The sequence below is a fragment of the Shewanella sp. OMA3-2 genome, from assembly GCF_021513195.1.
Classification (GTDB): domain Bacteria; phylum Pseudomonadota; class Gammaproteobacteria; order Enterobacterales; family Shewanellaceae; genus Shewanella.
Genome location: NZ_CP090974.1, coordinates 3835626 through 3950968 on the forward strand (window position 1 = coordinate 3835626; position 115343 = coordinate 3950968).

Annotated in this window: 95 protein-coding genes, 3 tRNA genes, 6 pseudogenes and 1 riboswitch (2 of these 105 cut by a window edge); of the genes and pseudogenes, 52 read left to right on the plus strand and 52 right to left on the minus strand. The window is 41.4% G+C overall.

The window, feature by feature from the left end:
* On the minus strand, positions 1–853 hold the 5' portion of the coding sequence (hldE, locus tag L0B17_RS16915; protein ID WP_235086431.1) for a bifunctional D-glycero-beta-D-manno-heptose-7-phosphate kinase/D-glycero-beta-D-manno-heptose 1-phosphate adenylyltransferase HldE. 578 nt of this gene lie to the left of the window's left edge; 853 of the gene's 1431 nt are visible here — the first part of the coding sequence; its start codon is at positions 851–853; its stop codon lies beyond the left edge, outside the window.
* 103 nt (positions 854–956) lie between these two features.
* On the opposite strand from hldE, the gene L0B17_RS16920 reads away from it, so the two are divergent.
* Entirely contained in the window at positions 957–1883 is a 927-nt protein-coding gene (locus L0B17_RS16920; protein WP_235086433.1) for an LpxL/LpxP family Kdo(2)-lipid IV(A) lauroyl/palmitoleoyl acyltransferase, read from the plus strand.
* A gap of 189 nt (positions 1884–2072) precedes the next feature.
* Positions 2073–2990 (plus strand): L,D-transpeptidase family protein, encoded by a 918-nt coding sequence (locus tag L0B17_RS16925; protein WP_235086436.1) that lies wholly within the window; start codon positions 2073–2075, stop codon positions 2988–2990.
* A 98-nt stretch (positions 2991–3088) separates the two neighbouring features.
* Here L0B17_RS16925 and L0B17_RS16930 read toward each other — a convergent pair whose 3' ends face one another.
* Complete coding sequence (locus tag L0B17_RS16930; protein ID WP_235086438.1) at positions 3089–3994, minus strand: bactofilin family protein; 906 nt, start codon at positions 3992–3994, stop codon at positions 3089–3091.
* Between the two features lie 112 nt (positions 3995–4106).
* Here L0B17_RS16930 and zapE point away from each other — a divergent pair, with 112 nt between their 5' ends.
* The gene (gene zapE / locus L0B17_RS16935) at positions 4107–5282 is read left to right on the plus strand and encodes a cell division protein ZapE (RefSeq protein ID WP_235086440.1); all 1176 of its coding nucleotides are present in this window, start codon (positions 4107–4109) and stop codon (positions 5280–5282) included.
* Here zapE and L0B17_RS16940 read toward each other — a convergent pair.
* Positions 5279–5554, minus strand: a complete 276-nt coding sequence (locus L0B17_RS16940) for a DUF3081 family protein (protein WP_235086442.1) — start codon at positions 5552–5554, stop codon at positions 5279–5281. The two genes, zapE and L0B17_RS16940, sit on opposite strands and share 4 nt — an antisense overlap.
* A gap of 178 nt (positions 5555–5732) precedes the next feature.
* On the opposite strand from L0B17_RS16940, the gene L0B17_RS16945 reads away from it, so the two are divergent.
* The gene (locus L0B17_RS16945; RefSeq protein ID WP_235086443.1) at positions 5733–6689 is read left to right on the plus strand and encodes a sodium-dependent bicarbonate transport family permease; all 957 of its coding nucleotides are present in this window, start codon (positions 5733–5735) and stop codon (positions 6687–6689) included.
* Positions 6690–6884: 195 nt separating this feature from the next.
* Here L0B17_RS16945 and L0B17_RS16950 read toward each other — a convergent pair whose 3' ends face one another.
* Positions 6885–7847: a sensor domain-containing diguanylate cyclase gene (locus L0B17_RS16950; RefSeq protein WP_235086445.1), complete on the minus strand. Its 963-nt coding sequence runs from the start codon at positions 7845–7847 to the stop codon at positions 6885–6887.
* An 86-nt stretch (positions 7848–7933) separates the two neighbouring features.
* Positions 7934–10780, minus strand: a complete 2847-nt coding sequence (gene glnE, locus L0B17_RS16955; protein ID WP_235086446.1) for a bifunctional [glutamate--ammonia ligase]-adenylyl-L-tyrosine phosphorylase/[glutamate--ammonia-ligase] adenylyltransferase — start codon at positions 10778–10780, stop codon at positions 7934–7936.
* A 365-nt stretch (positions 10781–11145) separates the two neighbouring features.
* On the opposite strand from glnE, the gene L0B17_RS16960 reads away from it, so the two are divergent.
* The 8 genes from L0B17_RS16960 (at position 11146) to L0B17_RS16995 (ending at position 17945) form a co-directional block, all read left to right on the plus strand.
* On the plus strand, positions 11146–12111 hold the full coding sequence (locus L0B17_RS16960; protein ID WP_235086448.1) for a hypothetical protein: 966 nt from the start codon (positions 11146–11148) through the stop codon (positions 12109–12111).
* 12 nt (positions 12112–12123) lie between these two features.
* Positions 12124–13023 carry a DUF350 domain-containing protein gene (locus L0B17_RS16965; RefSeq protein WP_235086450.1) on the plus strand — a complete coding sequence of 300 codons (900 nt, stop codon included), beginning with the start codon at positions 12124–12126 and terminating at the stop codon, positions 13021–13023.
* A gap of 5 nt (positions 13024–13028) precedes the next feature.
* The gene (locus tag L0B17_RS16970; RefSeq protein WP_235086452.1) at positions 13029–14807 is read left to right on the plus strand and encodes a polyamine aminopropyltransferase; all 1779 of its coding nucleotides are present in this window, start codon (positions 13029–13031) and stop codon (positions 14805–14807) included.
* Between the two features lie 77 nt (positions 14808–14884).
* On the plus strand, positions 14885–15298 hold the full coding sequence (locus L0B17_RS16975; protein ID WP_235086454.1) for a YjfI family protein: 414 nt from the start codon (positions 14885–14887) through the stop codon (positions 15296–15298).
* A 10-nt stretch (positions 15299–15308) separates the two neighbouring features.
* Positions 15309–15998 carry a PspA/IM30 family protein gene (locus L0B17_RS16980; protein ID WP_235086456.1) on the plus strand — a complete coding sequence of 230 codons (690 nt, stop codon included), beginning with the start codon at positions 15309–15311 and terminating at the stop codon, positions 15996–15998.
* Positions 15999–16004: 6 nt separating this feature from the next.
* Positions 16005–16658, plus strand: a complete 654-nt coding sequence (locus L0B17_RS16985; protein ID WP_235086457.1) for a hypothetical protein — start codon at positions 16005–16007, stop codon at positions 16656–16658.
* An 18-nt stretch (positions 16659–16676) separates the two neighbouring features.
* Positions 16677–17003 carry a hypothetical protein gene (locus tag L0B17_RS16990; RefSeq protein ID WP_226411137.1) on the plus strand — a complete coding sequence of 109 codons (327 nt, stop codon included), beginning with the start codon at positions 16677–16679 and terminating at the stop codon, positions 17001–17003.
* Positions 17004–17132: 129 nt separating this feature from the next.
* Positions 17133–17945, plus strand: coding sequence for an ion transporter (locus L0B17_RS16995; protein ID WP_235086459.1), 813 nt, complete (start codon positions 17133–17135; stop codon positions 17943–17945).
* 197 nt (positions 17946–18142) lie between these two features.
* Here the strand turns inward: L0B17_RS16995 and mrcB are convergent, their stop codons facing one another.
* The 3 genes from mrcB to L0B17_RS17010 form a co-directional block, all read right to left on the minus strand.
* The gene (gene mrcB, locus L0B17_RS17000) at positions 18143–20452 is read right to left on the minus strand and encodes a penicillin-binding protein 1B (RefSeq protein WP_235086460.1); all 2310 of its coding nucleotides are present in this window, start codon (positions 20450–20452) and stop codon (positions 18143–18145) included.
* A 45-nt stretch (positions 20453–20497) separates the two neighbouring features.
* Positions 20498–23083 (minus strand): ATP-dependent helicase HrpB, encoded by a 2586-nt coding sequence (gene hrpB, locus L0B17_RS17005; RefSeq protein ID WP_235089903.1) that lies wholly within the window; start codon positions 23081–23083, stop codon positions 20498–20500.
* 182 nt (positions 23084–23265) lie between these two features.
* On the minus strand, positions 23266–25563 hold the full coding sequence (locus tag L0B17_RS17010; protein ID WP_235086462.1) for a putative bifunctional diguanylate cyclase/phosphodiesterase: 2298 nt from the start codon (positions 25561–25563) through the stop codon (positions 23266–23268).
* Between the two features lie 284 nt (positions 25564–25847).
* Between L0B17_RS17010 and thpR the strand changes: the two genes are divergently transcribed.
* Complete coding sequence (thpR, locus tag L0B17_RS17015; RefSeq protein WP_235086464.1) at positions 25848–26429, plus strand: RNA 2',3'-cyclic phosphodiesterase; 582 nt, start codon at positions 25848–25850, stop codon at positions 26427–26429.
* Between the two features lie 80 nt (positions 26430–26509).
* Here the strand turns inward: thpR and pepB are convergent, their stop codons facing one another.
* Positions 26510–27787: an aminopeptidase PepB gene (pepB, locus tag L0B17_RS17020; RefSeq protein WP_235086465.1), complete on the minus strand. Its 1278-nt coding sequence runs from the start codon at positions 27785–27787 to the stop codon at positions 26510–26512.
* A gap of 143 nt (positions 27788–27930) precedes the next feature.
* On the opposite strand from pepB, the gene sfsA reads away from it, so the two are divergent.
* From sfsA to L0B17_RS17060, 8 genes are all read left to right on the plus strand, one after another.
* A complete protein-coding gene (sfsA, locus tag L0B17_RS17025) occupies positions 27931–28644 on the plus strand; it encodes a DNA/RNA nuclease SfsA (RefSeq protein WP_235086467.1) in 714 nt (237 codons plus the stop codon).
* A gap of 115 nt (positions 28645–28759) precedes the next feature.
* On the plus strand, positions 28760–29203 hold the full coding sequence (gene dksA / locus L0B17_RS17030) for an RNA polymerase-binding protein DksA (protein WP_226411155.1): 444 nt from the start codon (positions 28760–28762) through the stop codon (positions 29201–29203).
* A 69-nt stretch (positions 29204–29272) separates the two neighbouring features.
* Positions 29273–30160, plus strand: coding sequence for a tRNA glutamyl-Q(34) synthetase GluQRS (gene gluQRS, locus L0B17_RS17035; RefSeq protein ID WP_235086469.1), 888 nt, complete (start codon positions 29273–29275; stop codon positions 30158–30160).
* A gap of 219 nt (positions 30161–30379) precedes the next feature.
* The gene (locus L0B17_RS17040) at positions 30380–31705 is read left to right on the plus strand and encodes a polynucleotide adenylyltransferase PcnB (protein ID WP_443019966.1); all 1326 of its coding nucleotides are present in this window, start codon (positions 30380–30382) and stop codon (positions 31703–31705) included.
* Positions 31705–32193: a 2-amino-4-hydroxy-6-hydroxymethyldihydropteridine diphosphokinase gene (gene folK / locus L0B17_RS17045; protein ID WP_235086470.1), complete on the plus strand. Its 489-nt coding sequence runs from the start codon at positions 31705–31707 to the stop codon at positions 32191–32193. The genes L0B17_RS17040 and folK overlap by 1 nt, the downstream gene beginning before the upstream one ends.
* A gap of 62 nt (positions 32194–32255) precedes the next feature.
* Complete coding sequence (panB, locus tag L0B17_RS17050) at positions 32256–33050, plus strand: 3-methyl-2-oxobutanoate hydroxymethyltransferase (RefSeq protein ID WP_235086472.1); 795 nt, start codon at positions 32256–32258, stop codon at positions 33048–33050.
* 23 nt (positions 33051–33073) lie between these two features.
* Positions 33074–33919 (plus strand): pantoate--beta-alanine ligase, encoded by an 846-nt coding sequence (gene panC / locus L0B17_RS17055; RefSeq protein WP_235086474.1) that lies wholly within the window; start codon positions 33074–33076, stop codon positions 33917–33919.
* A gap of 372 nt (positions 33920–34291) precedes the next feature.
* Positions 34292–34816 (plus strand): DUF4124 domain-containing protein, encoded by a 525-nt coding sequence (locus L0B17_RS17060; RefSeq protein WP_235086476.1) that lies wholly within the window; start codon positions 34292–34294, stop codon positions 34814–34816.
* A 239-nt stretch (positions 34817–35055) separates the two neighbouring features.
* Here L0B17_RS17060 and L0B17_RS17065 read toward each other — a convergent pair whose 3' ends face one another.
* On the minus strand, positions 35056–35253 hold the full coding sequence (locus L0B17_RS17065) for a YheV family putative zinc ribbon protein (protein ID WP_235086477.1): 198 nt from the start codon (positions 35251–35253) through the stop codon (positions 35056–35058).
* 140 nt (positions 35254–35393) lie between these two features.
* On the opposite strand from L0B17_RS17065, the gene L0B17_RS17070 reads away from it, so the two are divergent.
* Both L0B17_RS17070 and L0B17_RS17075 read left to right on the plus strand, forming a co-directional pair.
* Entirely contained in the window at positions 35394–37313 is a 1920-nt protein-coding gene (locus L0B17_RS17070; protein ID WP_235086478.1) for an ABC transporter ATP-binding protein, read from the plus strand.
* Between the two features lie 124 nt (positions 37314–37437).
* Positions 37438–37929 carry a TIGR02444 family protein gene (locus tag L0B17_RS17075; protein WP_235086479.1) on the plus strand — a complete coding sequence of 164 codons (492 nt, stop codon included), beginning with the start codon at positions 37438–37440 and terminating at the stop codon, positions 37927–37929.
* Between the two features lie 62 nt (positions 37930–37991).
* Here the strand turns inward: L0B17_RS17075 and L0B17_RS17080 are convergent, their stop codons facing one another.
* Both L0B17_RS17080 and L0B17_RS17085 read right to left on the minus strand, forming a co-directional pair.
* Positions 37992–39578 carry a GMC family oxidoreductase gene (locus L0B17_RS17080; RefSeq protein WP_235086480.1) on the minus strand — a complete coding sequence of 529 codons (1587 nt, stop codon included), beginning with the start codon at positions 39576–39578 and terminating at the stop codon, positions 37992–37994.
* 36 nt (positions 39579–39614) lie between these two features.
* A complete protein-coding gene (locus L0B17_RS17085; RefSeq protein WP_235086481.1) occupies positions 39615–40121 on the minus strand; it encodes a TAT leader-containing periplasmic protein in 507 nt (168 codons plus the stop codon).
* A gap of 113 nt (positions 40122–40234) precedes the next feature.
* Here L0B17_RS17085 and L0B17_RS17090 point away from each other — a divergent pair, with 113 nt between their 5' ends.
* The 3 genes from L0B17_RS17090 (at position 40235) to L0B17_RS17100 (ending at position 42478) form a co-directional block, all read left to right on the plus strand.
* Entirely contained in the window at positions 40235–41233 is a 999-nt protein-coding gene (locus L0B17_RS17090; protein WP_235089907.1) for a hydrolase, read from the plus strand.
* Positions 41230–41472 carry a YheU family protein gene (locus tag L0B17_RS17095; RefSeq protein WP_235086482.1) on the plus strand — a complete coding sequence of 81 codons (243 nt, stop codon included), beginning with the start codon at positions 41230–41232 and terminating at the stop codon, positions 41470–41472. Before L0B17_RS17090 ends, L0B17_RS17095 begins: the two co-directional genes overlap by 4 nt.
* Before the next feature lie 124 nt (positions 41473–41596).
* Positions 41597–42478: a phosphoribulokinase gene (locus L0B17_RS17100; protein WP_235086483.1), complete on the plus strand. Its 882-nt coding sequence runs from the start codon at positions 41597–41599 to the stop codon at positions 42476–42478.
* Between the two features lie 265 nt (positions 42479–42743).
* Here the strand turns inward: L0B17_RS17100 and L0B17_RS17105 are convergent, their stop codons facing one another.
* A complete protein-coding gene (locus L0B17_RS17105; RefSeq protein WP_235089909.1) occupies positions 42744–43433 on the minus strand; it encodes a tetratricopeptide repeat protein in 690 nt (229 codons plus the stop codon).
* 435 nt (positions 43434–43868) lie between these two features.
* Here L0B17_RS17105 and crp point away from each other — a divergent pair, with 435 nt between their 5' ends.
* The 4 genes from crp (at position 43869) to L0B17_RS17125 (ending at position 46942) form a co-directional block, all read left to right on the plus strand.
* Complete coding sequence (crp, locus tag L0B17_RS17110; RefSeq protein ID WP_235086484.1) at positions 43869–44504, plus strand: cAMP-activated global transcriptional regulator CRP; 636 nt, start codon at positions 43869–43871, stop codon at positions 44502–44504.
* A gap of 86 nt (positions 44505–44590) precedes the next feature.
* Positions 44591–44938 (plus strand): PepSY domain-containing protein, encoded by a 348-nt coding sequence (locus L0B17_RS17115; RefSeq protein WP_235086485.1) that lies wholly within the window; start codon positions 44591–44593, stop codon positions 44936–44938.
* Entirely contained in the window at positions 44919–45596 is a 678-nt protein-coding gene (locus tag L0B17_RS17120) for a response regulator (RefSeq protein ID WP_235086486.1), read from the plus strand. The genes L0B17_RS17115 and L0B17_RS17120 overlap by 20 nt, the downstream gene beginning before the upstream one ends.
* Positions 45593–46942 (plus strand): sensor histidine kinase, encoded by a 1350-nt coding sequence (locus tag L0B17_RS17125; protein WP_235086487.1) that lies wholly within the window; start codon positions 45593–45595, stop codon positions 46940–46942. Before L0B17_RS17120 ends, L0B17_RS17125 begins: the two co-directional genes overlap by 4 nt.
* A gap of 79 nt (positions 46943–47021) precedes the next feature.
* Here L0B17_RS17125 and L0B17_RS17130 read toward each other — a convergent pair whose 3' ends face one another.
* The 22 genes and pseudogenes from L0B17_RS17130 to L0B17_RS17235 form a co-directional block, all read right to left on the minus strand.
* Positions 47022–47822 (minus strand): DUF1338 domain-containing protein, encoded by an 801-nt coding sequence (locus L0B17_RS17130; RefSeq protein WP_235086488.1) that lies wholly within the window; start codon positions 47820–47822, stop codon positions 47022–47024.
* Between the two features lie 127 nt (positions 47823–47949).
* A complete protein-coding gene (astD, locus tag L0B17_RS17135; protein ID WP_235086489.1) occupies positions 47950–49410 on the minus strand; it encodes a succinylglutamate-semialdehyde dehydrogenase in 1461 nt (486 codons plus the stop codon).
* Between the two features lie 9 nt (positions 49411–49419).
* Complete coding sequence (gene astA / locus L0B17_RS17140) at positions 49420–50439, minus strand: arginine N-succinyltransferase (protein WP_235086490.1); 1020 nt, start codon at positions 50437–50439, stop codon at positions 49420–49422.
* 110 nt (positions 50440–50549) lie between these two features.
* On the minus strand, positions 50550–51767 hold the full coding sequence (locus L0B17_RS17145; RefSeq protein ID WP_235086491.1) for an aspartate aminotransferase family protein: 1218 nt from the start codon (positions 51765–51767) through the stop codon (positions 50550–50552).
* 347 nt (positions 51768–52114) lie between these two features.
* The gene (locus tag L0B17_RS17150) at positions 52115–53257 is read right to left on the minus strand and encodes an HDOD domain-containing protein (RefSeq protein WP_235086492.1); all 1143 of its coding nucleotides are present in this window, start codon (positions 53255–53257) and stop codon (positions 52115–52117) included.
* 83 nt (positions 53258–53340) lie between these two features.
* A complete protein-coding gene (locus L0B17_RS17155; RefSeq protein ID WP_235086493.1) occupies positions 53341–55848 on the minus strand; it encodes a S9 family peptidase in 2508 nt (835 codons plus the stop codon).
* Positions 55849–55971: 123 nt separating this feature from the next.
* Positions 55972–56540: pseudogene (locus L0B17_RS17160) on the minus strand (anthranilate synthase component II).
* Between the two features lie 79 nt (positions 56541–56619).
* Entirely contained in the window at positions 56620–57072 is a 453-nt protein-coding gene (locus L0B17_RS17165) for a ClpXP protease specificity-enhancing factor (RefSeq protein ID WP_235086494.1), read from the minus strand.
* Positions 57072–57701, minus strand: a complete 630-nt coding sequence (sspA, locus tag L0B17_RS17170; RefSeq protein ID WP_235086495.1) for a stringent starvation protein SspA — start codon at positions 57699–57701, stop codon at positions 57072–57074. Before sspA ends, L0B17_RS17165 begins: the two co-directional genes overlap by 1 nt.
* Positions 57702–57796: 95 nt before the next feature.
* Entirely contained in the window at positions 57797–58495 is a 699-nt protein-coding gene (locus tag L0B17_RS17175; protein ID WP_235086496.1) for a cytochrome c1, read from the minus strand.
* Positions 58495–59709: a cytochrome b gene (locus L0B17_RS17180; RefSeq protein ID WP_235086497.1), complete on the minus strand. Its 1215-nt coding sequence runs from the start codon at positions 59707–59709 to the stop codon at positions 58495–58497. Before L0B17_RS17180 ends, L0B17_RS17175 begins: the two co-directional genes overlap by 1 nt.
* Positions 59709–60299, minus strand: coding sequence for a ubiquinol-cytochrome c reductase iron-sulfur subunit (gene petA / locus L0B17_RS17185; protein ID WP_226411210.1), 591 nt, complete (start codon positions 60297–60299; stop codon positions 59709–59711). The genes L0B17_RS17180 and petA overlap by 1 nt, the downstream gene beginning before the upstream one ends.
* A 410-nt stretch (positions 60300–60709) precedes the next feature.
* Entirely contained in the window at positions 60710–61600 is an 891-nt protein-coding gene (gene hflC / locus L0B17_RS17190) for a protease modulator HflC (protein WP_235086498.1), read from the minus strand.
* Between the two features lie 3 nt (positions 61601–61603).
* Positions 61604–62761: an FtsH protease activity modulator HflK gene (gene hflK, locus L0B17_RS17195; protein WP_235086499.1), complete on the minus strand. Its 1158-nt coding sequence runs from the start codon at positions 62759–62761 to the stop codon at positions 61604–61606.
* Positions 62762–62794: 33 nt separating this feature from the next.
* A complete protein-coding gene (gene hflX / locus L0B17_RS17200; RefSeq protein WP_235086500.1) occupies positions 62795–64102 on the minus strand; it encodes a ribosome rescue GTPase HflX in 1308 nt (435 codons plus the stop codon).
* A 24-nt stretch (positions 64103–64126) separates the two neighbouring features.
* A complete protein-coding gene (hfq, locus tag L0B17_RS17205) occupies positions 64127–64384 on the minus strand; it encodes an RNA chaperone Hfq (protein WP_226411218.1) in 258 nt (85 codons plus the stop codon).
* Between the two features lie 83 nt (positions 64385–64467).
* A complete protein-coding gene (miaA, locus tag L0B17_RS17210; protein WP_443019967.1) occupies positions 64468–65358 on the minus strand; it encodes a tRNA (adenosine(37)-N6)-dimethylallyltransferase MiaA in 891 nt (296 codons plus the stop codon).
* Between the two features lie 32 nt (positions 65359–65390).
* The gene (mutL, locus tag L0B17_RS17215) at positions 65391–67343 is read right to left on the minus strand and encodes a DNA mismatch repair endonuclease MutL (protein ID WP_235089910.1); all 1953 of its coding nucleotides are present in this window, start codon (positions 67341–67343) and stop codon (positions 65391–65393) included.
* A gap of 2 nt (positions 67344–67345) precedes the next feature.
* Positions 67346–68667: pseudogene (locus L0B17_RS17220) on the minus strand (N-acetylmuramoyl-L-alanine amidase).
* 2 nt (positions 68668–68669) lie between these two features.
* Positions 68670–69128 (minus strand): tRNA (adenosine(37)-N6)-threonylcarbamoyltransferase complex ATPase subunit type 1 TsaE, encoded by a 459-nt coding sequence (gene tsaE, locus L0B17_RS17225; RefSeq protein WP_235086502.1) that lies wholly within the window; start codon positions 69126–69128, stop codon positions 68670–68672.
* A 164-nt stretch (positions 69129–69292) separates the two neighbouring features.
* The gene (locus L0B17_RS17230; protein ID WP_235086503.1) at positions 69293–69748 is read right to left on the minus strand and encodes a hypothetical protein; all 456 of its coding nucleotides are present in this window, start codon (positions 69746–69748) and stop codon (positions 69293–69295) included.
* 367 nt (positions 69749–70115) lie between these two features.
* Positions 70116–70274, minus strand: a pseudogene (locus L0B17_RS17235) (EAL domain-containing protein); the annotation flags it as partial.
* Positions 70275–70394: 120 nt separating this feature from the next.
* Between L0B17_RS17235 and L0B17_RS17240 the strand changes: the two are divergent.
* A protein-coding gene (locus L0B17_RS17240; protein ID WP_235086504.1) for an IS3 family transposase occupies positions 70395–71563 on the plus strand; the annotation gives its coding sequence in 2 pieces (ribosomal slippage) (positions 70395–70641 and positions 70641–71563; 1170 coding nt in all).
* 152 nt (positions 71564–71715) lie between these two features.
* Here L0B17_RS17240 and L0B17_RS17245 read toward each other — a convergent pair.
* The 4 genes from L0B17_RS17245 to orn all read right to left on the minus strand — a co-directional run bounded on the left by L0B17_RS17245 (position 71716) and on the right by orn (position 72943).
* A tRNA-Gly gene (locus L0B17_RS17245) sits at positions 71716–71791 on the minus strand.
* 222 nt (positions 71792–72013) lie between these two features.
* A tRNA-Gly gene (locus L0B17_RS17250) sits at positions 72014–72089 on the minus strand.
* A 22-nt stretch (positions 72090–72111) separates the two neighbouring features.
* A tRNA-Gly gene (locus L0B17_RS17255) sits at positions 72112–72187 on the minus strand.
* Between the two features lie 210 nt (positions 72188–72397).
* Positions 72398–72943 (minus strand): oligoribonuclease, encoded by a 546-nt coding sequence (orn, locus tag L0B17_RS17260; RefSeq protein ID WP_235086505.1) that lies wholly within the window; start codon positions 72941–72943, stop codon positions 72398–72400.
* 112 nt (positions 72944–73055) lie between these two features.
* On the opposite strand from orn, the gene rsgA reads away from it, so the two are divergent.
* The 7 genes from rsgA to L0B17_RS17295 all read left to right on the plus strand — a co-directional run bounded on the left by rsgA (position 73056) and on the right by L0B17_RS17295 (position 81459).
* Positions 73056–74126, plus strand: coding sequence for a small ribosomal subunit biogenesis GTPase RsgA (rsgA, locus tag L0B17_RS17265; RefSeq protein ID WP_235086506.1), 1071 nt, complete (start codon positions 73056–73058; stop codon positions 74124–74126).
* A 149-nt stretch (positions 74127–74275) separates the two neighbouring features.
* The gene (gene asd / locus L0B17_RS17270) at positions 74276–75142 is read left to right on the plus strand and encodes an archaetidylserine decarboxylase (RefSeq protein WP_235086507.1); all 867 of its coding nucleotides are present in this window, start codon (positions 74276–74278) and stop codon (positions 75140–75142) included.
* A gap of 9 nt (positions 75143–75151) precedes the next feature.
* Positions 75152–76024, plus strand: coding sequence for a DMT family transporter (locus L0B17_RS17275; protein ID WP_235086508.1), 873 nt, complete (start codon positions 75152–75154; stop codon positions 76022–76024).
* A gap of 83 nt (positions 76025–76107) precedes the next feature.
* On the plus strand, positions 76108–76827 hold the full coding sequence (locus L0B17_RS17280; RefSeq protein ID WP_235086509.1) for a glycerophosphodiester phosphodiesterase: 720 nt from the start codon (positions 76108–76110) through the stop codon (positions 76825–76827).
* A 124-nt stretch (positions 76828–76951) separates the two neighbouring features.
* A complete protein-coding gene (locus L0B17_RS17285) occupies positions 76952–77674 on the plus strand; it encodes an ABC transporter ATP-binding protein (RefSeq protein ID WP_235086510.1) in 723 nt (240 codons plus the stop codon).
* Positions 77675–77680: 6 nt separating this feature from the next.
* A complete protein-coding gene (locus L0B17_RS17290) occupies positions 77681–80281 on the plus strand; it encodes an ABC transporter permease (protein WP_235086511.1) in 2601 nt (866 codons plus the stop codon).
* The gene (locus tag L0B17_RS17295; protein WP_235086512.1) at positions 80281–81459 is read left to right on the plus strand and encodes a lipocalin-like domain-containing protein; all 1179 of its coding nucleotides are present in this window, start codon (positions 80281–80283) and stop codon (positions 81457–81459) included. Before L0B17_RS17290 ends, L0B17_RS17295 begins: the two co-directional genes overlap by 1 nt.
* A gap of 418 nt (positions 81460–81877) precedes the next feature.
* Here L0B17_RS17295 and fusA read toward each other — a convergent pair whose 3' ends face one another.
* Complete coding sequence (fusA, locus tag L0B17_RS17300; protein ID WP_235086513.1) at positions 81878–83971, minus strand: elongation factor G; 2094 nt, start codon at positions 83969–83971, stop codon at positions 81878–81880.
* A gap of 390 nt (positions 83972–84361) precedes the next feature.
* Positions 84362–88914, minus strand: a pseudogene (locus tag L0B17_RS17305) (ATP-binding protein).
* 125 nt (positions 88915–89039) lie between these two features.
* Between L0B17_RS17305 and L0B17_RS17310 the strand changes: the two are divergent.
* Positions 89040–89951, plus strand: a complete 912-nt coding sequence (locus L0B17_RS17310) for a LysR family transcriptional regulator (protein ID WP_235086514.1) — start codon at positions 89040–89042, stop codon at positions 89949–89951.
* Positions 89952–90118: 167 nt separating this feature from the next.
* Here L0B17_RS17310 and L0B17_RS17315 read toward each other — a convergent pair whose 3' ends face one another.
* The 7 genes from L0B17_RS17315 to L0B17_RS17345 form a co-directional block, all read right to left on the minus strand.
* Positions 90119–90337 carry a hypothetical protein gene (locus L0B17_RS17315; protein WP_235086515.1) on the minus strand — a complete coding sequence of 73 codons (219 nt, stop codon included), beginning with the start codon at positions 90335–90337 and terminating at the stop codon, positions 90119–90121.
* A gap of 83 nt (positions 90338–90420) precedes the next feature.
* Positions 90421–91437 carry a hypothetical protein gene (locus tag L0B17_RS17320; RefSeq protein WP_235086516.1) on the minus strand — a complete coding sequence of 339 codons (1017 nt, stop codon included), beginning with the start codon at positions 91435–91437 and terminating at the stop codon, positions 90421–90423.
* Positions 91438–91518: 81 nt separating this feature from the next.
* Positions 91519–92232: a hypothetical protein gene (locus L0B17_RS17325; protein ID WP_235086517.1), complete on the minus strand. Its 714-nt coding sequence runs from the start codon at positions 92230–92232 to the stop codon at positions 91519–91521.
* 10 nt (positions 92233–92242) lie between these two features.
* A complete protein-coding gene (locus L0B17_RS17330; protein WP_235086518.1) occupies positions 92243–92941 on the minus strand; it encodes a C39 family peptidase in 699 nt (232 codons plus the stop codon).
* Positions 92942–92995: 54 nt separating this feature from the next.
* Entirely contained in the window at positions 92996–94066 is a 1071-nt protein-coding gene (locus L0B17_RS17335; protein WP_235086519.1) for a hypothetical protein, read from the minus strand.
* Between the two features lie 25 nt (positions 94067–94091).
* Positions 94092–94709: a hypothetical protein gene (locus L0B17_RS17340; RefSeq protein WP_235086520.1), complete on the minus strand. Its 618-nt coding sequence runs from the start codon at positions 94707–94709 to the stop codon at positions 94092–94094.
* Positions 94710–94933: 224 nt separating this feature from the next.
* The gene (locus L0B17_RS17345) at positions 94934–96256 is read right to left on the minus strand and encodes a sigma-54 dependent transcriptional regulator (RefSeq protein WP_235086521.1); all 1323 of its coding nucleotides are present in this window, start codon (positions 96254–96256) and stop codon (positions 94934–94936) included.
* A 583-nt stretch (positions 96257–96839) separates the two neighbouring features.
* Between L0B17_RS17345 and L0B17_RS17350 the strand changes: the two genes are divergently transcribed.
* The 10 genes and pseudogenes from L0B17_RS17350 (at position 96840) to L0B17_RS17395 (ending at position 107392) form a co-directional block, all read left to right on the plus strand.
* The gene (locus L0B17_RS17350) at positions 96840–98009 is read left to right on the plus strand and encodes a hypothetical protein (RefSeq protein WP_235086522.1); all 1170 of its coding nucleotides are present in this window, start codon (positions 96840–96842) and stop codon (positions 98007–98009) included.
* 91 nt (positions 98010–98100) lie between these two features.
* Positions 98101–98736 carry a SprT family zinc-dependent metalloprotease gene (locus L0B17_RS17355; RefSeq protein ID WP_336246480.1) on the plus strand — a complete coding sequence of 212 codons (636 nt, stop codon included), beginning with the start codon at positions 98101–98103 and terminating at the stop codon, positions 98734–98736.
* Positions 98737–98918: 182 nt separating this feature from the next.
* A complete protein-coding gene (locus L0B17_RS17360; RefSeq protein ID WP_443019905.1) occupies positions 98919–99662 on the plus strand; it encodes an endonuclease in 744 nt (247 codons plus the stop codon).
* Between the two features lie 23 nt (positions 99663–99685).
* Positions 99686–100425: pseudogene (rsmE, locus tag L0B17_RS17365) on the plus strand (16S rRNA (uracil(1498)-N(3))-methyltransferase).
* 51 nt (positions 100426–100476) lie between these two features.
* Positions 100477–101430 (plus strand): glutathione synthase, encoded by a 954-nt coding sequence (gene gshB / locus L0B17_RS17370; RefSeq protein WP_235086524.1) that lies wholly within the window; start codon positions 100477–100479, stop codon positions 101428–101430.
* 165 nt (positions 101431–101595) lie between these two features.
* The gene (locus L0B17_RS17375) at positions 101596–102840 is read left to right on the plus strand and encodes an alkaline phosphatase (RefSeq protein WP_235089916.1); all 1245 of its coding nucleotides are present in this window, start codon (positions 101596–101598) and stop codon (positions 102838–102840) included.
* A 111-nt stretch (positions 102841–102951) separates the two neighbouring features.
* Positions 102952–103988, plus strand: a pseudogene (locus L0B17_RS17380) (methyltransferase).
* Positions 103989–104138: 150 nt separating this feature from the next.
* Positions 104139–105803 carry a DUF342 domain-containing protein gene (locus tag L0B17_RS17385; protein WP_235086525.1) on the plus strand — a complete coding sequence of 555 codons (1665 nt, stop codon included), beginning with the start codon at positions 104139–104141 and terminating at the stop codon, positions 105801–105803.
* 50 nt (positions 105804–105853) lie between these two features.
* Positions 105854–106156: a DUF4144 domain-containing protein gene (locus L0B17_RS17390; protein WP_235086526.1), complete on the plus strand. Its 303-nt coding sequence runs from the start codon at positions 105854–105856 to the stop codon at positions 106154–106156.
* Between the two features lie 63 nt (positions 106157–106219).
* Positions 106220–107392, plus strand: coding sequence for a site-2 protease family protein (locus tag L0B17_RS17395; RefSeq protein ID WP_235086527.1), 1173 nt, complete (start codon positions 106220–106222; stop codon positions 107390–107392).
* A 468-nt stretch (positions 107393–107860) separates the two neighbouring features.
* Here the strand turns inward: L0B17_RS17395 and L0B17_RS17400 are convergent, their stop codons facing one another.
* From L0B17_RS17400 to L0B17_RS17410, 3 genes are all read right to left on the minus strand, one after another.
* The gene (locus L0B17_RS17400) at positions 107861–108985 is read right to left on the minus strand and encodes a succinylglutamate desuccinylase/aspartoacylase family protein (RefSeq protein WP_235086528.1); all 1125 of its coding nucleotides are present in this window, start codon (positions 108983–108985) and stop codon (positions 107861–107863) included.
* Between the two features lie 3 nt (positions 108986–108988).
* The gene (gene lysC, locus L0B17_RS17405; protein WP_235086529.1) at positions 108989–110347 is read right to left on the minus strand and encodes a lysine-sensitive aspartokinase 3; all 1359 of its coding nucleotides are present in this window, start codon (positions 110345–110347) and stop codon (positions 108989–108991) included.
* A gap of 79 nt (positions 110348–110426) precedes the next feature.
* A riboswitch (Lysine riboswitch) is annotated at positions 110427–110602 on the minus strand.
* 380 nt (positions 110603–110982) lie between these two features.
* Positions 110983–111414 carry a DUF3293 domain-containing protein gene (locus tag L0B17_RS17410; RefSeq protein WP_235086531.1) on the minus strand — a complete coding sequence of 144 codons (432 nt, stop codon included), beginning with the start codon at positions 111412–111414 and terminating at the stop codon, positions 110983–110985.
* Between the two features lie 618 nt (positions 111415–112032).
* On the opposite strand from L0B17_RS17410, the gene arcA reads away from it, so the two are divergent.
* From arcA to L0B17_RS17425, 3 genes are all read left to right on the plus strand, one after another.
* Positions 112033–112749 (plus strand): two-component system response regulator ArcA, encoded by a 717-nt coding sequence (gene arcA / locus L0B17_RS17415; RefSeq protein ID WP_235086532.1) that lies wholly within the window; start codon positions 112033–112035, stop codon positions 112747–112749.
* A gap of 189 nt (positions 112750–112938) precedes the next feature.
* A complete protein-coding gene (locus tag L0B17_RS17420) occupies positions 112939–113865 on the plus strand; it encodes a D-2-hydroxyacid dehydrogenase (protein ID WP_235086534.1) in 927 nt (308 codons plus the stop codon).
* A 172-nt stretch (positions 113866–114037) separates the two neighbouring features.
* Positions 114038–114229 (plus strand): bacterioferritin-associated ferredoxin, encoded by a 192-nt coding sequence (locus L0B17_RS17425; protein WP_226411272.1) that lies wholly within the window; start codon positions 114038–114040, stop codon positions 114227–114229.
* A gap of 117 nt (positions 114230–114346) precedes the next feature.
* Here the strand turns inward: L0B17_RS17425 and parC are convergent, their stop codons facing one another.
* Positions 114347–115343: the 3' end of a DNA topoisomerase IV subunit A gene (gene parC / locus L0B17_RS17430; RefSeq protein WP_235086536.1), read on the minus strand. The gene runs 1313 nt beyond the window's last position; only the last 997 of its 2310 coding nucleotides appear in the window; its start codon lies beyond the right edge, outside the window; it ends in the stop codon at positions 114347–114349.

The following is a 115343-nucleotide window of genomic DNA, read 5'->3' on the forward strand; positions in this document are numbered from 1 at the left end:
CACAGGCTTGTGCAAGCGTTGCTCCAGCGGCAATTGATGTCGCCAACGCTGAAATAACCGTATCACCGGCTCCGGTCACATCATGTACTTCACGGGCCACGGTAGGAATGTGTAATTCAGGCTGATCTTGGGTAATTAACGTCATACCTTTTTCAGAGCGAGTAACCAAAATTGCTTTAAAATCATGTTGCGTTAATAAGCCTTTGGCTTTTGCAATAAGGTCATCTTCACAGGTTACAGTACCGACAACGGCTTCAAACTCACTCATATTTGGGGTAATTAATGAAGCACCATGGTAGCGACCAAAATCACTTCCCTTAGGGTCAACCAACACACTCACGCCTTTGGCGCGGGCTTTGGCAATAAATGCTTTAGGTTCAATAATCGCCCCTTTGGCATAGTCAGATAATACTAAAACATCAATATCATCTAATAAGGCTTCAGCTTGCTGAAATAGCATTTCACTGTGGCTAAGCTCAAAAGGTTCTTCAAAATCAAGACGAATTAACTGCTGGTTACGTGATAATACCCTTAACTTAGTGATAGTCGGCTTGCCTTCAACCGCCAACCACTGCGGCTCAACCCCAAGAGCTCTGATCCCTAACGTCAGCGCTTCAGCGGTTTCATCTTGGCCTACCAGGCCGGCAAGTTTTACCTTGCCTCCTAAAGCAGCAACGTTTAATGCCACGTTAGCCGCCCCACCTGGGCGATCTTCAATTTGATTTATTTTTACAACAGGCACAGGGGCTTCTGGCGAAATACGTGCAGTTGGGCCGACCCAATAACGGTCAAGCATTACATCGCCAATCACTAAAACACGGGCATTTTCAAAAGCAGGAAGAGAAACCTTCATAGTGTAATCACTGTTTGTTGTAAAAAATTCCCCTGATTGTACCTAATTTTCACAAAGAAATGAGTTAGAATATTAAAAAATTTCATCGATAAACGAGCTATTTGTGATCGAAAAAGCCCAATTCACCTCAAAACTCTATCACCCTAAGTATTGGTTACTCTGGTTAGGCGTAGCAATTATGCGCGTAACTCAACTTATGCCTATATCAATACAAATGAAAATAGGCGCCGGATTAGGTCGTTTAGTGATGCTTGTGGCAGGAAGCCGAACCCACACAGCTAAGCGCAATATTCAATTGTGCTTCCCTGACATGCCTGAACATGAACAGCAGGCATTACTAAAAAGTAACTTTGAAGAAACTGGCAAAGCGCTATTTGATACTATTAATGCATGGTGGTGGTCAGATGAAAAAGTGCAAGCGCATATGACAATGACAGGTCAGGAGCATGTCGACACTAGTTTAAAAAATGGTAAAGGAGTGATTTTATTTGCCGTTCACTGTTTACCTTTAGAAATGGGTGCCCGTGTTTTTGGTCAATTTCAACCTGGTATTGGAGTCTATCGACCGCATAACAATCCGGTGATGGAATATTTGCAGGTAAAAGGTCGGCTTAGATCTAATAAAGGCCTAGTGCCTAAACGGGATGTACGCCAGATGATCCGCAGTTTACGCGCACCGGATGTGATTTGGTACACGGCGGATCAGGACTTTGGCCGTTCAAGCGCGGTGTTTATTCCATTTTTTGCGGTAGCCGATGCAGCAACCATAACCGGTGCAACGTCGCTGGCTAAATTAGGTAAAGCAAATGTATTGCCTTTTATTGTTGAGCGCACAAGCGATGATTCAGGCTATAAAATTGAGATATTACCCCCTTTGGATAACTTTCCTGGCGACAATGAATTAGATGATGCAATACGCGGCAATCAAATGGTTGAAAACATTATCAATAGAAACCGTTCACAATATATGTGGCTGCATCGACGCTTTAAAACACGCCCAGATGAAAATGGCCCATCGCTTTACGACTAAATAAAGATCCACATGGCAGGCACCCTATAACCTTCTGTATAACAGAGATCGAATGTAAAATCGGTTAAATCTACTATATGAATCTAGAAATGGGTTGATATTTTAACCTGAATAAGTGACGATGCGCCCTGTCATAAAGTATTAGTTTTCATATAAAACAACCCTATTAAATAGGAATATCACAGCACTATGTTAAACCTTGTAAAATATGCCGTTTTTACAGCAACTGTAGCAATAGTTAGCTTCAATAGTATTGCACTAGAATATCGCTTACCTGCTAAAGGCAGCTTATTAGTCGGTGAAAACCAACACTATGTAGTGCCTGAAGGTAAACTGACACTTGAAGATATCGCCTCAAAGTTTCAATTAGGGTTAACCAATGTGTTGGAAGCAAACCCAGGTGTCGATCCATTTCTGCCTGCTCCAGGTAGCACTTTGGTGATCCCACATCAATTAATTTTACCTAATACAAAATTAGAAGGCATTGTCATTAACGTGGCTGAAATGCGTTTGTATTATTACCCAAAAGGCACTAATACCGTTGAAGTATTACCGATTGGTATTGGCCAAATTGGTCGCGACACGCCGGAAAGTTGGGTGACAACCGTACAGCGTAAGCGTGCTAACCCAACCTGGACACCTACCGCGACGACCCGAAAAATCTATGAAGCCAAGGGCATAACTTTACCTGCTGTATGGCCTGCTGGTCCTGATAACCCTATGGGTTTATATGCCCTTTATATCGGTAACCTGTTCGCTATTCATGGCACTAATGCGACTTTTGGTATCGGTTTACGGATAAGCCAAGGCTGTATTCGCTTACGCCATGATGATATTGAGCACTTATTTAATACTGTTCCTGTGGGCACCCGCGTTGAATTTGTAAATCAACCGGTTAAATATACCGCTGAGCCTGATGGAAATCGTTATTTAGAAGTGCATCAACCACTGTCTAAAACACAAAATGAATTTGAATCTAATGAGCCTGTAGCATTAACCTTTAATAAAGAAACGACTCGCTTTATTGCACACGCTGAAACAGACTCTTTTGTGTTAAAACGCTTATTGGAGCAACGTACTGGTATACCAACACGTATCAACCCTTAAGGTACCAGTTGGACTAAATAAGCTTACACACTGAGCGAATCAATTTGTATTAAAAAGACCCATACTTAATGGGTCTTTTTCAGTTTACTGCCAGTGCTTTACTTATCAGTTTGTGTTTTATTTACCGCGTCAGTGATAGCGTTAACCTTAGCGGCTATCTTGTCTTCAACACCTACAAGCTCTTTCACTGACTCTTCTGATGATGTCTCTATATTGTCTGACATTAATTCATTTGACGCTTCCATTGCCTGTAAATCCTCCATTGCCATATTAGGATCTGCTAATCCGGCATTGATTAACTCTTCCCGTTGTTCAACTAAAAACGTTTCTGTTTTAACATCATTTAATAACTTAGCGGCATTACGCTCAGTGATTGATTCAACCGATTCAGATATCGGCGTAAACAACGCGGGTTCAGAACTCGCCTTTGGAGGTGAAGAAAACGAACTTAATGCACCCGATTGCCACCCTAACAAAGCCGCTACAGCAATAGCCATAATGCTTAATAGGACTTTGTTGGAAGGCATATTGGTTTTTTGATCTTCATTCAAAGACGATGAAGATGTGGTTTGGGGTGACTGTTTGGCCACTTTTCTAGCTTGAACATTATCACTAGAGCTTGTTTGTTGAGACATCTGCCTAGCTATACTATCAGTGGATGCAGGCAACGCATCTGCATCTGGGCCCTTGGTTCGTTGGCCAATAAATTGACCGCCATCATATATTTCCATATCGTGGCTCGACACATCAGCCTCAACCACGCCCGTGCTAATAATCACTAATTTATTACAAAACAATTTACCTTTTAGCGTACCGCTTACACGTAATTCTTGGCAATATACCTCGCCGTCAATTATTCCACCAGGCTCTATTTTGACTTCATCACTGGAGCGAATTACGCCAGTTATTTTACCGGCAATTAACGCAGGACCTTGTATATCAATTTCGCCATTGAGCGACATATCTGCCCCAATGTAAGTTACACCCTTGCTTTTATTATTCATTATTCTATCCTTTACAGATTTTTGGGGTGTTGTAAATCTACCTTAAACTAAACATAAACGCGACCCATGATACTGAGTTATACTAATGCCGTTTACCCCTTTGAATCACGTTATGACATTATCGCCCCTTTCACAGTACCAAGTGTTAAGCCAAATAAACTTACAGCCTGATGAAGCTCAATCGGTGGCTTTACAAGCACTAGACTCACTTTATTATCAATTAGGTTCTTCAAGCCATATCAGCGATATAAAAGGGATTTACTTGTGGGGAGATGTCGGCCGCGGTAAAACTTTTTTGATGGATTTGTTTTATCAAAGTATCACCAGCACCTCAAAGTTACGCCTGCATTTTCATCGATTTATGGCAATGTTACACCAACGTCTTAATCAAACGGCTGGCATTAGAGATCCACTCACCCACATTGCTAAAGACATTGCAAAGCAGTACCGTTTAATTTGCTTCGATGAATTTTTTGTTGCCGATATTGGCGATGCTATTTTATTAGCTCGTCTGTTTGAGACATTATTTACCGAGGGCGTAATATTAGTTGCCACATCCAACATTGCCATTAATGAGTTATATAAAGGCGGCTTACAACGCGATCGCTTTTTACCCACTATTGAATTACTTAAACGTCATACCCAAGAGATACACCTAAATGGTACAGTCGATCATCGCTTGAAAACCTATCCTGATGTCAACCAATCAAACGGCTTAGCACTAGATAACAATGCCGAATTAAGTAATTCATTATTTGCTTTGCCGTCCAAGCTAGATGCACTCAGTGTTTATAATCTGTTACAACATAATGCCGCTTTAGCGATTGATCAAAATAGGCAATTTAACGCAAATGTTATCTCTATTTGCCAACGGCCTATTATCATCAAAAATGCTATCGACACCCTTGCTTGGTTTGAATTTGACGCATTATGCAATGGCCCTAGAAGCGCACTGGACTATATCGAACTAGCAGGAAAATTTAACGCCATTCTACTTAGCGAGGTCCCCGCATTAGGCGGTGAAATTCGAAGTTGGATTAAAGCGCGGGGCACAGAAGATGGCGTGATAGCCACCAGCACAGGCGAAAGACAATTAGCCTATTCAATACAAGATGATCCGACTCGCCGCTTTATCAGTCTGGTGGATGAGTTATACGATCAAAAAGTGTGTCTTATTATTCATTCAAACTATCCACTTGAAAGCATATATCAAGGCGGCGCATTGTCTTTTGAGTTTAAACGCACCTACAGTCGGTTAATTGAAATGAGGCGTTGGCTCACAAGTTAATCTTGCGTGTATTTTTCGACGTCGCTAAAACGCGCTAGAAAGTTATCTAATGCTTCATTAGTAGGGTAATCAAACTGGTATTTGTTATGAAAGAAAATATCTAACTTTACCTGCACATCGCTTAAGGTAATAGTGTAACCATCAAACCCTGTTAGCGCATTAATGCCGCATAGGTGATAAACCGATTCAGTGGTATCTGAGGTTTTCTGACCATATTGGGTGACTTTATTAAACACTCGCAATGCCCTATGGATATCAATTTCGTTTTTCATATCGCTCCCTTCAATTGGTCTCATTCAGATTAATAACCTGAATTCTGTGCTGCATTATGAGTCAATATCATATCGCAATTTTATTGATAATACATTGCTATCAAATACGAATACAGGGCACAATCAGCCCATAAAATTATGCTGTTAACTGTTTTTCATCACAAGAGCTTAAATCACTATGCCTGATATTGTTATCGCTTTTTTTGCCCTGGGCTTACTTGCAGGGTTGATTAAGTCAGATCTTAAAGTCCCTAAAGCTACCTATGAAACCCTGACCATTTTACTGATGCTAACCCTTGGCTTAAAAGGCGGTATGGCATTACATGGTGAAACACATAACCTACAAATCAGTGAGCTGATCGCAATTATTGCTCTGGGGTTTATTATCCCGCTTACCCTGTACCCTATTTTACGTAAAGCAATTCAACTCGAACAAAAAGAAGCCATCAGTATTGCGGCTCATTATGGCTCTGTGAGCGCGGGTACGTTCGCGGTTGTGTTAGCTATGGTCGATTATTCAGATTTACCGTTACGCCCAGAGACAACACTTTACCTAGTGCTATTAGAATTACCGGCCATTATTATTATGTTATGGCTACATCGTCATCTAGAGGCTAAAAATAACCCACAAATAACAACCGCTTCCCATGGCAGTGTATTGCATGAAGCGCTGACCAGTCGCGGTGTAGTGTTACTGTGTGGTGGTGTGGTTATCGGCTGGCTATATGGCAATGAAGGCATGGCGCCATTAACCCCTATTTTAATGGGCGGTTTTAAGACATTGCTAGCATTATTCTTATTAGAAATGGGTATTAGTACTGCAAAAGTGTGCTTTCCATTACCCTACAAGCAATGGCGTTTATTAGTGTTTGCTGCAGTAGCCCCTTTTATTTTAGCTTGGGTAGGTATTGGCTTAGGCTTTATGCTTGATTTACCTTCAGGCAGTATTTTAGTGTTGGCAGGGCTAAGCGCCAGTGCTTCATATATTGCAGCTCCCGCGGCAATTAAAGCGGCGATACCCGATGCAAATATTGGTTTAGCTATGCTGGCATCATTGGGGATCACCTTCCCTGTTAACGTGCTTATCGGTTTGCCTTTGTATCAAATTTGGATTGAAAAACTAACACTAAATTGAGCCAATGTGTAATTATGACTACTTTTTAGCGTTACGCCTCAGATTTTGGCTTAAGTTTAGATTTAAACTATGATAGTAATTAAATGAATATTGCATTATCGTTAATAAAAAACAGGTCACCTTTAGGTGAACCTGTTTTTTATTATGTTAATTCAGCAGATGTGGAAATTCAGCACGCAAATAAGGATGATGATTTTATTTATGATGAAGCGCTTTAACCGCAAACATAGCTTTGTCTGCTTTATCTAAATATTCATGTAAAGACATATTACTGTTATGTGCACGATGTGCCACACCTGTGCTGTACACCAGTTTATAAGGCAAGTCATTTTCTTGGTTGTGTGTATTCACCAAAGCGTCAAACCGCTTTAATATCAGATCCAGATTAAATTCTGCTTCATAATTTAATAACACGATAAACTCATCGCCGGCAAATCGTGCAATAACATCAGATTCTCTAAATCCATCTAACAATAATCCGGCAAACTGCTGAAGCGCTTTATCACCTTCGGCATGACCAAATTGATCGTTAATTTTTTTAAAATGATCCAAATCGAAAAATAACAAACTGCTACCAATACCTTGCCGATCACAATTGGCAATCACTTGTTTGGCTAGTATTTCAAAGCCTTTGCGGTTTGAAATAGCTGTTAACGCATCTAATGTCGTTTGCTGAATAGCATTAATTTCAGCTTCAACCAAGTGACCAAAATCTATTAACGATTGACGATCACTCTGTGAGAATTCACGCGGTTTATCGTCAATTATACACAAGGTACCAATACACACTTTGTTTGGCATGGTCAGCGGATACCCCGCATAAAAGCGAATATTAGGCGGTTCCGCCACTAAGGGATTATCGGCAAAACGTGTGTCTTTGAAGGTATCTTCGATAACAAAAACATCATGTTGCATAATAGCATGCCCACAAAACGAAATATCTCTGCCAGTTTGTTCAACTTCTATGCCTTGCACAGACTTAAACCATTGGCGATCTTCGTCCACCAAGCTGACCAAGCATACTGACACCCCAAACAAACGTTTAGCTAGGCGTGTAATGCGATCAAACCGCTCTTCTGCGACAGTATCAAGTAGATTTAAACCACGTAATGTTTCTAAACGTGTGCGTTCATTTTCGGGAATAGGTGCACATAACATCTAATCTTTCGCCTTAATAAGTATGCCCTATAAACTATAGTAGCCAGGGCAACTTTAATTTAATCAAATCAATTTCAACATTAATATCACATTTCAAGAATATGACGATAAATTTCAATCACGATATCGGTTTTATTTTTGACCAATTGTTGATTAATTTGACTACCCATTTGTTGTAATGTGAGTTCATGATTATGATCTCGCAACCAACAATAGGTTTGAGTTAAGTGCTGCGCTTGCATCACGGGCATTAGATCTAAATCTGCCAACACCTCAAAAATACGCACATTGTCTGACCAGATAGTCAGTTCTTGATATTGATGAGCATATGCCAACACCATAAACTGGGCGATAAATTCGATATCAGCAATTCCGCCTTCACTTTGTTTCAAGTTAAACATACCTTCGCTAACCTGTAACAAGTGATCACGCATTTTAATCCGCATGTCCCGAACCGCTGTGGCCAGTTCATTCTTATCGCGCTGAATTTGCAATACTTGTGTCCGTAGTACACTGAAGCGATGGGCTAATTCATGGTCGCCAAATACAAATCGAGAACGTACTAAAGCTTGATGCTCCCATGTCCAGGCATCTTGCATTTGATATTCACCAAAGCGCTCAATCTCACTGACTAATAACCCTGAAGCGCCTGACGGACGTAAGCGCATATCAACTTCGTATAGTTCACCCGATGTGGTACGAGTGGCAAATAAATGAACAATACGCTGCGCTAATTTTAAATAAAAATGGCTGTTCTCAATCGGCCTATCGCCATCGGTCGTGCCTGCGGCTTTATTGCCGTGTAAAAAGACTAAATCTAAATCTGATCCATAACCCAGCTCTATACCGCCCAACTTACCGTAGCCAATGACTGCAAAGCCCATCTCATTTGGAGTAGTGCCTTGTGGCACACCATGGCGATCAGCGACTTGATGCCAAGCATGTAGCACAACTTGCTCAATAATAGCTTCAGCCAAATAGGTTAGATGATCGCTCACCTGCATGACAGGCAATACACCTGTCACATCTGCAGCAGCAATCTTTAACTGTTGCGACAGCTTAAACTGGCGCAACGCTTCCATTTGCTGTTCCATATCATCTTCTGGCACACGCAGTAGATATTGTCGCAGCTCGCTTGGGTAATCATCAATTGAAGTAATGTCATATAACTGAGCCGGATCGATCAGCTCATCTAACAACATTGGAAAATTGGCTAACTCTTTAGCAATCCAAGGGCTGGCACAACACAGGCTGACCAGTTGTTGGCGGGCACCTGGGTTTTCACATAACAATTCAAGATAAGTGGTGCGGGTTAATATTTTATCCAACACCTTAGATACCGGCTTAAATGCTAAGCTCGGCTTAGCTTGCGCCGTTAACTCTTCCAGCAACTTCGGCATTAAACGGTCAAGGGTTTCCCGCCCTCTTGGACCAATTGATCGCTTAGAGACTGTATTGCGCCAGTCACTGAGTAACGGCCATAATTCAGGGTCTTCAATTTGTTGTTCTTGCAATAAATTGTCAGCATGCTCATCTTGCTGAATATTCCAAAACAAACTTGTCCAATGATCACTATGTTCATGTGAATCACTGCCACCGACTGTGGCATTAAAATGACCATGAATTTTTGCCATCGCCGCTTCAATATGAGTACGTAAATCCGTTTCGTTAGTTAGCCCTATGCTGTAACATAAACGTTCCCAGTCCAAGGAGTTATTCGGTAACGTCTGGGTTTGTTTATCATCAATAGCTTGCAGCAGATTTTCAACTCTACGCAATAAAATATAAGCATGTTTTAATTCATCAACAGCTAAATATTCCAGTTGCCCTAAATTGTACAAAATATCAATCGCGCCGAATAAGCTTTGTTGGCGTAACGCTGGCTCACGGCCGCCGCGAATTAACTGAAAGCTTTGCACCACGAATTCCACTTCACGAATGCCACCCGCACCAAGTTTAATATTGTCGGTTAATTGACGACGACGGACTTCCTGGGCGATCATTTGTTTCATTTTTCGCAATGATTCAATCGCAGAAAAATCAATATAACGGCGATATACAAATGGACGTAATAAGTCGTGTAATTCATCACAATAAGCGGTCCATGGCCCTAGCACTCGGGCTTTTACCATAGCGTAACGCTCCCAGTCGCGCCCTTGTTCTTGGTAGTAATCTTCAAGGCCAGCAAAGCTGACCACTAAAGGACCACTTTCACCATAGGGACGCAGGCGCATATCGACTCGGAACACAAATCCATCGGCCGTCACTTGATCAAGCAGATTAACTAGTTTTTGTCCCATGCGTATAAAAAACTGCTGATTAGCAATCGCACGTCGGCCACCCACTGTTTCGCCATGCTCAGGAAAGGTAAATATTAAATCAATATCAGAGGAGAAATTGAGCTCTCGGCCACCTAACTTACCCATTCCAAGAATTAATAAAGGCTGCGGCTTACCTTCTGAATCAGTAGGTGTGCCCAATTGTTGGCAAGTATCAGTGTAAAGCCAGTCTCTAGCCGCGATAACCAATGCTTCAGCTAATGAAGATAAATCCACTAAGGAGTCTTCTAATTTGGCATAATTACCAAAGTCTCGCCACGCTAGTCGTACCATTTGTTTGTTGCGAAATTGACGTAATGCACTCTTCACTTGGTCTTCGGTGGTCAACCCAGCAAGAATTTGATCCAATTCCTTACCAAAATCGCTCCTAACCACTTCATTAAGCAAGCCGTTAAAAAGCTGCGGTATCCAGTCAGGGTTGCGACATAACTGCTCAGCAATATAATCACTAAGCCCTAATGTAGTGCGCAGCTCAGTTTGCTGACTATTTGTCAGCGTCGTCACCTCAGGCCAGCGGTCGACTAATCTTAACCAGTAACTTTCTGCCTTTTGCTGTATTTGTGCAGATAATACCTTGTTACTTTGAGATGGCATGGCGATAATTGTCCTTTAATCAAATTCTCTGTTAGACATAATATGTCAAGAATGTTATATCTTGAATCAGAAATTTTTATATATAGTCTCAACTCAAAACTCGCAGACGAATGACTTAGTTAATATGGCTTAAAATATAAACCGCCATCTTCAATATCTAGGTTATTTTGTTTTCAAAGGTTACTTTCTCGTCGATAGCGAGTCTATGAAGTCTGAATTTAGCACTGTTAACAGAATAAATAACGGTTTAAGTGCTTTTACTGTTCTGAGTTAAGGTTAATATAGTCAAGATACTATACCCTGTAGCATACGCACATTAAAAATTGCGCCCTATGCACATGAATTTTATAACACTTGGAGAAAACATGGCTGGCAAGTTTCCCCGTGTATTCACGTTTTTTATCATGATTTTTATTGGCCTAAATCTTACGGGCTGTGGTGATGATCGACCTGAGCAAATAGCAAAATATCAACAGTTGACCACGCAGCGTTTAGCGCAGCTAAAAAGCAGTCTTGAAACGGGTCAATTACGCAATGCAACCTTGTTGAAGCAATACAGTGAATTGCTCACCAAACAAAGTCCTGATCTGGCGCCGTTAATTAGTGAGCTGGCATTAGATGCCACCCCCAATGGACCTATGTATCAGTCTTTACTGCGCCGTAATGCCGACCTTGCGAGTCCAGGTAACTTTATCGATTTAGATCAGCAGCTTGCTGAAGCTGAAAATGTATATCAAGCGACTGATACCAGTTTATACAACGATATGTTGTCAGATCCTGTCAATGTGGTTGCCGATTTATCCAATGGTAAATTAGCGCGAGTTAATTCGATTAGCCGTGAAGCGGCCGCACTAGCAAATGGCAGTGAAGATTTTGGCCCTGGCAGCCAATTGGTGGGTAATCCGTCATATGGCAGCTGGCAAAGTAATTCCAGCGGCACTTCTTTTTGGGCTTGGTACGGCATGTATGCCATGTTTTCTAATGTCTTTCAACGCCCTATTCGTTATGACAATTGGTCAAGCCGTCGGGGCTATAGCTACTACAATGATGTCGGCCGTTATCGTTATACATCCCCCAAACAAGCTAGCTCGCAGGCTAAAACCTATGAACAAACCAAAAAAAGCTTCGCCCGCCAAGGTAAAAAGTTTGATAGCCCATACGCTAAACCTCGTACAGGATCGACTAGCTTATCTCGTCAAAGTGCAAGCGCCCCTAAAGCCAGCAGCACAACCCGTACAGCAAGCAATAAGTTTCGTTCAAACTATTCAAAAACGAGTAGTTTCCGTAATTCAAGTAGCCGCACCACTCGCGGCATTAGCCGTGGTAAATAGGTAGGACTGACAATGACATTTCTTCAACAATATGGCATCACAGAGCCACTACTGATTATTCTTGCGATTGACTTAACTATCGCAGTTATCTTACTCGCCTTAATGCGCTATTTGCAGGGCTGGTCAATTAAAGTCAATAGCACCCAAGAGCTCGCGGTGCGTGATAACTTTGCCTTTGGCATTAGCACTGCAGGAGCAATAGCGGCTTTAGGCATTGTGCTAACAGGCGCAATAACCGGAGAGGCGGCGATTTCATATACAACCGAAGCCATTGGCATGACCGCTTATGGTTTTTTCGGGTTAGTATTGATTAAGCTAGGGCGTTATCTACATGACAAAATTGCCTTAAATGAATTTAATAAAAGTGACGAAATACTTAACGGTAATGTCTCTGTTGCCATAGTGGACGCTGCGGCCGCGATAGCAACTGCCATTATTGTTCGTGCAGTATTAATGTGGGCAGAAGACATCACTATCGACACTTTTATTGCCATCTTCAGCGCATTTTTAGTGTCACAATTAATCTTAGTCATTTTGACTCGTTTACGTGAAAGCCGTTATGCCAAACGCAATCAAGACGCTTCAATGCAACAAGCTCTTAAACAAGGGCAAACCGCCCTTGCAATACGTCACAGCGGTTATATGATTGCGATGGCGCTAAGCTTTAATGCCGCAAGCCACTTTATTTTATATATCCCTACCGCTTACGTGAGTAACCTTATCGGCTGGTTAATTTTCTCTTTTGTGATGCTAGTGCTAATGAGTTTAGTTATCGCATTGGTTAAAAAATTAGTGCTTGCTGGGATTAATTTAGCCGAAGAAGTAGAGAAGCAACACAACATTGGCATTGCCGCTGTTGAAATGGCAATCAGCATTGCTGTTGCACTAATCTTAACGGCACTAATGGCTTAACAACTATGTCTGACACTTTGCTTGAAACAAAAAAACCTCAATCTACAGCGGAGGATTTCAAGCAAAGTGATGCAGCCTCTGCAACTTCCCCCCTGCATAAACGTATCACCTGGTTCGATGACGCCTTACTGCTAGGCATCATGGCACTTCTTGCGGGTTGTGGTTTAATCTATGAATACCTACTGTCGCATTATGCAGGGCGAATTTTAGGCGCGTTAGAAGCCGCTATTTACACCATGATAGGTTTGATGATTGTCTCCATGGGCGTTGGCGCATTTGCTGCGCGTAAAATAAAATGCGCCTTTACCGGTTTTGCCATATTAGAACTCACCGTCGCCTTATGCGGCTCATTTGCCATCATCATTACCGCAGCAGTGATTGGCTTTGGTCAACAACTGCCATTGGCTATTGCAAGTCACTTAGGTTTGCCACCAGATCAACTGCCAAACGGTGGCTTTATTGGCACTTTACAGGCACTGAGTGAATACCTTCCGTACGTTTGGGGGGTGATATTAGGGTTAATGATTGGTATGGAAATACCGCTAATCGCCAGAGTTAGGCAGTCACTCTCTGAAGCGCATTTATTGCATAATGCAGGCACTATTTATGGCGCTGATTATATTGGCGCAGGCGTGGGGGCAGCTATTTGGGTTGGCTTTATGTTGGCCATCGATATTCAACTTGCTGCGGCACTGACCGCAAGCGTTAACTTAATTGCAGGTTTAGTGTTTATTTGGCGTTTTTGGCACAATATCCGTCATGTAAAGCTACTGCTAATAGGCCATATCATTGCCAGTTTATGTATTGGTTTATTAGCCACTAAAGGACCGCAATGGGAGCAGCATTTTAATAATTTACTGTATAAAGACAACGTGGTGTACGCCAAAGCAACGCGGTTTCAACAGCTTACTTTTACCGAGCGGTTAAGGGGTAATGGATTAGCCCCTGTTTATAATTTGTATATCAATGGCCGGTTACAGTTTTCTAGCAGTGATGAGCATATTTATCATAACTTTTTGGTTCACCCAACCCTAGCGGCCAGTGCACGGCATGACAATGTGTTGATTATTGGTGGCGGCGATGGTCTAGGGTTAAAGCAAGTGCTTGCTTGGGAGCCCAAAAAAGTCACCTTAATCGATTTAGATAAAGACTTAGTCAGCTTATTTAAATCACCACCCGACGACATGCCAGTTTTTCTAAGTAAAGCGATGCGGGAATTAAATGGTGATAGTTTAAATGATCCTAGGTTGACACTAATTAATGATGATGCTTTTAACGGGGTAGATAGTTTAATTGCTCAAGGGCTACACTTTGATGCCATCATTGTTGACTTACCCGACCCTAGCCACCCCGATTTAAATAAACTTTATTCCGATTTATTTTATCGAAAACTGAATGAGTTACTCAGTGCTGATGGTATTGTCACAGTGCAATCAACCTCACCTTACCATGCCCCGAAAGCCTTTATTTCTATTGGTAAAACCTTAGCCTCGGCTGGCTTTAAGGTCGACCAATTTCATCATAATGTGCCCAGTTTTGGCGAATGGGGTTGGAGCATTGCCAGCAAACAAGGCTTATCACCCAAACATAGATTGGCGACACTTTCTCAACTGCCCATTCAAAACGACTGGTTAACCTTAGGCTTAGTAAACGGGGCGTTCGAATTTCCAGGCAATTACTATGCTGAACAACAAGATGTTAAAATCAATCATATTGGCTCATTACAGCTTTACCATTATCATTTAGCCGCATGGTCTGAAAACGAAGTGATGAATCTTTTTTAATGGACACGATAGCACTTGACATATTATGTCTTGATGCTATCTTTAACACAGACATAATATGTCATATAAGGACAAATATGAACATCCACACTATTGCTAACCACTTAAATGGTCTTTGTGACAAAAGCCGTACCGGTTTTCAATTTGATTGCTACCCAATTGACGGTGAAGTAGAAGTGCTTCAAGTCAACGTTGTTAGCCGAGAAGAAATTCCGGTTTTTGTCTCAGTGACAGACAATCAAATATTGTGTATCAGTTATTTATGGGGCGAAGATGAAGTCAATCAATCACGCCGCGCAGAAATGTTTGAGACCATGTTAGAGCTCAATATTCCAATGCCACTCTCTTCATTCGCAAAAATCGATGATAAATATGTGGTTTACGGTGCATTATCAGTCGAATCCAGTATGGAAGAGATTGAGCAAGAATTAGCAGTACTTTCAGACAACTGTTTGGAAGTGATCGATGAACTCTCAGAGTTTTTGAATTAAGGAGTCAATTATGGGCATTTTAAATAAAATCCTAACCGCATTTCGTGGCGGCGCAACTGAAGTAGGTCAAAGTATTGTTGACGCTAACTCAACCCGTATTTTTGAACAAGAAATTCGTGACGCAGAGAAACATTTAACGAACGCCAAGCGCGAGTTAACAGACGTTATGGCTAAAGAAATGCAGGCTAATCGTGAAGTTGACCGTTTAAAGCGCAGTATTGCAGAGCATGAAGGTTATGTTACTCAAGCACTTGATAAAGGTAATGAAGCTTTAGCAATTGACATTGCAGAAAAAATATCTCAGCTTGACCAGGAGTTATCTGAGCAACAAGCTGCCAATGATAGCTTTAGCTCACATGCGCTACGCCTTAAAGATTTGGTTAAGAAAACTGGACGCCAGTTGTCTGATTACCAACGTCAATTAAGCATGGTGAAAACCACTGAAAGCGTGCAAAAAGCTACAGCAACCATTACTGACTCATTCGCCTCAAGCAATTCAAAACTGCTTAATGCTAAAGATTCTTTAGAACGCATTAAAGCCCGTCAACAACAGTTTGATGATCGCCTAAAAGCGTCTGAAACATTAGCGGAAGAAAACAGCGACAAGTCATTACACGCCAAACTGGCCGAAGCTGGCATTGGTGAGCAAAAATCGAGTGCTAATGCTGTACTTGATCGTATTAAAGCACGTAAAGGCTAATTGACTATGGGATTTTTAAGCGGCCTATTTGGCAAAAAAGAAGCCCCTAAGCGCCAGCTTGACCATCCCAATAAGCTGCTCAAGGGTGATATGTTAACCCTTGATGACAGCTTTGCGTTGCCCGCGCAGTTGCGCGGACAACAATTAAAGGTTGAAGCTATTCACACTTACGAATATGAACGTTCGCAGCAATGTGAATATTTATTGCGTGGTCACAGTGGCAGCCCAATCTTTATGTCATATGTGGTGGAAGACGAAGCTTATTTAAGTTTTTCTATTAAAGTGAACCGCGAGACTGTAGATAAGCTATTTGACTTAGATGCTTTTGCTGAAATTTTTGAAGAACCAGGCAAAGCAACGCTAACGTTACAAACGCTATCAGCCGACACAGCTGAAGAGTTTGGTCAGTGGTTAAGCGACGATTATCATCAAGTAGAGTTTGCCGGTTTTGGTTATTTTCACCGTGAAGATTATCGCGGTCAAAAGCCTCCACAGGATGACAATGGTGCCCGTGGCGAAGCATTTGAAAGTTATGCATTAATTAATAACCAAGACACTCACGCGCTTGATATTGAAGTTTATGAAGGTGGTGATACTGAGGTGATGTTGACCTTGTACCGTCCGTTATCTGATATCCGCGAATACTGGCCTGCGAGCTAATCAAGGAGAGTCTACTCTATGAGTAAAGGTAAACCATTACCAGAGAAATGGTTAAATAATCAAAAAGCCGCAAAAGCCACTCAAGTGGCTTTTGATATTGATGAGCAATTCCAATACTCTATTCGTAAAGCTGCCCTAGATCGTGGCGTTAGTCCTTCAGATCAAATTCGCACCATTTTGGGTTTATCGGTATCTAAACGCCCTAAACGGCCTAGGCTGACGGTATCGCTAAGCGCTGATGATTATGTATTGTTAGCCGAAAAATATGCCTTACCGTCTGATGCTCAGCTTGAAATCAAGAAGCGAGTTTTAGATGATTTAGTCCATTTTATTGATAAAAAATAACAACTCATTGTTTTACCGATAATGAATAAATACTTAAAACGCGTTAGACTTTTGCCTAACGCGTTTTTTATTATGTCAAAAATGCCAAATAACTAATCCAAAATCCACTTTGACTAAACGGACTTTTTGATGATCAAATCTAAGCGATGGGCTACTAAAAATATTAACTCGCTCAACCCTTTTGATTTTGTGATGATGATTTTATCATTTTTTTCGGTGATCATTGTTTTAGCCTTAACCTTTGGCAAGCTCGATCCTGAGACCTATCGGGTTTTATTGTATATCGATGGCGGCATTTGTTTTGTTTTTATGAGCCGCTTTTTTTGGGGTTTGTTTAAAGCACGTAATAAAATTTACTACTGGCGACATCACTGGATTGATTTTGTCGCCAGCATTCCTGCCATAGAAGCATTAAGAATTGCTCGTGTATTTCAAATACTGCGGGTGATCAGACTGCTTCGTACCAGCCGTTCGATTTTTTTACCTTTGCTAAGACAAAAAAAGCAGGCCACCCTGGCAAGCTTACTATTGGCAATGGTACTGATTTTAGCTAATGCTTCAGTACTGATACTTATCGTTGAGTCGGGTGTTGAAGGGGCCAACATTCATACCGCTGAACAAGCTATTTGGTGGGCGTTAGTGACTATTTCAACCGTAGGTTATGGTGATTTTTATCCCGTAAGTACTTTAGGACATGTAATTGGTAGCGTAGTGATTATCAGTGGCGTGAGCTTTTTTGGGGTAATTTCAGGTTATATGGCTTCGGTTTTTGTTTCCCCAGATGAATCGTCTGAGCGTAATGAAGCACATCAAGAAGCGATTAAAAATGAATTAGAAAATGCATTATTACGTATGGAAGCAAACCAAACTAAGATGGAGCAAAATCAAATAGCTATGTTGAATGAAATCGCTAAGCTGAAAACCGATTTAAACAATAAGTAATCACTAAACCATAAGTACTTCATAAACCATGAACATCATCCTGCGATAATTCGGCAAATAAAGCTCAAGCATTCTTGCCTATATGGCTTATTTAAATTCGCAGAAATGTAGACATAAGTCTTTAATAAGCTTAAATGGCTGTCGCAATCATCTGCGACAGCCATTTTCAACGTTAGCTCTTTGATTAAAAGTGATAGTTACTCGCCCAGTAATTTTTGCCACCAAGATAATGATTCACCACAATTTGCTGCGGGTTTATAACTGACCTGATGGGCGGGTAAGTTAACCACGTTATGACACTTGGGTTGCATCGCTGCGCCATTGGTCTGGTCAAAGTAACCATTCACAATGCCGTTAACTGGTGACATACGTAAACTTAACGGTGGACGTTCGTGTAAAAATGCCTGATAAACCGCCATAGCACCACTACTGCCATATAAACCCGTTTTGCTATTATCATCCTGTCCGACCCAAATAGCGGCGACATTTCGTTCATCAAACCCCGCAAACCATGAATCTCGACTGTCGTTACTGGTGCCCGTTTTACCGGCTAACTTAACCCCTGGAAATGCAGCACCTAAGCGTTTCGCTGTTCCTTTTTGCACGACATTACTCATTGCATACTGGACTAAATAGTCAGTTGCGGGGTCAATAGCAATCTCATTGGCTAAACGGTTAACCTCAAGTGGGGTATTTTGACTGTCTAATACTGCAGTGATAGAGGTCAGTTTACGATAGCGTCCTTCATCAGCAATGGTCTGATAAACCTGCGCAACCATTAACGGCGAGCCATTCACCGCGCCTAATAACATGGAAGGATAATGCGGTATGGCCTCATTCCAACCTGCTTTTTGAATGGTTGCTGCTACGTTATCAACCCCAACCGCCAAACCCGCATTTACTGTTGGCACGTTCATCGAGTTGGTAAAGGCTTCTAATAGGGAGACTTCGCCACTGAATTTTTTGTCGACATTATTAGGTGACCACGTTTTACCTTGTTCATTTTTCAAGGTGAGTGGTTTGTCAGCTAAAGGGCTGGCTAAAGTAAACTTATCCGTTTGAGCTAACGCTGCGGCATACACGAACGGTTTAATTAAAGATCCAATCGGTCGGCGAATCTCTACCGCACGGTTAAACCCTTCGTAACTAGGTTGTTTATCTCCCACCATTGCAGCAATACCACCGGTGTATTTATCTGTTACTACCATGCCAACTTGAACATTTTTAGCACGTTTATCTAATGACTTTAACGTCGACACCACTGCTTTTTCAGCCGCATCTTGAGCCATAGGATCAAGTGTGGTGTATACCTTTATGCCTGACTGGCTTAATAAGCTGTCACCATAACGCTCTCGTAATTCATGAGTCACCACAGCAAAAAATGCCGGCAGTTTTTGATGGACTGATTTTTTGCCATCTCTTAATCCCAAGGGAGACTCTGCCGCCGCTTTATACTGCGCGACGGTCAACTTGTCATGTTCCATCAAAATACGTAACACTAAATCACGTCGTTCTTGAGCACGTGCCGGATATCGCCAGGGGTTGTAATAGGAAGGCCCTTTAATTACCGCTACGAGAAATGCTTGCTGTGCCACGGTCAACTCAGCTACAGGGCGACCAAAATAGAATTGTGAAGCCAAGCCTATCCCATGTACACCACGGGCTTTATCTTGCCCCATGTATACTTCATTTAAGTAAGCTTCAAGTATTTCATCTTTGCTGTAACGAAAATCAATAATAATCGCCATCAATGCTTCACGCGCTTTACGAATAAGTGAACGCTCACTGCTTAAAAAGAAATTTTTAGCCAATTGCTGAGTTAACGTCGAGCCACCTTGTACGGTACGACCCGCGGTAATGTTGACCAGCGCAGCGCGGGCAATGGCTAATGGGTTAACCCCATGATGTTCATAAAAGCTGCGGTCTTCCACCAGCAATAATGAGTCAACCACCAATGTAGGCATTTCCGGCGTCGGCACAAATAAGCGGTCTTCGCCATCGCTGGCAATGATACGATCTAATAAAACTGGCTCTAAATGAAACACTGCCAATTCACGCATATCACTCATTCGCTTAACGGAATTCACCCCTAAGCTATCGAAACTTATCATTACACGTTGTTCAGCTTGATTTCCCTCTGGATGTAAAAAGGGTCTACGCCATAACTCTATCCGCGTGCTCGATGCCGAAAACTCACCGACTTGACGTGGATTGGATACTTTTCGGTAACCCAGCAATTTAAGCTCAGCCATCAATTGTGGATGATTAATCGCAGCACCAGGATAAAGCGCCATAGAACGACTGAAGACTTGTGCAGGTAAATGCCACTTCTGGCCTTCAAATTTTTGGCCAATAATTTGATCAAGATAGATGGCATAAAAGGTCACAAATGCAATACCTACCAGTGACAGTTTCCACGCTAATGAAAATAGACTCCGCAACCTGCCTTTGTTGTGATTGTGGGTCGACTTCGTTGTTGATGTCTTTGTTGCTTTATTTTTTGCCATGTTGCTCTACAAGGTTATTAATGAGATAAAAAGTGCTTCAATGGCTTATAAGCCTGGTGTTTTCTTTTTGGTAAATTTGGTTGCCCTGGTATTAGCTGGGTCATCTGGCCATAAATGTTTAGGGTATCTACCGCGCATTTCTTTTTTCACTTCAACATAAGGCCCTTGCCAAAAACTGGCTAAATCGGCTGTTGTGGCAAGCGGCCTATGTGCGGGGGACAATAATTCCATGGTTACGGTCAATTTACCATTAAATAATATCGGGCTTTGGTCCATGCCGAGTGCTTCTTGCAGCCTAACGCTCAGTAAAGCTCTTAATTGTTGCTGCTCAAAATACACCTGACCATATTCATCCATAGGCAGCTGATATCGAATAGGCGCATACGTTCCTGTAGACATCAGCCAGCTAGTGGGCGCTAAACGGTTTAAAGCTTGCTGTTGCTCCCACGTAAGGTGATTGATTAACAGCTTGCCACAATCTAACTTGGCCAACTGAGCTAAGCTGCGTACATCGGTTAAGTAAGGCATCAACCACTGAGTTGCACTGGCTATTAAACCGGCATCGGTATAATCAGGCCAAGTATGTTTAGCTGACAAATCGGCTAACAAGTGCGCGGCCATTATCACTCTTAATTGCAATTGCTTTACGCTTTCATCGATATTTAAAACGGTTAGGCCTTTTTGTTGCACCAATGCCATTAACGCATCTCGAATATCGGCTGAACTGATACTGGTGTCTGCCACAGATTTAAGCACAATACTGCCTAACTGTGTTTGGATTTGAGCAAAGAAACGTCCTTTAGCTTCATCCCAACCGCTCACCCTTTGCTGAGTCACTAGGTGCGCAAGTTCATCATTTAATAAACGCTCATCTAACGCACAAGCTAGATACACTCTACCTGCATTTCTGCCCTGAGTTTCTTGAAAATCAGCGACAACTAACCACTGCGCATGAACAAGTGGATCTTGAGGATCAAGGGTAACACCTGTGCCATTACTTAATACAAAACCTAATTGACCACGCGCTTTACCTATTCGGTCTGGATACGCTAACCCCAACAGGTGGGCAATATCATAATCACTCGCTAGGCTCACAGCCTGTTTCATATCGCCTTGTAGTGACAACTTCTTTTGCCACTGTTTAGCTTGTTGGCCTATTTGTCCCTGACAAGCTATCGATAAATAACAACTAATATCTGCGCCTTTTGCGGGCAAACCTCTCGCTTCTATAATACCAGCAATTAAACAGGCTAATAATGCAAATTCAGGTGTACCGTTAAGTTGTGCTAATTTTTTGGCGCCAAGTAACATATGCGCAAGACGCGGATGACAACCTAATTGATATGCCTCTTGACCTAATGCAGTCATTTTATGTTCGCTATCCACCAGCTCAAGCTGCTGTAATAACTGCCAAGCCAATTGCTCATTCACTTTAGGTGCTGGGGTTAATAAGGCCAAATCGCTAAATTGCTTTACGCCCCAACAGGCACAATCTAGGGCTACACTGGTCAGTTCAGACAACATGATTTCTGGCAATGTTGCCTTTAATAAACGCCCCTGTTCTTCTTGGCTCCACAATCTTACAGCGACTCCTGGCGACAAACGCCCTGCTCGGCCACTTCGTTGCACAGCAGAGGCTTGGCTGATGCGAGTTAAACTCAGCCGTGACACACCGGTTTTAGGATTAAAATTAGCACTACGTTGATAGCCACTGTCGACCACCATAGTAATACCTTCAATCGTTAAACTGGACTCGGCAACATTAGTAGCAAGTACCACTTTACGAAGGCCTTTGGGGGCTATTTGAATCGCTTTATCTTGCTCAGAGGCTGTTAAGTCACCGTATAAAGGACATAATAAAATATCTTGCCCCAGCTTAGACTGTAATAAATTCGCTAAGCGATTTATTTCGCCCTTGCCAGGCAGAAAAGCCAGTAAAGATGCGTCTTGTTGACTATTGTCAGCCTTAGACTCGACCATTAACTCAGCAATAACGTTAGCCATATGACTCAGCCAGTCTGGAGCAGAGCCGACAGGAGAGTATCGAACATCAACAGGAAAGCTTCTTCCTTCGCTATATATAACCTGTGCATCAGGCATTAATATTTGCAATGGCAGCGCTTCTAAGGTTGCTGACATAGCTAGAATAATGAGATCTTCACGCAGTGATGCTTGCACTTCTAACGCTAAAGCTAAGCCAATATCGGTTGGCAAATGGCGCTCATGAATTTCATCAAAAATAATCATATCAATGCCATTTAACTCAGGATCATCTTGAATCATCCGCGTTAAAATACCTTCGGTTACCACTTCGAGCTGAGTATTCGCGCTAACTTGACTGTCACCTCGCACTCGATAACCCACTTGCTGGCCAAGGGGTTGGTTTAGCTGCTGCGCAATAAAGCGCGCCACATTACGTGTTGCCACTCGACGTGGCTCCAGCATTAAAATTTTGCCCCTAATGTTACCCGATTGAAGTAAAGCCAAAGGCAATGCAGTTGATTTACCAGCCCCTGTAGGTGCTTGTAGTATGATTTGATTACAGGTAGCAACTGCATGCAAAATATCAGGCAATACCGCGGTGATGGGAACATTTAAAACAGCAGGGTTCATGTAGGTTACATCAGCCATTTGGCTAGTTGAGGTCAAATAATTTACCAAGGCGCTGATTATTTTATGGCGCAAGGAAGATACGTTTTATGCTTTAATAATTGTCTATTAATTGATAGTCTCATCAATTAATTAGTCGTTATCAGTATTGTCATATCACGTCATTTTACGTGCCTTACGCGCTATTGCAAACCCGCAAACAATTAAATATCGTCAATCATATTTTCAAGTTGACGAACCGCTAACCAAGGCACGCGAATACCCGACTTAAGGTTAGATAATGGGCAAGGTTTATTAATCGCATACCCCTGAGCATAATCGACCCCAAGCGCTTTAATTTTCAAACCAATTTCAGCCGTTTCAACAAACTCTGCAATGACTTCAAAATTCATATCTTCACCCAGTTGGCAAATCGCTGATACGATCGCTTTATCTCTGCGATCAGTGCAAACATTTACCACAAACTGCCCATCAATTTTAACAAAGTCTACATCCAAGGTTTTTAAGTAAGCAAAGCTTGAAAAACCTGAACCAAAATCATCCAATGCTAATTTACACCCTAATGGGCGCAGTAAATCAATTAATGCTGTTGCCTGTGTTAACTGGCTAACCGCAGCGGTTTCAGTTATTTCAAAACACAGTTTATCGACCAATTCAGGCTCAACCATTAAGCGCATCTCAAGCCAGCTCATGAACTTTTTATCGGCCAATGACATGGCCGATAAGTTAACTGAGACCATAGACAACTCTCGCCAAATGTCGAGATTATCACTGCCCCATTTAAGCAAATTATCAACCACCCAACGATCGACTCTTGATGCTAAGTTGTAGCGCTCTGCCGCAGGCAAGAAAATAGCCGGAGAAACAAAGCTGCCATCCTCTAGCACCATGCGCAGTAAAATTTCCATATGTAAGCCCACATCATTATGATTAAGGGGCTCAATTAACTGATAAAACAACTCAAACTGATTAAGTGCTAAAGCGCCGGTAATGTCGACAGAGGCAATCATTTGAGTATAAAGAATATGCACTTGTGGATCGTCTGAGCTAAAATAATGCCAACGGTTTCGACCTTCTTCTTTAGCAAGACGACAGGCTGCATCAGCTTGACTCATGACTTCATAAATGTCTTTGGCTTGAGGATCAAATGTTGCTATGCCAATACTCATGCTGACATTATGCTTCACTTTTTTCCACTTAAACTCATGCTCACAAAGCTGTTGGCATATTCGCTTAGCGACTTGTTGAGAAGACTCTTTATCTGAGTGATACATTAAAATACCAAACTCATCACCGCCTAATCTGGCAACCACATCGCCCTTTCGTACCAACTGCTTAAGACGCTTAGAGACTTGCAGTAATAATTCATCACCTGCCTGATGACCGCTTAAATCATTAACAACTTGAAATTGATCTAAATCCAAAAAGGCAACACAAGCGGGAATAGCTTCGTCGCTGGCAAGCAACTCATCCAATATACCTTCAAATTGCACCCGATTAGGTAACCCAGTTAACGCATCGTGATTTGAGTGAAATGTCAGTTCGTCAGCTAAACGGTAACGCTCGGTAACATCCTCAACCATTAATAAAAGTTGTTTCTGTGAATTTAATGCGTGGCAAAAACTCATTTTATACCAATGGGTTGATATGCCCAATTTTAGCGGCACCTCACACCAAGCTTGTCGAAGCACACCTTGCCTGACAATATGTAATGTATCTTGTAATAACGCATGATCATCATGTCGAAGACCATCAAATAAGCTCTGGCCGACCTCAAACTTCAACATGTTTTGCGATACTTCATTTTGCAGTACCACTAAATTGTTAACATCAATTAATGCACAAGCCATTGGCAAATGACTGAATAGCTCTTGGTATTGTTTTTCTTTATTAACTAATAAAACGGATAATCGTTTTAGTTCAAAAGCGGTCGCTAAATGAAAGCAGTGCTCATCTAATACAGATTGCCAAAAACTTTCACAGCTTTGTGATTGAGACTCAATGGTTACAGTGGCTTGGTGTAATGACATCGCAATAAGCACCACACTGACATTACCAACGCTGGCAGCTGAAGTTATTTCTAAATGTGATATGGCTAAGTTTGCATCAAGCGACTGTGCAAAAAATTGACAAATGAATTGCTCTTGCTCAGTCGTTGCTGAAGAGTATTGCTGATGAATATGTAATGGTTTTGATAAATTGAGTACCAGATCCATTAAGTCTTTATTTTTTTCAATTGCTTGGGTCAATAAGCTTTGCAATGGGAAGTGCTTAGTAAAATGACTAGCAACCTTATTTATTGAAGTATCGACGATATCAAGACTTGGGGAAAATGTATTATTGCTGTGGCTACTTTTAATAGCGAACACGATATCGCAACTAAGCTGTTTGCATATCCGCGCTAGCACGCTATCAATCATTAACATTGACGTTGGGCTATCCATTTCTAAAGACTCATAGGTCAAAGCCTGTTTCAATAAATTCTGGGTGCTTTCAGCCATTAATCAACTCAATAATAAAGTTAGCGAGATATATTCTTTACAGCCAGTGTTCAGAGACGACTAGACCTATTGGACACATATCATTCATATACTGTCCGTATAAACACAATGTCATCTTCCTTGACTGTCTAAATTGTTTTGAGCTATGTGGATTGGTGCATTTAACATACTTTCCATATAGCTTCACCATGAATTACATGGTCAACATTAACCATAGTCGAAAACCTTGTTTTCGTCAGTACCGAGCTAGGCTAATTACTCTGTTTCTAAAGACGGCGAGATAAATGATGAAATCAAGTCACCCAATAACTGCACAAAGATTATTTATTGGCTTTTGCGTCAAAAAAACAGACGCGCGTCAATTTTTTGATATACAGCAAAAGCTTATACCACACATTAATACAGAAGCTTCTCCTGTAATACAATCAAATATGCATATTACTTTAGCTTTTCTTGGCCAAGTGAATCATTCGTGTACACCAAGGTTATTGGATGCTCTAGACAAGCTAATTAAACCTGTATTTCATCTAAAGTTAGACAAACTCTGCCTATGGACTCAGCCGAGCATAATATGTGTTCAAGGCATTGCCGACGATATACTGCTAACCATGGCAGACGCCGCCCAGCAAATTTGTCTGCGACTAGATCTTCATCAAAGCCAATGGTGTTATCAACCACATGTCACCTTATTTAAAAAAGCCAGCAGACGAGATGATTCACCACAACCATTAATCAGTCTGGATGATAAGTTACCCATTACCATCTCACCAACAAATTTACACTTATATCAATCAGTGAAAACCAAACAAGGTGAGCAATATAACATATTGCACAGTTGGCCATTACAAAACGATTGTCAGCGATAAAAAAAGCCATCTTGCGATGGCTTGACTCAATAAGCAGACTTTTATACTTAACAGTCATTAATGGGCGGTATTAGTGAAAGCTATTCTCGCTTCAATATTTCTGCCACAGTCAGTACACCATGGGTTGTGGCGCCTGCGCTAAATAACCCTGTAGCAGATGACTCAAACGCCGCGGCCAAATCAATATGAAGCCAGTTTGCCTCAGGTGTGACAAAACGCCATAGGAAACCTGCTGCGTTTGATGCTCCACCAGCGCCACCACCTTTAACCGGACGGCTATTGGCTGTATCTGCATAAGCAGATGGACAAGTGTCACGATGCCAAGGATCTAACGGTAATGGCCACACATTCTCACCCACCGCGGCTGCGCATTGTTGCGCCATTTTAATGGTTTCTGTTTGCGGTGAGAATATCGCGTTATATTCGTTGCTTACTGCCATAACCGCCGCGCCAGTTAAGGTTGCTGCATCGATAATTAATTTAGCACCTGACTCTGAAGCAGCCTGTAAACCATCAGCTAATACCAAACGCCCTTCGGCATCAGTATTAACTATTTCTACTGTGGTGCCATTTTTATAGGTTAAAATATCGCCTAATTTAAAGGCACGGCCACTGACAAGGTTTTCTGCACAGCATAAATATAATTTCACGCGTTTGTTCAAACCAGATTTAATCGCTAAACCTAAAGCTGCCGTCACGGTGGCCGCGCCACCCATATCGCACTTCATCGCCAACATGCCAACCGACGATTTTAAGCTATAACCGCCTGAGTCGAATGTGATGCCTTTACCCACAAGCGCAACATCAACAGGCGCATCAGCCGCAAGCGGATTAAAATCGAGTTCTAATAATGCCGGAGGGCGTTCACTGCCACGACCCACAGCATGAATACCCACCCACTTTTTAGCTAACAACTCTTGGCCTTCAATAATATTAAAGGTCACTGTATCGCCACCAATGTCTTTTAACCAATTAGCCGCTTGGGTAGCCAGTGACACAGGTGAAAGGTCTTCTGGAGTATCGTTAATTAACTTACGGGCAAACGTAGCGGCCTGCGCACGATGTGTTAGTGTTTGCTGCTGTTGCTCATCACCACACCAAAGCACTTCATAACCAGGTTTAGCAGTAGCAAAGCCTTGGGCGAAAACCCACTGCAAATCAACAGTCCATAACTCACCTTGTAGCTGAACTTGGTTAATGCCCTGATTGCGAATTTTACGGGCAGCCATTTGCACTTGGCGAAGCGGTGCGTTACCACTTAAATGAATAAAGCTACTCTGGCCTTCAAAAGTGACATCGGACTTGCCCCAATGAGATGCGGGAGCTTCTTGAGTTAAAATGACAGTCATAAATTGCATAATAAATTCCTTGTTTGCAGCATTTTCGCGGTACGTCACCGTTGAATAATAATGTATTCAATCGAATAACGAAATTAGTAATAGTATATCAGCTGTCACATTCTTTTATCTAATGGTGTATGGTTGCCATTATTTGTCGCTAAATGAGTTTATATGGACTTTACCCCCCACTACAACATGGCCGACTGATTAAACGCTATAAGCGGTTTCTGACCGATATCATGTTAGATGATGGCAGCGAAATCACTATTCATTGTCCTAATACAGGTTCAATGAAAAACTGCTTATACCCTGGCCAAAGTGTGTGGTTCTCTGAATCCGACAACCCAAAACGGAAATACCCTCACACCTTTGAAATTATGCAATCGGATCAAAATCATTTAATCGGTATTAACAGTGCAAGAGCAAATGCCCTTGCCGAGGAAGCGATCAATAATGGCATTATTACTGAGCTAACTGGCTACTCCACTTTACAGCGTGAAGTAAAATACGGTGAAGAAAGCAGCCGCATCGACATTCTTTTAACGCGCAAAGACCAACCTAAGTGCTATATTGAAATTAAGAGTTGTACCTTGTTAGAGCAAGGTGAAGGTTATTTTCCTGATGCCGTTACTACGCGGGGACAAAAGCATCTAAGAGAATTAATCCAAATGGTACAACAAGGTCATCGTGCAGTATTATTGTTTGTGGTGCAGCACAGTGGAATATCAACAGTGAAACCCGCCGCACATATCGATCCTCACTACGCAGACTTATTCAACCAAGCAATTAACCAAGGCGTTGAAGTACTGGCATATCAAACCCTATTGTCACCCCAAGCCAGTAGAATAATCGGTCCGTGCAAGGTGATGGTATAAATTAAATAAAAAGATTTATACCGGAAAAAATTTGCCACGCTATACAGATTCTGGTATAGATAGCGCCGTAAAAAATAAGCCGCAATTAAACGCAAACGATTACAGGAGATGCGTTATGCCTGAAGGCACTAAGAAACTTGGCGTACTCGCTATCGCAGGTGTAGATCCTTACCAGGAAAAAGCTGGTGAAGAGTATATGAATCCCACGCAACGTCGTCACTTTAAAGTGATCCTCGAAGCATGGCGTAACCAATTGCGTGAAGAAGTTGACCGTACTCTGACTCATATGCAAGATGAAGCTGCAAATTTTCCTGATCCTGTTGACCGCGCAGCTCAAGAAGAAGAGTTCAGTTTAGAGCTTCGTGCTCGTGATAGAGAACGTAAGTTAATCAAGAAAATTGAGAAAACATTACAATTAATCGAAGAAGACGATTTTGGTTATTGTTTCTCATGTGGTATCGAAATTGGTATCCGCAGACTTGAAGCAAGACCTACCGCTGATCAATGTATTGACTGCAAAACATTAGCAGAAATCAAAGAAAAGCAAATGGCTGGTTAAATACGTTGAGGGCGAGATTATTCTCGCCCTTTCTATTTAATGTGTCCTCACTTCAAAACGGCTTAAGATATGTCATATATCGGACGCTTTGCGCCATCGCCATCAGGCTCCCTTCATTTTGGATCATTAATTGCCGCACTCGGTAGCTATTTGCGTGCCCACAGTTTACATGGCCAATGGTTAGTCAGAATGGAAGATATCGACCCTCCTCGGGAAGTTCACGGTGCCAGTGATGACATACTGCGGACACTTGATGCCTATGGTCTACATTGGCACGGCTCAGTGTTATATCAAAGCCAGCGCACGCAAGTTTATCAAAGTACTATTGAGCAACTTTTAGCGCAAAACCAAGCCTACTACTGCCAATGTTCCCGTAAAATGATTCAAACCATGGGAGGCGTTTACGACAGCCGCTGCGGTTTAGCCAATATTAAAACAACACACTTTTCAGGTGCTATCCGTATTCGTAATAGCGCGAAAGTCAGTTTTTTTGAGGATATTAATCGCGGCCGCATCAGTGTTGAAAGTGGTTTTGCAGGTGAAGACTTCATTATTAAACGTAGCGATGGCCTATTTGCATACCAACTTGCGGTGGTTATTGATGATGCTTTTCAGGGGATCACTGAAGTCGTTAGAGGCAGTGACCTATTACACGCCAGTTGTCGACAAGTCAGTTTATTCAACCTATTAAATCTCCCCTCGCCCAATTGGTTACACCTGCCATTGGCTTGTGCAAAACCAGGATTTAAATTGTCCAAGCAAAACCATGCACCAGCGATCAATATCCAAGCTCCACAGCAAAGCCTAAATGCCGCCCTAGACTTTTTGGGTCAGGCTAAAGTTGATATCGACCATGTAGATAAAATGCTCGCGCAAGCAGTAGCGCAGTTTTCCTTAGCCAGTGTGCCAAAACACAGTGAGATTATCTTAGCAAAACCAGCGGCTGCAATCGATTAGCACCAAATACCAGTTGGAAATTTCTCAACATCACTTATCACACAGTTATCTACTCATTCGCGCACAATTGGTATATCATACCCGCCAGATTTTTAATCAATTAATTTAGCTTCATCGAGGTGTATTATTTTTCGCCGTATTAGTCAGTTCTGCAAAAATTTATTTGACAATAATAAAGCAGCGCCCGAGCTCGACACGCCGTTAGAAGAACAAAACGGCCTGCGTTTGGACATCATTACACGTGATGGCCACGATATTTCGCGTCGTCAAATCAGCGAAAATGCACTAAAAGTGCTTTATCGCCTGCACAAATCAGGTTTTAAAGCCTATTTAGTCGGTGGCGGGGTTCGCGATATCTTGTTGGGACTTGAGCCTAAAGACTTTGACGTTGTGACCAATGCCACGCCAGATGAGATCAAAAAATTATTCCGTAATTGTCGATTAGTCGGACGTCGTTTTCGCTTAGCACATATTGTTTTTGGTCGTGATGTTATTGAAGTGGCTACGTTTCGTGGACATCATGGTGAGAACAGTGACACGATTTCAAAGTCAAATGCCGAAGGTCGCCTATTGCGTGACAACGTATACGGCGAAATTGATGAAGATGCTGAACGTCGCGACTTTACGGTTAACGCCTTATATTATGATATTAGTGACTTTTCTATCCGCAGTTATGGCGGTGGTATTGAGGATCTACAAGCTCGAACAATCAAGCTTATTGGCGATCCTGAAACCCGATATCGTGAAGATCCGGTTCGCATGCTACGCGCAGTAAGGTTTGCGACAAAATTATCGATGCAAATTGATCCAATATCTGCCGCGCCCATTAAATCATTAGCACCACTATTAGCCGATATTCCTGCCGCGCGTATGTACGAAGAAGTATTAAAACTTTTCTTTGCTGGTAAGGCACTTGCTAATTATCAAATGATGCAAGATTTTGATTTGTTTGGGCCACTATTCCCACAAATACAAGGTGTTATTGCTGACGACCCTAGAGGTAATGCGGCTAAAATGCTCAATGCAGTTATGCGCAGCACTGACGATCGCGTTAACCAAGATAAACCTGTTACACCCGCATTCTTTTATGCGGCAATACTTTGGTATCCGTTAAAGCAACGTGCTGACGATATCGCCCTTGAAAGTGGCTTGGCATTATATGATGCACAAGTTGCTGCTATGGGTGATGTTATGGAAGAGCAATGTCGCACTATTAGCATTCCACGTCGTTTCAGTACACCTGCAAAAGATATTTGGCAATTACAGCTTAGATTTGAGCGTAGCCAAGGTTCACGCGCATTTAAATTGTTAGAGCACCCTAAATTCCGTGCAGCATATGATTTATTATTACTTCGCGGTGAAGCTGAAGGCGGCAGTGTGGCTAAACAGGCTGCCTGGTGGAAATTATTTGTTGAAGCCGATGAAGCACAGCGCGGTAATATTGCTAAAGGCTCAGGCAAAACAAGCGGAAATCGTAATCGTAATACCGCGCAACGTAAAAGAAAGCGCAAGCCTGCAGCTAAAACGGACTCAACAGCAGAGTAATGACTTTAGTTTATGTCGCCTTAGGGGCTAACCTTGCAGACCCCGTGCAACAACTAAATCAAGCCGTTGTTGCATTAAAAAAGATCGCGATTACTGGTGAAATTACAGTTTCGAGTTATTATAGCTCAACGCCCATGGGTGATGTTGTTCAGCCTGATTATGTTAATGCAGTAGCCTGTTTTAATACTCAGCTTGACCCCATTGAGTTACTTAATAGTTTGCAAGAAATTGAACAACGGCAAGGCCGGGTGCGTAATGAACGTTGGGGGCCAAGAACCTTAGATCTTGATCTATTATTATATGGTTTAGACACGATTGATCTACCGAGATTACGAGTCCCACATTATGGTATGAAAGAACGCAGCTTTGTATTGATCCCGCTGGCTGAAATTGCTGAAGACTTAATCTTACCCTGTCATCAAGCACTTAAATCGTTACTGACGCCAGAAATGCGGCGGTCATTGCACAAAATACCGAATAGAAATTGATTTCACCGCTTTAGAGTATATGCACCATAGCGTATAAATTTGAATTGTATTAAGAGTCTACTATGTCAAAAGTCACTAGTTCTACCCTATTGAAGTTCAAAAAAGAAGGCAAAAAATTCACTGCATTAACGGCATATGATGCCAGTTTTGCAGGAGCCTTTGACAGCGAAGGGATTGATGTTTTATTAGTGGGTGACTCTATGGGAATGGTTTTACAGGGTCATGATGATACCTTACCTGTTACCGTTGCTGATATTGCCTATCACACAGCATGCGTACGTCGCGGTATAAACCGTGCTTTACTGATCGCCGATATGCCATTTATGAGCTATGCCACTGCAGAGCAAACTATGCAAAACGCTGCAATATTAATGCAAGCAGGCGCTAACATGGTCAAAGTTGAAGGTGGTCACTGGCTACTTGAAAGCGTTAGAATGCTCACAGAGCGTGGTATTCCTGTTTGCGCTCATTTAGGATTAACACCTCAATCTGTTCATGTATTTGGGGGCTTTAAAGTCCAAGGACGCGATGCCGATAATGCACAACGTATTTTAGATGAAGCCAAAGCCTTACAAGCTGCTGGCGCTCAATTATTAGTGCTTGAATGTATTCCGGCAACGTTAGCTAAAACAATCACAGAAGCACTTTTCATTCCGGTGATTGGTATTGGTGCGGGTGCGGATACTGACGGTCAAATCTTAGTTATGCATGATGTTTTAGGTATATCAAGTGGTTACATTCCTCGTTTTTCAAAAAATTACCTAAAACAAACGGGTGAGATCCGCAGTGCCATTCGAGCGTATATTGACGAAGTTGCTGACGGTTCATTCCCCGCTGAAGAACATATTTTTAATTAATTATTTCACAGGTTTAATTCATCATGATCACCACTGCCGCCATCTCAAAAGTTCGCGATCAAGTTAACGCTTGGCGCATTAAAGGTGAAACAGTTGCATTTGTCCCAACGATGGGAAATTTACATCAAGGACATATAACCCTTGTCAGTAAAGCGCTGAAACAAGCTGACCATGTTGTGGTGTCTATTTTTGTCAATCCCCTGCAATTTGGTAAAAATGAAGACTTAGGGGCTTATCCACGCACCTTAGCAGCAGACAAACAGGCCTTAATTGACGCAGGTGCTGCGTTATTATTTACCCCGACACCAGAAACTATTTACCCCAAGGGCTTAGATAAACAAACCTTTATAGAAGTGCCAGAAATCGGCGATGAGCTTTGCGGCGCAAGTCGTCCAGGTCATTTTCGTGGTGTTGCCACCATAGTGAATAAGCTTTTTAACATAGTTCAGCCAGACATGGCATTTTTTGGCAACAAAGACTTCCAACAATTGTTAGTGATTAAAACGATGGTCGCTGACCTATCGTTACCCATTAATATTATTGGTGTGGAAACGATTCGTGAGCCATCAGGTTTAGCCATGAGTTCGCGTAATGGTTATTTAACTGCTGAAGAAAAAATCAATGCTGCTGCGCTTAAACAGGCATTAGATAAAATGGCACTCAATATTCAACAAGGCGTGAGTATTATTCAGGCCAGCGAACATGCCACAGCATCACTGATTAAGGCCGGCTTTACGCCAGACTATCTTGAAGTGCGCAATAGCCACAATTTGCAACCCGTAACCCCTGAAGATAACAATTTGGTGATTGTCGCGGCAGCATATTTAGGAAAAGCGCGTCTTATCGATAATTTAATATTTAACCGATAATGGCCATCACTAAAGTTCTAGTGTTGAATAGTTCTAATGTGGAATAAAAGTCGATACTTTAACTTAAGCCATATCAACCTCTAGCAAGCCTATATTCTGCCATAGAGAACCCCCCTAATACCCACTATAACGCCTTTCTCAGTTATTCTAACTAAGAAAGGCGTTATTTTTAGTAGCATTAATAGCAAAAAAAACCTGATACTAAATATTACATGTGTCAAAAAGAAATCAATTGTCAATAAACTGGTTTTGTCGGTACACTTGCTGTGTTTATTTAGGATAAATTTATCTAACATTTTTATGCGCTAACGCTACGATGATCCTATACTAATTAACGGTATATCGTGGATTTACAGAAGGATATGTGGCCGCATGGCAAAAATTTTATATTTATTGGTGCTTTTGCTCAGTCCCTTTATGGTACTAGGGAACACTAATGCCATTTATAAATGCATGAAGGATGATAAAGTCGTCTTTAGTCATAGCGTTTGCCCAGAAGCATTCCGCCAACATAAAATTGAATACGAAAATGGTATTACTACCGAAGTCGACTCAGATAAACGCGAAATAAAAATTGACCCTCTCAAAGCGCTGCTTAACAAGCAAACTATTTCAAAAGAAAAGTTACTCCAATTACTAGACTCAGAGATCTACCGCCTTAAGCAAGAAAATAGTTACTTTGAAATTCTGCGTGCAAGTGAAGTACAAAAATTAGATCGTAAGCGTTTTTGGCAAACTCAAGCCAAAGATGACCCTAGTTATGGATTAGAATTACAAGAAATTAATCAACGCTTTGACGAGCTGATTCTCAGTAATAACAATGTGATGAAAGTATTGAACCTGCATAAATCAAAAATTGAAGCAGAAGCGTCACCAGATGAGTTAATGAGTCAGTAATAGATACCTTACCCCTGCAAACCAAACAAGGCATCAAACATGAGCCATATACAGTTTGTCAGCCGCATGAGTATTCTTGTTAGCTAGCGTGTTTCTTCAAGTTCAATGCTGACCACTATTTTCGTTATCACCATTGTCAGCAAACCCTTTACTGATCAAAATATTAACCGTTCAACAAGCCTATTCTAAAAAGGGACATAAAACCGTGAGTCCCTTCAAAATACTATCCCCTACCAAGATTACTCTGGCTTAAATACCCCGATCATATTACCGGTGGATTTTTTAGGCACTTCAATATCGGTTTGCTGCTCACGGTAATCACACTCGGTACACTCAATTGTTTCAATATTATTTTCTTTGAATAATAGAATACTGTCTTTTGCGCCACATTTAGGGCATTTAGCCCCCGCTACAAAGCGTTTTTTTATTTTTGTCATCAGACACTCTCAATTCGGGTTAATTAGATCACAGCGGCTATTTTGCCATGGAAGCAGCGTATCCGTCCTGTCATTGTGGGAAATAAATTGCGAATACGGTATTATCCACCCACTTTATTTTACAGCTTCAAGTTGCGTTCATGATCAGTATTAGCCAGGCACAATTAATTCGGGGCAGCAAAACCTTACTTGACGAAGCCTCTGTGACAATTTACCCAGGTCACAAAGTAGGATTAGTCGGCGCCAATGGCACCGGAAAAACGTCATTATTGGCATTGATTTTAGGCCATTTACACCTAGATAAAGGCGAGTTCTCATTACCCGCTAATTGGCAAATATCCTCTGTCGCCCAAGAAACTCCCGCGCTTGATGTATCAGCATTAGAATATGTATTAGATGGTGACACAGAGTTCCGCCAACTTGAAGCTCAACTGGTCACAGCTCAAGATGACAATGATGGTAATGCCATCGCGCTTATTCACGGTAAAATTGATGCTATTGGTGGATACGCTATACGCGCTCGAGCTGGCGCACTATTAGCCGGTTTAGGTTTTGGCGATGCAGAACAGAGTAATCCGGTTAAAAGCTTCTCAGGTGGCTGGCGGATGCGCTTAAACCTGGCACAAGCGCTATTATGCCGCTCAGACTTATTATTACTTGATGAACCCACCAACCACTTAGACTTAGATACCATGTACTGGTTAGAAGGTTGGATTAAGTCTTATCAAGGCACCTTGATTTTAATTTCCCATGACCGTGATTTCATTGATGCTATCGTGGATGAAATTATCCATGTTGAACATCATAAGCTTAACTTCTATAAAGGCGGTTATACTGCATTTGAACATGTGCGTGCCGAGCGTTTATCACAACAACAAGTGGCTTTTGAACGTCAACAAAAAGAACGAGCACACATGCAGTCTTTTGTTGACCGTTTTCGCTATAAAGCCAGTAAAGCCAAGCAAGCGCAAAGCCGCCTAAAAGCATTAGAGCGCATGGCTGAGCTACTGCCGTCTCAAGCTGATAACCCTTTTCAAATGGCATTTCGCGAACCCGAAGCTTTACCCAATCCATTAATAAAAATGGAACAAGTTGCTGTGGGTTATGGTGATAAAACAATTTTAAGTCAAGTGCAGCTTAACTTAGTCCCAGGGGCACGAATTGGTTTACTAGGTCGAAATGGTGCCGGTAAATCAACGCTAATTAAATTATTATCCGGCCAGCTTCAAGCATTATCAGGTAAGTATGAGCCTAACCCAGGACTAAACATTGGTTACTTTGCTCAGCATCAAATTGAATTTTTGCAATTAGATGATACTCCTATGCAGCATCTTTCTCGCTTAGCCGCGCCAAGTGTTCGCGAGCAAGAGTTACGTAATTTTTTAGGCGGATTTGGGTTTAATGGTGATATGGCATTAGCCCCTGTGAGACCTTTTTCCGGTGGCGAAAAAGCTCGTTTAGTGCTGGCATTATTAGTGTGGCAACGCCCTAACCTGCTTTTATTAGATGAACCCACCAACCACCTTGACTTAGAAATGCGCCATGCATTAACCATGGCACTGCAAACCTTTGAAGGCGCAATGGTTATCGTATCGCATGATCGCCACTTATTACGCCTGAGCTGCAGTGATTACTACCTTGTCGACCAAGGTGTGGTGAAGTCTTTCGACGGTGATCTAGATGATTATCATCAATGGTTATTAGATGCGGCAAAAGCGGCGCAAGCTAATCAGAAGTCTGACAATGCCAATACAGATACACCACAAATTGACAAAAAACAGCTAAAAAGAATTGAAGCTGAATTACGTCAACAGGTGTCACCGTTAAGAAAACAGCAAACGAAATTAGAAACTGAACAACAAAAATTTACTGACCGATTAGCCGAACTTGAAGTGACATTGGCGGATGGCAGCCTTTATGAAGCGGAAAACAAAGCCAAGATGACCCAAGTGCTTAATGAGCGGACGAAGCTGACTCAGGCGATGGATGAAAGTGAAATGAACTGGTTAGAAATACAAGAGCAAATAGAAGCTATAGAACAATCATTCAAAGCAGAGTAACTGGATATTATTAGCAGAATCACGGGCTAAAAACTAGCGAAGTAACTGGTTAACGTTAGCAAAAGGCCCGTGCGCGCCTCTAATGGTTCATCTAAACTTGAGTAAGGTAAATGAGTGATCTTCAATGACAACATTTTCTAATGAAATCTGGGGACAATGCGAACAAAGATATCTGTGTGATCCACAAGCCTATATTGCGCTGCAAGACAAGTACCAAGTAAATGTTAATTTGTTATTACTGGCGCAATATTTAGATCAACAATCTTATCAGCTTAGCCTTAAGCATTGGCAGCAATTAGCCAATGTCATTGCCCCATGGGAAGCCGAGGTATTGAAACCTTATCGTCAATTACGTCGATTGGCCAAAGCGCATTTAGCCATTGATGAATATCAAAAGATGCTAAAGGTTGAATTGATGCTGGAACGCAAATCACAAACAATGCTATTACAGCATATTAATCTCATTCAAGCAGAGCCAACTGCATCTGACAACACAGGGAAAGACGCCCTGGTTAATATCCATCCACCTATTAATGTCACAGTTAGCACTGCAAGCCACAATAGCTGCCACTATTTAAGCCTATTTGGTCTAACAGTGGCACACCTACCAGGTTAGCGACAACACCTTAGCCACAACACTAATAACTTGGGTCGGTTTATACCGACCCACAATTATTGTTAACTGGCTTTCAACTTTTCAGCCAGCATTGTGGCATTTCTAGCCACTATTCCATAAATAGATAACTGTGGATTAGCACCTAGGCTGGTTTGGAACATCGAACCGTCAAACACCGACAAATTAGTAAAATAATGCGATTGACCAAAACTATCTACCATCGCCTTGGTGGTGTCCTCTCCCATAGGGCAGCCGCCCATTACGTGTGCCGAGGCGACAATGGTTTTCAGCAAACGTAAGTCCATTGAACCAATAACGTCTTGTGCTTGCTTCCAGGAGGTTATGAAATCTAATCCATCATTCATCGGCAATACTTTTCTAGCTCCTGCGGCAAACTGTAACTCTGCCATTGATAGAAAAGCTTTTCTTGCTGCGGCCCAAAAATCACTTGATAACGGATAATCTAATGCAAAACCATGGTCAGTCAAACGCACTTGACCACCAATACACTGCTCATTAAATCCATCTCTAACCAAAGCAATCATTACTTGCATTTTGTTAAAGTTAGCCATTAATTGCGCATGACTTTGACCAAAACCAATAGTTTTAGATGCGATCAACACTGGGTGAATAGGGGCAACTTCTAACTTATAACCTAAGTCCCCCGCGGCACCGTCTCGCCACACAAATTGATCTGAATAAATAGACTGAGGTGCGCCACTGTGACCGTTAATCTGCTCATCAAACAAACCACCAGACAACAGCGAAGGATGTAGAAAAGTTTTGCCCAATAACTTGTGTGGATCAGGCACATTAGAGCGCATTAAAATGGTTGGGGTATGAATGGCGCCAGCGCTTAAAATATAATGTTTAGCACTGAAGGTTAACTCAACACTACTAGGCTTTAAGCCCTCAGTTAACGCCACAGCGGTTAAGCCGCTAACTTTTTCGCCACTGTGCTCAAGTTTAGTCACCTTAGCCCGTGAAATAAGGGTAGCGCCTTTATTTAATGCTGCAGGAATCGTGGTTACCAGCATAGATTGCTTGGCGTTAACCGGACAACCCATACCGCAATAACCTGTATTCCAACATCCGGCTACATTACGCTTAATAACCGTATGTTCCCAGCCAAGTTTCTCACAACCTTCACGTAACACACCATTATTACGATTGGGTTCATGTTTCCACTCTGTAATATTGAGCCGTTGTTCCATTTTTTCAAACCAAGGCAGCATCTCTTCTGCTGAGGTGTTGATAACTGAACGCTCTGATGCCCAAAAATCAAGAGTTTGCTTAGGAGTACGAATTGACGTGGTCCAGTTAATGGTAGTCGACCCACCCACGGCTCGGCCTTGAAATATACCTATGCCTTTGTCGGCTGTTTTCATTGCTGCGGCTTGTTGATACAAATTAGGGTATGCGTGACGCTCTTCCATATCAAAGTCTTTAGAAGACTTAAGCGGGCCGCCTTCTATCATAATAACCGTCAGCCCTGCTTCGGTAAGTACTTCTGCTGCGGTTCCACCACCTGCGCCGGTTCCAACAATGATAACATCAGCTTCAAAATGACGATTTTTCTGTAAAGTACTAGCATCAATGTGCTGCCAGCCTGAATCTAAACCTGTTGTAATGGGATCAATGATAGCCAATTGAAGCGTCTCCTTTAGGCAAGCAAGTTGGGTTATTTAGGCGTTAAGCAAAAAAGTCGGCTTTGCATAACCTAATTTTCCCCAATGGGCTGGGGTCGCATAATAACTGGCTAATATTAATTCGCGTAATCCAAGATAGGCCATCTGTACCATATCTAAATAATGGAATCGCCATGCTTCAAGCATGTTAGTTAAGTCCGCTGGCGAACGCATCATTAGCGGTGTCATGCTACCCGTCAATATTAACAAACCTAATCGACTTTCAAGCAGTGCTAATAACTCCATTAGCTCAGCTTGCTGCTCTACCGGTAGTACACTAATTGATGTTTGAATTGCATCTAATGTTGTGTCTATTGCCAATTTTCTTTGGCTAACGACATCCGGTAAAGCGCCTTCAAGTAAAGGTGGAATAAGTACACTGAACAGCACCCGATACTGAGTATCACCACCAATAGTAATGGGGTCAGATGGATATAAATTAACGCCTAAAGCGAGTACAGCTGTGCCAGCAAAAGCGCCGGTAAGAAAAGTACGACGTTTCATTTTCTTCCCCCTATTATGTTTGTTGTGGTATTTTTATCTGTGTTACAGTGGCATTAATCATATTTAAACACACGTTTAAACTTTAACAAACACTCGTTGAATGACACATGTCGATAAAAAGCCTCTTTACTCCGCCCTGGTGGGCCGCCAACCCACATTTACAGACTATTTTACCCTTCATTTTCAAAGTAGCCAAACCAGACGTTTTTCGTCAAAGACAAGAGCTACCTGATGGTGATTTTATTGATTTAGACTGGTTGGGTAAGCCACTAAATGGCGATCCTATTCTAGTCATTGCCCACGGATTAGAAGGTAGCACTGAATCTCACTATGTTCGTAGAATGCTAGTAGAAGCACAAAAAGTCCAATTATGTTCAGTGGTACACCATCACCGTGGCTGTTCAGGTGAACCTAATCGTTTAGCCAGAAGTTACCACAGCGGTGACTTTGATGATCTCGCATTCACCTTACAGCAACTTCACATTAATTACCCAGATTCTCCGTTATACGCTGTTGGTTATAGTTTGGGGGGGAATGTATTGGCCAAATACCTGGGCTATCAGCAAAATCAAAGCTTACTGGCTCGGGCTGTTGTCGTGTCAGCACCACTGACACTCAGTGCCTGCGCTAAAAGATTAGAGAGTGGTTTTTCAAAAGTTTATCAATCGCATTTAATTAAGCGTTTACAAAAAAAGATGCTCGCAAAACTCGACAATCATAACTTAGTCGCACAAATGCCTTTAAATAAAACTGAATTACAGCAATTAAGTACATTTTACCAATTTGATGACAAAGTCACTGCCCCTTTGCATGGGTTTAATGGGGTGGATGATTATTACACCCAATCTAGCGCACTAAGTTTACTAAAACACATTAGCAAACCGACACTTATCATTCACGCCAAAGACGATCCCTTTATGACTGAAGCGGTTATTCCTGCCCAAGATGAACTGTCAGTAGCGGTAAACTATGAGCTACATGCATCAGGCGGTCATGTCGGGTTTATCAATGGTGGTTGGCCTTGGAAACCTAGATTTTATCTTGAAAATCGCATCATTGATTTCTTACTTACAAACACTAAAGTATTCAATACTAAAGGTGATACAGCATGATTATTCCTTACAGCGCATTACACGGCTTAGCTGGCGATACCCTTAACAACTTAATTAAAGAACACTTATTGACTCAAATAGAAGATGGCAGTTTTAGTGAGCTTGATAACCAGCAACTTTTAAACATGACCAATCAATGTAAACTGGCATTAAAACAGGGTGAGTTAGTGGTTGAATACAGTGAAGAAGATGAATCTGTAGCCATACGTCACATCAAAAATATTATTGATTCAAAATAATAAAGCCCGCGAGCATTGACCAAAAGGTCTTAACTGCCGTATAAATGTTAGCTCAACGAATACAAAGTTTACACACTTAGCTTTGTTACCCCATGTTCAATATGATAATTTCTAGGCAGGAACAATGTCAGCTAAACATCCTATTATTGCTGTGACAGGCTCTTCAGGTGCCGGCACAACAACTACGACAATGGCTTTTACTCACATTTTTCGCCAATTGGGGATTAATGCTGCCTTTGTTGAAGGTGACAGCTTTCATAATTTCACCCGTGCAGAGATGGAAGTGTTAATCCGTAAGTCTCAAGCTGAAAATCGTAATATTAGCTATTTTGGCCCAGAAGCAAATAACTTTATCAAGCTAGAAGAGTGTTTTGAAAGTTATGGTAATCAAGGTATGGGTAAAACCCGTAGCTATCTGCACACATTTGATGAAGCTGTGCCCTTTAACCAAATGCCAGGTACATTTACCCAGTGGCGAGATCTGCCGCCTAATACCGATCTACTGTATTATGAAGGTTTACACGGCGGAGTCGTTACCGACGATGCTGATGTGGCTAAACATGTCGATTTACTGATCGGCATGGTACCTATTGTTAACCTTGAGTGGATCCAAAAAATTATTCGCGATACCAATGACCGTGGTCATAGCCGTGAAAAAGTCATGGGGTCTATCGTTCGCAGCATGGACGATTACATCAATCATATGACGCCACAATTTTCTCGTACCCATATTAACTTTCAACGTGTTCCTACGGTTGATACGTCGAACCCTTTTAGCGCTAAAGATATTCCAAGTTTAGATGAAAGCTTTGTGGTGATTCGCTTTCGTGGGATGAACAATGTCGACTTCCCCTACTTCTTGAACATGATACAGGGCTCGTTTATGTCTCGAGTTAACACTCTAGTGGTGCCAGGTGGAAAAATGTCTCTGGCGATGGAGTTAATTCTGACACCATTAATTCGTGATTTAATGGATAAGCGTTTTGAGTTACAAAAATTAGATTAATTTAGCACTCCGCTAAATAAATCTAAACCTATTGAATTAATAGACATTTAAGTTTGCATTAAGCTAAATATACTAGGCTATAACTATCGGGACTTCAGGCGAAAGAACGATAGTTGATATGCTCAGATGTTAATTCCCCCTATCTCGATCTGTTAGCATCTTGAGCATGTCAGCGCTTCCAGCCTACTTATTATTCAAACGTTTATAATCTAACACTTCTACATCCCCCATTTGACTTATTTGACTTCAAACTTATGGGTGTCAATTAATCCATAAGAGGAATGACTTCTCGATATGCTTGATTATTTTGATAACTTTTTAAACGCTGTAAAAACTCGTCACTTTTGGCCACCTCAGGATAAAGCTTTAACGCATCAATTGCTTTTTTCTGCACACTCACTGCTTGAATAAAATTACCTAGTTCAGCATAACCTGCGGCCAAATTGTCTAAAATTGTCGGATCATCTTGATTGGTTTCAAGCAATTTAAGTGACAAACTCACCGCTTTTGAGCCGTCACGATATTCAGACTCAGGACACGTTGCCAAAATCCAAGCGACATTGCCTAAAGAAACATCATCACCAGCAGCGCCAAATTGAGTCAAAGCTTTACCACAATTGCGCTCAACACCATCACCACCAGCGGAATAAATAAAACCTAAACGAAAATGCGCCCACTTATCGCCTTGCTGACTCATGTCTAAATACCATTTTTCAGCTTTAAGTAAATTCCGAGGGATCAACTTACCTTCAAACGCTAAATCAGCAATAGTCTGTTGAGCCTTAATATGCTGTTGATTTGCCGCTTGCTCAACCCACAAAAAACCTTCTGTGATATTTTTCTCAACAAAACGTCCAGACAAATACATCAGCCCTAATAAAAATTGGGCATCGGCATCGCCTTGAGCAGCCTTTAGTTGAATATGCACGACTCTTGATTGCGCGTTAGACTGCATAGTTTGCGGCTGTGAAAATGCCTGTGATTTTGACACCAATAAACAGCAAAAAATAATACAACCCAAACTAATCTGGAATAACTTTTTCACATCCACCTCATTAACCCCGACAATAACACCTTAAACATAAACCAACATAGGTTAGCATTACAATAAACCATAATAGAATATTCACCACAACTAACAACGCTCACATGCATGAATATACATTAATCTCAGCAAGCAGCTGCGCAACAAGCCACTGTGACTTTGGTTCGAATCTGGCATTTTTATTGACTCATCTCTCAAATCTGATCAAATAAACTTACATGCTAACAAGTTAATATAGAATTGCGAGTCGTTAAACTAGATCTCTATCAAGGTTTTATCAATTTAAATAGCGTAAAGTACTTAATTAGAGATTACTTACTTTTCAATCAATCGAGGAACATCAATATGGCTCTGATTGGTAAGCCAAAACCGGATCCAACTTTAGAATGGTTTCTGTCACACTGTCACATTCATAAATACCCAGCTAAAAGCACGCTAATTCATGCTGGCGAAGATTCTGATACTTTATATTATATCGTTAAAGGTTCGGTTGCCGTATTGATTAAAGATGAAGAAGGCAAAGAAATGATCCTTTCTTATCTTAACCAAGGCGACTTCATCGGCGAGCTAGGTCTGTTTGAAGAGCAAGCCGAACGTACTGCATGGGTCAGAGCTAAACAAGCATGTGAAATTGCTGAAATTTCTTATAAAAAATTCAAGCAACTCATTCAAGTAAACCCTGAAATCCTGATGAAACTATCAGCACAAATGGCATTGCGCTTACACAGTACTAGCCAAAAAGTAGGTGATTTAGCCTTCTTAGATGTGGCAGGTCGTATTGCTCAAACGTTATTACATCTTGCTAAACTACCAGATGCAATGACTCACCCTGATGGCATGCAAATTAAGATTACTCGTCAAGAGATTGGTCAAATTGTAGGGTGTTCACGTGAAACCGTTGGACGTATTTTGAAAATGCTTGAAGAGCAAAACTTAATCCAAGCACACGGTAAAACGATAGTGGTTTACGGTACCCGTTAAGTTAAGCTTCAGCTTGATTTAAGCCAAGATTATTAAAGTGGTGTCAGTTTATCTGCACACCACTTTTTTTATGCCTTGGAGAGAGTATGTCCATGTTTATTACTATTGGCTTATTCAGCCTTAGCACATTAAACGCTAACTTCAACAGCGCTCAAACCTTATATGAGGCTGATCATAATCATGTTCAAAAACTGGTAAGTGCTGGTCATATACGTTCTTTAGATGAATGCCTTAACTGGTTAGCTCAATATTGCGATGTTCAGCTAGTAGATGCACAGTTATTTCAAGAAAAAGATAAGTGGCGATATAATTTACAACTAAAATTAAAACAAGGTCACACTGTAAATCTGCAATTTGATGCACAAAGTGGTACTCTCAATTCGTTAACTCAATTACCTAGTGAATGCACGCAACATGAAACTGCTACTCGTTGAAGATAATCCACTTTTAGTGGCTGAACTAGAAAAACAGCTCAAACAAGCTGGCTATGTTACCGATGTAACAGATAAAGCGGTTGAAGCAGACTATCTTATCAAAGAAACTCAATATGACTGCGTCATCCTCGATATTGGTTTACCGGATGGAAATGGGTTAAACCTTGTCACTAGTTGGCGCGAAAAAGGCATAGTCACGCCAGTGATTATGCTCACGGCGCGATCGCAGTGGCACGAGAAAGTAGAAGGGTTTAATGCTGGCGCAGACGACTACCTTGGCAAACCATTTCATACACAAGAATTACTTGCACGTATACAAGCACTGATTAATCGTGCTCATGGCTGGGCTAATACAGCATCAAAACAGCTCTGCTACGCAGGGATTACATTAGACGAAAATGAGCAAAAAGTGATTGTGGGCGACCAAGAATTTGAACTAACAGCAATGGAGTTCAGACTGCTTAAAATATTTCTGATGTCACCGAAAAAATTACTGTCAAAAACACAGCTGACCGATAAGTTGTATCAATTTGATGATGAAAAAGAAAGTAATGTGGTTGAAGTTTATGTGACCCACTTACGCAAAAAACTGGGTAAAACCGCGATTGAAACTCGTCGAGGACAAGGATATATCTTCCACGGCATAATCGAGACATGATCTCCATTCGCTCTAAGCTCAGCCTCTGGTTAACCGGGCTGATTATATTAAGCACTATTATTGGGCTAATGTTGTTTGAATCCATGCTCAGAGAAGCATTTCACGACTCTATAATCAACCGCTTAGAGGAAGATCTTGAACACGTTATTTTAGCAACTCGCCTACAAGATGGTCAAATAGAAATCGATCATCAGCAACTGTCTAGTTTTTACAAACCTGCCTATTCTGGCCGTTATTTCCAACTGAATTTACCAACCCAGGTAATTCGATCTCGTTCACTGTGGGATGTTGAATTAGAGATCGAGCCATTAACCGATTCTCAAAAACGTGTCTGGCAGGCAAAAGGACCAAAAAATAATGATATGCAGTTGTTATCTATCGGTATTGGCTCAGATAGCACGCCCAATACCGCCACATTAACCGTGGCGCAGGATTTAAGCATAGGTAGGCGAGTCTTTAGTGAGGTTTTTGGCACTAAACTGGCGATTAATATTGGTATGCTATTGGCCATGATAACCGGTATTTTTATTATTTTACGCCAGTCTTTTAAGCCGGTAAAAAAGATACAACAATCGCTAGCCAAATTGCGCCAAGGTGAAATCAGCGCCCTAGACACTCAGCACATACCCTCTGAAATAAAACCCTTAGCAGAGACTTATAACCAATTACTCGACTATACCGCGAAACAGATTGAGCGCAGCCGCAATAATTTAGGTAACTTAAGCCATGGGTTGAAAACCCCTTTAACTATCATGCAACAGCAGGTAGAAGCCTTAGGGTTAACCGATCCTGATGCGGCAATAGCAATGCAGCAACAGTTAGATCAAATCCGCAAGATGATTGAAAGAAAGCTGGCTGCAGCCAGAGTAACAGGTGACATGCTTCCTGCCGCCCAAATGACTGTCGACAACGATTTTACCAGTTTATTAAATACCCTTAAAAAAGTGTATCGGCATAAAACCGTGACGGACCATATTTACAACCCTCAACTGTTGTCTCGTCTTCCCATTCACCGTGAGGATGGAATGGAGCTATTTGGTAACTTACTTGATAATGCGTTTAAATGGACGAATTCATCTGTGCAATTGTCATTTAAAAAACAGCACAATCATTCAATTACTATCACAGTAGAAGACGATGGCGCGGGTGTGCAGCAAGATCAATTAGCTTTGTTAACCGCCAGAGGTAAACGTTTGGACGAAGATGTTATGGGCCATGGATTAGGTTTATCAATCGTGAAGGAAATTTGTGAGCAATATGGTTTTCAATTGCAATTTTACCCCAGTGAACACTTCAGCGGTTTAGCGGTATCAATTGTCATCCCACTCAATAAACCCGCTATCTAAACTGAACTCAACATATGTATCAATTTCAGATATTAAAAAGCCCCACACAGTGAGGCTTTTATAGTAATCGAGATAACGATTACATCATTGCATTGGTACTTTCAAAAATCTTATCAGCAGACGCTGCAACAAATCCAGTATATAGCTGACCATTATCCATTGGATAACGGCGGGCAAACTCATAAAAACAACTTGGAATTTCTGCATCACCATCAGTAAAGCTAACCACCACTTTATCTGCCATGGTAGAAGATTGCTCTAATAACACTTCAGGCGTACCTTTGATTTCACCACCAGATGCATTCAGTAAAAAACCTGCGTCTTTCAACGCTTGGTTAACATCTTCAATGCGTTCAAAATCAGGTAAATCATTTATTGATACGGTGAAATGGTTCGCTCGATAACCAATAGCAGCAACCCAGGCAGCATATTCGCTTTCAGCCAGTAATGCTTGGTAAGTGGCTTTATCAAGTTCCCAGTGACGGCCTGAATAGATAAAGTTATCCGCAACAGTTGCTGCGACATCAATTTGCTCAATAAAGCCTTTAATGGTTTGTTGCAGTGCAGGGCTAAATTCTTCCACTAACAATTCAGAAATAAACACTTTAGGCTGGCTTGGATCTGGATGTTCAAAATGCTTCGCAATCAGCTTTTTCTGCTCGAATTTGTAATCACCGCTGTCAACATAACCAATTGAGGTAAAATGCTTCGCCAGCACGCTAAGGTTAACTTTAGCAATGTTAAACGTACGCAATGCAATATGGTCATTAATAATCGGCGCACCTTTACTCAGTAATTGATGAATTTGGGCTGCTGATGGGGTCATTTTTATATAGTCTTGCCAGATAGCCGCAAACAACGAATTGACGTCAGTATGCATGGTAAAATCCTTCTAAAAAGCAGATTTTTATTGAGGTCGGGCAATAAAAACCAGTTAAATCACGCTAATGGTGCTTCAAGCATTTGCTTGAAGCACATTGGAACTTTATCTAAAAACTAGAATAAAGTTAAATCGATAAACCAGGGCTTAAACTCGCTGGAAAACTGACACTATCCGCTTCCATCGAAGCGACAGGGTAAGCACAGTAGTCAGCGGCATAGAATGCACTAGCTCGGTGATTACCTGAAGCACCAACACCACCAAACGGCGCAGCACCTGAAGCACCAGTAATTTGTTTATTCCAGTTCACAATACCTGCACGGATACGCGCTAAGAAGTAATCATAATCGTCTCTGTTATCAGCTAATAAACCTGCTGATAAACCATAACGAGTATCGTTTGCAAGACGAATTGCTTCATCAAAATCACTGTAGCGAACTAATTGCAGTAACGGTCCGAAATACTCATCATCTGGCAGTTTGGCTATCGCTGATACATCAATTAAACCCGGTGAGACAATGCCCGTACCTGCTTCAACTTGTTTCAGCTCAATCAAGGACACGCCGCCCAAAGATTGTAATGTCGCTTGTGCAGCAACCATACCACGCGCTGCCGTTTCAGAGATCATTGACCCCATAAATGGTTGTGGCTGAGCATTCCAAGCACCAACTTTTATTTGCTTCACAGCCGCGATCAGGGCAGCAATCAATGCATCACCTTGAGCACCTTTCTCAACATATAAACGTCGAGCACAGGTACAGCGCTGGCCTGAGGAAATATATGCCGATTGAATAATATCGTGCACAGCAGCTTTGGTATCGCTGACGCCTTTAATGATTAACGGGTTATTACCGCCCATCTCTAAGGCTAAAATTTTACCCGGATGACCGGCATATTGCTGATGTAATATATGCCTGGTTCGTGAACTACCGGTAAAGAATAAACCATCAATTTGAGGGTGAGAAGCCAGTGCTTTACCTGTATCAACTTCACCTTGAACAAGGTTAATAATCCCTTTTGGTAAACCTGCTTTTTCCCAGCACTTTAACATGAGTTCAGCCACTTTAGGCGTTAACTCTGATGGCTTAAATACCACGGTATTACCAGCTAATAATGCCGGTACGATATGACCATTAGGCAAATGTCCAGGGAAGTTATATGGGCCAAATACAGCAACAACACCATGAGGCTTATGGCGTAATACTGCACGACCTGCAGGTAAATCATTAGTTTCTGTACCAGTGCGCTTGTCATGGGCTTTAGCTGATAAGCCAATTTTGCCAATCATAGCGGCTGCTTCTGTTGCTGTTTCCCACTGTGGTTTACCCGTTTCTTGAGCAATGGTTTCAGCCATTTCAGCTTTATGAGCTTCTAACTGATCACGGTAAGCTTCAACAATCGCTAAACGTGCTTCATAACCTAGCATAAACCAATCAAACTGTGCTGCACGTGCAGCATCAACCGCGCTGTCTACTTGAGCTGCTGTTGCGGTTTTGCCGTGCCAAATAACGTCGCCATTGGCTGGGTTAATTGATTGCACATCATGGCCTTCGCCAGCTAACCATTGACCTTGAATAAATTGAGTCATCGTATATTCCTATAATGAAAGCACGCGAATTTGTTGACCGTTTTCGACCATTAGCCCTTGAGCTAGTTCTGGTGATAGAACAACATTATCGTGTGCATCAGATACATTAAGCATTGCAGCAGTTGCGCGGTAATCAGCAAGCTTGGTATTTGAAATTATGAATCGGGTGTCGGTATGGTGCGTTTTACCAATTTCAACGGTCAGTAAACGACTGCGTTTAACCGATTTAATTTCGTTTAGTCCACATTCAACCGTAGGGCCGCCATCAAAAATGTCGACATAGTTTCTAAACTTAAAGCCTTCAGCTTGCAGTAAACGCAAGGCGGGTTTAGTATTTTTGTGTACTTCACCAATCACTTTCTGCGCCTTCTTGGGCAACATACATACATATACTGGGCTGCGTGGCATCATTTCGGCCATAAAAGCTTTTTTACCTAAGCCAGATAAGTAATCCGCTTCGACAAAATCAATGCCAAGGAAATGTTTTTGTAGCCACTCATAAAAAGGAGAATCACCTTTGTCATCACTAACACCACGCATTTCAGCAATAACAGTTTCACCGAAGCGGTGCTTATGTTGCGCCAACAATAAAAATCGTGAACGCGATAGCATGCGGCCATTATTACCTTTGCGGTAAGCCTCTTTCAAAAACAAAGTACATAACTCTGCCGCACCGGTGTAATCGTGACATAAAGTCAGAGTTTCTACTTCATTACGTACTGCTATTTGTTTTGAATGATATACCTCTGTGCCTAAACGATAATGGTAGAAAGCATCTTCCATACCAACAGCAGCTTCAATACCACAGGTGCCAACAACTTGTTGTGTGCTTGTGTCCTCAAGAACCATTAAATAGCTTTCATCGAAAGGCTTATTAACGTCTTTGGAAAAGGATGTTTCAGCCCTCGCAATCTTCGAACGCAGTAATTCTTCATTTACTGGTAAAGAAGTAAACCCATGGCCAGACTCTACTGCTATGTCATAGAGTGCTTGATAATCGCCGGCACGGATCGGACGTATGATTAACATCTAAATCTCCTCATGGTGCTAGATGAGTAAAGCGTTCACAACTAAGGTAAACGCCTTTATCTAACACTGACCCAAACAAAAGGAGCGCAGCAAGCTGCACTCCTTTTGTATTAACCTGCAACCACTTTGGCTACAGCACGTTCAAAACGTACTAAACCTTCAGCGATATCAGCTTCTGGGATAACCAATGATGGAGCAAAACGAACCACGTTTGCACCAGCCATCAGGGTCATTAACCCTTCTGCTACTGAAGCAACTAAAAAGTCACGACTACGACCTTCGTATTTTTCGTTTAACACTGCACCTAACAACATACCTTTACCACGTACTTCACTAAACACATGATGTTTAGCATTAATGACTGCCAGACCATCACGGAATAACTGCTCACGATGTTTAACACCGTCTAATACTTCTTTAGTATTGACCACATCCATTACTGCATTGCCGATAGCGCAGGCTAATGGGTTGCCACCATATGTAGAACCATGAGTACCAACTTTAAGGTGCGCAGCAATTTTTGCGGTTGTTAGCATAGCTGCGATGGGGAAACCGCCACCCAATGCTTTAGCACTGGTTAAAATATCAGGCACGATATCTGTACCCATATAAGCAAATAACTCACCAGTACGACCTACACCTGTTTGTACTTCATCAAAAATGACCAATGCATCGTGCTTGTCAGCTAGTGCGCGAACCGCTTTTAAGAATTCAGGATCGCCATTGATAATGCCGCCCTCGCCTTGTAAAGGTTCAAGCATGATGGCGCAGGTATTGTCAGAAACAACGGCTTCTAATGCTGCGATATCATTGAATGGTACGTGAGTGATACTTTGTGGCTTAGGACCGAAACCATCTGAATAAGCAGCTTGACCACCAACAGTAACGGTGAAAAAAGTACGACCATGGAAAGCTTTATCAAACGCAATAATTTGATCTTTTTGTGGGCCATGGTTATCTAAAGCATAACGACGGGCTAATTTTAACGCCGCTTCGTTTGCTTCTGCACCTGAGTTAGCAAAATAAACACGCTCAGCGAACGTAGCGTTAACTAATTTTGTGGCTAATGCTAAAGCGGGTTCATTAGTCATCACATTAGATAAATGCCATAACTTCTCGCCTTGCTCTTTTAACGCTGAAACCAATGCAGGATGACAATGTCCTAAACAGTTAACGGCAATACCGCCAGCAAAGTCGATAAATTCATTACCGTTTTGATCCCAAACACGGCTACCTTCACCTTTAACGGGAATTACCGCTGCAGGCGCATAATTAGGCACCATGACTTCATCAAATTGGGCGCGGTTAAGATTCATTTCAACAGTCATTCCATTTCATCCTTTATTTTGTGTAAACGGCCTAAAGCCGCTATATATCGCCGTTTTCTTTGTTATATAGTCGTGAAACGACGACTGTTTGTATACAGTATTAGTTATTATTAACGAAAATGTGATCAAAATACCAGTTATCAACAATTAACTTCTGCTAAGGCGGGCCTAAAACTGAATAAAGATTGATTAAAATGACTAAACGAAGCGCTTTAGCTGGGGCTTTACAGCATAAATAGTCATAAAAAAAGTTATTTGACTGCTTTTAACCACACAATAGTTCAATTGTGCATAATTACACACTATTTACATTGTTATATGCAGTGTGCTTGAAAAGACTAAACCACTTAAGTTAGATCTAACTTACGGTAATTTTGCGCTTTTAAACGGATAACTTCTTGTTGGGAAAACTCATAATAATCGAACATCACTTTTCGCTCTTGTGGTGCGAGTAATTGATGTTCTTCTAGTAATATTATTTTAGCGTAGCAACTTGCTTTCGCCACGATAGATGCATCAATCGATAGCTCATTAAAATGATAATCTTGATCTAATTCTTTTAACACTTTAGTAATCGAGCTTTGTTCAAAATCTAGCTGTTCAAGTAATTGCCAGTTTAAGTGATGACCATGATTAATCACTTGGTTAAAAACTTGTTCCGCAGGAAACTCTGTCGCCATCACAGCATCATAAACTTCTTTATCACGGCTCCTACTGGCCTCTCTTAACCAAGTTCCCCAGTATCTTTCAAATAATCGTGCGCTATTAGATAAAATAACTGAGGTACCTAATTGATATAAAAGTGCACAGGTGTAACTGATATCTGTTGGACGATTATGTAATACCGTTAAAGCTTGTGCTGCAATAGCGGTGATCATGCTGTATCGCCACAACTTTCGGGTCGTCCAAAGTAAATTTGCATGGCCACTGGGTAGCCAATTTCTGATGCAAAAATAGGGGATCAGCAAGCGTAAGTTTTCTAAACCGATATAATTTAATATCAATTTAATATCCGTTACCCGTACATCTGAGTTTTTTGGGCGCCTATGTGTAGATGCAGGGCTATTTATCAAGGTCACAAGATCCCTCGTTAACCAAGGAAGGCTAGCAATGATAGGCCTGAGACGATTAATATTAGGATCTTTTTCTAGGAGTAAATCAAGCAATAAAATTTGAGTGTTTTGTATGCCTGAACTGACTAACAAGCTGTCAAGACTCGTTACTTTATGTTCAATAGCATTATTAACCGTATCGATCAATTGAGCAGAAATAGCCTTATAAATAGCTTTAGCTTCAGCCTTCTTATCTAACCTAAGCTGAATAGCTTTACGCTCGATATCTAATTTATTAGCATCTTGCTCCAGTTTTTCATTAGCATCATCCTCCATTGCGGCTGCTTTATGCTTGCCGACGATAAGATGCTGATATAGACGTCGTTCAATTTCAATCAACTTACCTGGACGAACGCCACCTGCTGTCGATACTGTCACTAAAACAAATCCTACTATTAATTATAAATAACATAATAAAAATTAAGGCCTCCTAAAGGAAGCCTTAATTTGATTCACTAAGATTATTTCTTTAACTCTTGTTCAAATAGTTTATAAATTCGACGATATTCATCTAACCAACTTGATGGTTGTTTAAAACCATGTGGTTCAACTGGATAAATGGCTGTTTCAAACATCGGTTTTTCAAGCTCTATTAACCGTTGTACTATACGTACGCTGTCTTGAAAGAAAACGTTGTCATCTAATACGCCGCTCATGATCAGTAATGGCTTTTGTAATCCATCAGCATGCTCAATCGGTGAGCTACGTTCATAAGCTATGGGGTCGATATCCGGCGTATTTAAAATATTTGATGTGTACGGCGCATTATAATGAGCCCAGTCAGTCACTGGACGCAATGCTGCGCCCGCTTGGAATAGTTCAGGTTCATTAAACAGTGCCATAAAGGTTAAGAAGCCACCATATGAACCACCGTAAGTGCCTACTTTCGCGCTATCTACATTAGCATTACTTGCCATCCAAGAAACGCCATCTTTTAAGTCTTCAACTTCAGGCGTGCCCATATTACGGTAAACCGCGGTACGCCAGTCACGTCCATAGCCTTTCGAACCACGGTAATCCATGTCCATCACTACGTAGCCCTGTTGGGCCAACATGTTGTGGAACATAAACTCGCGGAAGTAACCTGAAAAACCATAATGAGCATTTTGCAAATAGCCTGCACCATGATTAAAAATAACTGCTGGGTATTTATCAGCCGCTTGAGCATCAAATCCCTCAGGCAAATAAACCCGCGCATAAATATCAGCCGCGCCATGGGTAGACGGCACAGCAACAACTTTAGGTGCTTGCCAAGCATACTGCTTAAACGCTTGGCTGGTGTAATCGGTTAACTGAGTGATTTTTCCGCCAATTTTTTGAGTATAAAGCTCATTAGGATGAATCGCTGATGATGCATCAAGCAGCAGTGACTGTCCGTCAGGGCTTAATACGTATGACAGGGTACCAAACCAGTTTGTCAGTTGCTCAATCTTGCCTGACGCAATCTCAACACGATAAACATTATAACTTCCAGGATGATCGACATTGGCGCGGTAGACAATATGCTTACCATCAGGTGATAAAGTCACATCATCAACAACAAATTTACCTTGAGTTAATGCACGCGCTTTTTGGCCTGAAGCTTTAACATAAAGTTGTGAGTATCCACTTTCTTCAGAAAGGTAAAAAAAGCTATCTGAGCCTGGTAACCAACCAAATTGATTAAACGTATAGTTTACCCAAGCATCGTCATGTAAACGATGCTCGGTGACTAATGTGCCTTTATCTAAATCAACTGACGCTATCCAGCGATCTTTATTATCAACAGCTTCAACCATGACAAGTAGTTTATTGTCGGTAGGATGCCACCGAATCGCACTTTGATCCCAGCCCCAATCTTGCATAAGCTGGATCAAACGTGGGGATGTTTCGCTTTTATATGTTTCGCCTTTTGCAACAGCATTTTCTTTTTTTACTGCTGCCAGCACATCTTCATCAAAACCCGTTAATCCTTCAATAGTGATATCTTTTTTAACATGCTCAACTAAATCTAATAATACTAAGCGTTGACCAGGAAATTTATCTTCGGCGACTCTAGCTCTTGCAGGGACTTTATCGATATAACCGTCTTGTCCAAGATAATTAGGCATAATGTCGTGTTCAGCACGCCAAGAATAATTTTTGTCGGTTAAGGCTAAAATGGCATAGCGACCATCAGCAGACAAACTCAAATCAGATACCACTTCGGTATCGCCTAAATACCAAGTGTTAGCTGCAAAGCTAGGATCAACTTTAGCAAGTTGCTTCTGATAATCTTGTTGAGACTTTGCATTATCATGTTGCAAAGCAACGTATTGAATTAATCTATGTTGCTGCTTAGCAATATAAGATGCAGGCTCTTGAATAGGTTTGGGTTCATTAGCCATTTGAATATTAGCTATCTGTTCCGTAAGCCCTGACGCTTGATGTAGGCGGAAGATATTATTACCTTGCCAATAAGCTATATCGCCATTAGACAAAAAGCGCACACCGCTAATCGCCTCATTTTGCTTAGTAAGCTGTTTAATATCACCATCAGTCAAATCTTTTACAAATAAGTTACCCTGGTAGATATAAGCTTTTTGAGTCCGGTCTAGATTAAATACCGCGTTTTTTTGATCCGCTAAATGTAACTGATTTAATGACAGTTTCTGCGCAACAGTTTGGCCAACACTTTGCTGATAATAATCACGTGTAGGCGCTCGATCTGCCTGACGGCTAAAATACACCGACTGACTGTCGTCAGACCAATAGGCATCTTGAGCCAAAATACCCATCCAGTCTGGATTCGCCATAATCTGGTTTAAGGTTAATGCTTGTTCTGCTTTAGGTGGTTGGGCTAATGGTATTTTAACCGACACATTATTCGTTAACGTTGCTGAAGTTTGTGGTGCTTGTGCTGTCGCGCTACATCCACTGACAAGTGCCAATGTCAGCGCACTAAAAGTAAAACGACGAATAACTGGCAAGGTGATCGTAAAACTAGACATGATTATCCCTTCGATGAAGATGTTTTTATTTTAGGGACACTTTATAGCACAATTGAGTACTATGTTTCGCGCAGATTTGTGTTGAAAGTTGTAACAGAAAAGCTTGCTAAATGATCGAATAATTTACCGGCGTAAAAAATTAGCAAGTAACTCATGACCTTGCTCAGTCAGTATCGCTTCCAGGTGAAACTGTACGCTATATAGAGATAACTGTTCATGGCTCATCGCCATTATTTCTTGGCCGTGAATAGGATCGTCATACCAGGCATCAAGCACAAAGTTCTCTGGTAATGAATCCACTAATAAAGAATGATACCGAGTGACGGCTAGTGGCTGGTTTAACCCGTCAAATAAGCCACGCCCAGTATGCTGTATTACACTGGTTTTGCCATGCATAACCCGCTTTGCGCGTACCACATTAGCACCAAAAACCTGGGCAATAACTTGATGACCTAAACACACCCCAAGAATAGGCAGCTTGCCGGCAAAGTGGCGAACAACATCAAGTGAAATCCCCGCTTCATTAGGAGAACCAGGACCGGGGAAATAACAATATGCGTCGGCGATATACTGTCTATTTCAGTAAGGGTAATTTCGTTATTTCGCTTAACCACGATATCCTCACCTAGCGCTTGAAAGTATTGCACCAAATTAAAGGTAAAAGAATCGTAATTATCTATCATTAACAACATGCAACTGTCCGACTGAGTGAGTATATAACACCATTAAAAAAACCAGCCAAAAGGCTGGTTTTTAGTAGACCTTATGTTGTTATTTTACAACAGTGAGGTGGCTTTTACGCTTAGGTTTTTCATCCGTTTTTTCTGCTACTGATTTATCCATAGTATTATCAACAGAAGCTAAACCTGGTGATGTCACTTTAGTTTCATTATCAGTAGTATATGCATCTTCCATATCAAATACGGTACCAGATCCATTCTCACGGGCGTAGATGGCAATAATAGATGCCATAGGCAAGTAAACTTGCTGAGGTACGCCGCCAAAACGTGCACTGAATTCAACAGCGTCATTATTCATTTGTAAATTAACCACAGCACCTGTGGCTATGTTTAATACAATTTGTCCATCTTTCACAAATTGCTGAGGTACTTGAGTACCTTCTACAAATGCATCAACCACAACATGCGGCGTAAAATGGTTATCCATCAACCACTCATAATAAGCCCGCAATAAATAAGGACGATTTGGAGTAATGCTTTTCATTACATACCCATGCGCATTTCGCGCTCAGCCTCTGTTAATGATGCTTTAAATGATTCACGTTCAAAAATACGTGTCATATAAGCATTAATCTCTTTAGCAGTACGAGGATCTAAATTGATACCTAATACTGGCAGACGCCATAATAATGGGCCTAAATAGCAATCAGACAAACCAAAATCTTCATTCATGAAGTAAGGCATTTCAGCAAATACTGGTGCCAAAGCAACTAAACTTTCAGTTAACTCTTTACGAGCCGCATCAGCTTTATCACCGTTGCGAATACGATCAACAAGTACATACCAATCGGTATCAATGCGATGCATCATCAGGCGACTTTGACCACGTGATACCAGGTAAACAGGCATAAGTGGTGGATGTGGGAAACGCTCGTCCAAATATTCCATGATTATGCGAGATTCATATAACACTAATTCACGGTCAACTAACGTTGGCACAGAGTTATATGGATTTACTTCAAGTAAATCTTCTGGCATTTCACTTGGGTCTACCTGTAAAACATCAACGGTAACCCCTTTCTCAGCCAATACGATACGCACTTGATGGCTATATAAATCATCGGCACCTGAAAACAGTGTCATGATAGAGCGTTTGTTGGCAGCTACAGCCATTGATACTCTCCAGAAATCTAGAAAAACAAAACAAACGAGGGGCTAAGCCCCTCGTTTACATTACGCGGATAATACATTTTACCCGTTATTTGATGCTAGTGCACATCTTTCCAGTATTCTTTCTTCAACAAGTAAGCAATGATGAAGAAAATAAACAGGAATCCGAGTACCCACCAACCTAATGCTTCACGCTCTAGCTTAACTGGGTCACCTGAATAGACTAGGAAACCAGTTAAGTCACGTACCGCTTGGTCGTACTCTTCAGCAGACATTGAACCACCCGTAGCCACAAGTTTACCATGTTCATCTTTTACATTAAGGCCTTGTAGACCTTGTAAAACATGCGGCATACCTACTAGTGGGAATACGGTGTTATTAACGCCAAATGGGCGACTTTCATCCGCGTAGAAACCTTTTAGGTAAGTGTAAACCCAATCAGCACCACGTACACGAGCAACTAAAGTTAAATCTGGTGGTGCTGCACCAAACCATTTAGCCGCATCTGCCTCAGGGATAGCGTTTTCCATTAACTCACCAACTTTAGCATCGGTGAACATGTACTTGTTACGCATATCATCGATTGAAATACCTAAGTCAGTCGCTACACGGTCGTAGCGTTGATATTGAGTACTGTGACAACCTGAGCAGTAATGTTGGAATAAATCCAAACCACGCTCTAATGACGCATTATCATTTAAGTCAATGTTAGCACTTTCTAAGTGAACATTGTGCCCACTTGCAGCCATAGCGAGAGATGGCAGCAATGTAACTAATGCAATTAATAACTTTTTCATTAGTGAGTCACCCTCGTAGGTACCGGCTTTGTCTTCTCATTCTTACTGTAAACCCATAGGGCCACGAAGAAACCAAAGTAAGTGAAAGTGAATATACGTGCCGCAATGGTTAACTCAGGAGTGGCAGGAACTACGCCTAAATAACCTAATATAATGAACGACACTGTAAACTGAGCAATGTTGATCTTGTGGATCAAGCTACGGTAGCGAATAGACTTCACTTTACAGCGATCAAGCCAAGGCAGAAGGAACAACACTGCAATAGATAGACCCATACCAATAACACCCAGCAACTTATCAGGAACTGCACGTAAAATCGCGTAGAAAGGCGTGAAGTACCAAACTGGTGCAATGTGCTCAGGAGTCTTCATTGGATTAGCCGCTTCAAAATTTGGCTTTTCAAGGAAGTATCCGCCGCCTTCAGGCATGAAGAACAACACATAACAGAACACGATTAAGAAACCCGCTACACCCATAATATCTTTTACAGTGTAGTAAGGGTGGAATGGGATACCATCAATAGGCCATCCATTCTCATCTTTGTTCTTTTTAATTTCAACGCCATCTGGGTTATTTGAGCCAACTTCATGTAGGGCAACTAAGTGTAAGAACACTAATACAACCAATACAAGTGGAAGGGCAATAACATGCAACGCAAAGAAACGATTTAAAGTTGCGCCAGAAACAACATAGTCACCGCGGATCCACAGTGTCAAGTCATCACCAATAAACGGAATAGCACCAAACAATGAAATAATTACCTGTGCACCCCAGTAAGACATTTGTCCCCAAGGCAGTAAGTACCCCATGAAGGCTTCAGCCATCAGCACAAGGAAAATCAACATACCAAACAGCCATAATAGCTCTCTTGGTTTTTGATAAGAACCATAGATTAATCCACGGAACATGTGCATATAGATAACAAAGAAGAACGCTGACGCACCTGTAGAGTGCATATAACGTAACAGCCAACCGTACTCAACATCACGCATGATGTATTCAACAGAAGCAAAAGCACCTTCGGCTGTGGGTACATAATTCATCGTTAACCAAATACCCGTAAGCAACTGGTTAACTAAAACTAATAACGCTAATGAGCCGAAAAAGTACCAAAAGTTGAAATTCTTCGGTGTCGCATACTGACCCACGTGACGGTTGTAGGTTGCCGTCATAGGGATACGTGCATCGATCCAATCAATAATGTTCTTAACCATTACGCGGCTCCCGTATCTTCACCGATAATCACGTTAGCGTCATCGATATATTTATGCGGCGGCACCACGAGGTTCAATGGAGCTGGAACACCCGAAAATACACGGCCAGCCATGTCAAATTTAGAACCATGACATGGGCAAAAGAAACCAGATGTAACACCCTCAACCTGCTCACCAAATGAATCAGGTAAATAAGTTGGAGAACATCCTAAATGGGTACAGATACCAACAGCAATAAAGAATTCAGGCTTGATAGAACGTGCAGGGTTAGTTGCATATTCTGGCTGCTGCATTTCTTCAGATGCAGGATCACGTAGTTGGCTGTCTAATGTCTGAAGAGTATTTAGCACAGCTTCTGTACGACGAACTACCCAAACCGGTTTTCCACGCCATTCGACACGAATTAACTGACCTGGTTCTACTTTACTAATATTTACTTCGACCGGCGCACCTGCAGCTTTCGCTTTGGCACTCGGATTCCATGACTTGATGAAAGGAACCGCTACAGCAACGGCTCCTGCACCACCAACTACGGCGGTTGCGGCTGTCAGGAATCTGCGACGTCCGGTATCGACTGGCGCATTGCTCATCCACTTATCTCCCAGAGGGTGTTGGAATTTTTATATTTCAATAGTTTAACCTCTAAAAAAGGTAGTGTTAAACTATCATAGTTTGAGGCAGGGCTCATTATAGCGAAAAATTAGAAGCAGATCATAGAGAAAACACACAACTAAATTGCGGATTAAGCCTCTTTGGCTTAAAAATGTAATTTTTTTGGCTTTGAAGATATTGTTTCCGTTTCAAAATGACAAACAAAAAAACATCTAACATACTGGTTTTAATAACTATATGCTCAATAAAGGTTAACTAATTTAGTCAAAGGTAGTCGGATGAAAAAAATAATTATTTTTATATGAAACGATCAATAATTCTACCGTGCTTTAGACACAAAAAAGCCCGATATTTATCGGGCTTTTACTCGCAAACTAACCAGTTAGCTTTATTTTCCGTCCATCGACTTCATATACTTGAAGAAATCACTTTCAGGCTCTAACACCATAATATCTGAATTACCGGAAAAACTTTCTTTGTAAGCTTCTAAGCTACGTAAAAAGCCATAAAATTCGGCATCTTTATTATAAGCATCAGCATAAATCTTAGCCGCTAACGCATCACCTTCACCACGAATGGTTAATGCATTACGTTCCGCTCCTGCTACTTTAACTGTCACACCAGCATCGGTGGTTGCACGGATGATTTCAGCTTGCTCTTTACCCTGAGCACGATGCTCTTTTGCTACAGCTTGACGCTCAGCACGCATACGCTGGTAAATACTATTACTCACGTTAGCAGGTAAATTGATTTGCTTAACACGCACATCTACAACTTCAATACCTAAGTTTGCAGCACTTTCAGAAGCATTTGTTAACGCATCAATTTGCAGTTCATCGCGCTTACCAGACACAATTTCTTTAATTGTGCGGCGACCAAACTCAGTACGTAAATCGTTACTGATTTTTGCTTGTAATAACTTCTCCGCGTTGGCTTTAATACCTGCGTTTGTTGAAAGATAGTACTTTTCAAAATCACTAATACGCCATTTAACGTATGAATCAACCATTAGATCTTTCTTTTCAGACGTCACAAAACGATCGGCGGCACCATCTAGAGTTTGAATACGGGCATCCATGTATCTTGGTTTGTCCACAACAGGCCACTTAAAGTGTAATCCTGGAACAAAGACACGCGTGACTTCTACGCCGTCGATATTGTCTTTAACAACTTTACCGAAACGAGAAACTATCGCACGTTCACCTTCATTGACAACCATGACAGATGAAAAACCAAGACCTAAGATAACAACAAGAAGAATTAAACCTAATCTACCCATGAGTTATCCCCTCCCTTGACGAGTGCGTTCTTCACGAGATAAGCGTCCATCGGTAGGAATACTTGTCATCGGAATATTGGCACTACCTGATACTGAATTAATATGATGCTCAACTTCTGGCTCAACAGTTTTACTGTTTGCCTTATTATTGTCCATCAGCTTATCTAATGGTAAATACATTAGATTACCGTTGTTTTTAGCATCAATTAATACTTTATTAGTACCAGACATCACTTCTTGCATTGCATCTAGATACAAACGCGTACGAGTTACACTTGGTGCAGCTTTATATTCAGGTAATAACTTTTCAAATCGAGCAACTTTACCTTCTGCTTCAAGTACGACACGTTGTTTGTAAGCACTTGCTTGCTGTGACATACGTTCAACTTGACCACGAGCTTTTGGCTCAATCTCACGAGAGTAAGCTTCTGCTTCACGAATAAAGCGTTGTTCATCTTCCTGTGCAGAAATTGCATCATCAAATGCATCTTTCACTTCTTCAGGCGGACGTGCTGGTAAAAAGTTAACGTCACGAATTTGTAAGCCAATTTTATAAGGCTCAATAATACGTTCTAACTCTTTCCAAGTATCCCGACGAATGGCATCACGCCCAGTCGTTAAAATATCATCCATGCGGTTATGACCAATGACATAACGCAGTGCACTGTCGGTGGCTTCACGCAAACTTGCGTTAGCATCAACAGCACTGAATAAGTATTCATAAGCATCTGACACGCTATATTGAACCACGAGCTCAACTTTTACGACGTTTTCATCAGATGTCAACATACTGCCCGAAGCAGGAACCGAACGGAACGTTTCCACATCAACGGTTGTCACTTCATCAATAAACGTTGCTTTCCAGTGTAAACCAGAGCTCACTTCACCAATGTGTTGACCAAAACGGAGTAATACACCACGCTCAGCTTCTTTAACTGTGTATAGACCAGACAACGCCCAAATAATCAAAGCAATCAAGGCAAACACAATCAAAATTGATGAGTTAAATGGCTGGCCTGAAGCGCTATTACCGCCCTTGCCACCAAAACGTTTTGATAAGTTACGAAATACTTCGTCTAGATCTGGTGGTCCTTTATCGTTACCACCCTTATTTCCCCAAGGGTCTTTATTTCCCTTGTTACCGGGCTCATTCCAAGCCATTTAGCACTCCATAATTGGATGAAATAAATGAGATTAACAAGAAACGTCTACTTCTGAAGCTTCAAAAATAAATGTCTCTAATTCCCCCTGACTCTGTTTCAATAATCGGCGCCAATCGGCTTCCGATACGCGAACAGATAAAATACAGTTCCCCAGATCGTCATACTCTTTCTGCTGTATTGCATCCAGTCGATAAAACTGGCCAAGATAATGTCCAGCAGAGGCTGGTATTTTCAAAGTCTGCTCATAAATCACTGTTCCGATTAATTCGGTAATAGCTTGTAAAAGCAGATCAAATCCAATCTGTTTTTGTGCAGATACCCACACGCGCTCAGGCTTGCCTTCATCGTCATAATCTATACGAGGGGCAAAGTCTTCAAGTAAATCTATCTTATTACATACCACTAATTGTGTGATGTCATCAGCTTCAATTTCTTCAAGTACGCTTTGTACCTGATCGAAATTTTCAGTCATATTATCATCAGCACAATCGACTATATGTAATAGTAAATCGGCTTGGCGTGTTTCCTGTAGCGTGGCTTTAAACGCCGCGACTAGGTCATGGGGTAAATGACGAATAAACCCAACAGTGTCAGCCAAAATGACTGAACCATCAGGTAAATCTAATTTCCGTAGTGTTGGGTCCAGTGTCGCGAACAATTGATCAGCTGCATAAACATCAGATAATGTTAACGAATTAAACAATGTCGACTTACCGGCATTGGTATAACCCACTAATGCAACGGTAGCCATATCACTACGTTTACGAGCTCGGCGACTTTGCTCGCGTTGTTTGTCTACTTTATCTAGGCGTTTATTAATATTCTTAATCCGGCCTCGTAGCAAACGTCTATCGGTTTCAAGCTGAGTTTCCCCAGGCCCACGCATACCGATACCGCCTTTTTGCCGCTCAAGATGAGTCCAACCTCGGATCAGACGCGTTGACATGTGGCGCAGTTGCGCTAGCTCCACCTGCATCTTACCTTCGTGAGTTCGGGCTCGTTGGGCAAAAATATCTAATATTAATGTAGTGCGGTCTAACACTCGACACTGGCAAACCACTTCGAGGTTACGCTCTTGAGCTGGGCTCAATGCATGATTAAAAATCACTACATTAGCTTCTGTTGCAGCGACCATAGCTGCTAACTCTTCTGCCTTACCAGAACCAATAAAAAACTTTCGGTCTGGCGAACGACGATTGCCTGTGATTACCCCTACCGAGCGTGCACCTGCAGACTCAACTAATAGTTGTAATTCCAATAAATCTTCACGACGTTCTTCGTCAGAAAACTCGATATGAACAAGTACAGCTGTTTCTCCACCTTCATAACGATCAAACAAGAAGCATTATCCTTTTTAAGTTATTTATTCCGCATCATCCTCATCAGAAGCATTAGTGCCTTGATGACTTGTCACATTAAACGGACGGGCTGGAACGACTGTCGAAATGGCATGTTTATACACCATTTGACTCACTGTGTTTTTCAACAAGATCACGAATTGGTCGAAAGACTCAACCTGTCCCTGAAGCTTAATACCGTTTACTAAATAGATCGAAACGGGTACACGCTCACGACGTAGAGCGTTTAAAAATGGGTCTTGTAAAGATTGCCCCTTAGCCATTTTGTAATTTCCTTTTTCTTTTTAAAATATGTAATTCAAGTTTTATTCTTTAGTTTTAGTATTATACAGTAACAGCTAATTAGCTAGCTGCATTGTCGCATAAGTGTAACTAAATTCATTTCATCGCCACTTTCAAGCCATTGTAAATCAGACCAACTTCTCAACCATGTTAATTGACGTTTGGCTAATTGCCTAGTGGCAGCGGTAGCTTTTTCGACCATAGTAGTATAATCAACCTCATTTTCAAGGTATTCCCAGCACTGCCGGTAACCGACACAACGCATTGATGGCATATCTAAATGCAAGTCGCCGCGGGACTTTAATCGAGCAACTTCATCGATAAAGCCCTGGTCTAACATCAGTAGAAAACGCTTAGCAATCAACTCATGCAATACTTTTCTGTCGCTAGGCGCTATCGCAAACTGTATTACATCGTACGGTAGCTCGGCAGACTTAATCTGAGTTAACTCTGTTATCGTCTTACCGGTTATGCGAAAAACCTCTAATGCCCGAGATAACCTTTGTGGATCATTTGGATGAATTCGCTCACCTGAAACGGGGTCAATCTCGCACAATTGTCGATGCAACGCCTCCCAACCTAGACTTTCTGCCTCGGCTAAGATTTGAGTCCGTATCGTCTCATCTGCAGCGGGTAAAGGTGATAACCCCTCCAATAATGCTTTGAAATACATCATAGTGCCGCCGACTAATAAAGGCGTTTTACCACGGGCAACAATTTGCTCAATCTGTTCTAGTGCATCACGACGAAAATCAGCCGCAGAATAACTCTCACTAGGATCTAAAATGTCAATCAAACGATGTGGTGCCTGCGCCAACTCTTCAGCTGTTGGCTTTGCGGTACCAATATCCATTTGACGGTAAATCAACGCTGAATCAACAGAAATTAACTCACAGTTATGCTGTTGGGCCATTTGAATGGCCAATGCAGTTTTACCCGAAGCTGTTGGTCCCATCAAAAAGATGACTTTTGGCCGTTCGACATTATTCACGCGTTATCTTTAATCCATGCTTGCCAAGGTAACACTTTGGCATTGGCTAATATTGTTTGCTGAGTTGCCTCTATAAGTAGACAAAACTTTTGCCAAATAGTTTGCGGGGCAACAAACTGTTCGTTTGATTGTTGTGCAATCCACAACGCTAACGCTTCATTATTTGGCTTTACTGCTGCCATCCATTGTAACAGCTCTGGTATCACAGTGGCTAACTGGCTATCTCTCAAATATGGGGGCACTTTTTTAATAATCAACTGCCCGTAGCGAATTGTTAACTCAATACCGAGTTGACGCAAAAAAGGTTCATTCTGTTCAAGTATTAATTGCCACTCAGGTTCGGCTTTTATCGATACAGGCATAAGTAAGGGCTGGCCGATTAATCCTGTCGCCAATTTTTGCAAAACCTCCTGCTGAACAACAGCTTTTTGCACTGCAATTATTGGCATTAATTTTAATTCACTTTCACACACTATGACCCAAAATTGATTATTTAACACATTAGGCATAGGTTTAGTGATGGCTGTATTTGCTAATATACTAGCAGGAAATTGATTGGCATCTGTGTTGTTAACAGCATCGGATACTTGTAGAAGTTGGCCATAACTCTCAATCGTTGTTTGACTGATATGTTTATTAGGTGACTGTGTATAAGAGTTCGATGATGGTGTATAAGGATTAACCGTAGGAGCTTTACCGCTTGTATTGACATCATAGCGAGCTTTACTGTCAGATGGTCCGCCAAATGAGTGGTTTGCTTGCCCAGGCACATGCATACGACCAAATTGACTGATACTATTTGGACGGTCTAATTGCTCGCTTACTGGGTGACTCTCAGATAAGTCTGTTCCTACTGACTCTGACAATGAAAAGTGTTCAGCTGTAGACTCGGTCTGCGGATAATTATTGGCAGTAAGTGGGACTTCATCTTTTGAGTCCGGCACTGGCACCAAGTCACGGATTTGCATTAAAGCAGATTGCAACGCTTGTAATATAAAATCATGTACATAACGTGATTGATGAAAGCGCACTTCATGTTTTGCAGGATGCACATTCACATCAACTTGGTGTGGATCTAAATCCAACATCAACACATATCCAGGTTGATGTTCTACACCTTGCTCTGCAAATGCTTGTCTTACTGCATGATTCACTAGACGATCGCGCACTAAACGACCATTAACATAAAAATAGCTACTATCACTGATGACATTATCAAACGGCGACTGCAAATAACCTTGCAACGACAAACCAGCATGTTCACATAACACGGTTAGCGCATTTTCAGCAAATTGACGACCACATATCTGCCCCAAACGTTGTTGGTGCTGAATATCGGTGTTGGCTGGACGATACTGACGAACTAATTTGCCATTATGAGTCAAGGTAAAATGAATATCACATCTCGCGATAGCAATACGTTTTAACCATTCATCAATATGGGTAAACTCAGTTTTATCACTTTTTAAAAAACGTCGTCTGGCCGGAGTGTTAAAAAACAAGTCGACAACATCAATCGTCGAACCTTGAGGGTGCGCTGCTGGCGTCACTTTAACATCCATTTGTGAGCCTTCAGCAAAGGCTTGCCAAGCTTCAGTTTGTTCGGCTGTTTTTGAGGTTAACGTCAAGCGCGCAACAGAGCTAATACTCGCCAGTGCTTCACCGCGAAAACCAAAGCTCATGATGGCTTCTAAATCATCTAATGTATGCACTTTCGAGGTAGCATGGCGCGATAAGGCTAACGCAAGTTCAGCTTGAGGAATACCGCAGCCATTATCACGAATGCGAATCAGCTTACTGCCGCCTTTGTCGATTTCTATATCAACTCTTGTCGCCCCAGCATCTAGACTATTTTCGACCAGCTCTTTTACTACCGAAGCTGGGCGCTCAACCACTTCGCCAGCAGCGATTTGGTTTGCAAGTTGAGGGGGAAGTAATTGAATAGCCATCATTATGCCCTTGGGATCACCAAGTTTTGGCCGATACGCACTACATCAGACCTTAAGTTATTGGCCTTTTTAAGCCCATCAACACTAACACCATAGCGTTTAGCGATAACCGACAAAGACTCACCAGATTGAACCTTGTGTTTAGTATTGGCACTCTTAGACAACAATGTGCCTGAAGGTGGATTTGTTTCAAAATATCTAACTATGCCTTTATGAATAGCATTAGCCAGTTTTTGTTGGTGATTATAATTAACCAGTAACTTTTCTTCACCTGGATTTGAGATAAACCTGGTTTCAATCAAAATAGAAGGAATGTCCGCCGCTTTTAATACCGCTAAACTCGCTGCTTCAGGCTCTTTTTTATGCAGGTGAGTCACGCTACCAAGATCACGCAAAATATCTTTAGCAATATCATTACCCATTACCATCGAATTATTTTTCTGCATATCAATAAGGGTTTGAACTAAATATTTTTCAACATCAGAATTTTGAATAATATCACCCACACCACCTAGCAACTCTGAATGCTTTTCTGTTTGCTCAAGTAATCGACCTAATTCACTGTCAGCGCGGCGCATTGATAGTACCCACGCCGATGCCCCTCTAGGCTGAGGCGATGTAAATGCATCTGCGTGAATAGACAATAATAAGTCCGCTTTACTGCGCCTAGCTAACTCTGAGCGACGATTTAAGTCAACAAAGTAATCTCCGGTACGCGTCATCACTGCTTGCATACCTGGAGTAGCATTAATTTTATCTGCAAGGCGTTTTGAAATATCTAGCACGACACGTTTTTCATAAATACCAGTGGGGCCAATAGAACCGGGGTCTTCCCCACCGTGCCCCGCATCAATCGCTATCACGATATTACGGTTAGTCCCCGAAGAGTGAGTGGTGACTTTAGCTTTGGTTTCTGCGCTAACGGAATCATCTAAATCCACCACCAAACGATTACCGTAAGGGGCTGTTGGCGACAGTGTAAATAAGTTAGATTTAATTGGTTTATTGAGATCCAACACTAATCGTAAAGTCCCTTTCCGGGTGATTGGCTTACCCTAATGCGTTTAATTAATTTACTATTATTGCTTAATCTGTCTAATTGGACTTTATTGCTGGCATTTTTAATATCTACAACTAAACGTTCTGGATTGGTTAAGGTAAACGACTCATATTGAGGCGCTTGCGATAAGTCAAATACCACACGGGTTGATTCTGGTGCAGCCCAAATACGCACACTGTCGAGCTCATTAGCACTGTGTACTGTAAACGAGGTACTTATTATTACCCAGCAGGTAAGGTGAAGAATGGCTTTAAGTAGAGTCATTATTATTTTAATTTTTTCAAAATTGTTTGCCCAGAAGCAGACAAAGCGTTAATTTCAATTTCTCGTTGATTATTTTTATAGCGTAAATGCAAATGAAGATCGGCATCAGGCAACATACCTTGGCCATGCTCAGGCCACTCAACCAAACAAATACTGGTTTTATTAAAATAATCACGAATTCCCATAAACTCAAGCTCTTCAGGGTCAGCGACGCGATATAAGTCAAAATGAAATACATCAAAACCATCAAACTCATAGGGCTCAACTAAGGTATACGTTGGGCTTTTAACCGCACCTTTATGACCTAAAGATTGAATAATTCCACGGCTCAAGGTAGTTTTACCTGCGCCTAAATCTCCCGTTAAAAAAATCGTTAATGGCGGCGTAAATCCCTGAGCAATAAATTGCCCAATTGCTACTGTAGCTTGTTCATTTTCAAGATTTTTAATAATAGAAGTCATATCAAACAGCCAAAAGCATCATAAAAGAGGTTCAAAGCCACAATATACCAGAGTTCTGTATTTATCTCCTACAGCTGCATGTGGCTTTTTTCAACAAATAAAAATGCCAGCAATATCATTGCTGGCATTTTTTGAGTTGATGAGAAGCTAAATGTTGACTTAGCCTAAATATCATCCATACGAAGCACACTGTGCACAAGACGCTTCTGCTGAATTTTTGCGACACGGATGACATCAAGCAATGCACTTTTCGCATCATTTGAAGAGGTTAATTCTGCGGTCTTTTCAAGAAATTCAATCAAACGATTCTCAAGATCAAGATGTAACTCTAACACTTGCTCCTCGTCCATATTAGCGGGTAAAGTAGTGTCATCACAACGCTTGATAAAATCCTCAAAAACGACATCTTGATACCAGGTATCAAGAATTTTAGCGGGTGCATCTTCAATATAACTTTCTAACGTGTCGTGGATGTGCTTTTCATGTTGCTGAAAGTATTCCAACATTAATTTCACACGAGAAGAATCAGCATTCCGGTGTAATCTTTTATACAGTTTGCTCATGTTTAATCGACATTTGGCAACATACTCAAGTAATTCACTTAATTGTTGAATACGCATATATCACTACCTCACTTTACTTCCTGAGATCATCAGGGATAACTTCATTATTAGAAATTTCAATTAACAAGTATTTGAGCAAGGTCATATTTTTGATTGTTTGATGTTTTTATATTAGGGATTAATAAAGATATGCGTACTGGATCACTTAACAGAATTGAGAAAGATTTTAGGAATTTTGATATTTAACTCAAAATGAGGATTATCAGTATAGCGATACACCCACCACAACGTACTCAACTATGGTAGATAGTGTATTTAACGATACCAGTCATGAGGACAGACTTATAATAGGGCTACTACATTTAAACTTCCGCTATTAGACAAATGCTTACTACTAGCGACTAACGAAGTCTACACTTCACATTCAAAGTATGTCGAAATTCACTTCAGGTAAACATTTGAATCCGGGTTTCGCAAACAGATAGCCTTGCATCAGCTTTACGCCCGCATTTTTAGGAAACAAATATTCTTGATAAGTTTCAATACTCTCAACTAAAGGCGTAACATTAAGCTCAGCAAACATAAGGTATCAGATTTTCTAAAAGCGCAACTGAGCTAATATCGAATTTCAAACTAGGGGTGACGTGGTTTAATTGATACGACTAACCCAGTTAAGACATAATTGATTTAACTGGAGATTCAAATGAAAACACGTAAATCCTATTCAAAAGAATTCAAGCTTGATGCCATTACACTGGTAAGAGAGCAAAATTACAGTATTGCTGAAGCCGCTAGAAATTTAGAGGTGACTCCTCAACTGCTCGGCCGCTGGATAAAAGAAGCAGAAAATGATGATGGTCATGCATTTAGAGGCAACGGCAAGCTGACACCTGAGCAGGAAGAGATCCGCAAGCTAAAGGCACAAGTAAAGCGCTTAGAAATAGAGCGTGAAATATTAAAAAAAGCGACGGTCTTCTTTGCCAAAGAAACGAAGTGAAATACGCGTTTATTACCCAAAATAAGAAGATCTGGCCTGTGATATTAATGTGTCACGTGTTGGGTGTGAAAAACAATAATTACTACAGCTATCAAAAGCGGAAGTCTCAGTCACCTGTTGATACAGAGCATCAAGAGATGTTGCAGTGGGTTAAGGATATTGCCGAGTTTAGCGATAACACCTACGGACAAAGACGCATTCAAAAGGCATTGAATTCCCTTGATTACCCTGTTGGGCGTAGGAAAACATCGCAACTGATGAAAGAAGCAAACGTTTGGGTGCGCTATAAAAAGAAGTACAAAGCAACAACCAACAGCGGCCACAAGAAGCCTATATATGAAAATGAGCTTGAACAGGATTTTGATGTTCGATGCGCCAATCAAGCGTGGGTTCAAGATATTACGTACATATGGACTGCCGAAGGATGGCTGTATTTAGCCGTCGTAATCGATCTCTATTCCCGTAAAGTTGTTGGTTGGAGTATGGGCAGCAGAATGAAGGCACTACTCGTTTGTGATGCGCTCACAATGGCTATATGGCAACGAAAACCTAAAGCTGGATTGATAATACACTCAGATCAAGGTGTTCAATATGCGAGCCATCAATATAGACGAATACTGAGGCTGCATAAGTTTGTCGGCAGTATGAGTAAGAAAGGATGTTGTTGGGATAATGCAGTAGCTGAAAGCTTTTTCGGAAGCTTGAAGCAGGAACGAGTTCATTGGCGCAATTATCGAACACGCTACGCAGCTCAACAAGATGTCTTGAATTACATCACTATGTGGTACAACAGCCAACGGATGCATTCATACCTTAATTACCAAAGTCCCAATGAATTTGAGCGTACGGATAAGCCGTTAACAGAAGTGGCATAACGAACTTAACTAGGGTGACCGAATTCAGTTGACCAGGTCACTATACCTTGGCAAACAAAAAGGTATCGCAATTTTTAAAATCGCAACTGAGCTAATTTTTATTAGCATCTTGATGATGTAAAATGGAAAAATTTTAAGGAGGTAGATGATTTTGGAGCGACATATCAGGTTCGAACTGATGACCTATACCTTGGCAAGGTATCGCTCTACCAACTGAGCTAATGTCGCTTATTGTTGCTTCATTTGTAACAATCAATAAGGTATCGTCTTTCAACCTGTATCAACTGAGCTAATGTCGCTTATCAAAACTAACTTTGTAATTTGGAGCGACCATCTCTTTTATAAAGAGTGGTTCGAACTGATGACCTATACCTTGGCAAACAAAAAAGGTATCTCATTGTCTAAAATCGCAACTGAGCTAATGTCGCATATCAAAATCATGCCGGAATTTGGAGCGACATATCAGGTTCGAACTGATGACCTATACCTTGGCAAGGTATCGCTCTACCAACTGAGCTAATGTCGCTTATCAAAATCATGCCGGAATTTGGAGCGACATATCAGGTTCGAACTGATGACCTATACCTTGGCAAGGTATCGCTCTACCAACTGAGCTAATGTCGCTTATTACTTGCTTCATTTGTAACAATCAATAAGGTATCGTCTTTCTACCTAAACCAACTGAGCTAATGTCGCTTATTTCTGTATTTCAAATTCCTACTTTCTATCATTCAAAGTTTAACACTCTGTAGAAAGTTGAGGCCGCATTATAGGTAATATTTCATCTGCTGCAACCCCTTTTTGCACTCTTTTTACAAAAATTGAATCGTTTGGTTAAATTTTAAATACCTGACCACGATAATACTGCAATTCAGCAATCGACTCTTTGATGTCTTCTAATGCTTGATGGGTATTCTTTTTAGAGAAACCATCCATAGTTGCAGGGCTCCAACGACGGACTAATTCTTTAATGGTACTAACATCCACATTACGGTAATGGAAATAGTCTTCAAGCTCTAGCATATACTTGTTCAAAAAGCGGCGATCTTGGCCAATGCTATTACCACACATAGGTGATGCCCCTTTAGGTACATAGTGTGATAAAAACTCAATCGTTTGATCTATGGCATCTTGCTCACTGTATTTACTGGCTTTAACCCGATCAATTAGACCTGATTCACCATGGTGCTTTTGATTCCAATCATCCATTCCCGCTAGCACTTCATCGGTTTGATATATAGCTAAAACAGGCCCTTGGGCAATGATATTTAAATCTTGATCTGTCACTAACGTGGCAATTTCAATAATTCTATCAACTTCAGGCTCAAGCCCTGTCATTTCAAGATCAACCCAAATCAAATTTTTCGCATCAGCAGCCATATCGTTCGCCTTTTCTATCTATTGCCCTAATTTCAGGCTTTTTTATTTCATTGCGTGTATCATAATCCTTTTAAGACACAAAAAAATACCTTTAATTGATGAAGATCTCTCTGTGAGCAAAAAGAAACCCCTAAGCCAAGGCCAATTAAGGCGCATGCGTGCAAATCAATCAAAACGATTAAATCGCACCGACTCAGCCAGCGACAGTGCTGATATTCAAGATCATTTATTAACGCCTGAACAAGCTGGTGTGGTGATCTCTCGTTTCGGCCAACATGCTGATATTGAAACTCAAGATGGCATTATTACCCGTTGTAATATTCGCCGTGCAGTCACCAGTCTAGTCACGGGGGACAGAGTCGTTGTGCGTTTAGCGACAGAAGTACAATCCAATGCCAACATTGGCGGTATTGTTGAAGCTGTACATCCGCGAAAGTCGTCTCTTACTCGCCCTGATTTATATGATGGCGTAAAAATTATTGCGGCTAATATTGATCAAATTCTTATCGTGTCATCGGTATTGCCTAGTTTCACTACCCAAATTATTGACCGCTATTTAGTGGCCTGTGAAGACACAGATATTGCGCCGGTTATTGTGCTAAATAAAATCGATTTATTGGACGATGAAAACCGCCCTGAAATTGAACAAGCATTAGCTCGCTATCGTGACATTGGTTATCAAGTTTATCAACTGAGTAGCCATACTGGCGAAGGCATTGCTGATCTTAAAGATTTACTCAAAGATAAAGTCAGCGTATTTGCTGGACAATCTGGTGTTGGTAAATCATCGGTCATTAATGCATTAATGCCAGAAGCGGATTTACTGATTGGCGATGTGTCTGGTAACTCGGGTTTAGGTCAACACACCACGACAACCGCAAAGCTATTACACTTTGCCAGCGGCGGTGATTTAATCGACTCTCCGGGTGTACGCGAGTTTGCGTTATGGCATTTAGATGCTCAACGAGTCGGTTGGTGTTTTATCGAGTTTAGAGAATTTTTAGGGACTTGTAAGTTTAGAGACTGCAAACATGGCGATGACCCAGGTTGTGCACTACAAGCAGCCCTAAAAGAAGGCAAAATTACCCAAGATAGGTTTTATAACTATAACCGGATTATTGCCAGCCTTGACGAACAGCGCCATGCTCGACATTTTCGTGCCATTGATGATATTTCAAAGTAATAAATATCTAATTGGGTGCGTTTAAGCTAATAGATCTAACCTAAATAGATCTAAGCCGTGTCTAAGATACTTGAAAGTAGTCAGTGCATATCTGGCGTAAAATTAATAAATCTATTGTAAAAAACTAATAAGAAAGTAAGGAAATTAAATTGGACTCATTAAAAATTGCTTTGCAATACATCATGCCAAAACATTTTTTATCGCGCCTAGTCGGCAAATTTGCCGCCGCAGAAGCTGGGATACTAACCACAGTATTTATTAAGTGGTTCATTAATCAATACAAAATTGACATGTCAGAAGCAGCTAAAAGTGAGCCCGAAGCTTACAATACTTTTAATGCCTTTTTTACCCGCGAATTAAAGCAAGGTTTGCGTCCAATTAATCAAGATAAACACATTATGGCACACCCAGTAGATGGCGCTGTTAGCCAATGTGGGCCAATTGAATCTGGCAACATTTTCCAGGCCAAAGGTCATAGCTATACCTCGCAAGCTTTACTCGGTGGTGATAAAGCCGATGCAGACCGTTTTGATGGCGGTGATTTTGCAACTATCTATCTTGCACCAAAAGACTATCACCGTATTCATATGCCAATAACTGGCACCTTGTCTAAAATGACTTACGTACCGGGCGATTTATTTTCAGTTAACCCACTTACAGCACAAAACGTGCCAGGCCTTTTTGCCCGTAATGAACGTGTAGTGGCTATTTTTGAAACCGAAATAGGCCCATTAGCCATGGTATTAGTTGGCGCAACAATTGTAGCGAGTATCGAAACCATTTGGGCTGGTACAGTTACCCCACCAGGTGGCAAGCAAGTCTTCAGCTGGGATTATCCAACCACAGGCCCTAAAGCACTAACATTAGAGAAAGGGGCTGAAATGGGCCGCTTTAAATTAGGTAGTACTGTAGTGATGTTATTTGCTCAGGATGCCATTGATACTTTCGCTGATGGAGTTGAGCCTGGTGAAGTGACTCGCTTAGGTCAGGCATTTGCCAATATTAATATTAAATAGAAGTTAACCGTGACGACTACTAAACCCCGTTCAGGATTAGTTGAAGTCCATCTAGCCGTACTACTATTTGGTGGTACGGCGCTTTTTTCTAAGCTTATTCCGCTAAGTGCGCTTAATATTACCTTCTTACGCTGTATCGTCGCCGCCTTGGTGCTGGCTATACTGGTAAAGGCCAGTAAACAACCCCTTAAGTTACACCATAGCAAAGATTATTTTATTGCCATTTTACTCGGTATCTTAGTGAGCTGTCATTGGGTGACATATTTTGCCGCAATGCAGTTATCATCTGTTGCTATCGGTATGATTGCCTTTTTTACCTATCCTGTAATGACAGTATTAGTTGAGCCATTAATTAACCGCACTCAACTTAAATGCATCGATCTGGTATCAGGTTTCGCTGTATTAATTGGCGTTATTCTATTAATCCCTGAACCCAATCTTAATAATGACATTACCTTAGGTATTTTAGTTGGTGTATTATCCGCTGTGTTATTCACCGCCCGTAACCTACTGCATAAACGCTACTTCACTGGCTACAGTGGGCCGCATGCCATGTTTTATCAAACACTCGTTACTGTGATATTTTTAAGTCCGTGGCAAGACGTCAGTACGGCGGATCTTAATCAGCACACTTTAGGGTTAGTTATATTGTTAGGGGTGGTATTTACCGCCGCACCGCATGCTTTATTTACCACCGCGCTACGCTATTTAAGTGCAAAAACGGTCGGATTAGTATCCTGTTTACAACCATTTTATGGTGCCATTTTAGCATTAATCGTTTTGGGTGAACAATTAACCATCCAGACCTTGATTGGTGGAGCAATTATTGTTGCAACGGCATTATTTGAAACCCAGCAAAGTCATAAGAAAAACAAAATTTAACCTTTCGGCCCTAGCCATATCTTGGTAATTGGGGCAAATTAGCACAATTGTAATTTTGCTTACTGATAACCAGAGACCATATCATGCTTATATTTGCCCACCGTGGCGCCAGTGGATATCATCCCGAGAATACCTTGGTTGCAATGCAAGCCGCGTTAGATATGGGTGCAGAAGCGATAGAGCTCGATGTCCATAATGTTGAAGGGCAATTGGTGGTATTTCATGATCGCCGCTTAGAAGGTAAATCTAACGGCAAAGGTCTTATCCGCCACGCGTCATTAAATCAATTAGCCAAGCTTAATGTTAAACGTCAACCTATACCCACTTTATGGCAGGTGCTTGAACTGATTCAAGGCCGCTGCATCGTCAATATCGAGCTAAAAGGCGATGATACTGTATCGCCACTGTTGGCTTTATACCCTCAGGCTATTTCAGTTTTAGGCTTCAAACCCGAACAGTTATTAATGAGTTCATTTAATCATCCCTACCTTGCCCAAATCAAGCAAACATTACCCACGGCTTACGTGGCACCGCTATTGGGAGGTATTCCACTCGATTTAGCCAAAAGCGTCACTGATTTACAAGCATACTCTGTGCATATTGATTTGAGTTTTATCAGCCAAGCATTAATCGATGACGCCCACCAGCGTGGCGCTAAAGTGTATGTTTATACGGTGGATAACCCAGATGACATTCGCGCACTAAAAGCCATTGGCGTTGATGGAGTATTCAGTAATTACCCCGACAAAGCCAAAGCCGCTCTTGCCCAAGCCTATGACAATTATATCGCTTGGTTTGAATAATCACTTTTTAACTAACGGCTACGAGGCCATCAAGACTAATTTGATACGCTGATCGTCAGCACCAAAAAGGACGTATTGCTTTAGACAGATACCGCACCTAAAGCGGTACAGCACAGGGATAAAAATGAGCATTATTGTTGCACTTAACAACATCAATAAAGGGTTTAAAGACGGAGGTACATTCCATCAAGTACTTGATGACGTTAGCCTGACTTTAAGCCAAGGACAGACTGTGGCATTAACCGGTCCCAGTGGCAGTGGCAAAAGTACCCTTTTAAATATTATTGCTGGTTTTGAAACCTTAGACTCGGGCCATTTATTATTAGCATCGTCCTCAGTATCTCTTAGCGAACAAAGCCTTAACAAAATTACAGACTGGCAAGATGCGCATTGGAGTGCATATCGTAGACAATGTTTAGGTGTGGTATTTCAACAATTCAATTTACTCACCCCCTTGAACGTCAAAGACAATATCAGTTTTGCATTAGCGCTAAATAACCAACCTTGGAATAGCTGGTGTGATGAATTATGCCTGCAACTTGGGTTAACTGAATTACTCGCTAGGCCAGTTGAAACCTTATCCGGAGGTCAACAGCAACGCGTTGCTATTGCGAGGGCTTTAGCGCATAAACCACAACTTTTACTCGCTGACGAGCCAACGGGTAACCTTGATGAACATGCAGGAATGCAGGTGATGTCACTGTTAACAGAACTGGCTAAACAAGCCAATACTTGCATTTTAATGGTAACTCACAGTGAACAATGTGCTCAATTTATGCAAACCCGTTGGCACCTACAGCAAGGTCATATTATTGAAACCCATGCAAGCCAAAATCTGATGGTGTAATAGCGTATGACATTTTCCTTGCACCTTATTAAGCGCTGTTTAGTGGTCTTTAGTCGCCATTACCGCCAAGCTCTTATTCAAGCCAGTGCCATTTTACTGGGTATCATTCTGGCGGTATCCTTACTGATAGGCGTTAAAGCCACCAATGAGAACGCCAAACAAAGCTATGGTGAAACAACCGAATTATTGAGCCAACGTGCCAGCTTTTATCTTACTGATAAAGATCAAACTGGGATCGATGAAACAGCCTATTTTGCCTTACGCCAAGCCGGTATTCCTGCATTAGCCGTCATTGAAGGAATAGCAAGTGATCCACAAGGGCGATCATGGAAAATCAATGGCAGTGATATTATGGCGGCAATATCAATGCAGCCCAGCCAAAACAAGCATTCACCACACGCTAAACAAACAACGCCAGCCATTCCACTACAGCGTTTATTAAACGGTTATCCGGCTGTTGTTATATCTGACAATCTTGTCGAAAGAATGAATGCATTCACAAAAGGGCAATTGATTTTAAATAATATGCCTGTGGAGCTTATTCCAATAGAAGCCAGTCTTGGCTTAGGTAATAGCATGTTGGCGGATATCTCTTTTGCCCAGCAATTATTAGCTATGCCCAATAAATTGAGTTATATCGCGGTCTTTGTTCCGCTAGACAAATCACCATCGGCCATTGACTCGCAGCGAGCTCAAATCATTACCGCACTGGATCAGGCAGGATTTGATAGCCGCCAAGTACTTATAGACAATCAAGATGATGGTGAGTCGCTTAGTGCACTGACAGCAAGCTTTCATTTAAATTTAGATGCTATGAGTATGCTGGCATTTGTTGTTGGGTTATTTATTGCTTATAACGGCGTGCGCTACAGCCTAATGAAACGACAAAGGTTATTTATTCAGTTGTTGCAAATGGGTGTGGGTCGTCATAACTTACTCATCGCGTTAATTATTGAAATTATCTGTTTGGTGGTGGTTGGCAGTATTATCGGTTTTATCATGGGGCTGCAATTATCCCTGTGGTTACAACCTATGGTGGCGATGACATTAGAACAAATATATGGCGCAAAATTACTGCCCGGATTATGGCAATGGCAATGGTTTGCACAAGGGTTAGGATTAACTTTGGCAGCCTCGCTTGGCGCATGTTGGCCATTGTTATTACAGCTATCGCGAATGCCTTTAGCACAAGGCGCTCAACGTCAAGCACACTTAATACCCTATGAAAAACTCTTCAAAAAACAGGCTCTAACCGCCTGTATATTATTAGCCAGTAGTGCGATATTGTTTAATTTCACTTCTCAATACAAGCACAGTTTAATATTACTTGGCCTGGTTGCTATCGCTATTCCGCTATTGTTACCTATGACGATAAGCATTGGCGTGAGGTTGCTATTACCTTTAATGCCAAAAGGCCTATGGCAATATGTGGTCGCAGAAACCAAAGAGATTATCGCCCCACTCTCTTTAGCCATGATGGCTATATTGCTGGCGTTGTGTGCCAATATTTCAATGAATACCTTAGTCGGTAGTTTTGAAGCGACTTTAAAGCAATGGCTAGATGCCCGCCTTCATGCTGACTTATATATCCGCCCCAGTCCTAATACCCTATTGAACGTTAACGCCTTCCTTGATGCCGACCCTAAGGTAACCGCTATTTATAAACAATGGATGACAGAGACTAAATTGCTTCGCGATCAATCTAACCCTCACAACACAATCCCAATCAATCTGGTCAGCCGCGATCTTTACTCGATTAAAAACACCACTGTGTTTAAATCGCCAGGCAAGTTAGATGAGTCATTTTGGACTGAGTTTGAGCATGGTAAAAGCGTCTTCATCAGCGAGCCATTATCGATCAAATATCAACTTAATATCGGCGATAACATCAATATCGATAAACTGAGTAACACCGCTAACACAGTATTATCTACAGGTACGGCACAAATGAATCGCGACACATTCACGATTAGCGGCATTTACTTTGACTATGGTAACCCCATGGGAGAAGTGATTATTTCACCTTTGGCATGGCAAGATTACCATTTACCAGTCAACCCAATTAGTTTGGCCGTGGATTATCAAGGCGACAACGAGCAACTTCAACAAACACTTATCAGCAAGCAAGGTCTGTCATCTGCCAGTATGTATAGTCAGCAACGCATAAAAGATGAAGCCATTAAAATGTTCACTAAAACCTTTTCCATTACCGTCGTCCTCAATAGCCTAACTTTACTGGTCGCAGCCATTGGTTTGTTCAGTGCTTGTATGATGCTAACTCAAGCAAGACTAGCACCATTAGCGCGTTTATACGCTTTAGGAGTCAGTCGCAGGCAGCTTAGGGTCATGGTCACCTCGCAAATGATGTTGATAGTGTTACTCACCTGCTTACTTGCCCTGCCAATGGGGGCAATATTAGGTTACTTATTGATTAATAAAGTCACCTTGCAAGCTTTTGGTTGGACCATTGCGATGATATGGGATTGGCCGGCTTACGGCAGAGTAATTATGATTGCGATGCTCAGCTGCTTAGTTTCAGTGGCATTGCCGCTATATTGGCAAACCCGTAAGCCGTTAATCAGCAGCTTACAACAGGAGACATTATAATGCGCAGCGTAAACTGTGGCAGAACCAAAATGTTACTACCGACTCTGATAACTGCTGTTATCCTTATTCTAACTGGATGCCAACCTAGTACTGAGTCATCAACAGATGCAAATAAACCCGCTACGGGTATGTCGATGGGCAAGCTTTTGGCCGCCGATGAAACTTTACTGCTATATAACCAGGTGAGCCCTGGTAATACTCTTAAGTTTCCACAGGATCATCTATCCCATGATGGCTATAGAATTGAGTGGTGGTACATTACAGCCAACTTAACCACTGAAAATGGTGAGGCTATTGGTATTCAATGGACCCAATTTCGCAGCGCATTAAGTCCACCGGCTTCACTTAAAGAGCAATCTGCCACATCAACTCCGCAATCTCCTTGGGCAACCAATCAAATGTTTATGGCTCATGTTGGGCTAACCAGTAAAAATGAACATTACAGCGCAGAGAAGTTTTCCCGCAGTCATCCACAATTTGCCCAGGTATCTGCCAACCCGTTTGCCATTTACCTCGATAATTGGCGTTGGCAAAGTCATAACAACAGCCCATTCCCCGCCACTTTGAGCGTTAAAGATAAACAGTTTGGATATCAACTGAGCTTAGACAGTCAAAGCCCATGGCAATTACAAGGTGAGCAAGGATTTAGCATTAAAAGTGCTGACGCCACCGTTGCCTCACACTACTACAGCCAACCTTATATCAAGGTATCAGGCACCATTAACCGTAACGGTAAAACAGACACGGTAACAGGCCAAGCTTGGTTAGATAGAGAATGGAGCTCACAGTTGTTAACCGATAGCCAGCAAGGCTGGGATTGGTTTTCAATTCGCCTTGATGAAAAACAAACCTTAATGATGTTTAGATTAAGAGGTAAGCAACCACAAGATAGCTTTTACAGTGCTAGGTTGATGCAGGCTGATGGCAGTGGTCGCAACATCACCAGTGCCAGTCATCCTAATGACATTAATATGCAACCTATTGCCCGGCATACCAGCCAAAGCACTCGGTACCCCACGGGTTGGAAAATTGATATTGAAAGCGAAAATATTCATATCACCACCCAAGCACTTAATCCCAATAGTGAAATGTTATTGTCGACAACATACTGGGAAGGCCCAATACAAATTGAAGGCACACATTCAGGTATGGGCTATATGGAATTAACTGGGTATTAGCCATTTATATTGATCAACTTGCAAAATAAGGTCTCCTTTATGAGCATATCGATTAAATTAACCCACTTATGTCAAAGCATTGTCTAAATCATTATTTTCATTAGTACGAATAACTTAAGTAACCTCAACTCGGGTTAAGAGATGAGCTCAATAAGCTGAATTCAACAGATTTAGCTTATTTTGTAGCAAACTTGCCATTTTTTGAAAACAAGGCAGATTAGCACGTCAATTGCTGGCCTATTACACGTATTCTTGTTAAAAAAATAACGCTGTTAGCAAGGCAAAGGGCTGTTTGGTAGCGTTTATTATCTCGAGCTGAGGTTAAGTAACGAAGAACCACTTACGGCGGAGTCAGGTAAATTTTAGACATAAAAAAACCGTTGCCTAGGCAACGGTTTTTTCAGCGGCGAGTTAAGAATTACTTCTTAGCTTCAGCTGCTTTACGCTCTTTAACTTGAGCAACTACTTTTTCAGACACGTTGTTAGGACATGCTGAATAGTGTGAGAACTCCATAGAGAACTGACCACGACCAGAAGTCATAGTACGTAGTGTACCGATGTAACCGAACATTTCTGATAACGGTACAGCAGCTTTAATACGCACACCAGTAACGCCAGCGTTTTGATCTTTGATCATACCGCGACGACGGTTTAAGTCACCAATTACGTCACCAACGTTGTCATCTGGGCTGAATACATCAACGTTCATGATAGGCTCAAGAAGTTGTGGCTTAGCTTTAGCGATAGACTGACGGAATGCGCCTTTAGCAGCGATTTCGAACGCGATAGCTGACGAGTCAACTGCGTGGAATGCACCATCAGTTAATTCGAATTCAACGTCTAACACTGGGAAGCCAGCGATAGTACCTGTGTTCATCATACTACCAAAACCTTTCTGAACCGCAGGCCAGAATTCTTTAGGTACGTTACCACCAACAACTGATGATTTGAACACGAAGCCAGTGTTTGCTTCGCCAGGACGGATTTTATAATCGATCTTACCGAACTGACCTGAACCACCAGACTGTTTCTTATGCGTGTAACTATCTTCAACTTCAGCTGTAATAGTTTCACGGTAAGCAACCTGTGGCTCACCTACAATGAGTTCAACACCGTAAGTACGCTTAAGGATGTCTACTTTAATGTCTAAGTGAAGTTCACCCATACCTTTAAGGATGGTTTCACCTGAATCAACATCAGTTTCAACACGGAAAGATGGATCTTCTGCAATCATTTTACCGATAGCGATACCCATTTTCTCACTGCCGCCTTTATCTTTTGGCGCAACAGAGATAGAGATAACTGGCTCTGGGAATACCATTGCTTCTAGAGTACAAGGGTGCTTAGGATCACATAAAGTGTGACCAGTTTGCACGTTTTTCATACCAACGATAGCAATAATATCACCAGCCTGAGCTGATTCAATTTCAATACGTTCATTTGCATGCATCTCAACCATACGGCCGATACGCTCAGTTTTACCTGTGAATGAGTTAAGGATAGTGTCACCCTTCTTCAAACGACCAGAATAAACACGTACGAACGTTAGTGCACCAAAACGGTCATCCATAATCTTGAACGCTAATGCTTTAAACGGAGCATCAACGTCAACGATTGCGAATTCGCCAGTTTCAACGCCTTCTTCATCAGTTAACGGCTGTGGATCAACTTCTACTGGATCAGGAAGATAATCAACAACAGCGTCCAATACTAACTGCATACCTTTGTTTTTGAATGCGCTACCACAATATGTTGGGAACACAGCCATGGTACGAGTACCAGCACGGATACAACGCTTAATATCTTCAATAGATGGCTCAACGCCTTCCATATAAGCTTCTAATAAGTCATCGTCTTGCTCAAGAGCTGTTTCGATTAGCATTTCACGGTATTCTTCAACTAAGTCAACCATGTCAGCTGGCACAGGTTGAATAGTGAAGTTTTCTGGTAAACCTGATTCATCCCAAACGTGAGCTTCACGAGTCAATAGATCAACAACACCGATGAATTCGTCTTCAATACCGATAGGTAGAACCATAACCAAAGGATTAGCCGCTAAAACGTCTTTAGTTTGCTTAACAACACGTAAGAAGTCAGCACCCATACGGTCTAACTTGTTTACGAAGATGATACGCGCAACTTCTGAATCGTTAGCATAACGCCAGTTAGTTTCTGATTGAGGCTCAACACCGCCTGAACCACAGAATACGCCGATACCGCCGTCTAGCACTTTAAGCGAACGATATACTTCAACTGTGAAGTCAACGTGGCCTGGAGTATCAATAACGTTGAAACGGTGATCTTTCCAGAAACAGCTTACTGCTGCAGACTGAATGGTAATACCGCGCTCAGCTTCCTGTTCCATGAAGTCAGTAGTAGATTCGCCGTCATGGGTTTCACCAGCTTTATGGATTCTACCGGTTAACTTAAGGATACGCTCGGTGGTCGTGGTTTTACCCGCGTCAACGTGAGCGAAGATACCAATGTTTCTGTATTTGGATAATTCGGTCATGATTCAACTTTAATGATTAGTTTAAGAAGTAGACGGAGCATGCGAAAAGTACCGACACACCGCACATCAGGTTATTTTAGGCGCATATTGTAAATTGGAACCTTGCTGGGCGCAAATAGGAGTTGCAATATTTATGACTTTTCATCAAAAAAAAACCTCAAATAAAGCAATTAACCTATACAAAACAGCAAAATAAAAATAATCGAATATTTTTTAACCAAACAAAGAAAAAGTCGCCATTTGGTCAAATTATTGCATTTAACCTATCTTTAAGCCAATTAAGATATTTTTTATGGAAAAATGAAGCTGCTTTCAGCAAAAAAATACCCGCACTTGGCGGGTATTTTTAATTGGCTAGCGCAATGAACTTGTCATAGTTAACTAAGCAAATTATGCCTCAACCGGAGAGATAACAAACAATAGGTCATTTTGTGAAACTTGTTGACCGTTACTGTTTAAAATACGCTCGATACGGTATGTCTGATCTTCAGGATACAAGACGGCATCTTGGCGGTTAAATCCTGCTAATGTGACCTGCGAGAACATCTTCATAGCTTCTGTTAACGCTAAGGTTTGATCCACAGTGACTATGTCGCCTTCTTTAACAAAATCCGCTTCACCCGGTGCTGGAGAGGTGTAGAAAATCCCCGCACCTTGTGCCAATACTTTTAGCTCATTACTTTCACCAACACGTAACGACTCAGTATCCACTTTAACGTTTTCTGCAGCGGCTTCCATTTCAGCAATCAATTCAGGAATATCTAACTCAGCCATTAGGCGTGGTAAGTAGTTAGTATCGTATACGCCTTCATTGAAAGTGCGATCTTTAAGAATACGTTTTAACAACGGAATGTTAGTAGCAATACCTTTGATAACGACGGTATCTAAGTATTCGTACATTTTCTTGATAACATCTTCACGATCGATACCACGAATAATGATTTGAGCAATTAGACTGTCATAGTATGGTGATATTTCTTTACCGGCTTCAGCAATCGAAATCAGTTCAACATCATCACGCTTTGGCATTATACATTCAGTGATCATACCGGGTTAGGCAGTAACTGCAGAATGCCGTGACTGTCTAGGGCAGCTTTTTCCGCCGTAACGCGCACTTCCATTGCATAACCTTGCTCGACAGGCTGAAGGTTTTCAATTGAACGACCTGCGGCTATATCAAATTGGGCACTGACAATATCAATACCAGAAGTGGCTTCAGTCACTGGATGCTCAACTTGCAGACGTGTATTCATTTCCATGAAGTACACTTCATTAGCATCTAAGTTATAAATAAACTCGACAGTACCCGCCCCCATATAATCGGTGGCAATACCCAATGCACGGGTATATTCCATCACACGTTGTTTAAGCTCTTCTGGCAACATAGTTGAACCAGACTCTTCAATCACTTTCTGGTTGTTACGTTGTACAGAACAATCGCGAATACCCAATACCTTGGTATTACCGAATTTATCACGTAGCAATTGAACTTCAATATGGCGTAGCGAAGTTACATACTTCTCTAAATACAAATCGCCATTACCAAAGGCAGCTGCGGCTTCTGTGGCTGTTTTTTGGAATAAACCAATCATATCCTCGGCGCGCTTAACCACCTGAATACCTTTACCACCGCCACCTTGTACCGCTTTAAGCAATACAGGATAACCAATTTCAATTGCCACATTTACAGCTTGTTCAGCATTAGTCAAAATGCCATGGCTGCCTGGCACAACCGGTACATTTTGCGCTTGAGAGGTATGAATCGCGTTAGACTTGTTACCCATAGTCGTCATTGAATGCACACTTGGGCCAACAAAGTTAACACCGTTATTCACACATAACGCAGCAAATTGCGGACTTTCTGATAAGAAACCAATACCTGGATGAAGCGCATCGACATCTTCATAGTCAGCCACTCTTAACACCGAATAAGCATTTAAGTAGCTTTCATCAGAGGTATTACCGCCAATACAAACCAGTTTATCGTTCTCTTTTAGCATATCAGCCGGTACTGAAGTCATATCGGGATCTGATGCGACTAATACCACGTTGATATTATTATCATGCGCTTTACGAATTAATTTCACCGCGGTACAACCACGGGCATGAATAAGCACGGTATTAATTGGCTTCATTAGTGCGCGAGGATCATTTTGAAGAATAACTTCTTCAACCTCAACCACTTCAGGCACTAGCGAAGACAAGGCTTTATCAATCACGTCTTCAATACGCGCTGTAGGTAATGGCATTAATGGATCAATACCAGTCAACAAACCGTCTAACGTGTCGCTAAATGGGTTGTGCACTAAGCTGGTCATTGCACCTGGCACTTTCGATAAGTAGTTCGACAGTGTGGCGGTAGACGGTAAATATGCAGGTACCACCATTTGGCCAGCAAATGGCATATTGGTGCCAGACAAATAATAAGTTTGCACTAACGGATGAGTCACAAAACTAGCCTGTGCGCCACCGGTACAGTCACCAAAACCAAACATCAATACCGGTAATTCATTATCACGAATAAAACGCGTGATACGATCGTTTACCACAGCCATTGAGAATAGCGCCGCGGCACCTTCTTTGGTTTGCATACCACCAGAGCTGATAAAACAGATAACCGGTAGTTTACGCTTAGCACATTCAATAAGTAGCGCACTGAACTTCTCAGCACTGGCCATATCAAATGCACCCGCTTGGAAGGCAATATTTGACACTGCCACACCCACACGTAGCTTTTTACCTTCGTGCTTAAAATCAGCAAGACCTGTTATCAAACCACATGGGCGGATTTTCTTATCAATGGCATCTTCAATCGATAAACGAAAGCCTGGGAAGTTAAGCAAGTTGGCCGACATTTTGTCTGCATTAATCTCGTCAAACTGAGTGAAGAATTTGGCAACCACGCTCTCCCACCCCATTTTGCCTTTCTGTTTCTCTTCACGCAGGACTTTCTGGATTAACAAGTCTTGATAGCCCATGGTCAAACGGTTCCAGAAATCTTTACGACGTCCAATACGTACAGGGTTAATTGTTCCTGTGTATTTGTCGTGATCATCTTCACTGTCGAAGTATTCTGGTAATAAACGCTCAAAGAAATAAGTCAAAATAACGAATAATGAATCGTTAAGTTGTGGGAAACCAACACTTTTCCATTGCTCTACACGGATCAATAATTCAGCACGGTTTGATTGTGCCATAAAGTATTTAAGCCACTTGTAGAACTTAGCTTTGTCATTGGCTTCATCATTAGTTGAAAGGGCATTATCAATCGATTTATGCAGTAATTTATCAACTGATGCACGCGCCAAGCTTTTCGACATCATAGCTTCTTTAGATATTGACGCTAAGCTACCGACAACGTTGTCATACAAAGCATTAAAGATCAGAATGTTATGACAATGCCAAATAAAATCTTCACGAAGCTCATCATTAACCACCACATCTAATACGGTAAGTTGATTTAGCTCAGGCCATGCGGCTTGAGTAGCAGATTTTGGCAATGACTCTAAATGCTGAATTAAGCCTTTAAAGTTGTTAGCTGCATTACCTTTCCAACGGTGGAATAAAGACCAGGCGAGGTTGAAAATTAATGCCTTACGCGCTTTTTTATAGTTTTCTTTCGGCTCACCTAAAATAAAGCGGGTAATGACGTTACGTTCAGTAGACACTTCACTGCGTTTAGCAGAGAAATTGCCCCATAACTTATTAAGTTCTTCATCATAAACAAGCTTATCAGGGTTTGTTAACCAAGCTTGGAACACACGCTCTTGCTCTTGCTTGATTCGCTCAAGCAAGTCACCTTCAGGTACGCTTACTTTTGATAAACGACCATATTGTTCAAGCGAAATAGAATGGATACGGCTGCGTAAGGTTAAATAACGCAAATAACGATAAGCACTACCAAAGATATTGTGGTACATAGTCGGATTGCTTGCTACAGCCAAACCGGTATTATTTTCAAGGGTAACGAGATTTTTAGACGGCGCTAAGAAGCGCTGTAAGCTAAGTTCATAATGCTCTTTTAAATCCGTCGATTCAGCAACAAAACTCACCGCAGCACGCTCAACGGCTTCAATAGAACTAATAATAGCTCGACGTAAGTTATGTTGACGCTCATCTTTATCACTTGGGGTGAAATCGATAATGCCGTCGATACAACCAGCGGTATAAAGCTCTTCAGGCGATACACCTACTGACTTAGCACATTCCTGCCATGATAAGTTGTACTTACGTGCAATGCTTTGTAAACCTTGCGGTTGAATAGTATTGAAAATACCATCACGTATTGACAACAAAATGTTAGCAGCTGCAAGTGGAATCGCACCACCAGAGTAACCCGCACCAATCACAATACCCACTGTAGGTACGTCAACGTTTGCGCTTTCTGCAATGGCTTTAGAAATTGTATGTGCTTGGTTTTGACTATTGGCGATTTCACCCGCATCAGCACCTGGTGTGTCGATAAGGTAAATAATAGGCATTGATAATTCAGCAAAGTGACGAATCGCTTTACAGGCGGCTAAATGATGCTCAGGCATCCAAGCACCATTAGCTGTGCTGCGCTCTTGAGCAACAAAACCAATTCTGCGAGTACGAGTACCAAAGTTTAACTCAACTTCTGCACGGTAAAATGACCCTAAATGGCTTTCTGCAATGATTTTACCTTTTAAGTCGGCAATCATGCGTTTCGCGCCAGGACGATTTTTGTCTTGCGACGGTAAAATAACTTTATTGACGTAACCGTCAACATCTAAAGACGCCAAGCCTTTTAAATTTGCTTGTATAGCCTCTTCAGTTAATAACCCTTTAATTTCTTCCGATAAAGACTGCTTGCTGTGAGCAGGAAATAACGAAAAATCTTTAGCCAAGTGTTCAGCTTGTAAAAATAATGGATCCGCTGATAGTACTTTGGTCTTGTTAGCGGGCTGCTTTTTGCTGGTCATCCTTAGATCCTCTGCGTCGTTAGCCTCTGAAATTTTTAGCCCGTAAATATAACTTTGTTAATAGGCTAATTACCATATAAACTACCTTGAACGCTTTGTTCCATAAATGAGACAGTGAGGGCAATATGCCGGATTTGAACGGTATGATGCTGTTTGCAGCGGTAGTAAGAGCTAACGGCTTCTCTCAAGCAGCACGAGACATCGGACAAGCTAAATCTACAATTAGTCGAAAAGTTGCTCAACTTGAAGAGGAGCTCGGGGTACGTTTACTGCAACGTAACACTCGTAATATCAGCTTAACTCAAGTTGGCGCGCTATTTTTTCAACATTGTGAAACCATCAGTCAAGAGATTGAAGCTGCAAATGCTATTATCGAGAACACCCACAATGACATTTCTGGCTCATTAAGAATTGCCATTCCAGTGTCTTTTTCCCAAGAAGTGATCGGTCATTTGTGCTCTAGTTTTATGCGACTTTACCCCAATATTGAGTTAGATATTCAGTTTACTGACAGTGATATTGGGTTAGTGGGTGAAGGATATGATATTGCCATCAAATATGGCCCTTTACAGTCCTCTGATTTAGTGGCCAGGTTGCTGTTTGAAAGACAGCCTATTTTAGTCGCCAGCCCAAATTACATCAAAAAACATGGCGTCCCCGCTTCGCCGCAAGAGCTTAATCAGCACCAGGGCATATTACTAGGCACCAGCTTATCAGCTCCGATTTGGTCAGTGGGCAAAGGTAATCGTAAATTTATGGCCACCTTTCAACGTAAAGTGCGCGTTAACAGCGCCAAAATGGTTAAACGCTTTGCCTTAGATGACTTTGGGATTGCCTTATTGTCCAATACTAGCTGTAAGCAAGAAATTGCCTCGGGCAATTTAGTGCCTATACTGCAAGAATGGCCAATGGATTCTATTAAAGTGTATGGCGTGTATTCAAGCAGGCGACAATTAGCATCAAACATTAGTGCCTTTTTGGACTTTATTGCTAAGCGTTACAGCAATCAAGAATCATTAAGTGCAATAATGAAGTAAGGCGATACGCCGACCAAACACTATCGATTATGTTTAGCCTTGTGCGCCTTTAGCGTAAATAACTTGAGTGACTTAAATGAAAGCACAATCTCAAATGACTTATTTAATCTCAACCCGTGGAGATTAAAACAATTTAGCGACGCATAATGCCGTTAACTTTGTTAGCACTAAAAACGGTAAGGGAACCGTAAACTAATTTGATAGTCTGGCGAATCTTCAGTAAGTCCAGCACCTATGGAGGTCACCATAGATAAATTAGGTGATAACGCTAGCGTAGCGCCAATACCTAAGCTGGCGGTATTGGTATCAGTGCGAGGAATTTTATCCCACTCTCCGCCTTCTGGTCGCTGTTTGGTTTTAGTGTAAAAACGTTGATTAAAACTCATACTCAAACTCATCCGCTCAGAGACAGCAAAAGCCAAACCCACGCTATAATCAAGATAATCCCCTAAGTCAATTTCACCAGGGCTTAGCCGGCAGAACCGGACAAATCATCAAATGACTCGGTAAAACTAGCACCATAATTCAAATTAAAAAACACAATGGCAGGGTCAAAGGTCTTTGCTAAACTAAACCCTGTCGAAACACCCCAGACACCTGATCCTGTGGCCATTTCTGTAGGGTAGGTCAAGTTACCCGTATCGGATGTTTCAAGTAGGATTCCAAATGGATCTTTTCCCGTTGGTGCGCGAAGCCTAAAATTCCATACTACATCGGGCCAGTCTACTGATTCAGTATTGATCCGGTAATAAACAGCTCCACTTACATCACCAATTTGGCCGCCACTAATGTTGGCGGTTTCATAGCGTTGACTTGAGTTTCCCTCTCCTACCGAATCATATTGAGTCCAGCGATACAAATACGGCACACTCAACTCAAACTGCCAGAGTTCATTTAACGTATAACGGGTGGTAAGATCGAGACGCGTGGTATTGGTACGAATACGATCTAAATTTAAATTACCTAAAAAAATAGCATCAAGAGCCAAAAAACCTCTAAGAATGAGATCTTTTCGGCTGTAATAACTATATGTAAAAGACGGCTCTACGGTAAATTTTCGCGAAAAGACGTTATGAGCTTCTTGTAACACATCATCAGTACTTCTTGCTCTATCTGGGGCTTTCTTTCGATCTGAAGTATTATCCGCAATAACTGCTGGTTGAGTAGTTTGAGGACTTTGCCGTTCGACTGATGTTGGTGTTGATTGCGTCTGTTGTGGTTCAATTGCCGAAACGCCATTTACGGTATTAGCTTGCCGGCTTAACGCCTCTTGCCTAAGCACCTGCTGTGCCATCTGATTTATCGTTTGTTGCTGCAATTTAATCTGTTGATTTAAATAAATTAATTTTTGTTTCAGTTTAGCAAACTCTTGTTCAGATAACGCCGATTGTGAGACAAGCTCAGAACCCGTGTCTTCAGCATACGCAGGGATTGCCAATATTCCTGGCAGTAACACTGCGATAACTGAGTGCCATTTATTATTCATATTTACATCCTTGGTTAAGGCCTGTTGATCTTTCAAGGTTGTTTTTGCAACGAAGAGCAACAGACCCTAGTACAAAATCAATTAAAATCCTATTGCGGTTAAATCACTGATTTGCCTACCAAGTATATTTGAGTGAATCGGTCCTACAGGCATACCGTCATACCTTAGTGTAGACTGATTTATCACTCCATGACTGAGTCCATTAATAAAAATACTTTGCACTAACTGACCATTACCATTTTGATAACTGATCCCTTGGCTTGCCTTACCTGAAGGCAATTCAACCTGATATCCAACGGTGTTAGCATTTGTCGAAAATATGGTATTACCATTATTGCTGACAAGTGTTGTGCCGATTGCGACATTAACCCCCTGTATTAGCGGCGTTAACCGACCTTGCCCCATATCTAATTCATTGACGGCTAAGTTTTCACTCCCAGCGATTTGAATTCGTTGTTGTAACCCTGATGTTTGGCCCAAAGCGTCCAACTGAAATCCGTTACTACCACTCATAGCATTGGGATCACTGATAGTAATATTCACTGAAGATTGGTTATCTACTTGAGCAAATTCGATTTGCATGCCGACTTGCTGTTGAGTGCCATTTTCTTGAATAAATTGCGTTTGCATTTGCAAACCAAAATAATAGTCTTGGCCATTATTAGTGTATTTACCTTTCATGGATCCTAATTCGAAGTCTGTCAGCACTTGGCTGTATTGGAAAACAGACAGTGAAGGTGGGCTAGCCATCACTGGTGCAACTATCGCTAGCAGTAACATTATGCATAATTTCATACCTTCCTCCTTAAAGCATATCTGAATAAGAAAAACCAAATTCGAGTAGCTCTGCATCCGTCATAGGTGAGAGCGGATCGAGTGCGTTAAATGTTAGCTTTGCTCTTGGATGCAGCAACGGATTATCACGTTGATACTCTTGTCCAATAACCACAAATACAACCCCATTCCACTTTTTGTTAAATTCATCCATTGCCATAATCCGATTACCTAAAGCAGGATCGCCTAAATAGACTTCCCCACGATCATGGCGACGAAAAATCACAAAGTGGCTATAGCCACCATCATTAAGTAATACAATGGCAGGTATCTTAAGCAATAACATTTCTGCTTCACCGACTTTATATCCCCGCCCTCTTAATCCTTGAGATTGCAGGTAGCGTTTCATATTCAGCAGTGAAAACCCTTGTTCTTGAACCAAAGTCAAATCAGCATGTTCTAGCATACCAATTAACACTTTCTGCTCATTAATATCATCACGGTCATAGGCAAATTTTAACAGGCTAGCCAGACTAGCTGCCCCGCATGAAAAATCGGTTTTTTGCTCTATGACATGTTCAAATTTTCGCTCACGTATGCTCTGGATAGCTTTAGAATAAGTTCCCATACCAGGCACAACACCTGTTAAGCTGATCTCAGCAGCATAATTGTAGTGAGCCAGACTTAACGTGAGGAATATAGAGATCATTAATTGGATAATGTTGCGCATAAGATGAATCAGGAGGACTTGCCCCCTGCCTTATTCATAACGTTCAATTGAAGTTTACTCGTTAGAAACAATGTCTGCAGCACCTGTAATGCTAGTTAAAGCAAGGTTATTAGACTGTAAGTTTCCTGTACCACTGGCCAAGTTAACACCAATGTTACCCGATGCATTTTGGAAAGCGCTACCTGCTAATAATGAAGAGTTATTAGACTTCTGAACTACCGTTTGTATAAAGAAAGGCAATTGACCACTCACTGTGCCATTTAAATCTAAATCACCTTCTTCATTAAAGGTCATCACTGATGCCCCTGTTGGGTTATCAGTATCAAAATCAATATGACCATCAACTGAACCAGGACCACTATTATGACCACCATTTCCATCTAGAATAATTTCAGGATAGTAAGGCTCTGCTAGAGCAGAGGTACCGTCATAAGTTCCTTCGCCATTTAGGGCTAGATCCACATTGATATATTCAACGTCATTTTGCACAACCCCCATATTCATAGTGCCGTTATGTCCAGTACTCTGCACATTTGACACACTGGCTTCACCTAAACGACCATTGTATGAAGACGCGGCCATATTGTTAGCTTGAATATTGTTGTTACCTGCAGCAACGTTGACACCAATATTACCCGTGGCATTCATAAATGAAGCACCATTGATGGTTGAAGTATTGGTTGAGGCTTCGTTCCACACTCCATTAAAGCCACCCATTTGCGTACTGAAGATTTCTGCATCACCAGAACCAAAAGCAAAACCTGCATCAATAGAAGCTAAAGCAGCTGAATTACTTTGTGCATTAAAATCACCTGCTGCTTGGTTAACACCGATATTACCGCTGGAGTTTTCAAATGCATTGCCTGATATTTCTGCGTCATTATCGTGATAATAATTTTCAACTAAATTTGCACTAGTTTCCTGTACGTTTTCAACCACAGCCATACCTAAACCATTAGCTGTTATATTTCCTTCTATGGTCACTTTACCTTTATATTTAAGTTCTTTAGATACCTCTATTTTTTTCTCTAATTCAACACTACTGTCAGAATCAGTCAATCCGTTTGCATATGCAGAACTACTCATTATTGCTGCAATACTTAGTACTAGAGTGAGTTTTTTCATCTTCCCTTCCTCCGATCGATGATAATTAATTCCCGCTAGGTAACTGCAGCGAGAACTGGTTAATGGCAATATTATTATCGCCAGAAATTTGATTTACTTGCATCACGCCTTGTGCATCCAAAAAGCTGTCTGGAGCGATCTCGGCTTGATAATGTGATAATTGATAAGATGACGGGGCCAACTGGCTCGATACCAAAGTTAACGCCTCATCACCTAGCCCCTGACCCATGATGGTTTCTAATGTGGAATCCATAGCAATACTGCCTATGTTGGCCTGCATATTTTGCTCGCCACTGACTTGGTTAATACTCGCTAAGCCCTGGAATAAGGCGAAGGCTTGACTGTCTATCACCGCAATATGTTGCTTGTTAACTTCAGGTGACAAAACTGGTTGTAGTAAGTGACTTTCATTAATGGTTTGAATGGATGCGGTGTAGCCAATGGCATGACTGTTAGATTGAATATTAAAATCGCCAGCGGCTTGGTTAATACTTGCTCGACCCGCACCTTGCACGACATTCGAACCAATCACACTCGAATCATCAGCGTAAGAATGTGCCGCCAGCAATAACACGCTCAGCTGCATTCCTCGTATCAATGACAATTGCAATAGGTTGCAACATGATCTGCTAATGATATCCATAACCTGTTCCTTCCATACTTGATACAAAGGTATAGCAACCCTTATGCCAACAATAAAAGTTAATACTTTTCAAGCAGATAGGATTTATAGCACGAAGCAGATTCTCACTGTTAAGAATGAGAATGACTAAGCTATTGAAATAAGAATGAATTTAAAATAGTCGGGCGATCTTAAAATTAAGACTGGATGGGTAAACGAAATAGATAAGCTTGAGCTTAACAAGATTAGACCAGCGGTAAGTCGTGCTTGTCCATTAGTCGATAGAAGGTTGCCCTAGAAATGTCTAAATAACTTGCAGCAAGTTCAACTTGGCCATCAGCTATCATGATTGCTTGTTGTAATGCTTGTTTCTCTGCGTCGTCTTTTAACGTTTTAAGTGATTGGGTGCTGTGGTGTTTCTTATCAATATCGACTAACTCGAGGTTTTGCGCACTTATCTGCTGGGCATCGCACAATACAACTGCACGGCGAACTCGATTAATTAACTCGCGAACATTCCCTGGCCATGGGTAATTTAATAACGCATGGCAAGCAGATTGCGACAACGGCTTAATGGTTAGCCCATATTCATTCGAATACACCTGAATAAATCGATTAGCTAAACCGATTATGTCATCACGCCTTGTTTTTAATTGTGGTGTGTCAATAGTAATGCCATTTAAACGATAATACAGATCTAACCTAAAGCAGCCCTGTTCAATAGCACTTTCTAAATCGACATGGGTAGCCGCTAAAATACGCACATCAGCTGATTGTGTCATTCCACCAACAGAGTCGAAGACTCCCTCTTGTAAGAAACGCAGTAAATTGACCTGCAATTCAGCGGGTAGATCGCCAATTTCATCTAAAAACAATGTGCCACCATCAGCCAAAGCAATTTTCCCTTTTCTGCTACTTGTCGCCCCAGTAAAAGCCCCTTTTTGATGGCCAAATAAATCCGACTGAATTAATCCTGCAGCCATAGCACCACAATTAACGGTAATAAAAGGTTGATCTTTTCTAGCTGAAAGTTGATGTAGTTTGGTCGCCACTAATTCTTTACCCGTTCCAGACTCGCCACGAATAAGCACAGGGATATCTGTAGGCGCCACTCGCTCAACTTGACGAAAAAGCTGTTGCATTACCTCTGATTCAGTTACAGGTTGCTCGTGATCATTAGAAGATAATCCTGTCTGAGGTGTATGATATTGCTGCTTTAATTTAGCTAAACCAATCCCATGCCCTAAGCACTTAGCTAACCTTTCTGCATCGATTGGGCTGGTGCAAAAATCCCACGCAAATTGAACAATGAAAGTCGTGATGTCTGTATCGTCAAGCTGCGCTTTATTGATAAGTACAATGATATGAATTTGCGGTGCTAACTCCCTAGCGAGGTAATTGGCTTCACTGATCATATCTCCCTGGCGAAGATCCATTAAACATAGGGTACAATTGGACGGTATTTTATGTTTACTTTCTTTATCGATATATTGAGTATCAAAGTGTAATTGAGAAAGTACCTGACTGAGCTCATAGCATTGAAAACCTGCCACCAGTAATGGTTCCATGTTGATATCCTTGTGAGACATTGAACACAAAAGTGCTAACACATGTTTAGCCTGCGTATCTTATCTATAGATATAACCGGACAATGTTACTTAGATAGAAACTCTGGGTTACTTATCATATCAACCCGGATCAATCGCTTGTATCATCGGTAACTCAATACATAAAGAAAGTCATCACTTGTTAAGCGTCATTATTCAACTCAATATTCATATATGAGTAAAAACCACACTTTGTCCATCTTAAATCATCCTAGTATTGGCTACTCACTTTAGAGTAACCACAATGGCTAACATCAGTATATCTGCTATCCCAGCTACATTTTTAGGTTAATCCCAGTATGGTTGATAAACCAGAATAGTGTAGAAAGAATCAGCAATTAAATGGAGTTAACTGTAAATTGACTCGCCAAATAAAATATCAAAATCACATGTCCAGTGCATCTGACATAAAGCTGTACAGGTATTAAATAGCCTAAGCAACTGTGTTATAAATGTAACCTCTACTAATCGTTAGTCACCTAGCAAGTAAAACGTAATTACATATTGCCTAAAATAGGACTATCTGAGTTCTAAAGGAAACATCATGGTTAAGCACAGCTCTTTAGTAATACTCACCTCATTAACACTACTTACATTATCGAATCCTGTTAATGCAGGACAACTTGAAAAGGATGTTGAAGAACTGCGTTTACCTTTAGCCAGTAAAACCATGCCGCACATAGTCGACCGCTATCAGGGCGTCACCGAAGACCTTAACAATAAGTTATCTAGTGCCACCGATGAGCTTGCCATTACTCAAATGGTTGCCAACCAAGGCCATCGTTTATGGCAACAAGCCGTGAAAGATGTCCAATCAGGCAATACTGACGATCGCGCTTTATATTGGAGCCGACTCATAATGCGTGAAAGTCTAAAAACCCAAAGAGTGGGCTATAACATTGTGCCTTGGCAACGTGACATTTTAGTCAGTGCGATTGAAAAATCATCCCGTGGTTTTAGCGATATTGATTTTAAAACGGATACTCGTATTAAGATTTTACTGACAGGATTCGACCCCTTCTTCCTCGATAAAGATATTGGTCAAAGTAATCCTTCAGGTGTAACGGCGTTAGCTTTAGATGGTTATCAATTCAATGTCGACGGTAAAATAGCTCAAATAGAAACTGTGATGATCCCAGTACGCTTTGCTGATTTTGATAAAGGGATTATTGAATCTCTGCTGACCCCCATTTACCGTGACAACAGTGTTGATATGATTTTCACAGTAAGTATGGGCCGTGAACAATTTGATATTGAACGCTTTCCAGCTCGAAACCGCAGCGCTGCAGCGCCTGATAACCTTAACGTATTCACCGGTGCTTCAAAAACTAATCCATTACCGCCAATGTTAAATAACCAAGCTTTAAATGGCCCTGAGTTTGTCGAGTTTTCACTGCCAATCACCGCGATGCAAAAAGAACAAGGTCATTGGCAAGTTAATGACAACCACCAAGTCACCACCACTGCTCGCGGTCAGTTTAATGCAAAATCGCTTAATGAATTGCAGAACGAAACCTCTGTTGAAGGCTCTGGTGGCGGTTACCTTTCTAACGAAATCTCCTACCGCAGTATTTTATTGATGCAACAATTGGGACGTAATATTCCTGTTGGACACATACACACACCTAAAGTGAAGGGTTATGATTCACAGGCAGAACATGACATTGTTGAACAAATTAAAGTAATGATTGCGGCCGCGGCGGCAACCCTATAACGTTTTGAGTTACCATTATTTAACTGTTTATTGTTTAAACGAGTATAATTTTACTTAGTTTTTTCAGCCTACTTATTTAAAAGGTATTACCTTGCCACAACGTTTGTACCAGCATTTACACTCTATGGCTCAAAAACTGGGCCTTAATGTTAATTCGCTTACCGCAAAACCCAACATGAGCTTAGCTTATTCCAACCAGCAAGCTTTCACTCACACTCATATTGTTCATCCTAAAAACATCAGCGACATTCAGCAAAGTATTATCGATAAAATTGAAATGGATTATCAATTAGCTGAGCACTATTTTAAGCAAACCTTTCCGCGCCCATTGGTGCTGTTTTCCTTAAGGGGAAAAAGTGCTGGCACCGCGCACTTGCAACTCAATAAGCTGCGCTTTAATCCGGTATTACTGGATGAGAACACCGCTGTATTTATTGATGATGTGGTGCCACATGAAATTAGTCACTTACTGAGTTTTCAATTATTTGGCCGAGTTAAACCCCATGGCGCTGAATGGCAAAGCATTATGCGCAAAGTGTTTAATCGCGCGCCCAAAACCACCCATCAACTCGACACACAATCAGTACGTGGCAAACAATTTGAGTATTTTTGCGGTTGCGGCAGTGTCCAGCTTAGCGTCAGACGCCATAACAATGTGGTCAAAGGTAAAACGCGGTACCGCTGTAAGTCCTGTCAGCATACCTTACAAAATGCGCCACTATTGTAAACCTGATACTAGCGTATTCCCCCCGCTACAATGCTAGTGAGTCGCAGCATCAAACAGATATCAGCGTCCTGCCATTGCATCAGTCGAAAGTATCCCTTACCATTTCGCCAAAATGACAGGCAAGGCCAGTTTTTATAACAGCTTTAGTCTGCAATATTGCTCATATTAAGGTCGGCGCTAACATGTTTTATACTCCCCTCAAAATGCGATTACTCGCATTTTGCACTTTGCTGTGTACATTTTTACTGCCTTTAACAACGGCTGCGGCGCAACATCCTACTAGCTTTAATCAAGCCAAGCGTATTATTCGCACCCTTTATCAGGATAATCTGCCACTTAAAAGCTTTTATTGTGGTTGTGACATCACTATTGCAGGAAAAGTTTGGCAACCTGAACATCAAAGTTGTGGCTATAAAGTCCGTAAACAGCAAGTGCGCGCCAACCGAATTGAATGGGAGCACGTTGTCCCAGCTTGGGAGTTCGGCCATCAGCTCCAATGTTGGCAGCAAGGGGGGCGTAAAAACTGCGGTAAAACCAGCCCACAATTTAAAAAAATGGAATCTGACCTGCATAACCTGACCCCAGCAATTGGTGAAGTCAACGGTGATCGCAGTAACTTCCGTTTTAGCCAATGGAATGGTAAAGCGGATCAATACGGTCAATGTGACATGATTGTCGATTTTAAAGGTCGCAAAGCTCAACCGCCAGCACGTAGCCGCGGCGCGGTAGCCAGAACCTACTTTTATATGCAGAAAACTTATGCACTACAAATTTCATCTAGCCAACGACAATTATTTCAAGCCTGGGATAAAAGCTACCTGGTAGATAAAACAGAATGCAAACGTGATAAGTTAATTGCCCGTTCCCAAGGTAATCATAATGATTTTGTGCACAAACAATGTCAGAATCTAGGGTTAAGCCAATAACACAAGCTCGGATAATACTACCCATGAGAGTCCCAAGAATTTACCAAGCGATTGATACACTCAATGTTGATCAAATTGTTGCTTTAGATGAAGATGGTGCAGCCCACATTGGCAAAGTATTGCGTATGGGCGAAGGCGATAATATCAGCCTGTTTTGTGGTGATGGCAACGACTATTTAGCCGAAATCATCCAATCCAGTAAGAAAAACGTCTCTGTAAAGGTCTTATCTGTCACAGCGAATCAATCTGAATCACCGCTTGATTTACATTTAGGTCAAGTGATATCACGCGGCGACCGCATGGAGTTTACTATTCAGAAATCAGTCGAACTGGGTGTCACTACCATTACCCCCTATTTTCTGAACGTTGTGGTGTTAAACTGAATGGCGAAAGATTAGATAAAAAAATACAACAATGGCAAAAAATTGTCATCAGTGCTTGCGAGCAATCTGGCCGCAGTGTGGTGCCTACAATTAGGCCCGCAATGGAATTAAGCGCTTGGTGCCAAGAGCCCACCCAAGCATTAAAACTGAACTTACACCCCCGTGCAAGCCACGGAGTTAATGGTTTAAGCCAATTAGGTGAACAACAAAAAGTCCGTCTATTAATTGGCCCAGAAGGCGGTTTGTCAGATCAAGAAATCGCCATGACTGAACAATTTACCTTTACCGACGTATTGCTAGGTCCACGCGTGCTGCGCACAGAAACCGCGGCACTGACGGCAATAACAGCATTACAACTCAAATTTGGTGATATCGGTTAATGCCACATACTGCAAACCGCTATCACATATTTACACTTTAAGGATATCAACATGATCAAACTCGGCATCGTGATGGACCCCATTAGCGACATTAATATTAAAAAAGATTCAAGTTTTGCCATGCTACTTGCAGCGCAATCTCGTGGCTATAAGTTGTTCTATTTAGAAATGAAAGATCTAGCTATGGTAAACGGTAAAGCAATGGGTAATATGCGCTCACTGACCGTTATCAATGATGCCGCAAAATGGTTTGAATTAGGCGAAGCAATTGATACACCTTTAGCTGATTTAGACGTTATTTTAATGCGTAAAGACCCGCCATTTGATACCGAATTTATCTACGCTACGTACATGCTTGAACGTGCTGAAGAAGAAGGCACATTAATCGTCAATAAGCCGCAAAGTTTACGTGATGCGAATGAAAAACTGTTTACCGCATGGTTCTCTGAATTTACCCCAGAAACGGTTGTTACCCGTGATGCTCAACGTATTCGTGCGTTCCACCAGCAAAAGTCAGATATCATTATAAAACCGTTAGACGGCATGGGTGGTAGCTCAATTTTTAGGATCAAAAAAGATGATCCTAATATTGGAGTCATTATTGAAACCTTAACCAACTACGGCCAGCAATATGCAATGGCACAGGCGTTCATTCCAGAGATCACCTTAGGCGACAAACGTATTTTAGTTGTCGATGGCGAGCCAGTACCCTATTCATTAGCCCGTATTCCGATGAAAGGTGAAACCCGCGGCAATTTAGCTGCAGGCGGACGCGGTGTAGCCCAGCCATTATCTGAAAGTGATTGGAAAATTGCCCGCGCTATCGGCCCAGAGTTAAAAAGACGTGGCTTAATTTTTGTCGGTTTAGATGTAATTGGTGATAAACTCACCGAAATTAACGTCACTAGCCCAACGTGTATCCGTGAAATTGAAGCGGCATTTGACGTTGATATTACAGGGATGTTGATGGATGCCATCGAGGCACGTGTTAACCTAGCTCAATAATCAGGAAATTTCATGCTGTTTTTAAACACTTATCGTGGATTTGCTAGCGTATTTTTGTTTGCTTTGACTAACCTTGTCGCCACAAGCACATTAGCCAATGAAACCAATGAAACCAATATAGTCAGCGATCCCCAAGCTCAAGCAAGCACGCCAGCGGCGATTGCTATGGCAAATAGCAGTCAAAACATCTCACAATCACGCCCTAAAAATATCATTGTAATGATTGGTGACGGCATGGGTCCTGCTTATACATCTGCCTATCGTTATTATAAAGACAACCCTGAAACTGAGGAAGTTGAACAAACGGTATTTGATAGACTACTAGTAGGCATGGCAAGTACTTATCCCGCAACCATAAGTGGTTATGTCACTGATTCAGCCGCTTCAGCAACAGCTTTATCAACCGGTGTCAAAAGTTATAACGGTGCTATCAGTGTTGATGTAGAGAAAAGACCTTTAGCCACTTTACTCCAGCAAGCTAAAGCACTGGGTTTATCTACCGGTGTTGCCGTTAGCTCACAAGTTAACCATGCCACACCAGCAGCCTTTTTAACCCATAATGAAAGCCGTAAAAACTATATTGAAATAGCACAAAGCTACCTTGATACAGACGCGGATGTCATTTTGGGTGGCGGGCAACGCTACTTTTCAGACGAGCTACTTAGCCAGTTCACGGCTAAAGGTTATCAGCACATTACTGAATTTAGTCAATTAGATACTCTTACCTCACCTAAGGTATTAGGCTTATTTGCGGATGTTCAATTGCCTTGGGTTATTGATACTAAGCAAGCAAACCATTTAGGAGTGCTGACACACAAATCACTTGAATTACTGTCGCAAAACCCAAATGGTTTTGTGTTATTAATCGAAGGCAGTTTGATTGATTGGGCTGGGCACAGCAACGATATCGCCACCGCGATGGCGGAAATGGATGGTTTTGCCCACAGTATTGAAATTGTTGAGCAATTTGTTCGCCAACAAAAAGATACCTTAATGATAGTTACTGCTGATCATAATACTGGCGGGCTTTCTATTGGCGCTAATGATATTTATGTATGGAAACCAGCAGTACTACACAAGGTGAAAGCCAGTCCTGATGTCATTGCTGCGCAGGCTATTGCCGCACAAAAATGGCAAAAAATTGTCACTAAACGACTAGGTTTTGAGCCCAGCTCTCAAGAGTTTACCTTGCTAGCGAACGCTCGCATGCAAGGCAATGAAGCCATGGCCATATCACTGCGTAAGTTAATTGATGTATATTCGAATACCGGTTGGACAACCCTTGGCCATACAGGTGATGACGTACAAGTTTTTGCCTCAGGCCCTGGTGCGAAACTGTTTTCTGGTCATCAAGATAATACTGATATTGCCAATAAAATATTCAGCTTATTACCAAGTTCAGCTCAGTAAAACTGACATTAACGGTTAGCCTAGTTGATTTTTAAACCTAGGCTATATCAATATATTAAAGCGACATTAGTCGCTTTAATTTTTTCATTCTATAAATGATAGTAGGTCAATGTGTTAACTAATCCATCTCAATTATTATTAAGAAACCATCACGAATTTGCTGGCCTTAATATTCTTATCCTCAATTATGAGTCCGATACCTTAGCGCATCACTGTATTGAGAACGCCAAAAACGTTACCGCATTAGCATTGGATTATAATCATCACCTAACGCTATCGCCTTATGAAAGTGACCGACTACGCTGTTACTTTGCCCCTAAGTTGCCAGACGCTCAACAGTTAGAGAAATTTGATTGTGTGATTGTGTATTTCCCTAAAGCCAAGCCACTAGCAGAATACTTATTTGCTTTAGCAGCCAGCCATCTTGTAGCAGAAGGTTTACTGCTGGTTGTGGGTGAAAACAAAGGCGGCATAAAATCGGTAGATAAACTATTACCCGATGTTTTTAGTGCAGCAGTTAAAATAGACAATGCTCGTCACAGTTTACTATACCGGGCATTTTTAACCCAAGTCACCCCCCTTTAAAGCTAAGTGACTGGATGACACAATACACAATCGACACCCCACAAGGTGATATTACCGTTTGTAATTTAGTCGGTGTTTTTAGCGAAAAGAAACTTGATCTAGGCACTGAATTATTACTGTCTAACTTGCCTAAACTGAGTGGTCGAGTGTTAGATTTTGGCTGTGGTTCAGGGGTAATATCGGTCGCACTACTGAAACAATACCCTGAGCTTAATATTGAATGTATTGATATCAATGCGATGGCTTTAGCATCATGTGAGCTCACCTTAGCGGCTAATCAAATGCAAGCCAAGGTATATCCTTCGGATGGGTTTAGCCAAATTGAAGGCAAGTTCGACGGAATTATATCTAACCCCCCGTTTCATGACGGCTTAGACAGAACATTTGCCATCGCACATGCTTTTGTTAGCCAAAGTGCAACACGATTAACAGCTAAAGGTGTGTGGCAAATAGTGGCGAATAGACACTTGCCCTATGCAGACAACATAGCCAATACATTTGGTTCGGTTAACGTGCCAGCTGAAAACAATAAATACAAATTGTACTGCAATAAAAGTAAATAACATGTCATTAAAGCAACTAAGTGAGTAAATGGATTATAAGCTGTGACTTTGGTGCTGGATAATCTAGCGAAATTCCGCTAGATTCGAGAGGTATTGATTTTTATATCACTTGTTTAACTCTCCAATAAAAATAATAAATAAAAGGACGTTATGTTAGAGCCTTCTGTTGCAGTATTTAATGCTGAAAAATCTAAAGTAGAATTGCGGCTTATCCCTAATACCCACGGGCCCATTTCTGCTGAAGATATTGCTCAGCTTCTTAAACAACCTAATTTTGCCATGTTGTTTCCTATCACCCCTGCTATAGACAAAGCCGTTAATGAAGTGAATGCGCTATGCGGACAAAAGCCAGGCAATCACGAACTATTCTTCACCATAGCAGAACGTAAAGATGGTGCTATTAGCATCAGCATTAGTGACGATAAAATGCAGGCATCAATGAAACTCACTTCCGCTTGGGGTGGCAAAGACATTGTATTAGCCGATGTACTCAACAACCTTAAAAACCATCAAATAAAAATGGGCTTAAGTAAGCCTAAAATTATGGCGTTATTACAAAGATTAGAGATTTTACCACCGGGTGAATTTTGCGAAGGCGAAATAGCCATAGGTAAAGCACCAATCAATGGCGTTCATGCAGTATTAACCCGCAAAGTACCACTCGCGCGCGAACGCTTATTACAACCACAAGAGCGCGAAGACGGTACAGTGGACATGCGAAACTTAGGCGCATTAATCACTGTAAAGCCTAACGATGTATTAATGATAAAACAGCCTGCAACCTCAGGTACAGCTGGCTATAATGTCCATGGTGATACATTAAATCAAACACCGGGTAAAGATAAGTTAATGATACCGGGTAACGGTACAGCCCTGCATCCTAACGACCCAAATAAACTTATCGCCACAGTCGCAGGCCAACCGGTCGAAAATAAAACAGGCATGCAGGTTGATGATGTATTACAGATTACCAATGTCGATGTAAAATACGGTCATGTTAACTTTAAAGGCAGTATATTAATTACCGGTGATGTCCAGGAAGGCATGCAGGTAAAATCCAGTGGCGATATTACGGTAATGGGGTTTGTTGACTCTGCCAGCCTTGACGCAGGCGGGGATGTTATCGTTAGCAAAGGCATTATTGGTCGGTTAATTAAAGATCATGAGCTCAGCACTAAAATTCATGCTCAAGGGCAAATTTGTGCTCAATTCGTTCAATATTCAAATCTTACTGCCGAAGGTGATATATTGGTCACTAAGCAGTTACTGCATAGTCATTCTCATTCCGGTAATACAATAACAGTCAGTGATCCACAAGGTCGACGAGGTGATCTTGTTGGTGGTAAAGCCACTGCCGCGAAAGGGATACGTGCTATTGCATTTGGCGCAACAGCAGGAACCAAAACTGAACTGTTTTGTGCTATGCATCAGCAAGTGTTAAAGCAGACTTTAAAAGCGCTGGACGAAAGTGCCAAACAGCTTGTGGTGGCAGGTCTGGATATTGAAGCCAGATTACGCAAACTTCCACCCAAAAAAGACTGGCAAAACGATGCAGGCATGATTGAACAAGTCAAAATGATGCTAGAGCAAAAAAACCTTATTGCCGCAGAACGTTTAAAAGAAGAGCTAGAGGTTGAGCAAGTTAAAAATGAAGTAGAAGGTTATTATGACCGGTATTTCATTCGAGCTGAGAAGTACATTTTTGCCAATGTTGAATTACATATAGGTAATGCTCAAAATCGTACCCAGCGTGAGCATGGACCAAGTACGGTCAAGAATATTAATGCAGAAATCAGCTTTGATTATAGTCGCTAGTGCAACCAACTCATAACCCTATCAGCCCCGTAATAAATTGGCCTGCCATTGTGTTGCTAGATCAACACAATGACCTCGTCTATCTTGCCAATCACTGTGCTTGGCAAGATTATTTTGATCATGAAGCCGCTAATCTGGTCGCTGAAGATAAACTGATTGATAGCACGGGACAATGCTTATTAATTAGCCAGTCTATTAAGCAGGGGAAATTAACACTTACTACACCAATCAGCCTTGAGCAATTTGTTGCTATAGTACAGCGATTCGCGCAATTACAAGGGCATTGTTGCAGCAGTAAATTAAACTTCTCAAACTTTCAACAAGGTTTTGCGATAATTGATCAGCTAGATTGATTGAGCTATTGCCAACCCTCTGGCAAAATAGCAACAATTTTACGAGTGAGTTTGAGAGTGTGCATGGAGTTATTAAATATTGAGTGTTTTGGTAAACGTCTACGTTTAGAAGGCTCAATGGCAGGTTGGCAACAGTTATATTGGGACAACCAATTGGTGTCACAAAAATCAGCTTCACCCAATAACCAAGCGTTTAATATTCATCAATTTGAATTAACTTTATCTTCAGCTCCACCAGCAACTCAGCAAGCTCAAACCACTACCGATGAGCGCGTTAATAGTGCCATAGATGATGCTTTGACGAACAATACTCAGACAAAATCTATTCCTGTAAGGGTTGAAGTCGATGTTAAGTGGCAGCCATTTTATCTTGAATACTGCGTGTTAGTCGACGAAGAGCAAATCAGCCAGGGCCAACGAACAACCAAAGACATTGAACAGCAAGTACCCGAGTTCGCCGTACCTAAAGGCAATAAAATCAGCATGGTCGGCTTGGCGTCATTAGGGTTTAAGCTATTAAAAAGCGCTAAAGTGGTCAAAGCCTTATTAGCCGGAGCCAGTGTTGCCGCTTATTCATGGCTATTCTCGATTGAATTCGCCCTCGCCTTAATTGCCTGTTTAGTCTTTCATGAATATGGCCACATTAGAGCCATGAAACACTTTGGCATGAAAACCAAAGGCATTTATCTAATCCCCTTTATGGGCGGTTTAGCCTTAAGCGATGAGCGCATTAACACCCGCTGGCAAGATGTGGTCATCTCCATAATGGGCCCAACCTTCGGCTTACTCTTATCAATCGCTTGTTTGGTGGCCTACTGGGTCACAGGTAATGTGTTCTTTGCCGGACTTGCAGCCTTTAACGCATTACTCAACCTCTTTAACCTACTGCCCATTCTGCCCTTAGATGGTGGCCATATTTTAAAAAGCATCAGCTTTTCGATGAATAGCGTCACAGGGTTAATCGCCTGCGTTGCCGGAGCCGCTATTGGGGTATTTATCAGTTACAGCTTAGGCTTAGCTTTGTTGGGTTTCTTATTATTAATTGGTAGTGTAGAGATCGTTTTTGAGTGGCGCGGTCGTCATCAAAGTCATTTATTACCGCTAGACAGGTATGGTCAAATATTTTCAGCTATTTGGTATTTGCTCACGGTTAGCGCATTAATCGGTATTATTTGGGTTATAGCGGGTACAGGTGATGATATGTTGCGGATGCCACTAGAGATTTTGAAAAGCTAATTGGGGTATTACTTGGTCGGTTAATTAAGACTAATATTTCATGTTTACTAATTGCCTGACGCAGGAATGTTCAGGATGAACGGAGTTTTTACCTCTTCGATTTAGCTTCGTTTATAGCAAGTAACCAAAATCAATAAGATCTTTTTGAATCTTTCAGATTCTATTTGAATTGAGGACATCGAGACTCTTTCTCCGAGAACCCGTGAGCTTGGCATGGATGCCACGCTAGCTTTCGTTGGGCCAGGGACGGCCCATCGGAAGCGATAGGTCTTTTTGATAATGGCCGAAGCAGACTACAAACGCGGTAAAAAGCTGGATCGTTCCCTATCGAAAATATGCGCTTTTCAGCATTTTTAATCTGGGGCGCTGCGGGATTGTTAAGGGGGACAAGCGCTTTCCCCCTTAACTCGGGTGTGGGCGAAGCGCCACGACTTATCTCGGCCGTTTAGGCCGCAAAATAAAACAAGCTTAAAGCTCAAACACATTGGTCATCACTTTATACAACTCTGTCCCTTGATGAACAGACGCCGACGCAAAATGCAAAATAGGCACGCAGTCTTTATCTAAACTCAGCGGTGTCAACGCCTTGTCTGAACCGTATAAATCTAAACGTAAGATATTCACCAACGGCTCACCCGCCAATAACGGTTCGCCCACTGTGGCACAGTACTCAACCATGCCAGATTGCGGTGCATGAAACTTTTTATAATCTTTTAAGTAACACCCATAACGCGGCATTTCAGCCGGCAAAACAGGTTTTTTAATCACCCCACGATGGCTCAAATAAGCCAAAATACCGTTAGCATCGACTAAAGCATCCGCCATATCAATACGCTCTTGGCTGGCAAGTTCAAGGGTAAACGCAGCGACTGGCACCTCAAAATGACGACCTTTACTCGCAGCATGATCAGTCAGTTGCCACCAGGGACAAAACGCTGCCTCATCCATGGCGCCACCAAAACTATTTGGAATGATCAAACTGTAAGGAATAGAGAAAAACTTAACGGAATCGATATCATATTCAGGACAATAAAGGTGTTTACAGGATTTTGGCCCAGTATGTAAATCAAGCACAATATCAGCCTGATGGGCCAGTGACTGTAAACTTACCGCTAAACGATGGCCTGTTGTGATGCCCCAAGGCTGTTGTAACTTGGTGTAACAAGCCTCAGTTAGCGTAGCCTTAAACGACATAATCAACTCATCATTGGATAAATTTTGATGCTGTTCATACCAGGCGGCGATGTCGATTTTATGGTCTAAATACTCACGATTCCAATTAACACCGGTTATTGGGTCGAATCGTCCTAAGGTAAACTCACCACTTTTTTGATTAATCCCCAGCGGGTTAGCTAAAGGGGCGAACACAATATCCCCTAAAATATCCAGCCCTTCTAACAAGTTCATTAGTTGATAAATTACCGCATTGCCCTGCACTTCAGCACCGTGAACATTGGCTTGAACGTATACTTTCGGTGCGCGGCTGTCAGTGCCTTTAAAGGTGAATAAAGGCACATCAAGGGGTTGTCCTGCCGCAAGTTCACCCACATTCAGTGATGTGCGCAAAGCTTTAGTCATCATTTTACTTGTCATAGATTACTCGAAAAGATTTTGATGCAATGCTTTAACAACGTCTGCGGCTTGCGCTTCATCAATTAATACACATAAATTATGTGGGCTAGCACCTTGGCATATCATACGGACATTGTATTTTTCTAATACTTGAAAGACTCGACTACAAATGCCCGCTGTAGAAGCAATTCTATTACCAATAATGGCCACTAAGGCTAAGTTATCTTCCACTCTCACTCGGCAATGTTGTGATAACTCTTGTAATAACGATTCACTTAATAAACCTTGGCCACTTGAGTCTGAACCAGTTTTATCTAGGGTTAACGACACGTTCACTTCTGAGGTGGTGATCAAATCAACCGATATTTTGTGGCGCGCTAAAGTCGCAAAGGTTTCAGCTAAAAAGCCCTGGGCATGAAGCATCTGTAAGCTATGCAGGTTTAATAATGTTTGGTCTCGTCTTAGCGCAACCGCACGATAAACAGGGGCATTATCAACTTGATGACGGATCCAGGTTCCACCTAATTCAGGGGCTTTGCTCGAGCCAACAAACACTTGAATCTGCTGACGCACTGCTGGAAGTATAGTGGCAGGATGCAATACTTTAGCACCAAAAGTAGCCATTTCAGCAGCTTCATTAAAACTGATTTCAGCTATCGGGCGTGCATTAGGTGCCAATCGCGGGTCTGTAGTATAAATACCCGCAACATCAGTCCAAATTTCTACCGCATGGGCAGACAAAGCCTCAGCCAATAACGCGGCTGAGTAATCACTGCCGCCGCGGCCTAATGTGGTGGTGCGGCCCTGTTCATCAGCCCCTATAAATCCTTGGGTAACAATAATGCTGGTGCTTAACAGCGGTTGTAAAAAATCACCCGATAAATTAGCAATGTGTTCAATTTGAGGTTCTGCACGACCAAAATGGCTATCGGTACGTAGCACTTGGCGTACATCAAAAGCCTGAGAAGATGTGCCCTTTTCACGGATAACAGCTGAGAACAATACTGACGAACAATGCTCTCCCATAGAAAGCAATTCATCCATAGCCGCTTTGCTGCGGTCAAGAATTAATGACTCACTTAACACTGACATTCGGCTCAATAACTTATCAATTTGCGCTGCAATATCTTGTGGCTGAGCAAGTTCATCAATAATACGATATTGAATTTGGGCAACTTGTTTAAGCAAGCTTAGACGACGTTCGTCATTCACATTAGCACTGGTAAGCTCAACTAATAAGTTGGTTACACCACTGGATGCACTGACCACCACTAAACGGGTATTAGGATTGGATAAAACGATATCTGCGCAGCGGCTCATTGCAGAATAATCTGCTACAGAGGTTCCGCCAAACTTGGCTACAACTAATTGATTTAACGACATGTAATACACTCCGAACTAAACTTCGTTCGAAGAGCCTGGTGCAAAGATAACGCACCCTAAAAGAAGGGAAACAGCAATCACCACCAGAAGCTCTCCACCAAATAACAGGTGACAATCGCTAGGATTCAACCTAATCGACCGATAAATAAGTTAACCAAATCTTATTGTATCTCGGCGTTAATCTCCCTCGTAAGCTGTCATGGGAATTGGTCTTCCTCAAGCTTACTACCTAGTTAACGCTCCTCTTCTGTGCCTCCCTAAGGAGGGATGAGCAAAATAACAATAAACCTAAGGCTAAGTCAATGCACAACACTGCAAGTTGAGAAAAAATAAACAAGTGCATTATTTCATTTGGCGTACAATAAAGGTTTTCAAGTAAAAATAGCGAGTTGATCGCTGCTAGGTATTAACCTCAATAGAGTATTAGCTATTTAAAAGAATCCAATAACAGTAGCTGTCAAAAAAGCACTTAGATGCGGTTTTGGGTAGGAAAAGATAATATTGTAAATATAGGCCACTGATTGCGAGGTAGCGCAGGACTCCAAAACAAAAATCAGTCGTTGGTATTAGCTCACCACATCCATTTGTTAAATTTATTGTCCCACTAAAAAATTAACAAATAAAATAAAAACGATTTAACAAAACTCAGGGAAATCACTGACTAAACATAAACGTTGATTGAACGCCCCCAACTGTATCTCGTCCTTGTGTTGATCAAAGCAGGCTACAAGCGATAGTAAACCTTGATTCACATAATAAATTGCATGTTGCTTAAACTCCCTTCCCAGCTCAACAGCCTGATTTTTATCAATAAAAACAGCCCAGCTTTTTTCAACATGTGAAAAGTCAGGTGCAATACCCATTAAGCTTCGATAAGGACTTTGATATTGAAGGATTTTTAGTTGAAGCTCGCGATCTAACAGACGGTTTTGACTTGGGGTAAGTAAGCATCCCAATGGGTTATAAGCAGTAATTATAGCGAAAGAAAAATCATTAGATAAAGACTGAGTTAGCAAAAAATGCGTTTTTTGATAGTCCTGCCACACAGTATCGATAACATTTTCCATAATAAATCCCATTAAATGAGCTCAAAAGAGTGTAGCAGAAAGGGGTTAATAGCGAAAGAAGTGTAACTTTGATCATAATAAAATATACACTTAATCATTTTAAATCAGTAAATTAAGTACAGGTTTACTCATTTATTAAACTAAATAAATTATTATTTTTAACATTTAATTTGTTAACAAATACAAATAAAGGGTACAATAGCCATCAGTTACTCATTAATCGTCACAAAAAGCAGATTCTAAGACTATTTTTTACGATTAATATTATTAAACTAAGACTTTATCACCGTACTGTTACTGTAATATTGTTATGTAGCTGTTTAAAAATTTCATTTTAGTTATACCTAAATAGGAACTTTTAACTATCTTTAAGTTCACAGTCTACAGTGGTACGAATCTTTGCCACGATAATAGCTTTTTTAAGTCTCAGTAAAAGCTCACTCTACGTCATTGCTTCACTAGCAATTAAAACAGTAAAGAATGAGAGAGTGTTTAAACTCAAGGTAGACAGTGTTAAACGCCAATAATCCAGAATTTTTAACGTATGCAGTTAAGCGTACGTATAACGCTAGCTTCAATGCTAGATAACAAATTTATTAATTTTTAGGTAATTTTATTATGCAAAATCCACATATTTTAATTGTTGAAGATGAAGCCGTAACCCGTAACACCCTACGTAGCATATTTGAAGCGGAAGGTTATGTTGTTACTGAAGCTAATGATGGCGCAGAAATGCACAAAGCCATGCTTGAAAATAAGATCAACCTAGTGGTTATGGACATCAACTTACCAGGTAAAAATGGTTTATTACTTGCCCGTGAATTACGTGAAATCAATAACATTGGTTTAATCTTTCTAACGGGTCGTGATAACGAAGTTGATAAAATTTTAGGCCTAGAAATTGGCGCTGATGATTACATCACTAAGCCATTTAACCCACGCGAACTAACCATTCGTGCACGTAACTTATTAACTCGCGTAAACAGTGCAGTGGCTGAAAGTGAAGAGAAAGGCTCGGTTGAATACTACCGCTTCAATGGTTGGAGTTTAGAAATCAATAGCCGTTCGTTAGTTAATCCACAAGGTGAATCTTATAAATTACCACGCAGTGAATTCCGTGCCATGCTTCACTTTGTAGAAAACCCAGGTAAAATATTAACCCGCGCCGATCTGCTAATGAAAATGACTGGCCGTGAGCTTAAACCACATGATCGCACCGTTGATGTAACAATTCGTCGTATTCGTAAGCACTTTGAAAGCTTAGCTGATACGCCTGAAATCATCGCGACTATCCACGGTGAAGGCTACCGTTTTTGTGGTCACTTAGAAGATTAAGTATTAGCCATTACACATGGATAAGATAAAATAAAACCGAGCATATTTCGCTCGGTTTTTTTATGTCGGTGATAATTGTAGTGGAATCATAAGTCAGCGATATCAGCCACAAATAATTTGCTTCATTTATACCTGATATCTAATATATCGTTACCTGCTGCTTACTCACTTTAAATGGATTAATCCTTCATGGCCAATAAGTTACTATTACTGACTCGCGAAAATGAAATTTATCGAGAGTTAATAACCCAATGTAAACTACCGGACTTAATTATCTTAAATGACGCGTCAGACAGTATTATTGAAGCTGATATTTGGTTTGCTGAACCAGCCCTTGCTGCACCATTAATCGATCGAGCTAAAAATTTACGTTGGTTGCAATCAACCTTTGCAGGTGTAGATAAACTTGTGATGCCAGCACTGCGACGTGACTATCAACTGACTAATGTTCGAGGTATTTTTGGCCCATTAATGAGTGAGTATTTATTTGGTTATTTACTCGCCCACCAGCGTGAACACCATAAATATAAACAGCAACAACAGCAACAAAATTGGTTACCAGGAAGCTATAAAACTCTTCAAGGGCAACACTTATTGCTGCTCGGCACAGGGTCCATTGCACAGCATATTGCAGCAACAGCTAAGCATTTTGGCATGGTGGTGACAGGGATAAATCGATTAGGTACTGCTACACATGGATTTGATCAGGTCGATAGTATTGATAACTTAGCTTGTCATCTTCGACAAGCTGATGTAGTCGCCAGCATTTTGCCCAATACCCCTGACACCGATAATATTCTCAACCAGCAAAACTTAAGTTTGTTAAAACCTGCAGCCATCATTTTCAATTTAGGCCGTGGCAATGTACTTGATTTAAATGCACTCACAGCCCAGTTAAACCAAACGCCAAATCAACAGGCTATTTTGGACGTATTTACTCAAGAGCCCTTGCCTAAAACGCACCCTATTTGGTCATGTGCTAACGCAATTATCACCCCCCACATTGCTGCACCTAGCTTTCCTGCACAAATTGTTGCGTTATTTAGCAGCAACTATCACTTGTGGCGCAATCAACAACCGTTAAACTATGTTATCGATTTTGATAAAGGCTATTAAAGATCAACAGCTTAATTTAATTCTGCATATTACAGATATGATATAAACAATAAATGTCGTATTTTTGCCCAAAAAGTTATTGCCAATGATAACCGTTTTCATTTAGAATTAGATTCAACCTAGGGAGATGCATTGTTAATATCCCTTTTTCATCTGAGTTCTAGAGGCTGATATGTACGTTTGTCTTTGTCATGCAATTACAGATAAACAAATTAAAGAAGCTGTACGCCAAGGCGATTGCTCGTTAGCAGATGTCAGAAAGCGTTTAGGTGTCGCCGATCAATGTGGTAAATGTGCCAGAATGGCGAGCCAGATTATTAGTACTCAATTAGAGTTTGAGCCAAACTTCTATGAAGTAGCCTAAACCACAATATTATTTCAAATCCTAATTCAATAAAAATGCAGCCAAATGGCTGCATTTTTATTTTTAATTTAAAGCAACAGCGTCTGCTAACTTATGGTTAGCTCGCCATTGCGATAATTACTCTGCATTATCATCAGACGCGCTGTCGCCAATATTACTGTCATTGGCAATACCAACAGTTTCAATATCAACACTGTCTACCCGCTGTAAGCCTCTTGGCAGTTTAGCTCCACGTCGACCACGTTCACCGCGGTAATGTTCTAAATCACTGGCTTTAAGGGTTAACTTACGTTTGCCCGCCCACAAGGTCACAGCAGCACCACTTGGCACTACGTTTAAGTGCATCAGTAATTCTTCACGATTTTTAGCACGCTCTGTGGGAATACCAATAATTTTATTGCCCTTACCTTTAGATAATTGTGGCAATGCATCTAAACTGAACATCAGCATACGCCCCTCACTGGTAATGGCTAATAAAGCATCGTTAGCACCTTTAGTAATAAGCTTAGGCGTAAGCACCTGGGCATTGGCTGGCAAAGATAATAAAGCTTTACCGGCTTTATTACGACTCACCATGTCAGAGTAGGCACCTATAAAGCCATAACCTGCGTCACTGGCTAATAGGTAACATTGTTCGTCCTCACCCATAATCACATGGCGCATAACAGCCCCTGGCGCCATATTAAAGCGAGTCGTAATCGGCTCACCCTGGCTTCTAGCTGATGGCAAGGTGTGGCTGTCGGTGGCAAATGCACGACCTGACGAATCGACAAATACAGCAGCCTGGTTACTTTTACCTATGGCGCTGCACAAGTAACTGTCACCCGCTTTATAGCTTAAGCTTTCTGGATCAACATCATGGCCTTTAGCACAGCGTACCCAGCCTTTATCAGACAATACTACGGTAACCGCTTCTGTTGGAATAAGTTCTTGTTCTGTTAACGCTTTTGATTCTTTACGCTGAATAATTGGCGAGCGACGATCGTCACCATATGTTTCACCATCTTGAATTAACTCTTTTTTCACTAAGGTTTTTAAGCGGCGATCTGAACTTAAAATCAGTTCTAACTTATCACGCTCAGCCATTAGTTCGTCTTGCTCGGCTTTGATTTTA

What these genes read in the sequence shown, in the direction of transcription:
- L0B17_RS16925 (WP_235086436.1), top strand. Translation starts at nt 2,073, where the DNA reads ATGTTAAACCTTGTAAAATATGCCGTTTTTACAGCAACTGTAGCAATA.
- L0B17_RS16930 (WP_235086438.1), bottom strand. Translation starts at nt 3,994, where the DNA reads ATGAATAATAAAAGCAAGGGTGTAACTTACATTGGGGCAGATATGTCG.
- zapE (WP_235086440.1), top strand. Translation starts at nt 4,107, where the DNA reads ATGACATTATCGCCCCTTTCACAGTACCAAGTGTTAAGCCAAATAAAC.
- L0B17_RS16940 (WP_235086442.1), bottom strand. Translation starts at nt 5,554, where the DNA reads ATGAAAAACGAAATTGATATCCATAGGGCATTGCGAGTGTTTAATAAA.
- L0B17_RS16945 (WP_235086443.1), top strand. Translation starts at nt 5,733, where the DNA reads ATGCCTGATATTGTTATCGCTTTTTTTGCCCTGGGCTTACTTGCAGGG.
- L0B17_RS16950 (WP_235086445.1), bottom strand. Translation starts at nt 7,847, where the DNA reads ATGTTATGTGCACCTATTCCCGAAAATGAACGCACACGTTTAGAAACA.
- glnE (WP_235086446.1), bottom strand. Translation starts at nt 10,780, where the DNA reads ATGCCATCTCAAAGTAACAAGGTATTATCTGCACAAATACAGCAAAAG.
- L0B17_RS16960 (WP_235086448.1), top strand. Translation starts at nt 11,146, where the DNA reads ATGGCTGGCAAGTTTCCCCGTGTATTCACGTTTTTTATCATGATTTTT.
- L0B17_RS16965 (WP_235086450.1), top strand. Translation starts at nt 12,124, where the DNA reads ATGACATTTCTTCAACAATATGGCATCACAGAGCCACTACTGATTATT.
- L0B17_RS16970 (WP_235086452.1), top strand. Translation starts at nt 13,029, where the DNA reads ATGTCTGACACTTTGCTTGAAACAAAAAAACCTCAATCTACAGCGGAG.
- L0B17_RS16975 (WP_235086454.1), top strand. Translation starts at nt 14,885, where the DNA reads ATGAACATCCACACTATTGCTAACCACTTAAATGGTCTTTGTGACAAA.
- L0B17_RS16980 (WP_235086456.1), top strand. Translation starts at nt 15,309, where the DNA reads ATGGGCATTTTAAATAAAATCCTAACCGCATTTCGTGGCGGCGCAACT.
- L0B17_RS16985 (WP_235086457.1), top strand. Translation starts at nt 16,005, where the DNA reads ATGGGATTTTTAAGCGGCCTATTTGGCAAAAAAGAAGCCCCTAAGCGC.
- L0B17_RS16990 (WP_226411137.1), top strand. Translation starts at nt 16,677, where the DNA reads ATGAGTAAAGGTAAACCATTACCAGAGAAATGGTTAAATAATCAAAAA.
- L0B17_RS16995 (WP_235086459.1), top strand. Translation starts at nt 17,133, where the DNA reads ATGATCAAATCTAAGCGATGGGCTACTAAAAATATTAACTCGCTCAAC.
- mrcB (WP_235086460.1), bottom strand. Translation starts at nt 20,452, where the DNA reads ATGGCAAAAAATAAAGCAACAAAGACATCAACAACGAAGTCGACCCAC.
- hrpB (WP_235089903.1), bottom strand. Translation starts at nt 23,083, where the DNA reads ATGGCTGATGTAACCTACATGAACCCTGCTGTTTTAAATGTTCCCATC.
- L0B17_RS17010 (WP_235086462.1), bottom strand. Translation starts at nt 25,563, where the DNA reads ATGGCTGAAAGCACCCAGAATTTATTGAAACAGGCTTTGACCTATGAG.
- thpR (WP_235086464.1), top strand. Translation starts at nt 25,848, where the DNA reads ATGATGAAATCAAGTCACCCAATAACTGCACAAAGATTATTTATTGGC.
- pepB (WP_235086465.1), bottom strand. Translation starts at nt 27,787, where the DNA reads ATGCAATTTATGACTGTCATTTTAACTCAAGAAGCTCCCGCATCTCAT.
- sfsA (WP_235086467.1), top strand. Translation starts at nt 27,931, where the DNA reads ATGAGTTTATATGGACTTTACCCCCCACTACAACATGGCCGACTGATT.
- dksA (WP_226411155.1), top strand. Translation starts at nt 28,760, where the DNA reads ATGCCTGAAGGCACTAAGAAACTTGGCGTACTCGCTATCGCAGGTGTA.
- gluQRS (WP_235086469.1), top strand. Translation starts at nt 29,273, where the DNA reads ATGTCATATATCGGACGCTTTGCGCCATCGCCATCAGGCTCCCTTCAT.
- folK (WP_235086470.1), top strand. Translation starts at nt 31,705, where the DNA reads ATGACTTTAGTTTATGTCGCCTTAGGGGCTAACCTTGCAGACCCCGTG.
- panB (WP_235086472.1), top strand. Translation starts at nt 32,256, where the DNA reads ATGTCAAAAGTCACTAGTTCTACCCTATTGAAGTTCAAAAAAGAAGGC.
- panC (WP_235086474.1), top strand. Translation starts at nt 33,074, where the DNA reads ATGATCACCACTGCCGCCATCTCAAAAGTTCGCGATCAAGTTAACGCT.
- L0B17_RS17060 (WP_235086476.1), top strand. Translation starts at nt 34,292, where the DNA reads ATGGCAAAAATTTTATATTTATTGGTGCTTTTGCTCAGTCCCTTTATG.
- L0B17_RS17065 (WP_235086477.1), bottom strand. Translation starts at nt 35,253, where the DNA reads ATGACAAAAATAAAAAAACGCTTTGTAGCGGGGGCTAAATGCCCTAAA.
- L0B17_RS17070 (WP_235086478.1), top strand. Translation starts at nt 35,394, where the DNA reads ATGATCAGTATTAGCCAGGCACAATTAATTCGGGGCAGCAAAACCTTA.
- L0B17_RS17075 (WP_235086479.1), top strand. Translation starts at nt 37,438, where the DNA reads ATGACAACATTTTCTAATGAAATCTGGGGACAATGCGAACAAAGATAT.
- L0B17_RS17085 (WP_235086481.1), bottom strand. Translation starts at nt 40,121, where the DNA reads ATGAAACGTCGTACTTTTCTTACCGGCGCTTTTGCTGGCACAGCTGTA.
- L0B17_RS17095 (WP_235086482.1), top strand. Translation starts at nt 41,230, where the DNA reads ATGATTATTCCTTACAGCGCATTACACGGCTTAGCTGGCGATACCCTT.
- L0B17_RS17100 (WP_235086483.1), top strand. Translation starts at nt 41,597, where the DNA reads ATGTCAGCTAAACATCCTATTATTGCTGTGACAGGCTCTTCAGGTGCC.
- L0B17_RS17105 (WP_235089909.1), bottom strand. Translation starts at nt 43,433, where the DNA reads ATGCAGTCTAACGCGCAATCAAGAGTCGTGCATATTCAACTAAAGGCT.
- crp (WP_235086484.1), top strand. Translation starts at nt 43,869, where the DNA reads ATGGCTCTGATTGGTAAGCCAAAACCGGATCCAACTTTAGAATGGTTT.
- L0B17_RS17115 (WP_235086485.1), top strand. Translation starts at nt 44,591, where the DNA reads ATGTCCATGTTTATTACTATTGGCTTATTCAGCCTTAGCACATTAAAC.
- L0B17_RS17120 (WP_235086486.1), top strand. Translation starts at nt 44,919, where the DNA reads ATGAAACTGCTACTCGTTGAAGATAATCCACTTTTAGTGGCTGAACTA.
- L0B17_RS17125 (WP_235086487.1), top strand. Translation starts at nt 45,593, where the DNA reads ATGATCTCCATTCGCTCTAAGCTCAGCCTCTGGTTAACCGGGCTGATT.
- L0B17_RS17130 (WP_235086488.1), bottom strand. Translation starts at nt 47,822, where the DNA reads ATGCATACTGACGTCAATTCGTTGTTTGCGGCTATCTGGCAAGACTAT.
- astD (WP_235086489.1), bottom strand. Translation starts at nt 49,410, where the DNA reads ATGACTCAATTTATTCAAGGTCAATGGTTAGCTGGCGAAGGCCATGAT.
- astA (WP_235086490.1), bottom strand. Translation starts at nt 50,439, where the DNA reads ATGTTAATCATACGTCCGATCCGTGCCGGCGATTATCAAGCACTCTAT.
- L0B17_RS17145 (WP_235086491.1), bottom strand. Translation starts at nt 51,767, where the DNA reads ATGACTGTTGAAATGAATCTTAACCGCGCCCAATTTGATGAAGTCATG.
- L0B17_RS17155 (WP_235086493.1), bottom strand. Translation starts at nt 55,848, where the DNA reads ATGTCTAGTTTTACGATCACCTTGCCAGTTATTCGTCGTTTTACTTTT.
- L0B17_RS17165 (WP_235086494.1), bottom strand. Translation starts at nt 57,072, where the DNA reads ATGAAAAGCATTACTCCAAATCGTCCTTATTTATTGCGGGCTTATTAT.
- sspA (WP_235086495.1), bottom strand. Translation starts at nt 57,701, where the DNA reads ATGGCTGTAGCTGCCAACAAACGCTCTATCATGACACTGTTTTCAGGT.
- L0B17_RS17175 (WP_235086496.1), bottom strand. Translation starts at nt 58,495, where the DNA reads ATGAAAAAGTTATTAATTGCATTAGTTACATTGCTGCCATCTCTCGCT.
- L0B17_RS17180 (WP_235086497.1), bottom strand. Translation starts at nt 59,709, where the DNA reads ATGGTTAAGAACATTATTGATTGGATCGATGCACGTATCCCTATGACG.
- petA (WP_226411210.1), bottom strand. Translation starts at nt 60,299, where the DNA reads ATGAGCAATGCGCCAGTCGATACCGGACGTCGCAGATTCCTGACAGCC.
- hflC (WP_235086498.1), bottom strand. Translation starts at nt 61,600, where the DNA reads ATGGGTAGATTAGGTTTAATTCTTCTTGTTGTTATCTTAGGTCTTGGT.
- hflK (WP_235086499.1), bottom strand. Translation starts at nt 62,761, where the DNA reads ATGGCTTGGAATGAGCCCGGTAACAAGGGAAATAAAGACCCTTGGGGA.
- hfq (WP_226411218.1), bottom strand. Translation starts at nt 64,384, where the DNA reads ATGGCTAAGGGGCAATCTTTACAAGACCCATTTTTAAACGCTCTACGT.
- miaA (WP_443019967.1), bottom strand. Translation starts at nt 65,358, where the DNA reads ATGGGACCAACAGCTTCGGGTAAAACTGCATTGGCCATTCAAATGGCC.
- mutL (WP_235089910.1), bottom strand. Translation starts at nt 67,343, where the DNA reads ATGGCTATTCAATTACTTCCCCCTCAACTTGCAAACCAAATCGCTGCT.
- tsaE (WP_235086502.1), bottom strand. Translation starts at nt 69,128, where the DNA reads ATGACTTCTATTATTAAAAATCTTGAAAATGAACAAGCTACAGTAGCA.
- L0B17_RS17230 (WP_235086503.1), bottom strand. Translation starts at nt 69,748, where the DNA reads ATGCGTATTCAACAATTAAGTGAATTACTTGAGTATGTTGCCAAATGT.
- orn (WP_235086505.1), bottom strand. Translation starts at nt 72,943, where the DNA reads ATGGCTGCTGATGCGAAAAATTTGATTTGGGTTGATCTTGAAATGACA.
- L0B17_RS17280 (WP_235086509.1), top strand. Translation starts at nt 76,108, where the DNA reads ATGCTTATATTTGCCCACCGTGGCGCCAGTGGATATCATCCCGAGAAT.
- L0B17_RS17285 (WP_235086510.1), top strand. Translation starts at nt 76,952, where the DNA reads ATGAGCATTATTGTTGCACTTAACAACATCAATAAAGGGTTTAAAGAC.
- L0B17_RS17290 (WP_235086511.1), top strand. Translation starts at nt 77,681, where the DNA reads ATGACATTTTCCTTGCACCTTATTAAGCGCTGTTTAGTGGTCTTTAGT.
- L0B17_RS17295 (WP_235086512.1), top strand. Translation starts at nt 80,281, where the DNA reads ATGCGCAGCGTAAACTGTGGCAGAACCAAAATGTTACTACCGACTCTG.
- fusA (WP_235086513.1), bottom strand. Translation starts at nt 83,971, where the DNA reads ATGACCGAATTATCCAAATACAGAAACATTGGTATCTTCGCTCACGTT.
- L0B17_RS17310 (WP_235086514.1), top strand. Translation starts at nt 89,040, where the DNA reads ATGCCGGATTTGAACGGTATGATGCTGTTTGCAGCGGTAGTAAGAGCT.
- L0B17_RS17315 (WP_235086515.1), bottom strand. Translation starts at nt 90,337, where the DNA reads ATGAGTTTTAATCAACGTTTTTACACTAAAACCAAACAGCGACCAGAA.
- L0B17_RS17320 (WP_235086516.1), bottom strand. Translation starts at nt 91,437, where the DNA reads ATGAATAATAAATGGCACTCAGTTATCGCAGTGTTACTGCCAGGAATA.
- L0B17_RS17325 (WP_235086517.1), bottom strand. Translation starts at nt 92,232, where the DNA reads ATGAAATTATGCATAATGTTACTGCTAGCGATAGTTGCACCAGTGATG.
- L0B17_RS17330 (WP_235086518.1), bottom strand. Translation starts at nt 92,941, where the DNA reads ATGCGCAACATTATCCAATTAATGATCTCTATATTCCTCACGTTAAGT.
- L0B17_RS17335 (WP_235086519.1), bottom strand. Translation starts at nt 94,066, where the DNA reads ATGAAAAAACTCACTCTAGTACTAAGTATTGCAGCAATAATGAGTAGT.
- L0B17_RS17340 (WP_235086520.1), bottom strand. Translation starts at nt 94,709, where the DNA reads ATGGATATCATTAGCAGATCATGTTGCAACCTATTGCAATTGTCATTG.
- L0B17_RS17345 (WP_235086521.1), bottom strand. Translation starts at nt 96,256, where the DNA reads ATGGAACCATTACTGGTGGCAGGTTTTCAATGCTATGAGCTCAGTCAG.
- L0B17_RS17350 (WP_235086522.1), top strand. Translation starts at nt 96,840, where the DNA reads ATGGTTAAGCACAGCTCTTTAGTAATACTCACCTCATTAACACTACTT.
- L0B17_RS17360 (WP_443019905.1), top strand. Translation starts at nt 98,919, where the DNA reads ATGTTTTATACTCCCCTCAAAATGCGATTACTCGCATTTTGCACTTTG.
- gshB (WP_235086524.1), top strand. Translation starts at nt 100,477, where the DNA reads ATGATCAAACTCGGCATCGTGATGGACCCCATTAGCGACATTAATATT.
- L0B17_RS17375 (WP_235089916.1), top strand. Translation starts at nt 101,596, where the DNA reads ATGGCAAATAGCAGTCAAAACATCTCACAATCACGCCCTAAAAATATC.
- L0B17_RS17385 (WP_235086525.1), top strand. Translation starts at nt 104,139, where the DNA reads ATGTTAGAGCCTTCTGTTGCAGTATTTAATGCTGAAAAATCTAAAGTA.
- L0B17_RS17395 (WP_235086527.1), top strand. Translation starts at nt 106,220, where the DNA reads ATGGAGTTATTAAATATTGAGTGTTTTGGTAAACGTCTACGTTTAGAA.
- L0B17_RS17400 (WP_235086528.1), bottom strand. Translation starts at nt 108,985, where the DNA reads ATGACAAGTAAAATGATGACTAAAGCTTTGCGCACATCACTGAATGTG.
- lysC (WP_235086529.1), bottom strand. Translation starts at nt 110,347, where the DNA reads ATGTCGTTAAATCAATTAGTTGTAGCCAAGTTTGGCGGAACCTCTGTA.
- L0B17_RS17410 (WP_235086531.1), bottom strand. Translation starts at nt 111,414, where the DNA reads ATGGAAAATGTTATCGATACTGTGTGGCAGGACTATCAAAAAACGCAT.
- arcA (WP_235086532.1), top strand. Translation starts at nt 112,033, where the DNA reads ATGCAAAATCCACATATTTTAATTGTTGAAGATGAAGCCGTAACCCGT.
- L0B17_RS17420 (WP_235086534.1), top strand. Translation starts at nt 112,939, where the DNA reads ATGGCCAATAAGTTACTATTACTGACTCGCGAAAATGAAATTTATCGA.
- L0B17_RS17425 (WP_226411272.1), top strand. Translation starts at nt 114,038, where the DNA reads ATGTACGTTTGTCTTTGTCATGCAATTACAGATAAACAAATTAAAGAA.